This window comes from Desulforamulus aeronauticus DSM 10349, assembly GCF_900142375.1.
GTDB lineage: Bacteria > Bacillota > Desulfotomaculia > Desulfotomaculales > Desulfotomaculaceae > Desulfotomaculum > Desulfotomaculum aeronauticum.
In genome coordinates this window covers 1-115343 of record NZ_FRAR01000016.1, presented here as the reverse complement: position 1 = coordinate 115343, position 115343 = coordinate 1, and the positions used below count along the sequence as shown (strand labels likewise).

Sequence of the window (115343 nt, the reverse complement as noted above, 5' to 3'; positions counted from 1 at the left end):
CCGGAGGCGGCACATATTTCAAAATAACCTGCCCAACAGGAACCTAACCCCAGCGTCGGAGCGTATAACTCTGCGTAAGCCAGAGAATATCTTGTGTTGTCATGCCCCCAGCGAAAGTTCTTCGGGGCCGTTGCAATGATCAGGGCCGGGGCACCCCGTAAAATTATATCCCGCCCGGTTTTACGGTAACTTTGTACAACACCTTCATAATACCTTGCCCAGGCTAGCCCCGTTGTAAGCTGCTCTTCCATCCAGCGTACCGTTAATTCGGTTAACTGCTTCAGCAATGCTTGCTCGGTGACAACGATATAAGATAAGCCTTGGGAATTGCCACCCGAGGGTGCAAATCTAGCCACATCCAGCAATTGCAGCATCTTCTCTTTAGGCACTGCTTCATTTTTATAGTTCCTGATAGAACGACGGGCCCTTAAAAAATGGGCTGCCGTCTGTGGATCTAAAACAGGATAATTTTCCCGGGACACTTGTTTACTCAGAGGTACCTTTTCATGGTCCAAGCACTCCTGGGGACAAACCGCCACGCAATGCCCACATTTAATACAAGCCGTAGGATAAAGTAACCTTGGGCCATCCTGCCCCATCTCGATGATGCGGGCGGGACATGTTTCAGCACATATCCCGCACTTGATGCAGTCTTGATTTACCATCAGCATGATAAAAAACCTCCTATCAAATACCTTATTGACTTGTCGCTGCCAACCTTGCGCCTAAGGCAAAGGCCTTCTGACAATCGTTGGGGAAAATTTCTTCCCGTCTTTTTGCTTTCTGTTCGGGATCAAAAAGGTCTGATACTACCTTGGCATAATCCTTAAACTGATACGTATCAAAGCTATATAGTTTTTCTACCTCACCAAACAACATCCTAAGTCCCTGTTCATTACGACTAAGGAGCTGATCATAGCCGCTCTCAATCATCTTCTCCTCGGGAATATTCATGGTGTAAATAAACCCAACCTTTATCCTTTTGGGAAAAAGTGATTGTGGCGGGTTGGTATAGGACAAATAGGGAAACATTAAACGTTCCATAAAAGATCTCATTTCCCCGGAGACACTGCTAAAATAGATGGGAGAGCCTAGAATAATGGCATCGGCCTCCTCAATCTGCTCGAAAATCGGTGCCAGATCATCCTTTACCGCACACCTGCCATAACTTTTACCTCCCTTGGTTTTACAGGCAAAACAACTGATACACCCTTTAAAAGCAAGATCATAAAGATGAATGAGTTCTGTTTCTGCCCCTTGGGAGGCCGCTCCTGCCAGCGCTTTATTTAACAGGGTCGCTGTATTCCATTGTTTCCTGGGACTTCCATTCAATCCGAGTACCTTCATCAAGTATCCCCCCTATATTTATAGATTGTTTCAATTATGTTAGAATCAAGTTTAATATCATTTCTTTCATAACGGAAGTAGTTACCTTTATTGTAGTTACTATAACAGAGGTGAGTTTTGTGAACAATCAAGATGAACAAAGGCTTGAGGAATGTTATTGCCCGGCCCAAAAGGCCCTTTCTATTCTGGGTGGTAAGTGGACTCTCTCCATTATCCGGGAACTTTCCTCGGGAACCAAAAGATTTGGTCAACTGCAAAAATCACTAAAAGGGATCAGCCCCAAAACTCTTTCCGCACGCTTGCAAGAACTTGAGAAGCAAGCTATTGTTACCAAGGAAATCTACCTGGAGGTTCCTCCCCGTGTAGAATACTCTCTAACAACCAAAGGTGAAAGCTTAAAAAAGATTCTCCTGGACTTAGTTAAATGGGGCACTGAAAATCTCCGGAGTGAGGATTGATTTTTACCATTTCATGTCTAATAACCCGTTGTTATTTGACGTATATTGGGTAACATATCCCTAATAAACCCCTGTTTGAAAAGTTCTATACTACTCGGAGGGAATGAGCAGAATTGAAAATAGCTGCCGGTGTAGAAATGCTTGAAATAACGGCCAATATCATGGGAAAACAGAGCATCATTTCCCCCACACTACTTTGGGATAATGATACAGTTATTCTGGTCGATGCTGGGTATCCCGGGCAATTACAACAATTTCGTGAGGCCATTGAGCAGGTAGGCCTACCCTTTGATAAACTAACAATGATAATTCTGACCCATCATGACATTGACCATATTGGAAGCCTGGTAAGTATTAATCAAGCACTGCCTCAGGGTGTCAGGGTGCTTGCCCATGAGGAAGAAAAACCTTATATTCAAGGCGAGAAATGTCCTGTTAAACTTGCTCAGTTAGGAGCTAAGCTAGATTCCTTAACCCCAGAGATGAAAGTGGTTTATGAAAATCTCAAGGCTGGTTTTGAAAAATGCAAAGCTCCTGTAGACCAAACAGTAACGGATGGTGAGGTCTTGCCCTATTGCGGCGGTATCACGGTTATTGACACCCCGGGTCACACGCCGGGGCACATTTGCCTATATCTTAAAGAGAGTAAGGTACTCCTAGCCGGTGACGCTCTGGGTGTAGAAAATGGCCAGCTGGTGGCTTCTCCAAAGTTCATTAACTTTGATAATGCTTTATCTATCAAATCTTTGGCCAAACTCACTCACTACGATATCGAAACAGTCATTTGCTACCATGGCGGCTTATATACAGACAAAGTAGGTCAACGCATCAAAGAGTTAGCAAAGGAACCTTATTAAGTTCTCCAAAAGTTAACCCTTCAGAATGAACGCTACCAATCCTTCTTCATTAAGTATTTTCCTTTTCCTTACAAAAATCAAATCCTATCGATAGCAAAAAACCCTGGTTCGTAATTAACCCAGGGTTAGTTCTTTTGTCCAGAGAGGTCCTGCTACATTATGTAAGCTCTAGGTTTAGTAAAGCAGCCATCGTCTTAGCAATTTCGGTATTATCCTTAAAGCCACCAAATTTTTCTGCTCCTACGCCGATGGCACTGATAGGAACGCAGGCACCCGTATGATTCTGGGTTGTCCAGGCAATACCGGCTCTATTGGATAACACATTCTTTATGGCAACATATATTTTTTCTTGATCGCCATTGTTTTCTACCACATCCATGGCCCTTTCAATGATTGCCCTTTCATCATCCAGCAAATTGCCTAAGCCTGTCTCTTTGGTAAGGTAGTCAAAGTAGGCCGCTCTATCATGACTATAACGTTTTAACTTGTGCTTGGGAACGTGATTGTCTAATAAGTTTTTCATTTTTAAAAAATCTTTCGTGCCATACCCCAACGTCATGCCACCTGATTCATGGTCTGCTAAAACCAATATTAATGTTTCCTTAGGGTGTTTTTTGTAAAATTCATAAGCCTTGGCAATCGCTTGATCAAAGGCCAAAACTTCCTCGCAACTTCTCAACGCATCGTTAAGATGACCAGCCTGATCTATCCTACCACCCTCCACCATCATAAAAAAACCTTGGGGGTATTGGGATAAAACCTCAATTCCTTTCTCGGTAATTTCCGCTAGGCTCGGTATGAGACGCTTATCATTGATCCGGTCAAATTCGTAAGGTAGATGAGACGGAGTAAAGCAGGCCATTACCTTTTGCAGTCCTTTAGGATGGAACTTTCTGAAATTCCCTGTTTCTTTTTCGGTAATAAATACATTGTATTTTTTTCGATGAAATATTTCCAATAGGTTCCTGTCATCATTTCTATTTGATTCCAGGCGGTAGTTTTTCGGCACAAAATACCCATACCCACCGCCCGCCAAGAAATCCACCCCGCTATTTGCTAGATCCATGGCAATCTCATGCTCATTGTGTCTGCTCGTATTGTGTGAGACAAAGGCTGCCGGGGTGGCATGGGTAAGTCTGGTCGTAGTCACAATCCCAGTGGCCAATCCCTTTTCTGCCGCCGCCTCAACTAAGGTTTTCACAGCTTTCCCGTCAGGCAGTTTAGCAAGCATACCATTTAGGGTTTTATGACCGGTAGCCAACGCGGTGCCTGCTGCTGCTGAGTCGGTTATCAGTGTTTCATTAGCCGAATGCGTTGTCATTAAACCCGCCACGGGGAACGTGTTCATCAGTAACTTTGACGTAGGGTTATCTTCCTTAGCCTGTTTAAAATACTCCGCTGCTTGCCTTTGAGAAACGCCCATACCATCACCGATAAAATAAAAGACGTATTTGGGGGTATTGCTTGCTTCTACCGTTTGGGAAATCGATACCAGCAAAAAAGCAAAAAGAGCTGTTAGTACAATGGTGATTTTTAATAATCGAGAATACCTTTGACAATTCATTACCAAACCTCCTGAACCCAGAGACGGTATGTAGCAATGCTTTTATATGATTTCCGATCCTATCTAAATAAATCTCTGTAAAATTCTCCATTCATTAAATATTTACAAAAACCCGCCTTCCCCGACCTAAGTATACTAAAAAATGCGAATGTCATTTTCTCCCCATCGCTAACCATTCTATTGCGAAATGATCTACTTCAGAAAACCCCTAATGACATTCACGTTCCATCTATCCACAGAATAGTATACCGATATATTGAAAAACTTCTTTTTTATTCCAGGGGGGGTGAAGATGGCTAAACTTGGGTTGCTCGGCTGTGGGGCTTGGGGATTTAATTATATCCATACTTTGTACTCAATACCAGAAGTTACCATTCAGTCCATCTGCGACATAAACGAAGATTCCCTCAGAAAGGTAAAGAAAATTTATCCAAACCTAAACATAACTACCAATTACCGGGAATTATTAAATGATGACTCTTTGGATGGCGTTATTATTGCTACGCCACCGCATAGTCACTATTCCATGGCATCTGATTTTTTATCGCAAAATAAGGCTGTGCTGGTGGAAAAACCCTTTACTCTCTCCTACCATGACGCGGTTACTTTAATCAAGCTGGCCCAAAAGAAGAATACCGTTTTAATGGCGGGCCATTTATTGGAGTACCATCCGGTAGTTCCAAAATTAGAACGCCTTATGACTCAGGAACACATGGGTCAATTGCGCTATATGTTCCTGGAGCGCACAGACCTCGGGAAAATTCGCGATGATGTTAGCGTGCTTTGGGATCTTGCTGTGCATGATCTTTCTATGGTTAGGTACCTACTGAATAAAAACCCACTATGGGTAGCCGCCCAGGGCGAAAGATATTGTCCACATAATCATTATGACCTGGTTGTTATCACTCTGGGATTTCCGGATAACGTATTCGTGCAAATCCAGGCTAACTGGGTTTGTCCTATCAAACGGCGACAGGTAGTCATTTCCGGGGAAAATATGACCTTGGTTTTTGATGATATCAAAGCTGATTATAAATTACAGCTAATCTCCCATAACGGTGAAATTACGCTGCCCAAGTGCGAAAAAACTCTGCCTCTCACCAACCAGTGCTTACATTTTGTTGAATGTATAAAAACAAAATCATCTCCCAGGACCGGATCTGAAGATATTCTTTGGGTACTTAAGGTGATGGATCTGGTTGAACAATCGCTTGTAAACAACGGCACAAGACTTACTTGGCATGACGAAAAAGTATAGACTTTCCGACATGCACAAGGGCAAACTTGGCTTCCGCCGGCGTCTAAAGACTGGGCGCAAGCCAAGTTTTTCTAAGGATTGAAGGTGGTATTGATGTTACTTACCAAAATTTACGATCCGTCGTGCGAAAAAGAATGGGATGATTTTGTTGCCAACTCCCGCAACGGTACCTTTATGCAGCAACGGACTTTTCTCAACTATCACCCCCCGGACCGGTTTGTGGATAGCTCCTTACTGATTTATAACGCTGCTGGGAAGTTAATTGCCGTAATCCCGGCAGCTCAAAAAACGGTAGACCAGAAAAAAGTTTTCTCCTCCTATCCCGGTGCGTCACACGGGGGCATCATTGTTGGTCCCAAATTTACGACGGCTGAAGCGTTAGAACTAATCCCTCTCGTAATACAACACTGTCGATCTAGTAACCACCACGCGATGGAAATTAAACTGGTTCCCCGTATCTATCATCACTGGCCCAGTGACGAAATAGACTTTGCCCTGCGCTATCACGGCTTTTCTCTTGGCACCTCCGAACTGGCCACGGCGTTGCCTTTACAGGAAATTGCCAGCGCTTCAGAAAACCTGGTTCAGAGTTCACAAAGGAATATTCGTAAAGCCCAGAGACTGGGAGTTACTGTAGAAGAAAGTAAGGATTATGCTACCTTCTGGAGCATTCTCTCCCACAACCTTCGACAACGGCATCACTCCCAGCCCACCCATACACTAAAGGAAATAATTGATTTAACAAATCGATACCCTGAATCCATCAAGCTCTTTGCTTCCTTTCGGGAAGCAGAAATGGTTAGCGGAGTGGTGGTTTTCCTACTAAACCAGCGTGTTATAAACTGCTTCTACATTGCCAGTAACAATCAATACCAACAACTGCGTTCTCTTGAATTAGTATTTTATAGTCTAATTCATTGGGGGATTCAGCAAGGCTATGCTTATTTGGACTGGGGTATCTCCACGGAAAATAAAGGACGTAAGATTAATCACGGGCTTTTTAAATTTAAGGAAAAATTTGGTGGGCGAGGCGTTTTACGTGAAACGTATTGCCTTGATCTATAACGGGGTGATTTAGTGAAAATCCTTTTTATTGAAATTGACCCTCAGTATTTACTCGGATTGCCACCGGCTTTTGAAGAGCACGGATGTGAAGTAAAAATACTACAGGACATCATAGAAGAGGAATTAGAACAACTTTTTAGTAAGGACCGACCAGATCTTGTTTTCACTGTCGGCTGGACTAAAATCCACACCCATGCCAAGCTAGAAATATTAGGCCGCATGGTTGAGAAGTATCAATTAAAACATGCCTACTGGGCAACGGAAGACTCTCGCTGGACTGAGGAATGGTCCTTACCCTACATTAAAGCCACCAAGCCAGCCTATATCTTCACCCTTGACCGGGAAACGCTAGCCTTATACAGTCGTCTTGGTTTAAAAGCCCACTATTTGCCCTGGGCCTGCAATCCAGGGTTTCATCGTCCTGCGGAGCCAAAGGAAGAGTATCAATGCGATATTGCCCTGGTGGCCACCGGCGGCGTTACCTGGAACTCTTTCCGCAGAAACAGTGCCCAAATATTGTTAAAACCCTTGGTGGAACGGGGTTACGATGTAGCCATTTGGGGCAAACGCTGGGATACCCTGGACCCGGATATTGTCGGCTTTAGCGTGGACTCTCGACATCTACGGGGGAAATTATCCTACCTGGAAACAAATCATGTTTACAGTTCCGCCAAAATCATGCTCGGTTTTCAAAATATTACTACCGAGCTAACCTCTCGCACCTATGAGATTATGGGTGCCCGAGGATTCCTCCTAACCCCGGCAACCTTTGCTGTTTTAGAAAAATTTAAGCCCGGTAAACATTTCGTCATCTCCCAGTCGGAGGAGGATACCTTACGCCTGGTGGATCATTACCTACATCATGCTGCAGAGAGACAAAAAATTGCTTTAAACGGTCAGCAGGAAGTCTATTCTTACCCACACACTTATCAAAATCGGGCGGCTCAAATTCTTCAATTTACAGGTCTCTGGTAGGGTTAACCATGCAAAAAACAATCAAACAGCCAGGCTCTTGTTCCGGTATTAGCATTACCGGCCAAACTTCCTCGACCGTAAAATTCCACCCCGCACCACCTGACAGCGGGATTGTTTTTGTCAGAGAAGATTTACCCGGTCAGCCGGAAATTCCCTGCCGGCCCGAATATGTGCGGGTGGACTCTCGCTGGACCTCCTTGGTTCTCCGGGATATTCGCATAGAGCATACCGAGCATTTATTGGCTGCCATTGCCGGGCTGGGTTTGGATAATTTAAGAATAGGTTTAAACAACCCGTCCATTCCGGTGGTAAGTAGTTTCAGCAGCCACGATTTTGTTCGTGCTCTCTTAAAAGCAGAGCCTATTTTTCAGGCTGCGCCCAAAAAATACATTAGGGTGCAGGAGCCGCTATTGGTAGCAAACTCATTTTATCATCAGGAAAAACGGTATGATCGTTTCTTATTGGCATTACCCGCGCCACAACTTAGCATTACCTATCTACTGGATTATCCCAATAAAGAAATTCCTACCCAGGTAGCTCATTATACGCTGAATCAACCAAGTGATTTTGCTGCTGAACTGGCACCGGCCAGATCATACATTATTCAAAGCGAGTTTGAAAGGGTGGCCGGATTAATTGGTGAGAACATGCAGGACTGCCTAATTTTTCCCCCTGGGCCTAATCATGTACCGTTACAGTGGGCCAACGAACCTGCCAGGCACAAAGCCCTAGACCTGTTGGGAGACATTTTTTCCATGGGTCAGGCAGTACAGGGCCATTTTATTGGAATCAGAACAGGCCACAAGGATAATTTCGAAATGTGCCAAAAAATGAAACCCCTGTTAAGGAGGAACTGTTCATGATTCCCCATGCGAAACCCTTGTTGGGCAAAGAGGAAGAAGATCGAGTATTAGAAGTTTTACGTAGTGGTATGCTTGCAGCGGGCAGTTATGTCCAGGAATTTGAAGAGCAATTTAAGAGCTATCACGATTGCCGCTATGCCATCGCTACCTCTTCGGGTACAACGGCACTACACGTCAGCTTGGCAGCACTGGGAATTGGTGCCGGGGATAAGGTTATCACCACCCCTTTTTCTTTTATCGCCACCGCTAATGCCATTTTATTCACCGGGGCTACTCCGGTTTTTGTCGATATTGACCCGGTTAGCTATAATCTTTCACCCACTCAGCTGCATTCTGCTCTGCAAGATAACCCGGAAGTGAAAGCCATCCTGGTCGTTCACCTTTTTGGTCTGCCGGCCGATATGGATGAAATACTGGAACTGGCAGCAAAGTACCAGGTCCCAGTGCTGGAGGATTGCGCCCAGGCACACGGAGCTACGTACCGGGGCCGCAAAGTAGGTACCTTTGGCAAAGCTGCCGCCTTTAGTTTTTATCCCACCAAAAATATAACCTCCGGCGAAGGGGGCATGGTATTAACCAATGACCCGGCCGTCGAAGAAAAGGTGAGATTACTGGTTAATCATGGGCAACGGCAGCGTTACCACCATGATCTGGTAGGATATAATTTCCGCATGACCAATATCCATGCTGCCATTGGATTAGAACAACTAAAAAAACTAGATCTCTATAACCAACGGAGAATCGACAACGCAAAATTCTACAACAACAATATTGTTAACTCCCAGGTTGAAAAACCGGCGTGCCTGCCCGACAAAGAACATGTTTATCATCAATATACCTTAAAAGTAAAGGATCGGGATGCTTTTGCTGCTTACCTAGCCAACAACCACATCGGTTACGGCATTCACTACCCGTTAATCATTCCGGCTCAACCAGCCTACAGAAATATACCCGGCTGCTTAGGTACGTGGCAGGTAGCAGCAGACCTGGCAAACACCTGTATTTCCATACCGGTTCACCCGGCCCTTGCCCCAAATGACTTAACAACAATTGTCGAAGTCATTAATACCTTCCGTTAAGGATGTGATGCCGGTGATTATTAGCGGTCATCAGCCAAACTACCTACCCTGGCTGGGATATTTCCATAAAATGATGTCCTGTGACCTCTTTGTTATTCTGGACGACGTGCTTCTTTCAAGAGCGGAAATTACCAAAAAAAATAAAATTAAAGGCCCAGAAGGGGCCCGCTTACTAAGTGTACCCCTAAAAAGAAAAAGGGCGTTTATTAAAGATACCACCATCTATAATGAGATTTCATGGTGCTTTAACCACTGGGGTTCCCTGGAAACCTGTTACGCCCGCTCCCCCTACTGGAAGCAATATAAAGAGTTGTTTTATCCCATTTATCATAACCGGGAAGAAAACCTAGCAAACCTTAATCTGCGGTTAATTGAAGTGATTCGGTCCATCCTTGGCATTACTACACCACTGGTGCGATCATCGGAACACCCTGAAATTCAAGGCAGCAAAGGAGATCTGGTTATTAGCCTATGCCAACACTTTCAAGCGGATATCTACTTATCCGGCAACGGAGCCCGCGCTTATAACAATGAGCAAGCATTTGAGAGAAGCGGTATCCGACTAGTCTATCAGGACTTTCAACATCCGGTATACCCGCAATTATGGGGGGATTTTCTGCCTAATTTGTCGGCGGTAGATTTGATTTTTAATTGTGGCCCAAACAGTAGGGATTATCTCACAAAGCAGGTGATCTTGTGACAAAAATCAATGTATTAATCTCCGGCTCAGGCTCTCTGTACGGAGTTGCCATCCTTCAAGCTTTATTGAAGTCAGAACTGGCACTTACGCTGGTGGCCTGTGATATGAGCCCCCGTACCCTGGGCCTCTACCTGGCTCACCAAGCCTATCTCGTACCACCTGTTCACCAGCAGGAACAGTACTTGAAAGAATTACTCACTATTATTGAGAAGGAAAGTATCCAGGCTATTTTTGTAGCTTCCTCCAAGGAGCTTGATTTTTATAGCCAACATAAAGCAGCTATTGAAAAGAAAACCGGTGCCAAAGTATTTACCAACGATCCAGAGACATTAAAACTATGCAGTGATAAATGGCTTACCGTAAACTTTTTGCAAGATCATGGCTTTCACTATCCTCGTACCCTGCGCTATCCGGAAGATCAGGAGCAAATCGATACTTTTGTTAAGGAAGTGAAATTCCCCCTTATCATCAAGCCAAGACGAGGTGCCGGGTCAGAGGGTTTGCACACCGTTAACAACTATAAAAGCCTTTACTCCTTGCTCGAGGGTCAAAAAGACATTATTCTGCAGCAATATTTACCCGATGACTACGGGGAATTTACCACCGGTATTTGCGCAGGAGCCAACGGAGAGGTTCTTTCAGGGGTCACTTTAAAGAGGTTCTTACAGGACGGTATGACCATTGCAGCAGATGCAGAGGATTTTACCGAAATTACAGATTACTGCAAACAGGTAGCCCAGGTTTTAAAACCTTATGGCCCGTGCAACTTTCAATCGCGCCTGCTAGAGGGTAAGCCCTATATTTTTGAAATAAACCCTCGCTTCAGTAGCTCCACGGGTATGCGTGCTCTGGTAGGCATTAATGAAGCAGAAATTTTACTAAGGGCAGAAATTTTGGGCGAAAAAATCTATCAAAATAAAATACCAAAATGCAGTGTAATCAGGCAATATACAGATTATCTGGTACCCACCGAGAAAATTATTTTGCTAGAAAAAGAAAAACAACTTGGCATTACCGAGACAACTAAGGAAAAACCTTAGATCCTTTTGCCAGATCTTCTGGCTAAATAAGTCACTGTCAGATTTGTTTCTTTACCGATAGAGGAGATAAAGCCCCTTCTAAGATATTCTCAGAAGGGGCTTTATCACGTAATCTTCGTTTATTTTTCAAAACTCATACGATATTCTACGTGATTGGTTTCTTTGTCTAATTGCTCCTGTTTCAAAACAAACTCGTTTTTTTGATAAAAACTAACTGCCTGTTCATTATCTTTGTAAACAGCCAGCGTTAAACAATCATAGATTCCCTTGACATGATCAAGCAATTTTCTGCCAATCCCTTTTCCCTGACAATTTACAGCAACAAACAAAGCTCCTATAAATTGCCCGTCTACTATACTAATAAATCCTTTTATTTCATTGCTCTCTAAATAGAGGTACGTTTTAGACATTGGAATATAGTTTTCTTTCACAACAGTATAGTTTTGCAGCCAGTATTCCTTTGCAATAAAACTATGGGCCTGGATTGTTGACTCTTTCCAGATTTCCATAACCCTATTGATTTCTTGTTCATTTGTAGTTAATTCTCTGATTATGATAGCTTCCTCCAAATTAACCGGATAGACGCAACATCTAGAGTAGCCCATAACCACTAGACTGGAGCATCTCTGTAATAAACCATCCCTCTTTACCATCCATAGTAAGTTTCCTGACAACAAACTTTTCTGTTGCTGTTGTATGAGGGGGAACCGAAGTCTCTTCGGGAAAGGTAACGGTATATTCCACGGCTGTATCGCTAAGTTTCTTCTCTTCTTTTACTGTCATCGACCCAACCCAAGGGCTTGAATAACCGGTTGTCCAGCCTGCTTCATGAACACGCTTAGCCGCTTGCCGACGGAGCTCTGGTGATAAAACCGCATATTGAAGAGCACCATTGCGGATTTGCTCACCCCGACCCCACAATTGCATGGCTTCTTGGGGTGTAGTCGGCATCAGGGCATCCTCTATGATTGCAAGATGCTGTTCAACTTCTTTTAGATCAGGACCCTGAATGGACAGCTGATTCGTAGCTTGACTATAATTCACATTGGCCAGAAACAGGTACACCAACCAATCCATCGGAACATAAAAATGGCCATTATAATTTTCAAAGCTATAAAGCATCGAATCACGCGGATATGGTTGTTTCTCATTAATGACTATCACACGGATTTGTGGGGCTGGAGGGGGAAGTTCGAGACTTGGCAAACGCCTCTCATATTTCTCTTTCCAAGAGTCTAACACCAGAACCAACTTTCTATCTCTATCACTACTATGAGGTAAAGACACTTTCTCTATCCTGTCCGCTACTTCTCCGATGTCTTCGGGTAGGTGCTCTAAGGCCAAAGCATAATAATCGAGCTTACTTATCTGATATAAATCTTCATTGGTTTTAATGACAATATCACGTGCCTCAGGATCCCACTGAATAGAATAGGCACCCAGCTGCTCGGCGGCCCATCGAAGGGGCAGCATCACTTGTCCTTCGGTAACATGGGTGCCTGGAGGAACCGCTACCGCAGACCCATTTATCTGAATCGTCAATGGTTGGGCAGCTACGGCTGGCGGGCTGCCTACTATGATGGCAAATAAAAAACAAGATAAAGCAAGTAGCGTATTTTTCACATAAATCCCCCTTAATTTGTGCATTTATCGGTTTCACCTTATTCGTAATACCTGATCGGTATTCAATGGCAGGACTCCAGCCAAATTCATTAGCGTAAGACTTCTTACTAGAAACAAATATTCTTTGTAATAGGCAGAATCCCTCTATCTGTACGATCAACACTCACACTATATCCTGCGACATGGTCCTTTTTCTGGTGGAGCCAAATCTAGTTGGCATGTATGTCTTATACCCTAAAAGTGTAAAAAAATTATTTTTTGAGCGCAAACGAATTGTCAATTACTCCCGTCTTACATAATAGAGAGTTTAAAATTAAGAAGTACTCTGAAAGGAGAGTTTATTAAAATGAAAAGACAAATTAGAAAAAATGTACATAAAAGAATGTGTGCCCTCATCTTGACAGTGGCTACCATGTTTGGCGGTTTCAGTACTGCTCCAGCCCTGGCAGCCAGCAATCTCCCGGTTCAGACCGAAGGCGTAATTGCGAAACAACCCCTAGCGCAGGTACCGGCAATCGCTATCTGCCCCCCGGCCATAGCGTTAGCCAACGACCCCTTGATAAGCTTAGGCAGGAACTACCAGGAATTATTAGATTTACAGCCCAACGGCCAATTGGCCTATGGCACCAATAATCAAGGTAAAAAGTTGTCCCACGTTACCTTTATAGAAAAATGGTTTGACCTGGAAAACCCTGTGGTAGCAGAGTACTTTATTTCTGCGGACAAAGAACAAAAAATTCAGCAAATAACTGTTAAATTCCCTAAGGGATCCGATCGCACTGCCTTGATTAAACAACTATCGAATACCTTAGGAGAACCGGAGCAGGGAGAGAGCGAGTCCGGAAGTCCCTCCGAATATTTTGCCCATTGGCTTAAGGGCGGCGTGACCTATGACCTGCAGGATTTTGGCGACTCCCTGGAAGTATATTTACTCCCGGCCTTTCTACAAGAGGCTGCCCAGTACCAATTGCCGGACAACACCTATATTTTGCAGCAGGGATTGGCCGATGTAACCGGTGACGGAAACAAGAAACGTGTATCCCTGCTGGGCAAACGCTTTGATGGAAACGGTCTTTATATGCAAAATTTGTATCTACTAGTTGAAGACCCTTCCCAAACAGAGGGTCAAGGAATTTTAGTAAAACTGCCGGAGGAATCGGACGGGGGCTATGGGGCAGAAATGCAACTTCATGATTTTAACGGGGATAAAATCCCGGATATATTCATAACCGCCAATACCGGCGGCAGCGGCGGGGTTTATTATCATCACATTGTAACAGTAAAGGATCGGCAAGCAAAATTACTGTATCATCCCGCTGAAGAAACTCAATTGAATATTACCGGTTCCTTTCAGGATAACTATCGGGCTACGGTAACTATCAAGGAGACTAAAAAAGCCTACACTATTGATCTAAAAGACCGTCAAAGTGCGTATGATGAGGGCGAAATTTATAAAAATGGTAAACTGGTAACGCCAGTTGAAACATGGCATACCAGCTATAATTTATTGACACCTGTGGATGTTAATAATGACGGTGTGTATGAATTAAAGGGGCTGCAAACGATTAAAGGCACTTGTAATGCCGACTCGATTGCCACAGCTACTTCACTCTGGAAGTTTACCGGTAATCAATGGCAGTTACTTGAGGCAGATGTCAAATGCCTTGAATAAGACCGACTAGTGAATAAAGGGACTCCCGACCATCAAAGGTGGGAGTCCCTTGCTGTTCCCAGATTCATTGACACAACCACCCGCAGATGTTAGCAAGGAATGTCAGGTTATTTGGTTGAATTTTTTATATAATATATCTCAAATAGGTATTGAGGAGGATTTATATGGACCATAAACTCCAAATCCAAAATTCAATTGACTATATTGAGAAGCATTTATGTGAGAGTATTACATTAAATGAAATTGCCAAACAATCTCATTTCTCCGAATTTCATTTTCAAAGACTTTTCCGCAAAGCTGTCGGGGTATCAGTAATGGAGTATGTTCGAAAAATGAGATTGTCGGAAGCTGCAAAAGAACTGGCAGAAACGGATGAGAAAATTACCAATATAGCTTTTAAATACCAATTTAGCTCAGAAGAGTCCTTTTCCAGGGCCTTTAAACGATTATATGGTTCAAGTCCAAGAGATTATAGGTATACCCTTGGCAGATATGCCGACCGCAGAAAAACCAATGCCGCTAAAAAGGGCTCAAATTCAATCACTACTACCTTGTGCCGGGCAGCTTAAAACATGTTTTAAAAAAATACGGTAGCTATAAAGGAGTGATCATATGAGTTTGGTGCCAATTGTAATCGAACAGACAAACCGCGGAGAGCGTTCCTACGATATTTATTCAAGGTTATTGAATGACAGGATTATTGTTTTGAGCGATGCCATTACTGATACAACAGCCAGCCTGATTATTGGCCAACTGCTTTTTCTGGAAGCATCCGACCCGGATAAAGATATTCATTTTTACATTAACAGTCCCGGCGGATCTGTTACTGCGGGTTTTGCCATCTATGATACAATCCAGCATATCAAACCCGATGTATCAACCATTTGTATTGGCAGAGCAGCCAGCGCAGGATCTTTTCTATTGACGGCCGGTGCAAAGGGCAAAAGATTTGCTCTACCCAACAGTGAGGTATTGATTCATCAACCTTGGATGGAAGGCGGCATTAAAGGCCAGGCTACCGATATAAAAATTCATGCTGACTGGATGCAGAAAACCAAGGCCAAGCTAAACAGGTTATACAGTGAACATACCGGGCAGCCGCTGGAAAAAATTGAGCGAGACATGGAACGAGACTATTATATGACAGCGGAAGAGGCCAAGGACTATGGACTCATTGATGCTATCATGCTAAAAAAGTGACTCTTTTTAAGGTTTTGTTAAGGTTTCATTCTCCAAAATCTCGATGAACCCCTGGCTACCATCCACACGTATCTTCTGTCCATCCTGAATCTTGCGGGTGGCCTGATCGACCCCTACCACTGCAGGAATGCCGTATTCCCTGGCCACCACCGCACCATGTGTCATCAGACCGCCAACCTCCGTTACCAGACCAGCTGCCAGTGGAAATAACGGCGTCCAGGCCGGATCAGTGTACGGTGCCACCAGAATATCTCCCTTATCCAATTTCGCCTCTTCCAGCTTCAGAATCACCCGGGCATAACCTTCGACCGTTCCGGCTGACACCGGACTCCCGGCCAAGGCCCCTGGCGGCACCTGAGCTCCCGGTTTGGCGGAAATAATTTCTCCCTCGCTGGTAATAGCCCGGGGAGGAGCCAGCTTGGCCTCCTGTTGGAACTTTTCTTTTCGCCTGGCAATAATTTTTTGATCGACTTGTTGGGTTTCTATGATCTTTTTAATCTCCTGTAGCGAAAACCAAAAAACATCTTCCGGATCCTCCAGGATGCCGGCCGTGACTAATTTAGCAGCTTCCTGCATAATGGCCTGCTTAATCAGATCCAAATTCTGCACAATAAAATATTTGGGGTGTTCCCTAATCCCGATCAAGGTCCGATGAACCTTTAGCAGACGTTGCATGCGTTTTGCCTTAAGGTTCCCCCGGGGCGTCTGCCGTAGGCGATTCAATAGCCTATCGGCAGCCAGTTCAGCTTCTTCTTTACCCGCCAGGAAATCACGGCGGTGCTGCCCCGGCCTAACACTTTTACTATGGCTGAGCAGGACAGGAACCAACTGGGTCGGCACCTCACGCCACCGGGGCCGGGTCACGTCGATTTCCCCGGTGCCTCGCATACCATATTGTTCGAAATAATGTAAGAAAACTGGCAGAACATCTTCCCCGCCGGGAACAGCCCTTAGGCCATCAAAGAAAGTGGCATTGTCTGCCTGCTTCAGGTATTCGATCACCGCCGGATGATTTCTTAGGGCATCGGCCACATCCCCCAGCGCCAACCCCATTTCCGTGGTCACATTTCCTGACGGAGATTTACTAATGCTATCTAGCTCTGCCGCATCCCCCAACCATTTTTCAGACAAGTTCTCAATCAGCTTATACGTAATAATGGCGGCTCCCATCGAAGGTGCCACCTGCAAAAAAGCTGTTGGCAGTAAGGTAGCCAGAATTTCCTGGATCTGCTCAATTCGCTCTGGACCAGATACTTTTTGCAGTTTTCTTTTATTTTCTTTTACTTGATGGTGGATAAACAAATTCATTTCATCAATCGCCCAGCTATTATCACGATATAAGATATTTCTGAGGAGAGCAAAGACTGTTGGCAAAGCCTTTTTGACAAAAGCGAGCTCCAGCCTTTTGTTTTCGGTCTGCAGCGCAGACCGAACCTCCTCTCTCCCGATGAAGTCCTGCACAGCCCGGCCAATCATTTCATCAATATTCAACAGTAATTCGGGCAGTCTTTTTCTTATCTGTGGATATTCAAGAAATTGAGTGACATCTACATATAATCTTCCCCCGGCTTCCAGCAGAAGATCACTCTCATCCTGCGGCAACTTCTTGCCAATGGGAGCCAGTGTTCTTAATGCCGATATTCCCAGGGGCTTCATGGCTTCAGTCATCATTTGCTGGTGACCAAAGGATATAAAAAGATGCAGTTTAGCATCGGCTACTTGGGGAATGGGATAGAGCGTCGTAATCGGCCGACTCTGCAAAATAAATATTTCATTGTTAGCAAGACACCATTCGATATCCTGTGGATTTCCGAAATGTCCTTCAATGCTTCCCCCCATTCCGGCCAGTCTGATCGCAGTCTCATCCGACAAAGCCTGGGCTGTCTGCCTCTCTTCGCTAAGCACCACTGTGACTGTGCCACCCTCGGACTTAGCATAAATGGCCTGTTCCTTCTTAGCGATTTGCTTTTTAATAAGTTTATTGGCCCTTACCTGGTATAAGTCGGCAGAGACAATCCCTGATACCAATGCCTCTCCCAGGCCAAAACTGGCATCAATGGATACGATCTTGCGGTTGCCGGTTACCGGCTCGGCCGTAAACATGATTCCCGATACTTCGGGAAAGACCATCCGCTGTACAACGACAGCCAGCAATACGTGCTTATGTTCAAACCCATTCTTTTGACGATAGGCGATGGCCCGGTCGGTAAACAAAGATGCCCAGCATTTTCGGACACTGTCCAGGATTTGCTTCTCACCCTCGATATTCAAGAAGGTATCCTGCTGCCCTGCAAATGACGCTCCCGGCAGATCCTCCGCCGTTGCACTGGAGCGAATGGCATAGGCATAGTCACTTCCCGTCTGCCGCCAGGCCTGGATAATTGCCTGTTGGATCTGGTCGGGCATGTCCAGGGATTCGAGGTGCCTCCGTAGGCGTTGTCCTGCTTCCTTGAGCTCCGGCAGTGCTTCAGCGTTGATTAATTCCAGGGAATTCAGAAACCCGGCAAACTCCCCACTTGTATTCACAAAGTCCCTATAAGCACTTGTCGTAACACAAAAACCTGCCGGCACAGCACTCCCGAAAACATGGTACAATTCGCCCAAATTTGCCCCTTTGCCTCCCACACTGGCTAGGCTGGATTTATCAATGTCAGAGAAGTAACGTACATACTGATTCATACGGATCGCCCCTTTGATGTAAGCGAAGATAGTCAGGTACATTCTTCCCCGAAAGAAACCTCCTATACCAGTAACAATACCCAGAACATCCTTACCAACCAGCAGATGACGATCGTACTTCACTCATTGCGGCTGCCAAGTGCTATCCATTTTCCTGGCTCTTCTTACTTTATAATAGAGTCAATCCTTTTGCACTTTTACATAAAACGTTCGCCTTCTGGGACCGTCAAACTCGCAGAAATAAATGCTCTGCCAGGTGCCCAGCAAGAGCTGGCCATCAACCACCGGAACCGCTTGGGAGGCTCCCATGGTACTTGCTTTTAAGTGGGCCGCTGAATTCCCTTCCGCATGGCGGTATTGAGGATGCACCCAGGGATAGACTTCATCTAGCCGCAGCAACAGATCCCGTACCACATCAGGATCAGCATTTTCGTTGATCGTGATGCCAGCTGTCGTATGGGGACAATAAATCGTCACAACACCATCCTGAACATTTTCTTGCTCGATCACTGCTCTCACTTGATTGGTGATATCAATCATCTGGTCACAAGTTGTCGTTTGGCTGTGGATTTTATGAAGCATCGTATGGCACCTGATAGCCATTGAGAAACACTTTGTGGTACTTTAGATTTTCTTCCCGCTGGGGAGCTTTGGTTTCGTCTGGATAGCCTACGCCCAGAATGGCCTCCACTTTTAAATGTTCCGGTATATTTAAAACCTGACGAACATACTCCTCCGAGCAGATACCCTCGCTATGTATTCTTTCACGAATTTGTACCCAACAGGAGCCTAATCCAATAGACTCTGCCACCATTTGCATCAAGATGGTGGCAATGGAAGCATCCTCGATCCATACGTCACTAACCAGGGGATCGGCCAGCACCACAATAGCTAACGGTGCCCCCCTTAGAAAAGCGGAACCCGCAGATTTAGCCGAAGCTAATTGCTGCAAGGTTTGCTTATCGGTGACAACAATAAATTCCCAGGGTGTAAGACTTCTCGACGACGGAGATAACAAAGCGCCTTTTACTAGTTGGGTAATCTTCTCAGGCTCAATGTCTTGGTCCTTAAATTTTCTAATACTTCTACGTTGCTTTAATAATTCCAACATACGAATCCCACCTTCCATTTAGTTGATGCTGCCGCACCATGCTCTCATTTATCATCTCATTGACACAGTTAAACCGGTTGGTTTAAAAATAACAAATCATCAGTAAAGCCCATATGATATGATAAATCACTTTGTGCGGAGGAAAAAATATGCCTTGTTTAGATCTAAACTCAATATGTCCAGATACTCTAGCAGTTTTATCCTCTCTAATTGCCATTGCTCTATCAAATGGCTTGGACTCAGCCGAAATTAACGTTATCGGTAATTTTCTAGTGGCCATCGGCAGTGTGATGCTTACAATAGCTGCCCAGGAGGATGCTATAACAACCAAAAAAGATACCGAACAACAAGAAAAGTATATCATGGAGCAACTTGAGTTATTGAAAAGACAGTTTGCCCTGCTTGAAAAACAATTAAAACATTAAGGGAACTTGTCAACCATTATAAATAACTTTTTAATTTACCGGAATATCAATAATTTTATTGTATTTTTTGACAGAGGTCATCCTTTCGATATCCAGTTGATAGGATTTACCCGTTGCAGGGAACTGTAAAGTTCGGATGTGCAGTATTTTTCCGTCTGCCAGTTTCTGCATTTCATTGGTTATGGTTTCTTGAAGCTCTATCCTTTTACCATCAACAATAAGATACACCCTGGTAAGCACTGTAATCTCTTCCGTGGTAATGGTTACATAGGTACTTCCCCGGGATTGATAGACCTTGTTTACCTCAATATCTTGACCCAAAATCTGTAACTGCTGCTTCCGCCCATTTTCCTCTAGAGCCACCTGCTGCTTTACATCATAGTCTGCTAAAAGGCTTTCCACTACTATTTGGACAGTGTTAAGCTGGTCGGGCAAAGCATCATAAAAATAACGAAACGTAATCCCCTTTAAGTCGGTACTCATTTGTGAACCTTGCTCCGGAACCACCTGACCATTGGCCAAAAGCTTTATTGATACTATTTTGGGTCTAATACGCTCTTCTTTTATCTGGTCCATTGCCAGTTCAAAAATATTTTGAATTGATCCGTTTATTACCGTGCGGGTGGGAGACGCTGCGATCGATTCAAGGGAGACTTTAGTTCCTTCTACTTTAAAAGTTTCATTGATGCCTTTTTGCAAAGTGTAGCCCATTGCTTTTTTTCGATCAATAGAAAAGGTTATTTCCCCCTCTTCCCCGTTACTCTTTCCATTTCCTGTTAATGTTAGCTTCACATGCATTTTTTTCTCTAAAAAGAACGGTGGTTTAAAGCTGGTAATCCAGTTTATTTGATTTTTTGCTTCATTTAGCTCCCCTCTGCCACTTTCCATATAGTACCGTCCCCAGGAGCCTTCGATTTGTATATGATGATTCATTTGCCCTACATCAACTTGGCCCGTTGGGTCTTGGAGACTGTAAAAGGCAAATAGTTGACTTTCATCAATCATGATACCGTCTAAGGTAAAGAGTATCCCATTTTTAAAAGTATAGCTATTACCGATTAATTGCCCTTTGCCCAGCTCATTCAGTTCTTTTAAAGCCCCGTTCATAACATTGTCGTAGCCAACTAATTTCTTGCCGAAATAGGCAAATGTATCAAAGTTATAACTAATCATAAAAAGAGCCAGACAAGCAACTGCCAGTCTAATTTGCCAACCAGTACGCCGCCGGGGTTTTGCTTTTACCAGGGCATTTCTAAGTTTTAATTCTAATTCTTCCGGCACTTCTAATTGGTCTAGGTTCGTTTTTCCTTTTTTAAGTTCGTCTTCAATGGTTTTCATCGTTCTCACCTCTGAAACTCTCTTTGAGTCGGTCAAGACCATAGGCCATGCGAGATTTCACCGTTCCCAGCGGTATTTTTAATATATCGGCGATTGCTTGATAGTCTAAATCTAAAAAATAGCGCATCCTGATAACCTCTTGATGTTTATCGCTCAATTGTAGCAAATGGTTTTCTAGGACTATTTGATCATTCTTTTGCTCAAAGTCACCTGGAACGGCCACTTCCTCTATGGTTTCAAAGGAGATTATTTTGCTTGATTTCTTGACTATTTTTTTACAGCAATTAACTAAAATAGTTTTACTCCAGGTAGAAAAACTCTCGTCTTTTTTTAATTTGGCTATATTCTCATAGAGTATTACTATCATATCTGCCATGGCATCTAAAGCATCTTCTTTATTCCCAACATAGACATAGGCCAATTTATAGTACTCCTGCTTCTTTTTCATGACCAGCTGGAGTAAAGCTTCTTTATCTCCTTGTTTCGCTTTCTTTATCAGAACGATTCCTTCCACCTCTGCACCTCTCCCTCTCTTATAAGAGTATAGCATTCGGCAAAAAGTTCAAATTGATCATACTTTTTTAGCTAAAATAAAAAACGGGCTGTGTAAAAACACAGGCCCGCAGCTAAAACTGATGTATGGGGTAAAAATTATTTGATTTCTATTTTTAATGATAGCACTCACCATTGGACATGCTATAAGCACATAAAAAATACTATTTGAGGTGTTGTTAACGATGGTAGTAAATGCCGAACTTAACGTAGAGGGAATGAGCTGTGATCACTGTACGGCTGCCGTTAAAAATAGCGTAACCGCTCTTGACGGTGTTGAAAAGGTTAGTGTAGACCTGTCCGCCAAAAAAGTAACTGTACGATATGACGACAGCAAGGCACGTTTAGTCGACATAAAACAGGCCCTGATGGAAAAAGGCTATGCTGTAATGGAAATATAACTATGACCAAGTAAAAATTTACTTTATATTTCCATTTCTCGGTTGCCTTGATCAATAAAGCCAACCTCTACTTCACAGTCAAAAAACTGTTTTAACATTGCTGCCAGCTCATTTCTGGCTGCAATTACACGATCATCGTTTTGACCTATAAATCCATCAATGGGGAAAAATATATTTTTGCTTTCTGCCGTTACCTTTCCTTGTTCACTCTGCCGCCAAATCCATCTCCGTGTTTTTACTTTATCTCCTGCCGAATAAATCAGTTCTCCCTGTTCCAAAATCTCTTCTTCTTCCTGGCCGAAGGGAATAAATTTATCCCCTTGCTCGGAAAACCTTACATAAATATCCCCGGATGTACTGTCCATATCATGTGCGCCTAGTGGAACCAGGTATTTCAAGGATATGGCGTTACCAAGATCAACAATGGGATTTATGTTCGGGAACCCTTTCTTTTTTTCGATGCGGGATGCCATCGCCTCAATGGAACTCATAAATTTGTTCGGATTCATAGTAAGTTTTTGAAAAGCTTCTCGATAGGGTAGTATTTCTTTTGCCTCTTTTACTTTGGTGTGCGCAAATTTCTCCTCAATAGATTTTATACTTGTCTTTAACAGTTCGGCAATTTCAGTATGTTGCACCTTGTTATTGATACCCCTTGCAACCACAACGCCAAAGCACACCTTTTCCAGTTTTTTAAAAACCGCTTCTGTAACTATGAATTTCATACGATCTGTTCCTCCATGTTAAAAATTTAAGCTATCTTATACAACCTCAACCAATAGCCTAATCCCCCGCATAGTAACGGGAGGTTAGGCTATTGGGGTTTTAGGATTGGTAACTCTCGTTTTATATTCTCCCAGACTTCCTTGACCTGGTGAAAATCTTCATTGATTGCCTCGAGTTTTTTTCGATCATGAAAGACGGCAGCCGGGTGAAAGGTGGGCATTATTTTTATTCCCCCTTTGTTAAACCATTTGCCGCGCACCTCAGTGATTTTAGCCTGCTCATCAAGTAGACTTCTTGTGGCAAGGTTGCCCAGGCAAACAATAATCCTGGGTTTGATAAGTTCAATTTGCCCTTGCAAGATGGGTAGGCAGGCGGCCACCTCCTCCTTCTTGGGAAATCTATTTTTGGGCGGCCTGCACTTGACAACACTGGTAATAAAAATATCCTCCCGTTGGAAACCCGTCTCTGTAAGGACACTGTCCAGGACTTTGCCCGCCCGTCCAATGAAAGGCTTTCCCGTTTCGTCCTCCTTCTCTCCCGGGGCTTCCCCCACCATCATTAATCCCGACCACTGGCTCCCTTCGCCAAAAACGAGACACTGCCGGGTTTCTCCTAAAGGACACCGCTTGCAACCACTGGCTTGGGAAAATAAATTCTCTATTGTTAATGATTCCTGAGCCATTCCTATCTCCCTTATCACAGCTAGTTTACTTAAACCGGTAGCCTGTTCCCCATAACGTTTCGATGTACTGTGGATTAGCAGGGTCCTTTTCAATCTTCTTCCGTATTTTTTGGATATGAACCGCCACGGTAGCCAAATCCCCGATAGAATCCTCACCCCATAGCCGGTCAAATAGTTGTTCTTTGCTAAACACCATATTGCGATGAGAGGCCAGAAATAATAAAAGTTCATACTCCTTGGTCGTCAAGGTAATCTCACGGCCGTTAACCAAAACCTTGTGAGAAGCAGTATTGATCTCTAAGCCCTGATGGCTGATAATTTCAACAGCTGCCTTTTTGCCCATTAAACGTTCATATCTTTGAATGTGTGACTTTACCCGGGCCACCAGTTCAGCTAGACTAAAGGGCTTCGTTAGATAATCGTCAGCACCGAAACCCAAGCCTCTGATTTTATCTATATCTTCCCCTCTGGCTGAAACAATTAACACCGGCACTTCAAAATTTTTCCGTATTTCCTTAACAATTTCGTAGCCCTCTTTACCCGGCAGCATCAAATCAACAATAATAACGTCGTAAATCCCAGTTAATGCCTGTTTCAAACCCTGCTCTCCATCCTGGGAGATATCCACTCGATAACCGTTAAACTGAAGGTAGTCTTTTTCCAGCTTGGCGATATGGAGATCATCTTCAATGATTAGGATATGCATGGTCAGATCCTTTCCTCATTATCTATAGGAAGTATCAGCGTAAAGCAAGAGCCTTCCCCCAAAACACTGGTTACCTGTATTTTTCCCCCATGGGCCTCCATCAGTTCTTTGGCAATGGAAAGCCCTAGTCCGGTACTCATTAAATCCTTTGTGCGTTCGCTATCAATCCGATAGAAACGATCAAAAATCTTCGAAATTTTATCTTCCGGAATCCCCGGGCCATTATCCTGAATGTCCAGGCAGATCAAGGCTTCTTTGCGATACAGTCTGGTTTTTAAACCTAAGCTTGCCGCCGGACCATACTTGACAGAATTGCCAATAATATTATGAATTACCTGATAAATCCTTTGCCTGTCCATCAGCACCGGATAATTTTCCTCCAGATCATCTGTATAGCAGAAGTCAAAGCCCTTTTCTTGAAATTCAAAACTGAATTCTGCCATCAGATCCTCCATAAAAGGCTTAATGGATATGCTTTCCATCTGGAAGTCCAGTTGATGCATGGCCAGTTTAGAGAACAGGAACAAATCATCGATTAGGTGATTGATATAGATGGTATTCTTTCTAATAACTTGCAGGTACTGATCCATTTTTTCGGGGGAAGTAACAACCCCCTCATGGATGGCATCGATATAGCCGCCAATGGAAGTGATCGGAGTTTTTAAATCATGAGAGATATTGGCGATCAGCATCTTCCAGTTTTCTTCATACTCCCGTTTAAGGATTTCATTTTCTTGCAATTTTGCAGCCATCTCATTAAAAGAATCTATTAAAAAACCGATCTCATTAAAGGTCGTGTTATTTATCGTAACATCAAAATTACCTTTGGCAATTTCTTTAACACCATTGTGCAACTGAGAAATGGGTTTAAAAATTCTCTTTTCTAAATGTGTTATCCAAACCAGCTGAACAATTTGACTGAGGATAAAGACACCAAATAAAAACGTCAGCACTTTATTAATGGGGAATTTAAACATCAGGTAAATCAATAGGATGATTAGTAGTAAAAAAACCGGACGTAGGAACTTTAAGGCCCTATGTGACCGGTGAAAGTCCCTGTGCCAGTCATTATGCCGCATACGGTATTTATGAGAGCAATAAAATTCATGTCTAAACCGATGATAATGATCCCTGTGAAACCTTTCATGTCTGTTCATGGTTCACCTGCATTCTTTTTCAATCCTACCAAATTAAAGAAAGGAAATTAGACATGGGTACCTTCGCCAGAATCCCATGCCTAACTCTTCGTTTTAGCCTACGTTATAGCCTGGTGAATACAAACTTTTTTACAAGCCAGGCAACCGCTACAGTTTTCTGGCTTCTTCAGACTAACATGCCGATGACCCAGAAAACTTATTTTAGTAAGCACGTCATTTGGACACACGGCAATACATTTATAGCAAGCCCGACACTTTTTTGTATTGATAGAGATATGCTTGGTTTTGAGGATTCTTTTTCTGGGCTGACGCAAAAGGTTACTAATCATGACCGGCTACTGTAAGGTAAGTTTGGCATTTACGGTCAGCGTATGGTTTTCTCCTGCGGTGCCCGCTTGCTGGCCGCTTAGTGTCAAGGCAGCATTCGATAGCTCATTATTTTTATTGATTGTAGCAACTAGGGTTAGGCGGGGATTCTCCAGGCCATGTAATTCTTTCGCCAGGCAATGTCTATGGTGGTGAGTTGGCTGCTCTTGCTCATGGTGATGTTTTTCCATCAATTGAGTTTTTAGGGCTTGTAGTTCTGCCGGAAGTTCATCTATTTCTAAGGTCATCAGGGTGGTATTGTCAGGTTGTTCTTCAACTTTGATTCTGTTCAATAGGTCCAGAGCCACTGTGATTTTCGAAAAAAATCCTTTCAGCCCAAAATGCCCACAATCCCGATGGTGAAAATGAGGATGTCTTCCCTTTAAAAAGTGGCCTCGGCGGTGGCAATCTTCCGTATGGGTAAATTCGGTGCTGCTCTCATGTTTAAAGCTTTTTCCCTCGTAATCCATTTCTGTCTTAATGGTTGCCTTCGTTAGACCGCTGGACAGGTTCTTGGAAAACTTGTTATCCATTTGCAATACCGTTGCCTGATCCTTTACACATGTGGCCTGGAAGGAACCCTGGAAAAGAGTCTTTTCTTTCATCGTTTTAGCAACATTGTACATTAGTTTAATTTTGTTCATTTGAACAACCTCCTTTTTTGTGGATGAGGTTATTCTAAACGGCAAAAATAAACTTTCTTTAATCAAATTATAAATTTTTTATAAATAAAAGTAAAACTTTTAGCTATTCCTGTTGGTAATCAGCCTGACCATCCATACCTTTTTCATAGATATGTCGGATCATCACATCAATCTCCGGGTCTTTGATGGTTACATCCTTAATTTCGTACTTCTCCGAAATCTGATTGATTAATTGGGAAGCAGTTACCTCATCCCGGCTAAACCGTAACCACATACGGTTGCCCTCTTGTTTAATCACTGCCGCCCCTGCGATGGAGAAATCTGTCGCCTCTCCCTCCAGGTCAACAATAAGAACCCGTTCCTTGCCGAACCTCTCTTTAATCTTTGCCAACTCACCGTCATACATTACCCGCCCTTTATCAATTAAAATCATCCGCTGACAAAGTTTTTCAATATCGGACATATCATGGGTTGTCAGGATGACGGTGACGCCGCGTTCCCGGTTAATTTCCTTGATGAAGGTCCGCATCCGCTCCTTGGCTACCACATCCAAGCCAATGGTGGGCTCGTCTAAAAAAAGAATCACCGGGTCGTGCAGTAAGGAGGCGGCAATATCGGCTCTCATCCGTTGGCCCAGGGACAACTGGCGTACGGGGGTATACAGGAACTCCCCCAGCCCTAAGATATCGGAGAAGGTGGCCATGTTTTGCCGGTAGCGTTGGTCGGGAACTTCAAACACCTGCTTTAACAGCTCAAAGGACTCGATGGTGGGCAAATCCCACCAAAGCTGCGTCCTCTGGCCAAAGACGACGCCGATTTGCCGGGCATTTTTCTGTCGCTCTTTAAACGGGATAATTCCATTGACCCGAATCTCACCGGAGGTGGGCACCAGAATGCCCGTCAGCATCTTAATGGTTGTGGATTTGCCTGCTCCGTTGGGACCGATATAACCGACCACTTCTCCCCGGTTGACGGCAAAGGAAATATCCTGTACCGCCATTTTAGTCATATATTCCCGGTGGAAGAGACTCCGCAAGGCTCCCCCCAGACCTTCTTGCCGCTTGGCAATTTGATAATGCTTAGATAGATGGTTTACCTCAATTAAACCCATGGCCGCCTCCCGTTTTTATGAGCCTGCGCTCTTATACCGATTTAGACCCAACATCCAAAGACGAAAACATAGCCAAAAGAAAATCATCCCTACGAAAGGACTTAGAAAGCCCCAAAAGGGTGCCATGGTTTGACTGGTTTTACCCAATAAAAGTAGGGCCGGTAGGTAGTTAACAAAGGCAAAGGGCAAAACAAAGATAACCAGCAGCTGTATTACCCGTGGATAGATGGTTAGAGGATAGTTCATCAAATTTTTAGCAGGCCACATGACCACCCAGTAAAGCCGCTCTGAGCGGGTGGTCCAAAAGGCCATGGCGGATATGGCTACCAATAAACCGCCCTGGATAAGGGTCCCTCCCCATACCGCCCCAAGGAAAACAAGCCACTGCCAGGCTTGCCAGTGCAGATTAAGGTGGCTGTAGGACAGGGCCACCGCAACAATACTGAACAGGAACTGACCAAAGGCACCTACATCAAACTTCATGGCCATAAAATGAAAAAAGGGATGAATGGGCCTGACCAAAAACCGGTCAAAGGTACCATTAACAATGTATTGATCCAAACTTCGGAAGTGAAAGAAAAAAATCATGCAGACACCCCAAGACAACACCGCCAGAGCAAACAAAAAAATGAGTTCCCAAAAGATCCAGCCCTCAAGGGTCCCAAAGGAATAAAGCAATACCCACATGGTAATAGCAGTGCCCGCGTAGGTCATGGCCCAGCCTAGGATGTTCATGATAAAGGCATAACGATACTGCAGCTGTGCCCGAATGCTGGCACTTACCATATAGAAATACATGCTAATTCCCCGCAGCCAAGACTCTACCATGGTTAACCTCCCTGAATGACAATTTTCATAGACGCCTTGGCCCAGACAAAGCGTAAAATTGCATAGCATATCAGTAACCAAATTACCTGACTAAGCAAGGCATCCCATACAGCCTGTCCGGTTAATTGTCCAACAAAAATAGAGTTGGGCACAAAAAAGATTCCCTGAAAGGGCAGGTACCCCGCCACTTGCTCCAACCAACCGGGAAAAAACCACAGGGGTATCACCGAGCCAGAGAATAGGGAAATGGCAAAGTAAAAAATATCCTCCACACCCCCGGTTTCCACCAACCAAAAGGTAAACAAGCCAAAGGTGAGTTCAATGCAGTAGCGAATTAAATACCCCAGGATTGCCGAAACCACAAACAGGCCCCCTTGGGAGAAAGACGTGGGTACCACCGGTTTTAAAACCAGAAAAAGCACGGTGTACAAGGGTACAATAGCAGTCATAAAATAAAAGGTGATGCTGCCGAAATCCGAAAATAGCATGCGGGTGGGGTAATCATAGGGGCGCAGCATTTCCATGGCAATATCACCGGTACGCACCCGCTCCTGAATTTCCCACAGCGGCGTACCTGCCCCATGCAGCCCTTGCAGGGCTTGGCTAATCAGGATATAGCTGAGCATGGCCTGAAAGGATACGCCTTCCACCTCACCCTTCCCATGATACAGTCCATACCAGATAAACCCCCACATAAAGAGAAACATAACGTTACCGATTATTCTTGTCCAGGCGTCAAAACGATAGGCCGCCGCTCGCTGAAAGGATTTGCGGGAAAACTCCCCATACATTTTAAAAGTTCCCAATATGATAACCTCCAGAATCAAAGGGACGGTCCTCGGCAGTCTCTGCCGGAATCCATCGGCTACCTTGAGCTTCCGTGCCTTGCTACATGTTTATCACTGATAATCAGTCACCTTGGAGACGGACGGTGAGCTGAAAAACCGGATGATGGCGGCGATTCATCATAAAAACCAGTATCGCTGTTATCGCCTGTGCCGTTGGGAGCGCAAGCCAGATCCCCTTGAGCCCAAACCAATGGGACAGGATCCACAATAAAGGGATAACAAACAGCATTCCCTGGCATAAAATAATCATCAACGATTTTTTAATTTGTCCCACCGATTGAAAATATTCAGCGTAAACAAGATTGTAACCTAGGAACAAATAGGTGAAAAAGAACAAACCCAGGCCATTAACGGTAAGCTTAAACAATTGTTGCGACTGTACATCGAACAAGGATACCATAAATTCCGCCCCGACAAATCCGATGGCAACGGCAAAAAGACCGGAGATTAACGCTGTTTGTACCGTGAGCCGTAGGCTTTGGTTTAACCGTCCAAACAATCTTGCCCCAAAATGGAAACTGGAAATAGGTTGCAAAGCCGCTCCCATCCCAAGGAAAACGAGCAGCATGACCGAATGAATGTAGTTGACGATTGCATAGGCAGCCACCCCGGTTTCTCCAATACTGCGCATAAAAGCGAGATTAAAGCCAATGGTGACGACAGCCAGTGAAATTTCAGCAATGAAGCTGGGAAATCCTATCGTCAAAATTTGCCGAATGATCGTAAAGCGGAACCGAAACGGAATAAATTTTAAATTGCTGCCACGTTTGAAAAAATGACTTAATAATACGAGGAAACCGATACCGGCAGACAATACGGTAGCTTCCGCCGATCCTTTAACCCCCCAGCCAAACCGGAAAATAAATAGATAATTAAACAGGACATTCAGGATGGCTGTAACAATCAGCGCACTCATGGACAGCGTTGGATTACCGTCATTGCGAACAAATACACTCAAAATATTTTCTAACACATAAACCAGGCCAAAGGTCAGTAAAATCGAGAGATAGTCCATCACATAAGGCATGATGACATCATTCGCTCCGAAAAGCAGCGCCAGTTCCTCCATCTTCCATACACATATCACCGTAATTAGGCTGATGAGCATAAATGCGAAGGTTATCGCTTGCGAAAAAATCTCTTGTGCCTGTTTCCATTCATTTCTACCGAGAGCGATCGAATACAAGGTAGCACCCCCGAATCCGATCCATAGGGATATGGATAAAAAAATGGAAAATGCCGGTACGGCAATATTAACACCCGCCAGACCATCTGCTCCGACGCCGCGGCCAATAAAAATACCGTCAACGACAATATTAACCGACATTAGGAGCATACCTAGTACGGAAGGAATCAAATAGGAGACAAATAGTTTTTTTACCGGTGTTTCCCTTAGTTTAATAGTAGCTTCTGTCATCTTGGTAACCTCCTCAGAGAAACATTATAAACCTTCAAGTAACTTGAAAGTCAAGGAGGTTACCGTAAAACAGGATTAATAGGTAACAACAGGAATTTGCATCTCCGTCACGTATTCGCTTTCCTCCTGGGCCACAGAAAGATCAATAACTCCCAATTCCAGCGCATCTCCACTTATTTTATAGCCCCTGATGGCGATCTCCTCAAAGAGGTGCTCATAGGTGTTCTCCGTTTGTTCATACGGCCCACGATGATACATGCAGGCATACATCCCCGCCGGGAGCTTGGTTAAATGTTCGTTTTGCTCCGGTGAATGACGTAGAACAATGAATATCCGATTATAATTTTGATAGTTCTTTTGCAAAAGCGCTGTTTGGGCAATAGATATCCCTATATCTCCGGTAAATAATGTGTAATCCAGCGACAGCAAGTCGTTTTGCAAGGAAGTTATATAATAATCCAACATCTCATCGGATGTTTTGGCCCCAAGCTCAATTGATGCAATCGTGCGGCTGGGAAGCTGCTTAAATGATACCGTGAATGGTTCTGCCCGGAGCCCTGTTTGGATTGCAGCGATTTTGTCGTCGAGTATTTCTTTCACTAAGGCCAGCTCCTGTTGTTTGCGGCTGACCATTTGTTGTTGCTTTTCCAGCAGTTCCAGTGCAATTGCCGGATTCCTTCTATGAATATACTGTTTAATTTCACTAAGAGGAATTTCCATATTGCGAAGAAATTTAATGATATCCAACTGGGCAAATTGATCCATCGTATAATAACGATATTTTGATTTCGGGTCGACGATTTTGGGCTGAAAAATACCGATTTGATCATAATACCGCAAGGTGGATTCCGCTATGTTATGTATTTTGGCTATCTCGCCAATGGAAAAGGTTTGTTTTTCTCGCAAAAGCCAACCCTCGTTTTTGTTCATTTTTACAGACAGTTCCTACACCTATTGCGATGTCCTGCAACCAAATAATGGAAAATCAACATTTGTAGTTATTGCCATCATTTAGTTTTCTCTATACTAATAAACACTCCTTATCCCAGCTAAAAAAACAGCTTGAGGTTTTACCTTAGCTGTTTGTAAGTTGCAGTACGAAACGACTCAAGGAAAGCCGCTCCTACGATTCAAATAAAAACCGTTTAGAACCTACTTGCGCAGGGGCAAAATACGGTTTCTGAAAGAGACTCTTCTAGCAACGTAACTAAAATATTTTCTTTTTCAACAACTCAACTACTTCTTCAATTGAAGTTTGTCTTAGATCTATATATCCTATTGTAGGTAATAACCCAGGTATTTGTGTTTCATCAAGCCTTAAAGGAAGTATGTACTCTTCATTTTCTTGAAAAGCTTTAGCTTGTGCAGCTTTTCTTTCAACAGTTGTCCACTGTTTCCGAGCATAATACTTAGATATAATCATTAAACAGAACCTTGCTTTTTTTGAATAGACTTCGGTAAGGTGTGAATATAAATCCTTTCCCCATAAAGTTCCTTTTTCGTATTCATCATAAAACACTTTTAACCCTTGCTTAGTTAACGAATATGCAATATCTTTTGCTACATCCCTATCCTCCCCAGCAAAAGATATTGCTAGATCATAAATATTAATTTTATATAACTCCCTTCGAATATCATCTAGTTTAACCCATAAATGTCTACAATAATAACCTAGTATATGAGATACTGTATTAAAAGGAGTATGAAGCCGTTTTTCTGTAAAACCTCCATTTTCCCAAACGGGATTATCCTCCTCTTGAAGATCTAAAAGAGCTTCAATTAAATCTGTATCTTGAATTTCCCTACAGTTTTTCTTTTTAACACCCTCAATGACCAGGTCCAAAAGATGAGAACGGGTACATAACTCCCTTTGTGATTTGATAGAATATAGCTCCGATGAGTTGTAATCAAACCCACCATTAGATTCATCCCTCTCCTTGAGCTTATTGTAAAGCATAGATACGGCTAACTTAGGCTCACCACCATATTTAATAATAATTTGTTGAAATAAAGGAACCTCCTCAATCAAAACCAAAAGATATTCCCCAGGAAAAGGATAAACATTATAGCTTCGGCATAAATGTTCTATCTTGGAAAAAATCTTAAATACACTGGTTGAAAAAAACAAGCCATGATCCTTTACATAGTTTTGTAGGTCTTCCAAAACACTATCAGAGGTTAAATCCAAATATTGTCCCTCCTGAAACTGAAAATTACAGACCATTCTAGATAAATACAAACAGGGGTTATTACTCACTGTAAGACTTTTATTCAATTTAATATTAATTTTTCTAAATTCAAAAGAATAATCTTCTAAAAAATAGGCTGTATATTTAAAGAACAAGCCTTATTTCAATATTTTTCACAAAATTCCTTCTGGAAACATCTAAAAAGAAATAGTATTTCATTTCCTCCTACAAAACTGAACGATGCAAGAGAACCGTCACCTGATTCGGATCTTCTCCGTGATAGCGGCCGCTACCATCCTGGTAAAATAGACATGTTTAAACCCCCAGCTTAACCGGGGGTTTAAACATGTCTATTGAATAAGGGTTTTTATAATATCTGTTCGACTTACAATGCCAATTATTTTATTATTTTCTACAACAGGAGCACGCTTAATATTGTGCTTTACCATTAGGGAAGCTATCTCACTAATTTTCGTGTCTTGCGAAACGGTTATCACTTTGCTGGTCATAATCTCAGAAGCCTTAAGGGCTGCCAGCTTCTTAATGTCTTCTTCGTATTTTTCGCTTCCACCTAAATAAATGAACCCCCCAAGAATGCCAAAGTATTTTGGTATTCTCGGGTCTGATTCTTTATGTAAGAGGTCTCCTTCAGTGACAATCCCGACAAGCTTACCATCATCATCAACGACTGGAACCCCGGAAATATTATTTTCTGTTAGTATTTGAGCAATCTCCTTGATGCCTGTGTCCGCTTTTACAGTAATAACATTCGTTTTCATGATATCTTTTGCGAGCACATCAAACACCTCCTGTATTCTTAAGCTTACCCCATTTTTTAGATGGTAATTAGGTTACCCTATTAAAGGCTCAATAATCAACAAATATTCGACGGTTGAGCCTTTTTGCGTGCAAAACCTCCGATTACACCCCCTTCAAGAACCATCTCTACGATTTTCTGTTTTGTTTGTCAACGGAATGCACAAATACCAATACTTCAGCAATGATACTATATAATTCCGGCGGTAATTCTTCCCCAATGGCTACGTGCGCAAGCATTTCCGCTAGAACAGGATCCTCATAGACCGGTACGGACTTTTCTTCGGCTACCCGCAAAATCTGTTCTGCCAAATGCCCCTGGCCCGCTGCTACAATCTTGGGGGCATTGTCTACTTCCTGATCGTAACGTAGTGCAACCGCTTTCTTCCTTTGCTCTCCCATACCCTTTGCCCCACCTTTTCCTTCTCTAAATGGTAATATCTACTGTTTGTAAACTACAATCAGTGTCATCTTTTTTTAATCCGGTAGGCAGTAAGTTGGTTGTAAAGGAACCAACTTGCCAGGCACAGGTATGCAACTGATAACCCATTTTGACAAAGGCTTCCTGCAGTTTGGGCCAAGCCGTTCTCAATGAATTGGCCACCCATTCCTCGGTAACCTTGCCACCAGCCATAATCTCTTTATTTCTTACCTTAAGTTCTAATAATAGTGGACCCATGCTAAGGGTATTTAGCAACAACGCCATGCTTAAATGCTTTGGGTCAATGTCTTGCCGTTGGGTATTGTCCTTGATTATTTTTAACTGACCCCAGGTTTGACTATCCTCTTGTTTAATAAAGGGTAAATTAAAATACAAAATATTTTGCTGCCCCTCTGTCCTGTTTAGTGTTTGAAAAACCTGCTGTCCCACCAGCTGTTTTTCCAGGGCTGTCCCTTCTTGAACGAGATTTTTTACTTGAACTGATTCACCCGTTTCCTTAGCTGCTTGCTTTATATTTTCGATTAGTTTGCTAAATATCTGCAATAGGGTAGCGGCATCCCGGTGATTGAATTTGCTATCAGGCACCTTTTGATCCAAGCCGGTTGTCTGCGTAAGGCTTTGCTTGGGGTCAGCTAATGAAGTTAGCTCCTTCAAAACTTGTTTTGTGCTTTCCTCTCCCGTTGTTTTGCGAAGTTGGCCAACATCGCTGGTTATCAATTCGTCGCTAGCAGTCATTACACTTTCTTTACTGTTTATGATCGGGCTTTGACTGCCAGCTTCTCCCGTAACCTTATTGGTCAGGGAAGTCATGTTTGCCTCAAATAAATTGACAGGACTAGGGCTTGCAACGTTCGTGTTAAGCACCTTAGAATTGTTGCTGGATTTCATCCCAGTTTCATAGGTCAAACCCGTTAACTGGGAACTGAGCAAGTTTTTTAGCTGCTCTGCGGTTTTCGTCAGCCCTTGCTCAGGTTCAAGGGAGATATTTTTAAGATACTCCTGGATTTTCTGAAGTAGTTCATACCCTTCCTTGGAAAGCAAAGCAGACAATGGCTGGGCTTCCGAAACAGAACCTGAAATCTGGCCCGGTTCTGCTGTGCCGGCATCCGTCAATATCGCTACCAGCTTATTGATAAATAGCTGTAACTTGGCCTCATTACCCTGTTGAAAACTAGTTATATCACAGAGAAAGGCATGTACCGCGTTGAGCAGCAGTGGCTCGGGCGGCATTCCCAGTTTCATCCCCAGTAAAGCTTTTTCAATATTTTCCGGGGTATCGCCACCTAATTTCTGTACTATTTTTTCGGCCAATTGTAAAGATAAGCTCTTTAAAGGAATTTCTTGATTCAAAAAACCCTGAATGAGATTTCTGTGCAAAGGGGTGTCCTTCATTTGCAATTGTGTAAGCAACCTTTGCATTAATTCCTCCTGATCTACGGCTTCAAGTGTATCAGAAATTACCGGTTTGACCAGAAAAATGTCTTCTAGGTTACCTTGCAGTTCCAAGGTCACCTTGGCATTTAGCGGTAAAGAATCAAAACATTGAATACAGATCTCTTTGCCGCCTACCCGCGCAAGATACCGACTTTCGGACAATTGTTCCAAAATGATCGCTTGGCGCACCTCTCCCTTGGGCCAACTTAGCTTCTCGGCCTCCCCATTCTCGGTAGGTTTATTGATCATATCGGGAACCTTGTTTGAAGTTATGTTCATCGGCTTCATTTCCATCATACCCGCCTCATTTTTACAAACCAATTTAAAATTAGTATCGGTCGGAAACAAGCGAAGTTTAGTTCCCTGCGGCTTAGGCGTAATTTATTATCAGGGACCTACTAAGGCGCTAAATCACTTGCTTTTCCCAGCTCTATTTCGAATAAATAATCAATCGGATCTAAGGACACGATCCCCATGGACGTGATAGTTACCTCCATGGGACGAAAAACTTTCAAGATTTCCTCAAGTACACTTGGTATCGCTTCTGTAGGTGTTTCCAGTGAAAGAGTGCAGTGGGGGTACCATGATTGAGGTTTATAATAATCCCAGCCCTGCTTTTCAAAATCCTTAAACCGCTCATGAAAATGACGGTGTATTCGGAACAAGTCGTCTGTCAGATTCGGTGTTAAAAATATCGCACCTTTATTATGAGGGAAAATACCAATCTGGAGAAACTTTAAATGAAAGGAATAAACATCTCTTATCAGGGACTTTAATCGCTCTTTGGTTACTGCCAAATCAAGGTCATTATAAATAGCCAAGGTGATATGGGGTCTGCTGTTATGACAGATCAGACACTTGCCCTTTTCTAAGCCTTCTAATTTTCTCCAGATATTCGTTATATAATGTTCAGCCTCTTTATTAAAATATAGATTTACAGCGTATGTCATTAAGTACCTCCTGCTTATTTCAAACCTTGCTGCAACCTCTGCCCGGGCGTTTGTGTTTTACCTTAAGCCCTTTTAATAGTTAGTTAGCAGAGGAATGATTCGAGAGAATCGTGCCACAATTCTTTACTTATATCATAAAGATATTGTATAGTACAAGTATGCGTGTTAAACCAGCGCTTTATCTAAAACTGAAAAGAAGTAGGGAGAAATAAGATGGAAAGAATTGTTGGAACTGTCATTAGAGGTCTGCGTGCCCCCATTATCAATAAGGGAGACGATATTACAGAAATAGTCGTAGACACGGTATTAAAAGCTTCCGAAATAGAAGGTTACTCCATTAATGATCAGGATATTGTTACTGTCACAGAATCAGTTGTAGCCCGTGCTCAAGGAAATTATGCAACTATTGATAACATTGCAAAAGATATAAGTTTAAAGTTTGGCCGGGAGACTATCGGGGTCATATTTCCTATTTTAAGCCGTAACCGTTTTTCTATTTGCCTGCGTGGGATTGCCAAAGGAGCTAAAAAAATTGTCTTAATGCTTAGCTATCCCTCTGATGAGGTAGGCAATCACCTAGTTGATATGGATATGCTTGACGAAAAAGGTGTTAACCCTTGGACAGATGTTTTAACTGAAGAAGAATTTCGTAGCCATTTTGGCTATGAAAAACACCTTTTTACGGGTATTGACTATATAGATTATTATAAGTCTTTAATTGAAGAGTATGGTACTGAATGTGAGGTTATCTTCTCCAATCAGGCAAAAACTATTTTAAATTATACAAAAAATGTTCTTGTTTGCGATATTCATACCAGATTGAGAACAAAGAAAATATTAAAAGAAAATGGTGGAGATAAAATTTATAGCCTTGATGATATTTTATCAACACCTATTGATGGCAGCGGCTTTAATGAATCCTATGGACTTTTAGGTTCAAATAAAGCAACCGAAGAAAGTGTTAAACTTTTCCCCTGTAATTGTCAACCGGTGGTAGACAGGATACAAGCTACGCTGAAAGAAAAGACAGGTAAAACGGTAGAAGTCATGATTTATGGTGATGGCGCTTTCAAAGACCCCGTGGGCAAGATTTGGGAACTTGCTGACCCTGTTGTATCACCCGCTTATACAGCAGGACTTAAAGGTACACCTAACGAAGTTAAATTAAAATATCTTGCTGATAATAATTTTGCAGATTTAAAAGGGGAAGAACTTAAAAAAGCTATTTCAGATTATATTATCAACAAAGAGCCGGACCTAGTAGGAGCTATGGAATCACAAGGCACTACTCCCAGACAGCTTACTGATCTGATCGGATCCCTTTCCGACTTAACCTCAGGCAGCGGCGATAAGGGTACCCCTATTATATACATTCAAGGCTACTTTGATAATTATACAAAATAATGGCACACACCGTACTACCCGGGAATGGACAGAACGGTATTGTTCTCTTACCTTCAGGGGTCTGCCTAGAGTGCCTCTTCTAAGTAAAAGAGTTATTTTGCAAAACGTTCCTATACTTATAAAACAATCCTTGTCCTAGAAAACAGCTTGAGGCTTTCCTTAAGCTGTTTTTTCTAGTTAGCTGCAGTCATTATTAAATAATGGTAGCCTTACTAAAATTACGTAAATGACTACTAGCCCTGGAAGTAGACCCCGAAGAATCAGCTAAGCCATACCTCTCGTAAGAGCTGAATTGCTTTGGGTATAGCTTCAGCTTCGATCCCGCCAAAGCCTACTAGGATCATCCCATAAGTTTCATCCTCTTTGCCAAACCAAAGTTTAGATTGGGGTAAGATATTCACCCCTACCTCAGCTGCCCGGGCAATTAATTCTTCTGCTTTCATCGGCCACTTTACTTGGATAAGAAAATGCAAACCCGCACCAATACCTGAGATAGAGATGCTATCTCCGAATTCCTTTCTAAGAGCCTCGATTAAGACATCATGCTTTTCCTTATAGTGTCTAGTGGTTTTTCTCAGATAACTATCCCAATTTCCTTCCTTCATAAATAATTCTAACGTTTTTTGCGTAAGAAAAGGAACAACTGAAGGTAGGCCATTAAACATTTCTTGGAACCTAGTCACTAACTGTTCTGGTAAAACCAAATAAGAAAGCCTTATGGAAGGAAAGAGAAATTTAGAAACACTACCTAAATAGATTACTTGGGCCGGACACAAAGATTGAAGTGAGGGTATCGGTTTTATATTGTAGCGTAAATGACAGCTATAATCATCTTCTATAATGAAGCCATTTTGGCTCATTGCCCATTCAACAAGCTCTAAGCGTCTGGAAATAGGCATAATTTTGCCGGTAGGAAATTGGTGCGATGGCGTAACATATACCATCTTGGATTCAATAACTTTTAATTGCTCTACCTTAAGTCCAAAGTCATCCAATTCAATGGGGCGAATGGAAAAATTATGATTTTGAAAAACCTTATAGGCCCAGAGAAACCCTGGTTCTTCCATAGCAATAGTAGTCGTTTGCCTTAAAAGTAGTTGACAAATAAGGTTAATAGAGTATTGTGTTCCCGCTCCGATAATAATTTGATCCAGAGAACATTTTACGCCACGATAATCGTGCAAATACTTCATGATTTCCTTGCGCAGTCCTGGTTCCCCTGGGATGTTTAAGTAATCAGCAAGCCGGCTTCTATACTCTCTAAAACAATGGTTGGTTAACCTTTGCCATTTAGAGATAAGTTGGTCATTGGGCACAAGGTTGCCATACCGAAAGTCATAGGTGAAATTTTCCTTCCTTAATTCCTCCGTTTTAGGTTTTTCCTGCTCTTGTTTTTGAACCAAAGGTACTAAAGAAAAATCTAAATTCCCAATATAGTAACCACTTTTAGGTTTATTGAGTAAATAACCTTCAGCAGCCAATTGTTGGTAAGCCATTTCCACTGTATTTCTACTAATCTGCAAATCTCCTGAGAGCTTACGACTTGAGGGTAGCTTTGTTCCATGCTTCAAATCTCCAGCTAAAATTTTATCTTTAACCTGTTGATATAGCTGAGCGTATAGCGGCTTAAGACTTTGGTTATCTAAAATAAACATAAATATATCGCTCTCCTTTTGCAAGCTGGCACCATTGACAAAGTGAAATCTGGCTCTTTTCGTAAGTCAGTTTAGATGATGTAATAGACAGTGTAGCATTTTCCTAATAGAAATAACACTATATTTTTAAAAGGAGAAGATATTATGATAAAAACCAGAAATGTCGGCATCTATCTATTTGAAGGTGTGGAGCTATTAGATTTTGCAGGTCCCTATGAGGTATTTACCATGGTAAACCAAGGAGGTCCCGCAGCCTTTAATGTCTACACCGTTAGTGAAAACCAACCAGAAATTCGAACCTTTAATGGCCTAGTAGCAAAAGCAGATTATACTTTTAGCGATTCTCCTCAAGCGGATATTTTAGTCATACCAGGAGGAATTAATCCAGCTAGCCAATTGACAAATGAAACGGTTCTAAATTGGCTAAAAGAGCAATCTGATCATGCGGAAATAACTTTGTCAGTATGCACGGGAACGTTACTCCTTGCTAAAATAGGACTACTAAAGGGATTATCAGCAACGACTCACCATATGGCCTATGACCGTTTAGTTGAGCTGGCTCCAGATACGAATATCGAAAAGGGCAAGAGATTCATCGATAATGGAAAAATTATAACTTCCGCCGGTGTCTCTGCGGGGATTGATTCTTCCCTCTATGTAGTTGCTAGATTATTAGGTCCAGAGATTGCTAGCCGTGCTTCTAAGACGATGGAATATGTAAGTAATGAACTTACTTTTTAACGGACAAACGGATCACCATTCTTTCTTATATGCACAGTTCAATTGACGCCAAAAACCTGATCCCCTACACCTCCGGGATCAGGTTTCATTTTTACCGTTACCTATGATGCAATTTCACTATGTCACATGGATTTGCCATAGTTTCAGGAACATCTTGATTAAAGTATTTCTACATACCCTTCGGTTCCGTTTACCCGTATTCTTTGTCCATCCTTAATCAGCTTGGTGGCATTTTCCACACTTACCACTGCCGGTAGGCCATATTCCCGTGCAATGACGGCACCATGGGTCATTAGCCCGCCCACTTCCGTTACCAAACCTTTGATTGATACAAACAACGGTGTCCAACTGGGGTCAGTAAATGCCGTGACCAAAATATCGCCGTCCTCGATGTCAGCGTCGGCCATCTTTAAAATCACCCGTGCGCGTCCCTCGATGATGCCGGCTGAAACTGGTATACCAGCCAAAGCACCCTGGGGGATATTGCCGGTGTTGTATTCACCGGATATTACCTCGCCTTCGGACGTCATCAACCGGGGTGGCGTCAGTTTTTCATATAACTGGTAATCCTCTTTTCGCCTGATTATGAGGCTGTAATCCAGCTGGCCTGTACGAACAACCTCCCGTAGTTCCTCAAAAGATAAATAATAAATATCCTCTGGCTGCCGGATGACCCCCTTTTGCACCAATACAGCAGCCTCCTTCAGTAAGGCTTGCTTATAAAAAAAGTAACGTTGGATGAAGGCGTACTTGGGATATTCCCGGTAGCCGACAAAATTGCGCAAAATGCTGATCATTTTCTTTGTCTTTTTAGCCTTTGCTTTACCGTCAGGTAATTGTTCCAAACGGCTTAAAAGATCCTGTTCCTTGCGCTCTGCTTCCTGCAGACCCTGCTTAAATTTAATGCTACTGGCATGGGGGCCAAAATTCTTAATATTACTGAGGATCATGGGGAGGAGGGCGGTGGGCTGTTCATTCCATCGGGTCCTTGTGATATCGATCTCACCGGAACAACGTGTACCATATTTTTTAAGGTACGCCCTTAGGGATTCGCTTACAGCAGCACCGCCTGCCAGTTTGGCCAGTTCCTCAAAAAAGGTTTCATCGGTGGCATGATGAAAATATTCCATCACCGCCGGGTATTGCCGGACGACATCCGATACATCCAGCAGCGCGAGACCCATTTCTGATGTAATGTTGTTGCTGACGGACTGGGAAAGCGTGTCTGCCGTATTTTTTTCACCCAGCCACTTTTCCATTTTTTCATTCAGCCAATTGGCTGCATAAACCCCGACTAGGATCGCTGCCATACCTTTTGAATTATACATGATTTCTTTTAATTGCTTATGGTCCTCCACAATGAAAGCAAACAGGTCATCCCCCGATACACGGGCAATCCTTTGCTCAAGCTCCCTAATGGACGCCTCATTATTGGCAATGAGCTTTTGGATCATCGCTACATCATTTCTGCGATAAATCTTGATCGCCTCAATAGGCATTGCCCAGGATAGTCCCTCTGCCCCCAGGCGGATATATCGCTTGCCATGCGGTAAAGCCTTCATAAAGTGCTTACGTTTCATTAGACTCAAGACAGCATTTTTCATGAGAGGGTCGCTCTTACCCCAAAGTCTTATTACAAACTCTCGCCCAATGGGTGAGGCCAGATCATGCGTTAGATCTAAAAACAACCTTCCCCCGGCTTTACGAATGGGAACCTCTTTAGACAAAAGTTGAAAGAAGGAGATACCCAATGGTTTAATACTATCTGTCATCATCTGCTGATGGCCTAATGACGCATAAACACGGTTCTGTCCATCGTTCATCTCCGGTAAAGGAAATAAGGTTGTGATAGGGCGACTTTGCACAACATAGAACGTATCTTCAAAGAGACACCATTCAATATCCTGGGGGCAACCAAAAAAAGCCTCGATCTTTCTGCCCATAAGCTCAAGCTGTAAAATCTGCTTGTCCGTCAGCGTCTGCATATTCTGCCGCCCAGGCTCAATCTCCCGTTCCTCGGTACCGCCTTCTTTTAAGGCATAGATGGCCAATTTCTTGGTGGATATCTTCTTATCAAGTATTTTTCCGTCCCGCACCTTATAGATATCGGCATTCACCAAACCAGAGACCAGAGCCTCGCCAAGACCAAAACTGGCATCGATGGACAGCACCTTCCTGTTATAGGTGACAGGATCGGCTGTAAACATAATTCCTGAAGCTTGGGGAAAAACCATCCGCTGGATAACAACGGACAAATAGACCTTACGATGGTCAAAGCCGTTTTGCATGCGATAGATCACCGCCCGGTCTGTAAACAGGGAAGCCCAACACTTGCTGATATGCTGCAGGATAGCCGCCTTACCGATGATGTTCAAATACGTATCCTGCTGACCTGCAAAGGAAGCAAACGGGAGATCCTCTGCCGTGGCACTGGAACGCACAGCATAGGCATTCTCCTCGCCAAACTTTGCAAGATAGCTAAGGATTTCCTCTTCGATATCTTTGGGAATCTTTATTCCCTCGATGACTCCACGGATTTTTTCACTGATTTCACCGATTCTTTCCCTATCATCTACCTTTAAAGCTGATAATTGATCTAACAATGTGTTACATTCCTCATTACCGCCGATTGTTCTTTGATAGGCCTCGGTGGTGATGCAAAAGCCCTCCGGCACTCGTATTTCCTCAATTCTTGACAATTCCCCCAAGTTTAAGCCTTTGCCCCCGACAACCATGAGCTTTGTTTTATCAATATCCTGGAAACCAAGCACATATAGATTCATACAGATTTCCTCCTGTCTCCGTTACTGTTGAATTCCATATCGAATCATGCTTAGAAAACTATTCATCCTATCAAGAAAGTGTTGGAAATACTTTTCATCTATATCTTTTTCATCTGTTACATCTGCTATAAATTTATTTTCGAAATGATCCAACGTAATCATGATCAACTCAAAGGCCTGTCCACGCTCTATCCCTTCCCTGAGTGGGACTTTTTCAAACAACGGCTGCCACACCTTGTACTTATCGGTAATCAGCGGACCATATTTTTCTTCAATAGCCTCCTTTAGTTCATTCGGCGTTGCATAAAAGGCTTCTCTTGCCACTTTGTATACGTTAGGATTTTTTTTAAAATAATCAAGTTTTATGGGAGTGTATTTTTCAATAGCCTCAAAAAAGTCCTGGTATTCCGACAAAGGGTCAATACTCACTTCTCGCCGGGCTCTCTCAAAGCATCGGTCTAAAACACTGAGATACAATTCTTTCTTGCTTTTGAAATGATGAAAAATCAGAGCTTTGGAGACACCCGCCGCCTCCGCAAGCATCACAGTGGAAGTATTTTTATATCCATGGCGGGCAAAGACAGCCAAACAGTCATCCAAGATTTGATCTTTATCGTAAAGTTGCGCAGGTATACATCATGTCCCCTTTCAATTATACTAACTATTCGGTCAGCATAAGCATAGCACTTGCTAACCGAGCGGTCAATATATTTTATGGTGCTTCTAATTGGCATAATTTATACAAAAAAAGTGCCGATCGTGTAGATAATTCTTCAACGACCGGCATTTTTTTATTACCTAAACTTGTCCTTTAACTCTCTGATAATCTTTGAATCATTATCAGCCAAAAGACGTTTGACTACTTTACAATAATAAGCTACTAAAATCTCATCTATATTATTAAGCCTTTGAACAAACACTTGGCGACACCTTTTCTCCATTATTTATGATGCAATTCCGCTTATGTAATTGATGACTTCAACATCTGGCGGGTTAATTCCAAAAAAGATTGTAAAGTCGGTGACATCCACTTATCTTTATGGTAAACCAATTGATTAATAAGTTTAAAATCAGGTCCTGCCCAAGGTATTTTGACCAATTGACCGGTTTCCACTTCCTGTTTAACTGCCGTCTCAGGTAACAGCGTAACACCAAGGCCGCTTATGGTAAACTGCTTGATAGCCTGAATACTATTAACCCCCATTTTATATTTAGGCTGTACACCTGCTTCGGCCAGAATGTTTTCAAGAATAATTCGATAAGTGCATTCTTCTTCTGTTAAAATTAAACTCTCCCCTTGCAAGTCAGCGGGATAGATCTCCTTCTTAGCAGCAAGATGATGACCGGGTGAGACTAGCACAGTAATTTGCTCAGGTGTTAGTTCCTCCACAATGAACTCCTGGGAGTTCAGTTTCCGGTCAATAATAAACGTCACATCCAAGACATTTGTCCGTAAAAGCCGAAGGTTTTTACTGCAAACATCAAAATTTAGGACAATTTCCACATTCGGATAGCGATTGTGGTATTCTTCAAACACTTTTGGAAGGCGTGTTATTGATAAGGATTCCACAGTTCCAATGGTTAATGTACCCTTGGGTATTGACGTTCCTGATACTACATTATGGGCCTCAGAGACCAGCTTTAAAATTTGTTCAGCGTAAGGTATCAGATTTTTAGCCTCTTGAGTTAGTATAATTCGCCTACCTAAACGTTCAAACAACTTTACTCCCAGGGATTCCTCTAACAAGCGGACTTGAGCTGTAACAGATGATTGGGCATAACCCAGGGTTTCAGCTGCCTGGGTAAAACTTTCTAGTTTAGCAATGGTCAAGAAGGTCCTTAATTGACGTAATTCCATAAAGTTCTCCTAGGAAATGATCATTTTTTTCGATTAAATCCATCGTATTAATTAATTTTACTGATTTCGTCCCTTATGTTATAGTTTTTCATAATAAAAGTCTACAGACTAAATTAATCTTTCTGGATGAATTTAATGGAGGGGATACCATGAAGATTGAAGGAGTATTAGTGCCATTAGTAACACCTTTTAAAAATGACCAAATTGATTTTACTTCCTATAAAAAAATGATTGACTATTATATAAGCCAAGGTGTTAGTGGACTTATTCCATTAGGCACAACCGGGGAAAGTCCAACTGTTTCGGAGTATGAAATGGAAGAGCTGATTGAAAAAACAATGGAATACAATAATAATCGTGTTCCTGTTTATGTTGGATTAGGTGGAAACAATACAAATAAAGTCATTCATAAGCTAAAATTAGTAGAAAAAAATAAGGTTAATGGTATTTTATCTGTATGCCCCTATTACAATAGGCCCGGCCAAAGAGGCATTTTTGAACATTTTCTTAAAATCTCAGAAGCAACCAGCTTAAATATTATTATATACAATATCCCATATAGAACCGGCAGAAATATAGAAAATGAGACCATTTTTAAGTTAGCAGAGATAAAAAATATCGTAGGAATTAAAGATTCGTGTGGGGATATAAAACAGACAACCGATTTATTATTAAACCCACCTGAAAACTTTTCTATATTAACCGGTGAGGATGCACTCTTTTATACTACCCTAACCCTAGGTGGTGACGGAGGAATTCTGGCTTCAGCCCATCTAAAGACTAAAGAATTTATTGAGGTTTTTAACGCAGTAAAAAATAACAATCACCTATTAGCGTTAGAAACATGGAAGAGTTTATATAGCTTCATTCCTTTGTTATTTGAAGAACCTAATCCTGCGCCTATCAAGTACTGTTTAAATAAATTAGCTATTATTGATTCGCCGGAAGTAAGATTACCGTTAACTGAAATTACTTCCCAGTTGAAAGAAAAACTGAATAAAGCTTTATCAGATTGTTAGGGAGACGGGGTCAGGCCTGCATTATTGCCTGACCCCAATACCCACATTTGGCAGGGTCTTTTTCACATCTTATTTCTCTTTATACTTATCTTTAACAACACCGGATCCAATTCCTGCACCAACCATTAAAATTAAAGGGCCAAAGTTCCAAAATAACGATCCACCATATAAAGTGATTTCTACCGGAGTAAATTTATTTAGCATAAGGATTCCTAATTTAGTTATTAAAAGCGCTACGCCTATTAAAAATAAAGCATCAAATAATAATTTGAGTCTCGGGAATGCCAGTTGTCTACTATCGTTAATTACTTTTTCTTTCAACTCTTCATCACTCCTTAATAATTCATCAATTGTAAGGCCAAAGAGATCACTTAACTTAATAACGATTTCAATACTGGGATAATTTTGCCCATTCTCCCATTTTGAAACGGATTGTCTGCTTACAAAAAGTTTTTCTGCTAATTCTTCTTGAGACCAATCTTTATCTCTTCTTTCCTTTTTCAACTTTTCCGCAAACTTCATTCAGTGATCACTCCCTGCTATTTATGATTTTATTATGAGTAAAGAATTGGGTAAAAGTAAAGATAGATATAGTTGCACCAACCAGCAAGCTTAAGTTGCATCCCAAAAAACTTGTTTTATCAGCATTTCGCAAGCTTATAAGCCTCGCTGTACACTTTAAGAGCCAAAACCATGCCAACACCGACCCTTCTATTCGATTAGAAGGGTCGGTTCGTCGTTACTTATGATATGGTTCACCCTTCATTATCCTGAACCACCGATAAACTTGCTCCGCCAACATCAGCCTCACTAACTGATGCGGAAAGGTTAGTTTGGAGAGTGATAGTAGTAGATCGGCCTGCTGAATTAAGGAAGGGGCCAAGCCCAGGGAACCGCCGATGATGAAGGTGATGTCACTGCGACCATTAAGGGCTAGGGTTTGTAGTTTATCAGCCATTTCCTCAGAGGAGAGCATTTTCCCCCTGGGGTCCAGAATTATCAAAAAAGTGCCCTGACGGAGTTTCTTTTGGAGGCGGTCGGCCTCCTTTTGTTTGATTTGTTCCTCGATGGCTGGCGGGGCATTTTCGGGGCAGGGTTCGTCAGGGACTTCCACAATATCCACTTTGGCGTAGGGTCCCAGACGTTTTAGGTATTCTTTAATGCCATCAGCTAGGTATTTTTCTTTCAATTTGCCCACGGTAAGAATCGATAGCTTCATCTTTATCTCCTTACTTGTACCTATGAATAAGGGGCGTGCCGTTGGCACGCCCCTATTATTGTTTACCTTACTTATATAAAACTATGCTCTGCGAATACGGGCACCAAGGCTGGTAAGTTTTTGTTCCAGGTTGGTATAGCCTCGGTCAACGTATTGAACGTCACTGATCTCAGTTTCACCCGTGGCCATTAAAGCAGCAATCACCAAAGCTGCACCTGCCCGCAGGTCGGTAGCTTTTACTTTGGCACCCTGCAGGAAGGAAACCCCTTCAATGACAGCCATGCGGCCTTCTACTTTGATGTTGGCGCCCATGCGTTTAAGTTCATCGGCTACCCGAAAGCGGTTTTCAAAGATATTTTCCACAATAATGCTAGGCCCCGGTACCGTAGACAGGAATGACATCATTTGAGACTGCATATCGGTCGGGAAGCCGGGATAGGGCATGGTTTTTATGTCGATATTCTTAGCGGGGAAGTTACTGGCCTTAATATAGATGGAGTCTTCTCCTATTTCCACATCCACATTAGCCTCTCTTAGCTTGGCACTCAGTGGTTCTAGATGACGGGGAATAACATTTTCTAAAAGTACATCGCCTCTGGTGGCCGCAGCCGCTACCATAAAAGTACCTGCCTCTATCCGGTCGGGTATTACGGAATAGCGACCACCCTTTAGGACAGGGACTCCTTCGATCTTAATTAAATCTGTGCCTGCACCGCGCACTTTAGCCCCCAGGGCATTAAGGAAGTTAGCTAGGTCAACAATTTCTGGTTCCTTGGCAGCATTTTCGATGATTGTTTGACCTTCGGCCAAACAGGCTGCCATCATGATATTTTCCGTAGCCCCTACACTGGGAAAATCCAGGTAAATCATGTTGCCACACAGACGACCTGTTTTTCCTTGGATAGAACCTCTTTCGAGATTCAATTCAGCGCCCAGAGCTACTAAGCCTTTAAAATGCAAATCCATCGGGCGCACACCAATGTTACAACCGCCCGGTAAAGAGACGGATGCTTTGCCATAACGAGCTAACATCGGCCCTAGCAATAAATTGGAAGCTCGTAACTTCTTCACCAACTCATATGGGGCTTCTTCTGCTAACTGATCTGGGCTTTGTAAAGATATTACTTCCTCAGCTAACCAGCTTACTTTGACACCCATAGTTCCCAGAATTTCTAAGACAATCCGAACATCGCTAATATCCGGAACATTTTCTATGATTACCTCTTCCTCCGCTAATAAAGCACCACATAAAATAGCGAGGGAAGCATTTTTGGCACCACTTATTTTTATTTTGCCCTGGAGCGGTTGTCCTCCTGCAATGATGAGTTTGCTCAACTGATTGACCTCCTGTAAATAGTGCGCTCCCCGTTACAACATGAATGTATTCGCTAAAATTCTAGCTAATTCCTGCTTTGTTAGTAAAATCTGGCCAAAAAAGCCTACAATTGGTTTACCGCTTCTTGCTCCAAGGCCCACCTCTGATAATTAGCTTCGAATTTATCAAACTCCTCTCCTAAAACAACTGCGATAGCCTGCTCAGTCTTTTGATTCTTGGCCAGTTGTCGCAAGATATCTTTAAGAGCTTCTTCACCATATACATCGGCAATATAGCGGACTGCCACGTAGGATTGACGGTAGGCCAAAGCCTGGTTGGGCAAATTATCAAAATCGGTGTCCATTTCTTTTAAAGGATAAAGGGGTTGATTAAGTGTTGCCTCTGTTTCATCAAACTCAAAGCCAGTCAGTTTGTATTCTTCATATTGGGCCAACCCTTCCGTGAACCAACGAGTGTAATTACCATGGCTCATGTAATCCACCACTAGGTGGGTAAATTCATGGGCCATAGGTCCAGAATTTATAAAAACATCTCGGTATTCTTTAGAGTCTGTTTCAGTAACCCAGACATTAGGAGATAAGACCCGAATCACGCCGGCCCAATAAACTCCCATCGCACTTTCGTTGGCCGGCCAACCGAAGTTACGGTTTAGTTCCGGCCGAGAAGGGTAGACAATTACCGGGATTTTACCCCGTCCATCATAGCCGTATTTATCAGCAATGGGTTGATAAAATTTTTCTGCCGTATTTAAAACCAATTGGGCATCCCTTTTATTATCTGTTGTATAACGAACCATAAAATGTTCGCCATGTAAGGTTTCCATATCGCGGCTTGTCCATATTGCCTTATACTTTAAACTTTCTCGAAACACCATATAAGCTCCCGAACGAATAGTCATAGGTAGTTTCATAAAAACAGCTGCCACAATAAGTAAGGCAGCCATAGAAATACCGATAAGTTTATAAGCTTTCGATATGTTTGCACTGCGAACAGTCTGCGGCATACTGGCACCTCCTAACTAACTAATTACTTAGTTCTATTATATTCTTTGTAGGAGTGCCAGTCCTAGTGGAAATATTAGTGAAACTTGGCTTATGCCGACAGACAGAAGCCTTGGTTTTTCTTATACTTTCATCAATAGAAATTTTATACTATCTGAAAGTGCAAAGAAGCCGGGCCAAATTACTGCCCGACTTCCATTTTCCAAGCTTCAATCGATTTCCTTGCTGCTTCCGCCCGCGATCCTTCTTTTTCCGCAGCGGTAACCTTTTCCATAGCGGTTATGGCTGCCGAGTAATCCTTTTTCTCTGCTAATACATTAGCATACTGGTAATTTACTTCGACGTTATTGGGTTCAATTTTAAGGGCACTTTCTAATAACTGTAGAGCTTTATCAGATTTACCCTGGGTGTAATACAATAAAGACAATTCTTGATGCACAGAAACATTCTTTGGGTCTAGTTTTAAAACTTTTTCATAGGTTTCTGTGGCCTGTTCAACCTTCCCTACCTGAGAATAATGAGCAGCTAGAGGTAGCAATACCCCTTTGTCCTCTGGTTTCTTCTTGGCTTGTCCTTCTAGGAGTTTTATTCTGTCCTCTACGGTTTTCGGAGGCTCGGTTTGGCTTCCGCCAGTCCATGCAATGGATGAGGCAATCAAACCTAAGGCCAGCACTGCCGCCAATACTCCCATAACAATTCTTTGCAAACGTTTTTGCTTGGCTCTGGGGGATAATCTTCTAAAGATCATCTTTTCACCTCATTGATCTTCCATTAATTGCTATGGACAATCATAACAAATCTTTACATAAAAGTAAACCTCCCGCGAAACATATGGGAGGTTTCATACGTCTTATATATAGTTAAGGGGATTTCTGGGAGTCCCATTAACAATAACTTCAAAGTGAAGGTGCGGCCCAGTGGATCTACCGGTGGATCCAACTTTTCCAATGGCTTGTCCCTTTTCAACCGTTTGCCCAACCGAAACACCGATGCTGGATAAGTGGGCATAACGGGTAACAACACCATTACCATGATTGACATCTACACAATTGCCGTAGGCTCCATACCAGCCAGCCCGGACTACTTTACCGGAATTATAAGAACCAACTACTGAGCCATAGGCCCTGGCCAAATCCACCCCGGTGTGCATACGTCCATTTCTTGTGCCAAAGGGTGAGAGCACCGCACCGCCTGGTCTGACGCCACGGGAGGCCACCATGGTCTGGGCACTTCTTTCGACAATCTGTGCTTTTGCTTCCTTAAGAACTTTGGCATTTAGCACCTTTCTTTCGGTCTCCATGCCGTTAACAGCGATAATTTGATAGGTAACCTCTTTAAGTCCTCTTTCACCCACTTGAATAACTTTGCTTTGTCCAAAGGGGAGTTTTGGATTCTTTTTAACCTGCTGGGGCAGTACGGTTTCTTCTTTAACCGTTGTTTCAGCAGTGGCGACCACATTAACAACAGGCTCCAGAGCCCCAACCATTTTAATTTTTTGATCAATTTGCATGGTTTCTGGGGTAAATCCAGGGTTGGCTTCTTGTAATTCTTCGGGACTCACTTTAAAAAAGTTGGCAATATCCCACAGAGTATCTCCTTCTTTGACGGTGTAATACCTGGGAACATCAGACTCGCCCTTTAACCTCTTGATAGCAGTCTCTTCGGACAAAATCTTGTTGCTAGCAAGGGAAACCTCTTCTATTTGCACAGGTTCTTTGAAACTAACCTTGTAATCGGAACCCATGGAATAGGATTGTTTTAGCTTCTCAAGTACTTTTTCTGCGGTTGCTTTATCTTTAACCGCCAGCTTGAGACCTCCCCGCACCTTAATACCTGCGGCAGTTGCTTCGAAGGTAAGGCGGTCAGCAAGCAATTTTTGAAGTTGTTCTTTACTAACTACCTCATTATGAGATCTGCTGGTTTTATATGTAATAGTTTGTTCTGGCTTTACAGTAATAGCATTTTTTTGTTGTTCTTTCATTAACTCGTTAACTACAGATTGGGCCATCTCTTTGTTTTTAACAACAGCAACTACTTTTCCGTCTAATTCCACCGCACAGGCCGCACTGGTCTTAACCATCGAAACGATACCGCATAACAGCACCACGGCTAAAAATCCAGCCATTCCCTGTTTAAATACCTTGGGTTGTTTTTGTAACCAGTCCTTAAAGGTACTTAACTGATCCTGAACTTGCATGGTTCAACTCCTCTCGATAAAGCTCCCCTTTATTACCAAGAAACCCCTATTTAATTGGCAAATAAGTCGTAGAAAGGGAAAATAAGGCAGTCATAATTATATCATATATTGTCGGCTACGTAAAGTTTTCAGCGGTATGACAAAGCACTCCGTCTCCCCACAAGGGAAACGGAGTTGTTTTATTATGCTAAGCCAACCTGTTTTATTTGCAAGTAGATAGCACATTCAAAACGCTTGCGAGCCAGTTGACAGCCCAGGTGATAAGGACGTAGCAAATCATTATTGAAGGCCCAGGCATTGGCATGACAACCGCCGCTGCAATAGAATTTCGCCCAGCACTCTATGCACTCCGGTTTATTGTAAATGTGTGCTTGGCGGAAGTTTTCAATAATTTCTTGGTTATGGATACCCTCTTTCACGGTTCCCAATAAGAAATCTGTGTTACCCACAAACTGATGACAGGGATATAAATCTCCCTCCGGTGTAACAGCCAAGTATTCATAGCCCGCCCCACAGCCAGAGAGACGTTTCGGTAGGCAGGGGCCACCACTCAGGTCAATGTTAAAATGGAAGAAATTTATGGGTTGACCAGCTTCTCGCCGTTCCCAAAGCTGTCTGGTTAGCTTCTCATACTGTTCCATTAAGAACGGTAAATCTGCTTCCTGAAAGGCATAATCCGTGTCAAACCCTGCCACCACCGGTTCCACAGAAATATCCCGGAACCCCAGTTCCGCCATGTGCATTACATCCTGACTAAAATCCAGGTTATGGCGGGTGAAGGTGCCCCGGATATAATACCCCGCCGGGGGTTGTTGCTCTACATATTCCCGGAAAGCCTTGACCACCTGCTCATAGGAACCTTTACCACGGGGTGTGGGCCGCATAGCATCGTGTACTTCCGGTCTGCCATCCAGGCTTAACACCGCAGCCATTTGATTATCCAAAAGGAATTGCTGAACTTCTTGGTTTAGCAACACACCGTTGGTTGTCAGGGTAAATTTGAGCTTTTTACCGGCCTGCTTGGCTTTTTCATTGCCATAGGGAACCAATTCTTTAATTACCTTAAAATTTAGCAAGGGTTCTCCGCCAAAGAAATCGATTTCTACATTTTTTCGATTTCCTGATTGGTCAATTAAAAAATCAATGGCAGCTCGGCCTACTTCAGGAGATAGCAGACCACTAGGACCACCAAATTGACCTTGCCCGGCAAAGCAATATTTACAGCGCAGGTTACAATCATGGGCTGCATGCAGGCACAAGGCCTTCACCACTCCATCGCGCCGGGGTTGGTAACCCTCTTGCTGAGAATCTTTAGTGAATAACAAGCCTTCATCAACTAGATTTTTAATTTCAATCAGTGCCTGTTGGATCTGATCTAAGGAGTATTTATCGGACATTGCTGAAATTATTTCTTCAGGAGTTTTGTCTTCATAAATATGTAGAATTTCCCAAACTAATTCATCCACCACATGGACAGCACCACTGTGGACATCCACAACCACGTGGACACCATCGAATTTAAATTTATGCAGCACAACAAGCCCTCGCTTTATATCATTAATTTATATGGATCACCCTAAGGTAACAAATAAAAACAAAAAAATTACCTTATCCCCAGGGGGAACGGGTCCCAAAGGAGACAAGGTTGTGGTTTTGCTGTGTATCCTACTTATACTGCTTAAGCTTTTTTAACACAAACCTGGTTGCCTACGGTGCAAGAGGTTTTGCAAGCGGATTGGCAGGAAGTGGCACACTCACCGCAACCACCGGTTTTCAGGGTTGCTTGTAAGGAGTTCTTATTTAAGGTTTTGATATGTTTCACGTCTCTCATCCCCTTTCCGCATTCAATTATAAAGCACTAGGATTGTCCAAGGCAAGTAAAAATTGGGTTAAAGGCTTGTCATTCTAGGATTACAAAATAATAACATCTTACATATCTAGAGAGGTATATTTCAATACATGTTGAAATTACCACAGTAACAAAAAAGGGGGATCGATAATGAATATCAGTGAAATTATGCATAGACGGGTTTGGGTTTTCAAAGGGGAAGACCTAGTGGAGCAAGCATTAAAAATAATGAATGAAAAGAAAATTAACGGCGCACCGGTAGTTGACGAAGATAATAATCTAATTGGTATGGTGGTTAAGGCCGACATCTATCGTTTTTTATCAGACCCGGGGCATTATCAAAGTTACCCCCTGAATAGGGTTATATCGAAAGAAGTAATAACTGCTACCAAGGATGAAGATATTATCACCGTAGGAAAAAAACTGAGAAGTAACAATATCGTGGCTCTTCCCGTGGTGGAAGATCAAAAGGTGATCGGTCTGGTATCTGTGGAAGATATCGTGGATTATTTTATCGACAAATACGAACAGTAGGAATGCTCTAAGAAACCCTCCTTTTTATTCCTGGGAGGGTTTCTTCTTATGGTTGCAGGCAATGTCATACTTATCGATCATTTGTAGCGACAGGATGGCAATGAGCAGTAAAATGCTCGCTCCCGTAATATAAGGAATATTCATCTGAATCCCATAAAGGATACCTCCCATCACCGGTCCTAAAATCCGGCCTAAACTACCAAAGGATTGCATGAGTCCGATGGAAGCCCCTTGGGCACCTAAGGCATTTTTGCTTACCAGAGTGGACGTGCTGGGACCCATTAACGAACCACCAATGTTAAAGATAGCAGCAGAAATCATTAAGGTTAGCATGTGGGAAGACAGCACTATGAGAGCCATCCCCACGCCGGAGATAAAAAGACCGGCCTTAATCAAATTGGCATCGCCAAAGAGCTTTACTAACCTGCCAATCATACCTCCCTGAATAATCACACTAATGATGCCCATAATGGTGAATAATGTACCCATTTCCTTCGGGCCAAAACCTGCCCTGTCAGCGGCATAAAGAGCAAAGGTGCCCTGGAAGATGGCCATGCTAAAATTAGTAATGAAATTGAGCATAAAGAGAGTAAACAACGGATGCTTGATTACCTTAAAGGAAATTTTCGCGGCATCCTCAGCTCTATGCCTGTCGGATCTTTTTAGGGACTCCGGTAAAAAGAAATAGGCAAAGGGCCAAGTTATGATGGCCAAAGCACCTGCGGCGTAAAAGGGGATAGCAAAACCATAATGACCTAACCAACCGCCCAGGGCTGGCCCAAAAACCATGCCCACCCCCATGGCAGCACCCATTAGGCCCAGCCCTTTCGATCTTTCCTCGCCCTCAGTAATATCCACAATATAAGCCATCGCCGTGGGTAAAGTGGCAGAAGAAATTATGCCGGATAACATCCTAATGGCAAACAACATCCATAAATGGTCGGCCATACCCAATAAAATAAACGTGATGCCATAACCGCTCAACCCAATTAATAGTACCGGGCGGCGACCTATCCGGTCCGATAATCGACCCCAAAGGGGGGCAAAGAAAAATTGCATCAATGAAAAAGAGGCCATAAAAAGCCCCAATATAGTTGGCCCACCACCAAAATGGGTTACCACAAAGGGTAAGATCGGGATAATAATGCCAAAACCCACCATAACCCAAAACAGGATAAAAAACAGTACTAAAAAAGCTTTTGTTTTTTTGCCCATAGGAAAAATCCCCTCAAATTGGTCTATCTATCCCTAAAACCAGGTCCTATTCGTAGCTGTCTAAAATAGTATGCTCCCATCAAGGAAGTCACACCCACTAAAATAGTATACTTGTTCTGGCAAAGATAAAAGCCCCCACCCGAAGGTAGAGGCTTTAAGGGAAGGGTTTCTGGTATTGTCGTAACTTGATTGTATCACCCTAAAACAGCCTGGAATATAGGAATATTGCACTAATCAAACAGGACTAAAGTCCTATAAAAGTCAAAAATTAATTTAAAGAAAATAAGAAGCAAGGTAGTAAAAAGTCTCCAAAGGATTACCCAACTCCCCGGAGACCTTGATTGCTCTGGATTTTTGCTTACGTAAAATACTCATAATTAATCTATAAAATTTCCTAGCTTAATACTTATTGCTTAAATGGTTGTATATAACGAGTCCCGCAATGTATTGAAACACAAAAAGTCCTCCTAAATATAAGATAATCAATCTATAATTTTGGATAATATCCAAACTGCCCAGAATAGAAAAAAGAATTATAGAAACAGATATTACAATCAACCCAATAATATAAGCGTATCTACCAGACTTATCTCGTAGTTTAGTCTTCCTTTCATCATTCAACTCGATATTTTCATTTTCTGTTTTTTCTAGATACTTCGTTCTATTTTCCGGTCTTGTCCAATAATAGTACTTCCACAACATTACCGCTCCACCACAAATACTTCCACCGGCAAATCCAAATAGCAGACCTGCCAATTTTGTTTCAAATAACCATCCAATAATTAAACATGCAACACCAACTAAAAAATATAATACTCCAATGAACAAGTTATTCTTCTTCATTCTTCCCACTCCTCTCATGTATAAAAATTTCTTCGATTGACCTATCAAAAAAATCTGCAATGGAAAAAGCTAATTCCAAAGACGGGTTATATTTCCCTGTTTCTATAGAACTAACGGTTTGTCTAGAAACCCTGATCTTTTTGGCAAATTCTTCTTGGCTTAACCCTTTGTTCTTCCTTAATTCTTCAACCTTATTTTCCACTCAACCACCCTCTTATTGACAAGGTTACTTTACATCTTTATTATATCACGCTAAATTTTTTTGACAAGTTTCCTTTACATAATTTATTAAAGAAAAAGCAAATCATCAGATTTGCATAATATAAGTACTCTTTAACAAAAGTATGAACTGGAAAAATAAAAAGCCACATGAAGGTTTAAACCCTCACATAGCTTTACTGGAGCGGATGACGAGATTCGAACTCGCAACCCTCAGCTTGGGAAGCTGATGCTCTACCATTGAGCCACATCCGCACTACAATACTATTATATCCATTCCCAAAAAGTCTGTAAACATCCTAAATAAAAAATTGGTGACCCATCCGCGACTCGAACGCGGGACACCCTGATTAAAAGTCAGGTGCTCTACCAACTGAGCTAATAGGTCGTAGCAATCCCTACAAGAGAGAACTTCAAACCGTGTTACTGAGTTAAGCCAGTTACTTTGGTTTTTAAAATAAAAAAACAATAACTGGTGATCCCTACGGGGAGGGGCTTCGAACAGTGTTACCGGGTAAATCCCGTGATTTTGGTTTGAAAATAAAAAAAACAATAACTGGTGACCCCTACGGGGAGGGGGCTTCGAACAGTGTTACCGGGTAAATCCCGTGATTTTGATTTAAAAATAAAAAAACAATAACTGGTGACCCCTACGGGATTCGAACCCGTGTTACCGCCGTGAAAGGGCGGTGTCTTAGACCACTTGACCAAGGGGCCAGTTAAAGTTTTTGTTGGTGATCCATCCGCGACTCGAACGCGGGACACCCTGATTAAAAGTCAGGTGCTCTACCAACTGAGCTAATGGATCATATTTTGTTTTAAATCGCCGTGAAAACCTCACAAGTGATATAATACCTTATCGTAAATCCCGTGTCAACAAGTTTGTCCTAAAAAACTTCATTAGTTTTTAAACAAAAATAATTGATAAAAATGCGGGGTCGTAGTGACCCCGCATGGTTTTAGGCAAAAAGATCTTCGATGATAATGGTTTGGGTGCGTTTGACACCAACACCAATGATAGCAATTTTAACCTCGGTTAATTCCACAATGCGTTCCAGGTAGCGTTTAGCATTTTCCGGCAGATCTTCATATTTGGTAACCTGGGAAATATCCTCCTGCCAACCAGGGAATTCCTCGTATACAGGCTCGCACTTGGCCAATTCTTTTAAGGAAGCAGGGAACTCTTTGATAACCTCTCCTTTATAACGATAACCAGAGCAAAGCTTGATTACCGGTAAACCCGTAAGAACATCCAGTTTGGTAATGGCTAGGCTATCCAGTCCACTCACACGGGCAGCATAACGTACAATCACCGCATCAAACCAACCACAGCGACGGGGACGTCCAGTGGTGGTGCCATATTCATTACCGTTCTTTCTAATTTCTTCCCCCAGTTGGTCATGTAATTCTGTGGGGAAAGGGCCTTCGCCTACCCGGGTGGTGTAGGCCTTAACAATGCCCAGTGCCCGATCTATTTTGGTTGGTCCAACACCGGAACCGAGACAAGCAGCGGCAGCGGTGGGATGGGAAGAGGTTACATAGGGATACGTGCCATGGTCGAGATCCAGTAAGGTTCCCTGGGCCCCTTCAAAAAGGACATTTTTGCCTTCCTTAATAGCATTATGAACCAGCAGGGAAACATCTTCGGTCATGGGCTCTAACATTTCTGCATAGCCTTGATACTCTGACAAGACTTCTTCAAAAGAAAAACCCTCTACATTGTAAATCTTAGTAAAAAGCTCATTCTTGCAATCAATGTTCTGCTTTAGCATTTTAGGGAATTCTTCTTTATCAATAAGATCTACAATGCGAATACCCACACGGGAAGTTTTATCAGTATAAGTAGGACCAATGCCCCGCTTGGTAGTGCCAATTTTAGCATCGCCCTTTTGCTCTTCTTCCACTGCGTCTAATTGGCGATGATAAGGCATAATAACGTGGGCTCTTTGGCTCACACACAGCTTACCGATGGGTACACCACGATCCTTTAAAGAATCTAATTCTGTTTTTAACACCTTAGGATCAATGACAACACCATTGCCAATCACACAAAGTTTATCTGGATATAAAATGCCAGAGGGGATTAGGTGTAGTTTAAATTCTTGATCATCTACCACCACGGTATGGCCAGCATTGTTGCCGCCCTGGTAACGTACGATTAGTTCGGCCTTTTCGGCTAAAAAATCCGTTACCTTTCCCTTGCCCTCATCACCCCATTGGGCACCTATAATAACAACTGTAGACATACGTGCACCTCCTAAATCTTCCTTAAGGTTTACTTTTCATTTTAGAGATTTTATTCACTAATTATCACATTTAATATTGATCAATTATATTGCTATTCTTCCCAAGGGAACAAAAATAACCCAAACAGAGCCGCGAAAAAGTAGTCTATTTGGGCCTTAAAGAACTTCTTGTTCCTTAGATAATATCCATTTCTATCACATACTAATTCCACAACAGAAATATATTATCCAGTTTTTAGTCTATTGTCAACCATGATTCACAAATAAAAAAAGCCCCGAGAGATCGCATTGGCTTGTTCTTGTTTGCACATGCGTCTTTTTACTCCCGAGGGGCTAAATTCACAAATTTGACAAAATCTTTAAAAAAGCCTAATTGAACGGTTCCCACTGCCCCGTTACGCTGCTTGGCTATGATGATTTCGGCGATGCCCTTCTTTTCCGATTCGGGGTTATAGTACTCATCACGATAGATAAACATGATCAAGTCAGCATCCTGCTCAATACTGCCGCTTTCCCGTAGATCCGACATCATGGGATGTTTATCAGTGCGGCTTTCTACGGCACGACTTAACTGGGAGAGCGCCACCACCGGTACCCCTAATTCTTTAGCCAGTCCCTTCAGCTTTCTGGAAATATCGGCAATTTCCTGTTGGCGGTTTTCAATGCGTTTACCGCCGGACATTAACTGCAGGTAGTCAATGACGATTAGTCCCAATCCTTGTTCCGACTTTAATCGCCGTACTTTAGATCTAATTTCCCGTACCGTAGCAGCTCCGGTATCATCCAGATAAATGGGTGCCCGAGAAAGAAAGCGGGCTGCCTGGTGAAGTTTGGACCAGTCTTCATCTGAAATATTGCCGGTTCGTACTTTATGGGCATCCACCATCGCTTCGGAACACAACATACGCTGTACCAATTGTTCCTTGGACATTTCCAAGCTGAAAATAGCCACCGGTACTTGGTGCTTCACCGCCGCATATTGCCCAATCAAAATAGCAAAGGCTGTTTTTCCCATACTAGGGCGGGCGGCAAGAATAATCATATCTCCCTTTTGAAATCCATTGGTGATACGATCTAACTCAATAAACCCCGTGGGTACCCCGGTAATTTTGCCGCGATTGTTATAGATATGTTCTATATCATCAAAGGTTTGGACCAGAATTTCTTTAATGGGAGTAAAGGAATTGGTACTACGCCGCTGTCCTAATTCCAGGATAGAACGTTCGGCCTCATCCAACAACTCCTCCGGGTTTTCCACACCCTCGTAGCCCCGAGAGGAAATCCGCGTGGTTACCGAGATAACCGACCGGGTAAGGGACTTTTCCTCCACAATACGGGCATAGTATTCTGCATTGGCTGCCGTAGGTACTAGGTTAGCCAGGGTGGCAATATAGGTGATGCCACCCACTTTCTCCAGGTCACCCCTGTCCCGGAGCAGATCGGATACCGTGATTAAATCCACGGCCCGGCCGGCTTCCGCCAGTTCCACTATGGCCTGAAAAATAATGCGGTGGCTGTCCCGATAAAAATCCTCCGGTTTCAGGAATTCCATCACCCGGAAGATAGCTTCTCGCTCCAACAGCATGGCCCCCAGCACCGATTGCTCCGCTTCTATATTCTGGGGTGGTACACGATCTAACATTGAATCACCTTTTTGGGGATTTATTTACTATTTTATAATGAATCACCACAAAGACTGGTAAATAGTTTAACTATGCAATGGACTGACTAGTTAAAATATCTGGTAAAATATGCTGTAAAATCTCCTCTACTCTCTGCACAGGAACAACCTCTATACCCTTTAGATCCACAGGAACATCCTGAATATTTTCCTTTGGTATGAATACCTTCTGGATTCCCGCTTGCTTGGCTCCATAAATCTTCTCGAAGATGCCACCCACAGCCTTTACTTTGCCCTGAATGGAAACCTCACCGGTCACCGCAATGTTTTGCGGCAGGGGTTGATCTTGTATGGCACTAAACATGGCCAGCATAATGGCCACACCGGCGGAAGGACCATCAATTCTGCCACCACCCACTACGTTTACATGAATATCATAGTTACCGATATCTTGACCGGTGAGTTTTCGAATAACCGAAGCAGCATTAAATACCGAGTCTTTAGCCATCGTGCCGGCGGTATCATTAAAGCGAATATTACCCTGTCCTTGGCTGCGGGCGGTAAAGGCCACCGCTTCAATCTCCAGTACAGAACCCAGGTAACCCGATACACCCAAGCCAAAAATTTTCCCTACTTCATACTCATCGGAAGCTTTCGTTAGCACATAGGGGGTTAACCGGCTAATCTGAACAACCTCATAAACATCCTGAACGGTAATGTGGATGGTATTATGGTCCTCCTGGTGCTGACGGAAATAAGCTAAACCGTAGGCATCAGATAGAATATTGATGGCCTTTCTACCCTCAATGGTATATTCAGAAATAATTTCTGGAATTTGCTCGTCCAAGCTAACTTTTAATTTCCTGGCGGCCTGCCGGATAATGTCCTGGATGGCTGTCGGAGTGAGAGGTTCAAAGAATACCTCGGCACAGCGGGAACGCACCGCCGGGTTAATATCCTCCGGTTCCCGAGTGGTGGCACCAATTAAGACAAAATCTGCCGGCGCACCCTCATCAAAAATCTTCTTGATATACTTGGGCACGTTGTTATCACTGGGGTCGTAATATGCGGAATCAAAAAAGACCCGTTTATCTTCCAATACCTTTAAGAGCTTATTTTGCAGCGCCGGATCTAATTCCCCTATTTCATCGATAAACAAAATGCCGCCGTGGGCGTCGGTTACCAGACCCAGCTTGGGTTCCGGTATGCCGGTCTCAGCTAGGTCCCGGCGAGCCCCTTGATAAATAGGATCATGTACCGAGCCCAGTAACGGGTTCGTCACTTCCCTGGGGTCCCAACGAAGAGTCGTGCCATCCACTTCCACAAAGGAAGCATCCTTGGCAAAGGGTGCCCCTTTAATGCCCTTGGCCACTTCCAACGCCAAGCGAGCTGCAGTTGTTTTGCCTACTCCAGGCGGGCCGTAGAGAATAATATGTTGGGGAAAGGGTGAAGCCAGTTTGGCCAGCAAGGCTTTTACCGCCCTTTCCTGCCCAATGACCTCAGCAAAACTCTCCGGCCGCAATATTTGCATAGCCGAGGAGGCTAGTTTCTTGGAATCCAGCTTTTCCAAAATGGCAAATTTCTTAAGGGTTTGCGCATTTTCTGGTCCGCTGTTATCCTTGATGATTTGCATTTTTATTTCTTTAATATAGTCTTCGTGCCGTTGGTTCATTTTTTCGCCGATCTTCTTTTCTAACTCTTCTTCCACGGTACGTCGGGCGACAGTATCGGCAAGTTCATCTTGCAGTGTTTCTAAAATAGCCGGGATCTCTTCAAGGGAAGGCAATGTTTCGTAAGTTGGATCTTCAAATACCAGCTTTTGTAAAGCCAGTACCCTTTCCTCAATAATTTCGGAACGAATCAATGATAAGGCTTCCAATTTTCCAGCCCTAAGCACCAGCTTATCCGACCCATAAATATTGCTCAACAGGCCATACATGGCGGTAACCTGCCGCTTAAGCTGATCACTGCTAGCGGCAAATTGATTGGTATCCTGTTCTACTATCTCGTTCTGGAATCCTTCGAGGAAATCGTTCATGTCTGTTGCTCCTTTCAAGCGCCTTGTCCTATCCCGATTCCCTGAGTTATTCGACAGCCGTCACTTGAACACTAATCTCAGCCTGGGCCACGGGATGAATTTTAATGGTAATTTTATGGGTGCCCAGATTCTTAATAGGCTCCTTCAGTACAATCTTTTTCTTGTCTATGTCGTAGCCATGCTGTTTCTTTAGGCCGTCGGCAACGTCTTTGTTACTGATGGCACCAAAAAGTCGGCCACCCTCTCCTACCTTAGCGTTTAATACCACTGTCAAATTGCTAATCTTGGCAGCCAGTTCCTTGGCTTCTGCCTCTTGTTTTTGTTTTTTATCAGCCTGGGCTTGTCGCTGATTGGAAATCTCTTTTAATTTCCCTTCAGAAGCTGGTGATGCCAAATTTCTCGGATATAAAAAGTTTCTGGCATAGCCCTCGGTAACATTGACGATATCTCCCTTAGCACCTAATTTAGAAACATCCTTTAACAATACAACTTGCATGGTATCCTCTCCTTAAGCTATCTTAATTTTCCTTTTCTTTTTTAACAATGGGTCGGCGTAAATTAAAGATGGTATCCAGCAGTCCCAAGAGAACAACCGCCATATACATAAAGCTGATATAAATAATCAGTAATAAAAGCAGCACCATCTTAAAGGGTTTGGATAATTTTAATTGTTTATAAAAATGTACCACCACAGACAGCCCCATGATAAAGAAAATGAAAGCAAACAGGGTCAGTACATTTTGCCCGATAATCTTAATGGTATTGAATTGAAACTGGTTACCCGCCAAGAGAAACAGTAAGCCAAGAATCATTCCCCAAATGGCATACCAGGGCAATCTCCACTTACTAAAGGGAGGTAACGCATTGACTTGATAATTTAACCGCCGCAAAACCTTAGCTCCAACAATATAGGTGAGGGTGGTGGCAAAAAGGGCAAAAATAACATAAATTGTCGGCAACACTAGCATGGTTGACTTTATACTATTGAGAAAGAGTTGCTGCTGATCCGCTGGTACCGGAACACCGGCCTCTTGATACATAGCAAACACCTTGTTCATACCTTCCGTTAGGGAAGCTTGCAGCATCTCAAAATTAATCCCGGTTACCAATATAGTCAAGGTGATCACCGCAAGGGCTGCTAAGGCCGAAACAATATATGCGGCAACCATTGCATGTCCCGCCGAGACGTAATTTTTATATAAAAGCCCTAGAACCAGCCCCAATGGCCCAAACTGAATAAACATGATGAGAACCTGTAGGGGGTCCGGGTAGAGTATTGCCATTAAAAAAATGGTTACGATCAGGGATAGAATTGCTACTTTTAAGTCCCGACGTCTCACCAATACCGCCAGGGGGATAGGCAAAAGCACACTGCTCACGAATAAAAATGGAGGGATAAACATCCCTAACAGACCCAGCACCGCTGTGAGGCCAGCCATAAAGGCGCCGTCAACCAATGCTCGGGTGTCTCTAAAGGAAGCCAAAAAATAATCACCTCTTCTATACAAATAGCCCCTAAAACAACTAATGATTCGCTGATGGTTCTCGCATTTCCTGCCTTAAACCTGTGTTATTTGTTCCCGCCCTTGGTAAATAAGATGTAACTGGGTAACTTTCTCCAAATGGATACTAACTAACCTATAGACACATGTTATTGTCTGTTGTAAAATTTCTACCATAACCTATTTTGAATTCTAATTATTTTTCAGAGGGAGCTTTTCTAATGAGTACAACACCGCAGGAACCGTCAGAATCATTCTGGCTACCTTTATTTGTCATTGTTACCGGTGCCTTTGCAGCCATTTTAAGCAGCAGTTCTGTTAACGTAGCCATTCCAAAATTAATGGCCATTTTTGGGGTTTCCTCCAATGATGTGCAGTGGGTTTTAACAGGCTATATGTTATCCTCCGCCATTGTGATTCCCCTCTCCGGGTATTTAGGAGACAGATTTGGCAATAAAAAGGTCTTCATCTACTCCCTAGGGCTTTTTACCCTGGGTTCGGTCTTTTGTTCCTTTGCCTGGAGCAATCAATCATTGATTGTCTTTCGGGTATTGCAAGGACTGGGGGGCGGTATTATCATGCCAATTAGCATGGCCATTATCTACCGCATTGTCCCCCTTAACCAAATTGGTCTAGCCCTAGGTGTCTGGGGCATGGCCGCCATTATGGGGCCAGCCATTGGTCCAACCCTGGGCGGCTATATTCTTGAACATTTTAATTGGCGATTACTTTTTTTAATTAATATTCCGGTTGGGCTGCTAGGTATCTTCTTATCTATCTTTTTATTAAAAGAAACCCCTGTAAAAGAGCAAACCAAATTTGATAGCTGGGGTTTCCTTTTATCCACTTTAGGGTGTTTTGCTTTATTGCTGGCCCTTAGCCAGGGTTCTAAAGAAGGCTGGAGTTCTTACTATATCGTTATGCTTTTTCTCATTTCTTTCTTTGCTCTGCTGCTTTTTGTGTTGCATGAGCTATCCTGTGAAGAACCCTTATTGGACCTTCGTTTATTAAAAAATTCCACCTTTAGCATCAGTGTTCTGGTGGGTGGCTTAATCAACATTGGCCTGTTCGGCGGTGTATTTTTAACACCGTTATTTACCCAAAATCTCATGAACATGTCCGCCTACGATACAGGCTTGCTGCTCTTGCCGGCATCCCTGGTAACTGGCCTAATGATGCCCATTAGCGGTGTTTTATTTGATAAATTTGGTGCCAAAATGATCAGCTTTGTTGGTCTTACCATATTGGCCGTGGGCACCCTGGAAATGCAACATCTTACTGCCGATACTGGGAAGATGGAATTAATTATTATCCTGTCAATCCGTTCCTTTGGTATGGGACTGGCCATGATGCCCATCTCCACTGCGGGTATGAATGTGGTCGCTAAACAGTTAGTAGGACAAGCCTCGGCCCTTAGCAATGTAATTCGACAAATCTTTGCCTCCTTTGGCATTGCAGTTCTGACTACGATTATGCAAAACCGCCAGATTTTTCATACTGCTCGGCTATCGGATGGAATTTCTTCTTTTGCACCTGGGGTAGCGTTACATCTTAAACAACTACAAGTTGCTCTAATAAATAGCGTAGGTAGTGAATCAGCCTCCGGCGTAGCACTTAGTTATGTCTGGGGCGTATTACAAAAACAAGCACTGGTTTTTGCCATTGACGATACCTTTTTCATCTCTGCACTTTTTATCTTTGTAGCAATCCCACTGGTATTTTTTATTAAGGAAAAAAACCCTCTCGATAAAAGAAAGGCTGCTAGCCAGGAAGGTTAGCAGCCTTTCTTTATAAGGCAGATTCCATTTTATTGAGCAAGGTTATTAACAGTTCAGTTTCTTCCTTTGACAATTTATCCTTGGTTTTTTCAGCAATGTATTGCTCAAAATTAGGAAATTTCCCCTGTAACTCCCTAGCTTTCTCTGTTAGATAAATACGAACTACCCGTCGATCCTCATGATTCCTTTCCCGGCGGACTAGGCCATCTCTTTCCATACGATCTACCAAAGAAGTAATGGTACTGGCTTTTAAAAAAAGTTTCTCCCCCAGTTCAGTGATGGTCAATCCATCTTGCTGCCATAACTTGATAAGAGCCGAAAGCGGTGCCGAGTCAAGGCCCATTTCTTCAGCTAAGGCGGTAAAATGTATATGCACTTTTTTGAAGGCTAGATATAAGCTAGTAGTAAGAACATTGTCCATAATATTCCATTGTCCCCATATTTTGATTTGCTACTATTATACTGTTTTCACAAAACAATGTCCACCTTAACACAAGATTGCCGATAAAAACTGCAGCTGCTGCCTTTGTCCCCTATTTGAACTAAAGAAGTTAGAAAACCCAGTTATCTAGGCTAAAAAAACAATCCTGCCTCCTTCTTGAGTAGCTCAACCTTATCAGTTTGCTCCCAGGGTAAGTTAAGATCACTTCTGCCAAAATGCCCATAGGCTGCGGTTTGTTTATAAATAGGTCGGCGTAAATCCAGCTCCCTGATGATCGCCCCAGGGCGCAAGTCGAAGTTATTTTTCACTAGTTGGATAAGATTTTCTTCATTGATCCGACCTGTGCCAAAGGTTTCAATCATAATTGAAACCGGCTGGGCTACACCGATTGCATAGGACAATTGTATCTCGCATCTTTCCGCTAAACCTGCTGCCACAATGTTTTTGGCAATATAACGTGCAGCATAACTGGCAGACCGGTCAACTTTCGTGGGATCCTTTCCCGATAAGGCTCCGCCACCATTACGTGCCACGCCACCATAAGTATCTACAATGTTCTTTCGTCCCGTAAGGCCTGTATCACCTTGAGGTCCGCCAATAACAAAGCGGCCCGAGGGATTAAATAAAAAACGGGTACGATTATCTAGATACTCCGGTGGAACCACTGGCTTAATTACCAGTTCCATCAGGTCCCTTTCCATGTCAAGCCTAGTTACTTCTGGATTGTGCTGGGTCGAAATTACAATGGTGTCAACTCTCTTCGGCTTATCCCCATCAAATTCAATGGTTACCTGAGTCTTTCCATCAGGTCGAAGATAGGATACCTGACCGGTTTTTCTAATTTCAGTCAATCGTCTGGCAAGACGATGAGCTAGGGAAATAGAAAGGGGCATATAGTCTGGTGTTTCATTCGAAGCATATCCAAACATAATCCCTTGATCCCCGGCACCAATTGCCTCAGGTTCGTTTTTACTGTCAACACAATCACGAATTTCCAGTGCATGTTCAACACCCTGAGCAATATCACTGGATTGCTCATCGATAGAAGTAACGACTGCACAAGTATCACAGTCAAAGCCATACTTGGCTCTGGTATAACCAATTTCCCGAATGGTTTCCCGTACTACCTTCGGAATATCTACATAACATTTCGTGGAAATTTCTCCGCTAACCAAAACAAGTCCTGTTGTCACCAAAGTTTCACAAGCCACCCGGGCGTGGGGATCATTTTGAAGTATAGTATCAAGAACTGCGTCCGAAATTGTATCCGCAATTTTATCCGGGTGTCCTTCAGTAACTGACTCAGAGGTAAATAGCCGTTTTATCATCCTTTGTTCCCCCTTAACCACAGTAAATAACTATCATGGGTACATACAAACTACCTTGCCAACAATTTTTAAAGAAATCACAAAAAACAAGTCAATATCCACCCATAGCAGCATCAACCCCCATACTTTAAGCGATAGGAAAATACAACCTGTAATAAAAATATGAATTCATCCTTTGGCAATTTGATTACTCTATAAGCAATCCTATTTAGATATCTAAGTTTCGTACATATTGTGCATTTTCCTCAATAAAATCACGTCTTGGCTCTACCCTATCCCCCATGAGCATAGAAAAGATAGCATCTGCCTCAATTACATCCTGTAACTTTACTTGTAGAACCGTTCTAGTGTCCGGGTCCATGGTGGTTTCCCACAATTGATCGGGATTCATTTCGCCTAAACCTTTGTAACGTTGAATATTTACATTGTTATTACCAATTCTTTTTAAGACTGATTCCAGTTCTTGATCACTATAAGCATAAATATCCTGTTTGCCTTTACGAATCCTGAATAAAGGAGGCTGAGCAACGTACAAATAACCTGCTTCAATAAGGGGTTTCATATGTCTGAAGAAAAAAGTCATTAATAAAGTTCGAATGTGTGCTCCGTCAACATCAGCATCTGTCATAATTATAATTTTATGATAACGAGCTTTATTTACATCAAAATCTCCCCCAACACCACACCCCATAGCAGTTATCATCGCCCTAATCTCTTCATTGGCCAGGATTCTATCCATTCTTGCTTTTTCAACATTAATAATTTTACCCCTAAGTGGTAAAATTGCTTGAAAACTCCTGTCGCGTCCCTGTTTGGCTGAGCCACCTGCCGAGTCACCCTCCACCAGATATAACTCGCAGATGCTTGGGTCCTTTTCTGAGCAATCAGCTAATTTTCCTGGCAGTGCCATGGTCTCCAAAGCACTTTTTCTTCTGGTTAGCTCCCGTGCTTTACGGGAGGCTTCCCTCGCCCGTAGAGCAGTGATGGCCTTTTCAATTATTCTTTTAGCTACTGCAGGATTCTCTTCCAGGTAGGTTGATAAGCCTTCTGCAAGAGTAGAATCGACAATGCCCCTAACTTCACTGTTGCCTAATTTAGCTTTGGTCTGACCTTCAAACTGTGGTTCAGGAACCTTTACACTAACGACAATCGTTGCACCTTCACGAATGTCTTCTCCTGATAGATTCGAATCGTTATTTTTTAATAAATTATGGCCTCGTCCATAATCATTAATTACCCTGGTCAAAGCCGTTTTTAAGCCAACTTCATGAGTCCCTCCATCTGTAGTGTGTATGTTATTGGCAAAAGAAAGAATATTTTCACTATAGCTGTCATTATATTGCAAAGCAACTTCAACGATAATATTTTCTTTTTCACTTTGCACAAAGATTGGTTTGGGATGTAAGACTTGTTTATTTCTATTTAAATGTTGGACAAAATCACTAATTCCACCCTCAAATTGAAACACTGATTCTGATACAGGCTCTTTTCTTTCATCCTTTAATATAATTTTTAAGCCTTTATTTAAATAAGCTAGTTCCCTTAATCTTTGAGACAGTATCTCTAAGCTAAAGGTTAGCTCCTCAAAAATCTCAGCATCTGGTTTGAAGGTAACTTTCGTACCTGTACTTTTACTTGAGCCTATTATCGTAAGCTTTGATGTCGCTAGACCACGAGAAAACTCTTGGCGAAAAATTTTACCATCTCGTCTAACTTCTACTACCAGTTCTTCTGCTAAGGCATTTACTACAGAAACACCTACCCCGTGGAGACCACCGGATACCTTATAGCCGCCGCCGCCAAATTTACCACCAGCATGCAGCATCGTTAGAACAACTTCTACTGCCGGTCTACCTACTTGGGGTTGTATATCTACTGGAATACCACGCCCGTTGTCAATAACGGTAATTTTGTTATCCTTATGAATAATTACTTCAATCCGGTCACAATATCCAGCTAAGGACTCGTCAATACTATTATCTACTACTTCATATACTAAGTGATGCAGTCCCTGGATACTCGTGCTCCCAATATACATACTTGGTCGTTTTCTTACAGCTTCAAGTCCTTCAAGTACCTGGATTTGATCAGCACTATACTCATTCTGCAGCTGCTGTTTCATTACAGCTACCTCCATTTATTTACTTCAACACCATATTATAGTATTTCCGAATAAGTAAGTTATTAACATCTACCCAACCTTATATGGTGCTGTCGTACCTGTGTAAATCGACATTCATTATGAACACGCAGTATTTTATCGGAATAATCCGACAAAATACTGCGTGAAATACCTACACTTAACTGCCATTTCTACCCGGTACGGGCAACGCTAGACAATTTACCCGCTTCAATCTACAGTACATTCATACTTCTTCTTTTTTTCCAGATTAATCTACCAATTAACTGACACCATTCCTCAATCCCTTCCTCCTTTGTAGACGAAACTGGGAATATCTTAATGTTCGGGTTAAGCTTAAATAAGGTATCAATATACGCACCTAAATTGAACTCAACATACGGTAATAAGTCAGTTTTTGTAATAACTGCAATCGCTGCTTCTTTAAAGGCTAACGGATATTTGGTTGGCTTGTCCATACCTTCCGTTACACTTCCCACCACTACCTTTACATCTCCACCAAGATCAAATTCAGCTGGACAAACGAGATTCCCTATATTTTCGACAATAATTAAGTCCAACTCTTCCACCGTTAGTTGTTTAATAGCCTCTCTAATCATAACTGCATCAAGATGACAGGCGCCTTCAGTATTAATTTGCACAACCTCAGCCCCAGCTTGGGCAATCCTTTCAGCGTCTTGTGTTGTATAGATGTCTCCTTCGATGACAGCTACTTTAAATTTATCAACTAGAAGTGGTAAAGTCTTTTCCAAAAGAGTTGTTTTTCCAGCACCAGGAGCACTGACTAAATTTAATAATACAACACCCTTTTCTTCTAAAAACCTCTTATTTTCTGCTGCGATATCCCCATTGGCCTTAATGATTTTATTTGAATAGATAACATTAACCATTAGTTACGCCCCTTTCCCTTCTATACATTCAAGTATTAAATCTTCACCCTCCACCAATCTTACATTTCGACTCTCACAGTTCTGACAGGTATAACATAATTCATTTGTACTAAAAGAAAATTTACAGTCATTACAGGAATATACCGGCTTTATCTCGGAAATTATCAGATTGCAATGCTCCAGCAATGGTCCATTTTTGATAGCAGTAAATCCAAACTCTAATGCATGCGGCACAATGCCAGAAAGCCTACCAACCCCAAGCTTTATAACATTCACTTTGTCAATTTTATTTTTTTGGCATTCTTCATTTACAGTTGCTATTAATTCCTCAATAATTGCTACTTCGTGCACTTACCCATTCCCTCCTCCCTTCCTTGTTAAAACCGTGGTCTAGGAATTTCTTATTTTAAATTATATTTATGGGACATCCGGACAATCGTTGGCTGTGCTACACCAAGAAACGAAGCAGCCTTTCTAGTGCTTTTAAAATTTTCCAATGCCCAGGCGACCATTTCCTTTTCTAATTCCTCTTTTGCCTCTTTTAAACTAGTTAACCCTTTATCTTGCATCTTTTTAAACAAATTCTTCTTCTGAATAAAACTAGGCAGATGGTCTTTATCTATCACGTTTTCTGAGCATGTTAAAACCAATCGTTCAATAAGATTTTCTAATTCTCTAACATTCCCGGGCCAATTATATCTCAAAAGATAATCCAGAGCAGAGGAACTTATCTTTTTAGTTAGGTTGTATTTTTCATTATTCACCGCCAAAAAATGCATGATTAACGGTGCAATATCTTCGGATCTTTCCCTTAAAGAAGGAATAGCGAGTGGTATAACATTTAATCTATAGTAAAGGTCTTTCCTGAACTTACCTTGCTCAATCATTATTTTCAAATCCTGATTTGTTGCTGCCAGTATCCTTACATTAATATTAATTTGCTTCATTCCTCCAACACGCATGATAGAATGATTTTGCAATACATGAAGTAACTTAGCCTGCATTTGAATGGGGATTTCTCCTATCTCATCCAAAAAAAGAGTTCCGTTTTCAGCTAATTCAAACATGCCCGGCTTACCATTCTTTTTGGCACCTGTAAAAGAGCCTTCTTCATAACCAAATAATTCTGATTCCATAAGATTTTCGGGTATTGCACCACAATTAACATTTATAAAAGGTCCCTTGCTGCGACCACTGTTTCTATGGATAAATCTTGCCAGAACATCCTTACCCACACCTGACTCGCCAAGAATTAATACTGTCGCGTCTGAGTTTGCTGTCTGTAATGCAAGTTTAAAAACCCCTTCCATTGATCGGCTCTTTGTAATAACTTCTTTGGTATTCGTTTTCTTTGCCTTGCTAAGCTCTTGGTTTTTTACTGAATTATTTCCTTCCAGCTCTGTACGATATTTGGATAATTCAGTTATATCCCTCACATTAGAGACAATTCGCCATATATTTGCCCCATCAAAAATAGGTACAGCCGAGACCAGTGCTTTTCTTCCTGTCTTGGTAGTATAAACAATAGTGACTGGTTTTCTTTGTCGTATTACATGAATGGCAGCTGAATCTGAATAAATACCCTGAGCTACTATTTCATAAACTGATTTACCAATTAAATCTTCTCTTTTTATACCAGAAAAATCTTCCCATGACTTACTTACCCTCAAGGTAATACCTTTCCCATCCATGATCCAAATGCCATCATGAGAATGCTCTAAAATTGTATCTAGCTCTCTTTCCTTCTGTGACGAATCCTTAAGTTTATTTTTTGTTTTCTCCAATTCTGATACATCTAAATACATACTCATTGCGCCAACAATTTTACCCTGATCCACTAAGGAGATATGCTTTGAAGTTAAATGCTTTCCCCCTCTACGTTCAGACCAATTAGCAATGTCTTTCCCCTTCGCTAATACCTCTGTCAAAGGGGAACCCGGAACGATTGAGCCAATCTTTTTACCAACAGCTTTACTTGAACTAGTATTAAACAACTTTTCAGCAGTTGAATTTAACTTTAAAACAATTCCCTGAGTATTAACGATAATTATCCCTTCATGCAATAAATCCCACATTTCATTACTTATCATAATAATCTCACCCACCTATTTGCCCTGAGTAGACTTACCAAACTAACAAATTCTGGGTAAACTTATACCTGATAATAAATTTAGTTTTCTAGTGCCGCCAATAATTGTTTTTAGTAAAACATCACCCTTGCCTTCTTGTACTTCCCCTATACAGCAAGTATTCTCGCCGTAAGGAAGCTCTTTCATTAAACTTATTATTTTTTCACACTCTTCAGGTGCAACGAAGGCTAGAATCTTCCCCTCATTTGCTAAATAAAGCGGATCATAACCCAATAATTGACACACTGTATTAACTTCCTGACTTATAGGGAGGTTTTCTTCATTAATACAAAAGTCTACATTGTGAGAGGAGATCGCTATTTCCTTAAGAGTGGATGCTACACCGCCCCTGGTTGGATCCCTCATAAACTTAACTCCCTGACTATTCTTAAGAATACTCTGGGTTATTCTATTAAGGGGTGCACAGTCGCTGCTAAGATTAATACTAAACCCTTCTCTGCTAGCCATAACTGCTACCCCGTGCTCACCAATATTTCCACTTATTATAATTTTATCTCCTGGTTTAATTTGCTGAAAACCTAAGTTAACCCCTGCAGGTAATACCCCTATACCGGTGGTGTTGATAAAGATGCCATCTATACTGCCCTTTTCTACCACCTTGGTATCTCCGGAAACTATGGTTAAACCACATTCTCTAGCAGTTTGCCACATTGAATCTACTATTTGTGCCAAATCTTCCATTTTAAACCCTTCTTCAATGATGAAGGCTGTGGTAATAAACTTTGCCTCTGCACCACTTACCGCTAAATCATTGACAGTCCCACAAACCGCTAATTTACCAATATCCCCGCCGGGAAAGAAAATAGGTTTAACGATAAATGAATCGGTTGTCATAGCAATGGGTCTATCGCAGGCTGGCAGGAGAGCAGCATCTTGATCTTTGATAAGAATATCGTTATAAAATTTTTTATAAAAAATTTCTTCTATTAATTTTCTGGTTAACGCTCCGCCATCTCCATGCGATAATAAAATTCTTTTTCCTTTTAGGCCGTCATCTTTCATCATAACCACTCTCCCCGTCAGAAACATCGTACCGATAATAAACAGAGCATGCACCTTCAGCCGATACCATACAAGGCCCGAGCGGATTATTGGGGGTACAGATTTTTCTAAACAAGTTGCATTGGAAAGGCCTAATTTTGCCCATTAGTAGATCTCCACAACGACATGCCGAGGCGTAAGGACTTGCTTCTGTAATCTTAATAGGAAACCTAACCAGTGTTTCAAATTCACGGTACAAAGATTTTAACAGCAGACCACTCCCAGCAATTTCACCAAGCCCCCTCCAGATTGCATCTCCTTGCTCAAAAACTTCATTCACCATTTTTTGCGCCGTTATATTGCCGGTTTCAGTAACAATTCTGCTATATAAATTCTCAATTCTTGATTCTCCTTTTAGAAGCATGTTCAGTAAAGAGGATATTGCAGAAATAATATCAAAGACTTCAAAACCTGCTACAACAGCGGGTATCTTGTATTTACTGGCTATAAAATCAAAGCTTCGATAACCGGTTATCGCTGCAACGTGACCTGGAAGAAGGAGAGCATCAATAGCAAATTCCTTGCCCTCAAGAAGACTTATTAAAGCATTAGGCATTGTCTTATGCAAACTGTAAACGGAAATATTATCTACTTTTTTTCGTCTGGCTTCTTGCAAAGTAACAGCTATAGCCGGGGCTGTTGTTTCAAAACCAACCCCTAATAAGACAATTTCTCTTTTGGGATTTTCTGCTGCCATTTTAATGGCCTCGAGAGGTGAATAAATGATTCGAATGTCCGCACCCATTGCACGTTCTTTTTCTAATGAAGAACTACTTCCGGGAACACGTAGCATATCTCCAAATGTGGCCAGCGTAACACCCTTAATGCGAGATATTTCGAGAACCCTATCAATATCCTGTTGGGAGGTCACACAAACCGGACAGCCAGGACCACTTCTCAAGTCAACAATACCTTCTAGTAAACCCCTTACACCACTCCGTGAGAAGGCAACCGTATGTGTTCCGCAAACTTCCATAAACACAGGACGTTTTTTAGTTTTGTCTAATACCTTTTCACCGAGGTCTATTGTTTTTTTTACCATTTCCTTTAACAATAGGGGGTTGCTCATTTGTCTAAGGTCAAACATGTTTTATAAACTCCCGCCATACGGCGATGCTTTCCTCGGCTGCTTCCAGCGATACCTTTTCAATAGCAAAGCCTGCATGGATCATTAAAAAATCACCAACACTAACATCTGGTACCAGAGCCGTATTAACAACGACCTCAATATTATTAATGTTCACTACGGCCCTATCCTGTTTATTGATATGCATTACTTGTACCGGAACACCCAAGCACATTTTTGCACCTCCAATACCCAACCATTACCTGTCCCAAGGACAGACCCCCATCATTGGTAGGGACCAACTTATGATAATAAACTTCAAAACCTCTATCCCGGAGCATTTTTTTGGTAAGCATTAAAAGATATCGATTTTGCCAGCATCCACCGCTAAGAACTACCTTACGCAAGTTAGTTTCTTCACCAACTAATTGAACAGAATCTACCACCATAGCTACCACAGTATCGTGAAACTTCTTACCTATCTTATTTTGAGCACCCCTTTTTATATCTTTTATAAACCCTTTTATCATTAGCTCTGGGTCAATGACTCCATTTTTTATTAAAAAGGGATATGGTGATGTAGACCTTGCAAAGCTCTCCACCTCAGTATCACTAGCTAACCAAGGTACCAGCTCACCTAGTTCTATTGCCGCCTGCCCTTCATAACTAGCAGTTTGACAGATACCAAGAATTGCAGAAACGGCATCAAAAAGTCTGCCACAACTGGAGGCTAAAGTTATATTCTGGTTGGTTTTGATTAGTTTTTTAATAATTTCTACGGGTTGTTCTTTACCCTGGAATAATTTGGTTACTAATTCCTCACCGTCCTTTCCACCGTATTTTAGTAAGTATGAAACAGCAACTTTCCATGGGTTCCTTACAGAGCTATCCCCTCCGTGTAATGGTACATAGTCTAAATGTACCTTTCTAGCACAATTGACATAATCCCCCTGAAGAATTTCAAAACCCCATAAATTGCCATCCAAACCATAGCCTGTCCCGTCCAATATTGCTCCAATAACTGGTTCATTGATAGCATTTTCAGCCATACATGAAGCCATGTGGGCATGATGATGTTGTACTGCTACCTTGTGCAACGCCTTACTATTTTCCACTAAGGCAGAGGATTGATATGAGGGGTGTAGATCAACTACTACAACTTCCGGTTCAATATGAATCAAGGACTTAAATCTAGCTAAACTCTCTAAATAAGCTCCTTCTCCTTCAATCGTATTTAAGTCGCCTATGTGGGGACTTAGATACGCTAAACCTCCTTTTAATAGGCAAAAAGTATTTTTAAGATCGCCACCAACCCCTACTATTGATATGTTAGTATTTTGATCCACAGGGACCGGAATAGAATTAGGTACGTACCCCCTCGACCTTCGGTAAAAAAACGGTCTTTCAGAAATCGTTGTTACTACTGAGTCATCACAACGATTTTCAATTGGTCGGTCATGCACAACAAAATAGTCTGCTATCTGACCTAACTGCCTAAATGCATCCTGATTGGTAATGCATATCGGCATATTACTGTTATTACCACTGGTCATAACCAAAACCGAAGGTCCACTCTCCATGATTAATATATGGAGTGGGGTATACGGCAGCATGACACCCAAACTATTTTGACCTGGAGAAAGTTCCCTTGGTAAATCACAATCATGCCTTCTTTCTAATACTACTATTGGTGCAGCCGGAGATTTGAGCAAATCTAACTGATATTCGCTTACATGGCAATATTCCCTAACAATATCAACATCACGGCACATAATAGCAAGGGGTTTATGGGGCCTATTTTTTAATCTTCTTAATCGCCTGATGGCTCTCTTATTTTTTGCGTCACAGGCTAGATGAAAGCCTCCTAAACTTTTTATCGCTAGTATCTTTCCTTCTAATAGTAATTTTTGGCACAAATTTAACCAATCGCCTTTTCGTTTTTTTCCCTTTCTATCAATGATTTGTACCATGGGGCCACAATTGGGACATGCTACAGGTTGTGCATGAAAACGTCTGTCCAGTTGGTCATTATATTCTTTTTCACACGCCTCACACATGATAAATGTCTGCATGGATGTTTTATTCCGGTCATAGGGTAATTCTTGCACGATGGTAAAGCGAGGCCCGCAATTTGTACAGTTCGTAAAGGGATATCTATAATGGTGATCCGTTGGATTAACCAAGTCAGCCTTGCATTCACTGCAGGTTGCTATATCAGGTGGTACCATAACCTTTCCTTCAGTTTGCCCTCGACTTTTAACTATTACAAAATCCGAGTAGCCCAAGGGTTTTAATTCTTTATGCTGAATATTGCTGATATTAGCCAATGCAGGTGCTTCTGTTAAAATATTGTTTAAAAAATGATTGGTATTTTCTTTTTTACCCTCAATATCTATGATTACTCCCGCCCCATCATTACGGACCGTCCCGTTTAAGTGGTAGGTCTTTGCCAATCGATAGATAAAAGGCCGAAAACCAACCCCCTGCACCACACCCTCAACTTTTAGCTCCATTCTCCTATCCACAGTTCCCATAATAACCCTCCTACAGAGTTCTTGAGGTAATATACCCTAAAGGTAGTGCAGTCTTAAAACAAGGTACCGTCGATGCTAATTAAAAATATCCTGGGTATGCACTATAAAAATTATCTGTTCTTACTACATTTAAGCGATAAAATGAATCTTTTTTGTATCGGTTCCCCAGGCAATTCAGTATTAGTGATACAAAAAGAGATCACTGTCTTAAAAATGACTAACTGCATAGATACAAAAACTGATCAGGCGAATCTATTTTGTATCGGATGGGGATTTTGATCATAAAAACAGCTGAACTACGCTTCGAATTCTTCCAGTGAAATGCCATGATAATCACAAATAGTTTTTAATTTTGCAAGAAAAGCCTTTTTTTCTGAGATATCTTTTTTCTCTGCCATAACTTCCTTCATCCAGTTAACGATATATTCCCTCTGTGTTGCTTTGGAAGACTCTTTTTGAACAGATTCCATGTACATTCCACCCTTTCTACGATTCACTTTCATTTATTTCCGGAATGGCTAATCTCTTCCAAAAATTATTTATTTGCTGCTGTTGCCTACTTGGAATATCTACAGTGAAGTTTTGCGGTAATGTTACTGTATAATCCAAGTCTTTATTCAGTTTTAAATTAGGGTTTTCGAAATTAATTACTTCAACTAGTTTACTAAACAATTCTCTTACCTTCTTATCCCCAAGGAGTTCAATACTTACCTTTATTCTTTCCATTTCTAGAAAAGCAGGCTCTTTTACCGGGAGTTGTTCAATCCATTCTCTAAATTCTCTAGCGTATTCATGACGAAATCTTACATTTTTGTACAAAATTTGATCAAAATAGGGTCGATTGCTACAAAAGACTTCCTTAATCGTTTTATCGGGATATCTCCCCATTCCCATAACCCTTGAAAAATATGCATCCATAGGCTCACCTCCTTTAAAAATTTAGTTGGCAAATTATATAATTTTCGGTTTATTTTTTCCACATGTTTCAACATAATATAGCAAAATTTTTTAGAAACTATGTTTCTAAATTGTTTATCATTCTCATGCTTATTATATTTTTAGTATTGCAAGTTTCATGCCCCCGCCCGTGTGTGAGGAATACCTCTACCAACCTGTTGGCATTGATTTTGCTTGTATTATTAGATATAATGAAAATGCTTGAACGCTCTCCCCCAAAAGAGTGTTCAAAAGTAGTTCCCAGTCTGGTTTCTCTCATCCTAACACCGTAAGAGAAACCAGACTACCTGTTAGGGTAAATAGACCCCCGGAAATTTTCCGGGGGGTTAGATATTTACAGGGATTCTATACTATTACATTACTTGGCCTGAACCAGAACTTTCGGATTTTTTTAGATCTATCATAGATTTATCCCCATCACCGGAGGGACAGAAACACTCTTCTTCTGTCCACTGTTTAACCATTTTGACTACACTAATTAAGGTAATCAGCCCAACAATTATTGGTATACCCCAAAGTACAACCGGTGAGGTAGCTCTCTCAACTTGATGAATTGTTTCTGATATTACTGGTACCATCCAGGTAAAGACATGAGCTTGTAACATTGAAATTGTCCCAATAAGTACTGTGAATATTACAGACACCCACACAACCCTGCGAATGATCTCTCCTTCAGCACCGGGCAGGTTTACTGATGCGGTAACAATCGCTAAGTCTTGAGGTGCACATGATTTACCCATAACACCTCCGGAGCTAAGGGTACTGGCGGCAAGTAATCCACTGTGACCTGATTGTTCTGCGGCAACACAAACCATTTGACCAAATAAAGCATTGGAAGCCGCGTCCGTACCAGTTAAGAAAACACCCAATAGACCTAATATAGCTACACTCATAGGAAGCCAAAAACCAGTTTGAGCAAAGGCCATTCCCATGGTATAAGTCATTGCGGAATAGTTCATTAACTGAGCAATACCAAGGATGCACAAAATTGTTGCATATGCCATTGTTAATTGCTTGAGGGTTGATTTAAAACACTTGGCTGCCCTTGCAACACCAACTCCTGTCACAAAAATTGTAATGACTCCCACAAAGAACACCAAAGTGCCTCCAATGGTTAGCAAAGGCGATGTCCAAATAGCAGTGTATTCCTCTACTTTAAGTGTCGCTGGCGGCACTTTTGAAATCATTAGGTGTAAATTGGGCCAGTGAATGGTTACGGTACTGAGTTTTGCCCCCACGGTTTTAATTGTAGAGGAAGCATTTACTGCAGATATAAATGCTATCATTAAAAAGTAAGGTGACCAAGCCTTCAGTATTCTTAAAGGAGGAATTCTTTCTCCCTCATATTTAGCGGGAGTATTTGGATCATCCGTTGGTAATAGCCAGATTTTTTTAGGATGCCAAAACTTAGTTATTAGTATGGTGACACCTATTGCGGCAAGAGCACCGGAGATATCAACAACATACGGGCCAACAGTGTTTGATACTATAAACGCTGTCAATCCGTATGCACAGCCTGCTGCAAGAGGTATCCACCATATTTTTTTATATCCTTTCCAGCCGGCAAAGAAACAAATCAATACTGAGGCAAAAATGGCTGTTGTTATAGGTGTCTGTCTGCCAATCATGGTAGATAAGTGATTTATGTCAATTCCGGTAACTGCCTGTAGTACAACCAGCGGGGTTCCTTGAGTTCCGAAAGCACAGGGAGTGGTGTCTGATAATAAGCATAATACTGCCGCTGTCATCGGTGGAAATCCTATACCAACCATCATGGCTGAGGTTACGGCAATTGGTGCCCCAAAAGCTGCAATACCTTCAAGCAGGGTACCAAAACCAAATATAAGCAATAATACTTGTATCCGGCGGTCGTTGCTCACATAACCTAAGGACTTCTTAATAACCTCAAATTCTCCACTTTCTACAAGAAGATTATAGACCCAAACAGCACAGGTTAACGTCCATAAGATGGGACAAGCTGCCAACATAAAACCAAACAAGGTTGCATTGGATGCTAACCCTATTGGCATATCCCAGACGGCTACTGATAAAATCAGCGCAACAATTAACCCCATACTGCAGGAAAAAACAGACGATCTTCTAAAACCAGTTAGACAGGTAAACATTACAATTAAGGGAAGTGCTGCAACTAAAGCAGATACGTTAGAACTATTTAGAACGGGAGAGTATTGCTGTGTCCAATGGATTGTTTCTCCCAAGATACCCCCAGAAAAAAAGGCAGTAATTAAAAAAAACAAAGCAAATAATGCAACCGAGATTAAGAATGTCTTTTTCTGAGCAGGTCCATGTCCTAATTCCATATCTTTTTACCCTCCTTAAACCCCAATTACACGTATTTAGGGTATTTTTCTGTTGGTCAACATGGTTTTTACTATTGTGAAACAAATAGCTATACCACAGCCAGTATTTGAAAGATTAATCGGATCGTTGGTTCAATGGCAGACTCAACAGCTGGCGACAACCCCGGCTCGATTTCCTCGGGTATCGATTGTACCTGACAGCCTAAAATACGTACATCAATGCCTTTTCTGAGCTTTAACTCATTTAAAATATTAAGGTCAAGAAATTGATGAATAGAAAAATCCCCTCTTTTGTTTTGAGGAATTTTATCGAATTCAATTTCCCTAACTGTACCGGGAACTAATCCCCAGTCCATGGCATCAACCAATATAATCTTTTCTAGCTTGCTCTCCCCCAAAAGAGCGTCCAGAAGTAGTTCCCCAGCACCAGTTCCTGCATCAATTACCTCAACACCCTCAGGAAGCTGGGCTTTTTTTTGCAAATGTTCTATTACTCCGGGTCCAAAGCCATCATCACCAAATAAAATATTACCGCATCCAATTATACTTACTTGACCCGGATTCATATAAAAGCACCCCCTCTTACTTTAATTTCCTAAGGTCTGTACTACTTGACCTTTACTATCTACAACTGCAACCCTAACAGCCACCCTGCCATCAATTTTATGGGTCGCACAACTGTAGCAAGGATCATAGGCCCGGATAGCCATTTCAATTTTATTCAGGCCATCTTCATCACAAACGCCGTCTTTGATCACTTCACGGGCGGTACGGAAGGCTGAAATATTAATAGCAGCATTGTTATGTGTTGTACCGACAATAAGATTTACTCGGGTAAGTAACCCGTTGTCATCCGTTTGATAATCATGTATTAATGTTCCCCTGGGTGCTTCAACAACTCCAACTCCACGACCAGCACATGGTTTTACACTTTCTCTGACATGGGTGTCAGTAATTCCCTCATCCTCAAGCAATTCTACCGCTCTTTCTGCGGCATAGAGTGCCTCAATTAGACGCGCCCAATGGTAGAGGAAATTGTGTTGAGCAACTCCACCTACTTCTTTACGGAAATCAATGAGTTCTTTTTGGGCCAAAGGTGTCGGTATGCTATCACATACGTTCAACCTTGCCAGCGAGTTTGTACGATAAACCCCAATCGGCTGATCCGGATCCATAGAAAGTTTCCCTGCGGATTTATCATAGGGGAATTTCATGTAAGTCCAATCCTCGGTATGTTCGCTAATATAATCTAAGTAATCAGATGGTTCGAATTCCTCACACTCACCATTTAATTTGAGTAACCTGAGTCTACCTTCATAAAAATTCAATTCTCCGTCCTTTGAAACCATTCCCAGAAAGCCTGTATTTAAGGTTGGGGAATTTTTTATTTGTGGTAATAAATTCATAAATACCTTATCTTTAGCAAAATCCAAGGAAAATTGGACAAATTCCAGGCAATCGCCAGCCATTGAGCGAAGTTCTTTCCGTTGTTCTTCACTGATTGACTTGCTAAAACCACCAGGAACTGCGACATCCGGATGAATAGCTTTACCCGCTATTATTTCTGTCATTTTCTGAGCTACGTTACGAATACGTGCAATTTTTTGTACCAATATGGGGTGTTTATCCGCGAGACCCATAATATTCCTCACCAAATAATCTGTCCCTGGGTCACACAAAAAATCTGCCCCTGCTAAAAAGAAGAAATGTAGCAAATGGCTATGGATAAAGTGCGCACTATAAGCAAGTTCTCTTATTTTTTTGGCTGTCTCTGGAATTTGCACCCCAAATACTGCGTCCGCAGCTTTAGCCGCCGCCAAATGATGTGCCCATGGACATACTCCACAAATTCTGGTAACTATTCTTGGCATTTCTTCAACTGGACGACCTAGGCAAAATTTTTCAAAGCCCCTTATTTCAACCACCTGAACTTTTGTATCAGATACTCTTCCTCCATCATCCAATTGAACAGTTACTCGCGCATGCCCCTCCACTCTTGAGACTGGTTGTATTGTAATTGTTTTTCCCACTACAGACCCTCCTAACGAATCGGCCGCAAGTTATTGTGTGCCCCTGTAAACCAGTTAAACGCTGCCCGGCGATCATGAACATCCCGAAGCGTATAGCCATATACAGCCAAGGAGCCAAGTAATTCCGCACGCGGATTCTCTTCAATCCTACGAGGACCCATACAACCACGGCAAGGCATATCCATTTTCATGCATACACCACCGCAACCACTTCTGGTCGCAGCCCCCATGCAAAAATAACCTTGTTCAAATAAACAGCGATCTTCCAGTTCAACAGGCTCTAATGGACGGAGCATCTCTGGAAAAGGTAGCCCTTTATCGCTAAAAACGGTTCTTTTTTCCTTTGTTTTGGGACAGTCATTACAAACTGTGTCGTTAGGTAACTCAAAATCCCTTCCTTCAAGAACACACTTGATAGCGTCTACAAACATGCTCACTGGAGGCGGACAACCCGGTAGATAAATATCTACCTCCATCACTTCGTTGAGTGAAATTACTCTATTAGTTACCTTTGGCAGATGATATTTATCTGCACCCGAATCAGCAGGGCAGATACCTTCCTTTACGGAATCTAATGGCATCACATTAGCTATCGAGTGTATCCCACCCATACAAGCACAAGTCCCATTTGCTATTACAATGTCACAATTTTCTCTTACTGCACGAGCTACCTCTAAGTTTTCCTCTGTACGTATGGACCCCGAAAGTATACCAATATCTGCTCTCGGTATTTTTATTTCTAAATCATTACTAAAGGGGTCGAAATGTTTAGAGTCCATGATTATTGGTGCATGGATGATTTCAATTTGTTTCAAAAGGGTAAGGAGTTCTTCACCAAGATCAAGAATCGATACCTCACAACCTTCACAACCGGAAAGTGCTTCGATTACTACCTTTTTCAAAATTAACACCCCAATCTCAGAGTTGTTAACTGTAATCAGTACCCCTCCGTTTAACGGAGGGGTACTTGATACAAAAAATTATCTGATTAAATAAGGTACTGTTTCCAATTCAATGGCATCTAACTGGCATACAAATTTACAAACATCACAGTACCAGCAATCATCACGATAGGCCATGTAAGGAAATCCTTGGTTGTCAAGTCTAAGTACGTCCCTTGGGCAATAATCTACACAAGTTCCACAGCTGGCACATTTAGATTTATCTACTTTAACCCATTCATATTTTTTGCAATCAAAGCGTTCCATGTTTAATCCTCCTTCTTGACTGTCATTCTCTTAGGAATATCCATACCTTCTCTAGAAACCTTTTCAGTGATCCAAGGATCATTGTAATCATTGTCCGGATGGACATAGCCTTTACCAATTTCTAGCTTAAGCTCCGGATATTCATATTCCAATCTAGTGGGATAATCCCATTTGTACTTGGGAACATCCTTGGAGGATACTTCCATTTCACCAGTTGCCAGGTTCTTCTTAACTACTACTTGTTTGCCATCCCATTTCGAATCTACTTTCGGGTGAGTTAAACGATAGTGGCTAAGTCCCCAACGGCTTTCAGTACGATATAAGGATGCTTTAACAGCCATCTCTGCGCAATCGATCATACTATTAATTTCAGTAACTTTGATCAGATCGTGGAAATCACAAACCTTGATGTTAGGAACATCTTCACGGCGCATTCTATCAACCCACCAAAGCATCTTGTTGTACAGAGGATCGCTCTTGGGTGGAGTCATATACTGGCTGACCTTGCCACGAATCTTAATTTCCACTTGCTCAACAGGCAAACCATCTGGACGATCAAGCGGAACTCTTAATTCTTTCCACAACTTGTCAACATCTATATCTAGTTTAGGAGCTTTTGCTTTTGCAGCATACTCGGCAGCCGTTTTCCCTGCTATTCCACCGAATACAAAAGCACCTGTTAAGTATTGGTGAGGTACAGCTGCACAGTCACCAGCAGCAAATAGGCCCGGTACACTTGTTTCAGCATCTTTATTTACCCAAATACCTGACATACTATGTCCACTGCACAGAGTGATTTCTTCCATACCTTGTTCAACGGAATCCCAGCAACGATAGTTTTCATTACGTTGCTTATGGAATTGACCGCGTACCGTACGTTCAGTACCCCAAAGAATTTTTTCCAGACCCTGAATGGTATCTTCAGGAAGGTGATCCAACTTCAGATATACAGGACCACGGCCTTCAGTAAATTCACGCCAAACGGCTAGGAACATATCACCAGACCAGTAACCATGGCTCCAATATTTTTCACCTAAAGCGTTAATGCCGTAACCACCTCTAGGAATTACAACATAGCCACATGCAGGACCATTAAAGTCTTTCATTAACAGGTTGGTTTGGAAACATTCCATGTTAACCATTTCGGCTCCCGCATGATATGCAAGGGCGTATCCATCACCAGTATTACCAGGGAATTCATAAATACCACTTAGGTAGCCATCTCTCGGCATCCCAAATCTACCTGCACAACCGGCAGTAAGAACAACTGCAGGGGCGCTGATTAAGAAGTGCTCACCAGTTCTAATATCGAAGGCAAATACACCGGTTACCTTACCATCAGCAGTAAAAAGTTTTACTGTGGCAGTTCTATCTAAAACTGTGCAACCTAACCTTCTTACTTCACGGGCCAACGCACGCTTAATGTCCTCGCCGTCCATTGCTAGATATAAGGGCTTTTGGGTAGGATGTAAATAGTTGCATTTATAGTTTCCGTTTTCATCCACCGGGAATAGATCACCGGGTTCACGCCCTGTAAATTCTTCAAGATCTTTTATTACTTCAATCGATTTTTCGCCTAAAACATAGGCTGCCTCCTGATCGATGATACCTTCAGATACTTTAGTAAGAGCTTCCACTACATCTTCTGGAGTACCATATCCAGGAACGGAAACAATGTTTAATGCATCCATACCACGTCCGATTGCACCAGATGTTTCAATAGGTCCTTTATCTAGTACTACTACCCTGGCTTTTGGATTTGCAGTTTTTGCTTTGATTGCTGCAAAGGTTCCTGCGCTGCCGCCTCCAACAATAATTACATCTGCATCAATTTTACGGTATGCCACGATTCATCCTCCTTTATTTACTACTTTTACTAAATTTGAAGTTATAACGTTTTTATAGTCACCCCCCCTAAAAAATAATTAAATCACAATGTAAGATACTTATCCCTTGATGCCCAATCATAAATGCAAATAAAATGCCAATTGTCTTTGAAATGACAATTGGCATTAAGGAAATATTATATTTTTTTAAATATTCTCGACACAATTGATTGCAGTAATGTTTAATTTCACAATAAAATTAACCCTTTTTGTTATTTATTTATCATGCAAACCCTATTTCGTACGATTTAAGCATCTTCATTTAGAAGATACACCTATTAATTTCGACAATATAAATTGTCACTAAGAATTTAACTTTTGATAAAGATACATATGTTAATCACTTACGGCTTAAAGGGGGTATTTCAGTGTTATTATTTGATAGACTTTTGTATCAAATGCTACATTAGTTGATCACGTATGCCCTACTCTAGTCTTTCTTTTATATCAAATGGTTGTTCTTTGCTACAAAAGTTCTACATATTAACCATAATTAACAGATTTTTTTCAATTTGATTTAAACTATATGATAAATTATCTCGAAATCTCTGCATCTAAAACCATCGCAACTATAAAATCAACAATAAATAATATAGTAGACAATAAAAAAGAATGGGAAAATCCCCATTCTTTTTTGTTTCTTAAGATTCTGTTGAAAAAGGCAGTAAAGCAATGTTACGAGCTCTCTTGATAGCAACTGTTAGTATGCGTTGATGATGTGCACAGTTGCCAGAAATACGACGGGGTAAAATTTTACCGCGCTCGGTAACGTATTTCTTAAGCTTAGGAATTTCTTTATAATCAATAGCAGTAGCTTTATCTACACAGAAGCTGCAAACGCGCCTTTTGCCTCTGCGTCCACGCTCACGTTTCAAAGTATTCCCTCCTTACTGGGGTACCGTTTTTAAAAAGCTTGTCTAACCCTAAAACGGTATGTCATCTCCATTAAAGCTAATTTCGCTGGCAAAGCCGCTGTTCGTGGAGCTGCTGCTACCCTGGTTTTCCCGATCTTTGGGCCAATCAAGAAACCGAATATTTTCAGCAACCACTTCTGCTGCTTTGCGGCGCACTCCCTGGTTATCGTCATAAGAGCGGATTTGCAGTCGGCCATCTACAGCAACTAAGCGACCTTTACCTAAATTATTGGCACAGGTTTCAGCTAATTTTTGCCATACCACAACATCTATAAAATCCGTCTCTTTTTCTCTCTCCCTATTGATATGAGGACGATCAACAGCCAAATTTAACTTAGCTACGGCAATACCGTTTGTTGTGTAGCGAAGTTCAGGATCACGGGTTAGGCGCCCAATTAATATGATCTTATTGAGCATTTTCAACACCGCCTATTTACATAATCTATTCTTCTTCACGAGTGATCATGTGGCGAAAGATGTCGTCGTTAATCTTCATAACCCGATCCATTTCAGCAGCAGTAGCAGCATCTGCTTTAAACTGCATTAAAACGTAAATGCCTTCTTTGATATGGTTGATTTCATAAGCCAGGCGACGCTTACCCCATTTGTCTAGCTTGGTAACTTCGGCGCCTCTTTCTTCCACTAGGCCTTTAAATCTTTCCATAATAGCAGTTACTTTTTCATCTTCGGTTTCGGGTTTGATGATGTACATCACTTCATAATTGCGCACTACAGTTCACCTCCTCCCTCCGGACTAACGGCCCTACCCCTTCGGTAGAGCAGGGGGAAAATCTGCCTATAAAGGCACTGTAAGATTATATCATCTTTGTGTCGAAAGGGCAACTTTATTTTATAAGTTGCTTTTTTATATCTGCTGCTAAAAGCTTGTTTGGTAGGGTGTTATCCTTCACAACTACTAATTACCGCCTTCACACTTTTCTCAAATTTGGGTCGGGGCAGCATCAGCACCCGGCCGCATTTCTGACATTTAATGCGAAAATCCACCCCTGTACGCATTACTTCCCAGGTATCGTTACCGCAGGGGTGAGGCTTACGGGTTCGTACCACATCGCCCACTTGAAATTTATGCACCCTCTGCACCTCCATTAGATAGTAGTACCCGGCGGGAGTGCGGAATTTCTATGCCTTCCCGATCAAAGGTTTCTTTAACCAACTTTCTTAACTGACGCTCAATCTCCCATTGCCGCATGGCCTTGGTTTTACAGGTAATTCGAATTACCACCTCGGACTCGCCAAATCTTACCACACCTAACACATCGGGGCCTTCTACTAAATCCTCTGCCCAGATTTTTGCAAACTCCTGGCACATGGTCTTTAAAACTGCCGTGGCTTTATCCACGTTCTCCTCGTAGGAAATGCCTACTTCCACTTGAGCCAGCATAGCGCCGCGATTATAATTGGCTACGTGGCTAATAGTTCCATTGGGGATAATATGTAACTGACCACCGAATTCACGTATTTTGGTAACCCGCAACCCTATTTCTTCCACTATGCCAGTAACACCGGCCAAAGTTACATATTCCCCCACTTGGTATTGATCTTCAAATAGAATAAAAAATCCTGTAATAACATCTCGCACCAGGTTTTGGGCCCCAAAACCTACGGCTAAACCAAGGATACCAGCTCCAGCCAAAATGGTTTTGGCAGCATTGGGAACAAATATCTCAATGATGGACATACCAGCTACAAAATAGACTACATACCGTAGTACACTTTTTAACAAACCACTAAGGGTCTGAGGGCGGTTATCAGCAATAAACTTACCGGGTTTAGAGATGAACAATCTTTCAATTATTTTAGTCCCAAAGTAAATTAGCAGTTTAGCTAGTATCAGAGTAGTAATTATTCGGATGGTAGCCGTTAGTGCCAGTTGGACATCTTGGAGGGTGTAAAGGCTTATAAACCAATCCTTCCATGTTGTTATATCCATTAACTTCTCCTTCTCCCTTTCCTCAACAACTGTTACGCACCAAAGAACGCCTTATAGGTTCTATAACATTCATAGATATCGCCCTTGCTGGCCACTTCCAAGGGTGCATGCATAGACAACAGGGGAACTCCGCAATCAATTACTTCAAAGCCCAACTCCGCAATAATATGGGCAATGGTACCTCCACCCCCCTGGTCCACTTTGCCCAGTTCACCGGTTTGCCAGGTAATTTTATTTTCGTTCAGTAGCCTTCTTAGATAGGCCACATATTCGGCACTGGCATCATTTGTGTGATATTTCCCTTTGGCGCCGGTATACTTAGTAATCACCACACCACCGCCAATTTTGGCTGCATTATGTTTTTCCAATACCCCCTCAAAGTTGGGATCGATGCCCGCGGTCACATCGGCAGAAAGGGCTTGAGAACGGGCAAAGGTTCGATAAAGGGCCAGTTCATTATAATGAGGGTTCAACCGACAGCCAATTTCCGCTATGGTATTTTGCAAAAATCTTCCATTCATGCCTGTATTTCCAGTACTTCCAATTTCTTCCTTATCAATAAATAAAGCCACCGCAGTACGCTTGGGGTTAACCGTTGCCAAAATGGCCCTTAGGGACGTATAAACACAAACTCTGTCATCTTGTCCATAGGCACCCACCAGACTACGATCAAAACCTATATCGTGAGCCGGCCCAGCCGGTACCGCCTCCAGTTCCGCACTAATAAAATCTTCCTCAGTAATTCCGTAGTTTTGGTGTAGGATATGAAGGATATTCATCTTCACCGCTTGGTCCTTTTCATCCTTTAGGGGTATCCCACCAATTAAAAGATTTAACTGCTCGCCTTCCAGAAACTCAGTTACTTTTTTAACCATTTGATCCTTAGCCAAGTGAGGTAGTAAATCGGTAATAGTAAACACCGGATCTCCCGGCCGGTCACCAATGGAAACCTCTACCGCTTGGCCATCAGCTTTATAAACAACGCCATGCAGAGCCAAGGGAATGGCTACCCAGTGATACTTTTTGATACCACCATAATAGTGGGTTTTTAAAAAGGCGAGTCCTTGTTCCTCATAGAGTGGATTTGGCTTTAAATCTAATCTTGGAACATCTGTATGGGAGCCAATTAGCGTAATACCTTTGTCTAGCCCTTCTTGACCTATCACTGCCAAGGCTACTACTTTGTTATGTCCGGTAATCAATACCTTGTCTCCGGACCTTACCTGCTGAACTCCTTCCACGGGCCGAAAACCTTGGCTCATCGCGATGTTAACCAAGTGTTTAAAACAACTGCGTTCCGTTTTTACATTGCTCAAAAATAATTTATACTCTTCGGCAAAAGACATTATCTCTTGTATTAAGCCGCCCTCTGCTTGAGTCCAAACATTCTTACGAGTATATGCAAGCTCTTGCTTCATCATTAGTAAAATCCCCCTGTTTTTATAGACTCATTTATTATTACCCAACGCACCATTATTATTAGACTATATCTCTGTACCTGGTTTAGTATAAATATACTTAAATAAGTATTGACTACTAAAGTCCGGTAACAGAGGAGGCAGTATCTTTAGATCAGCAACCAAGGGAGCAAACTCTTTAATGATGGATGAACCAGCTATACCTTTCTCCAACGTTCCTAGTAATCCATCTGCTCCCAACAGAGCTAAGGGAACCTGTAAGGGGATTAGTACCGTTATTAAGGCCAGTATAATCACCAAGCCGGTGACAAAACCCACAGCCAAACCGACCAACCTATCCACCGGCCCCAGGGGACTAAAACGTATTAGGGTAGCCACAAGGGAGGCAATAAAATTTAACAACCATTTAATAAGGAAGAAAATAAGTAAAAAAGCCAAGATATTAAGCAATCCCTGGGCCAGCATTAAATTTACAGCCTGTCCCACTGTTTGATGGGAACCCGATTGCCCCAACTGGTTAATAATATCGGACCAGGGAGCCGGCAGAGGAATTTGAGCACTAATTTTTTGCAGCAGATTTACAGGCATTTTTACTATTTCCGGGCTGTTAAAAGGTTCTGGCAATTTCACCAACGGTTTAACAATTTGGGCCAAGCTGTCTGCCCAACCCCATTCCTGAGCCAACCATTCCGACAATTTATGGTAGTAAAGAACTGCCCCGGCAAAGGAGACCAGCATAATCACTAATCGAATAATCCCCATAAAAAGCCCGGAGCAAAATCCCCGCCAGGTTGTTAGAAGGCATAGAAAAATAAAAAAATAATCCAACCAGTTGAAGACTTCCACCTCCGGTTTAAACATATTGACACATCATATCCTGCAATATTTTCTGATGGACAATGTTGGTTGGTAGATATAAGAATTGTCTGGTTTGCCCTGACAAACTTACCTACACTTTAATAGAGTCACCCTCTTTTTGTTCGCTGCCTGGATTTAATATTCCTTCCTTTTCTTATGCTATTACCTCCGTAGGGACTTTCCTACAGGAACCACTAAAAGAGCTGTTAGCATTACCAGACCAGCATATCCAAACAAAGGATATACACTCTTTACTAATGATGAAAAATTTAAACTGGTTAAAGGTAAGACAAGAAGGCAAACTGCAATCCCGTAAATACGATACCACCTACCGCTTGTCGGTGCCAGTCTACTGGCAAATCCGTGAGCATTGGCCACAGCGGTAGTTAGGATCGCTAACCAAATTAAAAGGGCAAATAAGGGCCGCAGATACACACTAACTTGGGAAGCCAGATATAACATAGGAACTTCATACTCTGTCACCGCCGGATAAAAAGCTAAGCCAGCTAACGTTACCAGAGTCACAGCTCCACCCAAAGCAAGTCCCCCGAGTATTCCTGCATAAATGGCTATTTTTTTAGTAGTATACCTTCCCATAGAAGCCAGTACTGCCAACGGTACCACCATATTAAAGGAAACATAGAGTATACTGGAGCCCCACCAGTGACCTCCTATCCCTTGGGATGGAACTATGACAAGTTGTTCAGGTAGTCCATGATAGGCTAAAGCTAGGGAGGCAATAAGACAAACACCCAGGAGTTTTACCGGTACCAGTATTACATTAATCGTTAATAAACCCTGCAGCCCATGAAATATAACCGTGATAACAATGCCTAAGGATATACCAATGCCTATCCATCGGCTAATTCCCAAATATTCCTCAACCACCGCTCCGCTGCCAGCCAACATAACTCCCAAGCCACCAGCCAACATAAATAAACTCAGGATATCCATAAATCTTCCAGCCCAGGAGCCCATTAAATAGTTGAGTACCTCTTGGTAGCTGCCTGCCCTTAATTTTACACTTAAATAAAGTACTAAAGCACCCAAATAAGCAAATAGAATACTAGCCAATGCCGTACCCAGGAGCCCCTGGTAGCCATACAAGATAAAGAACTGCAATATTTCTTGCCCTGAAGCAAAGCCTGCGCCAATGACTGCCCCCACATAGGTGGCTACTAACCTGACTAATAACCATAGATCATTCGTTTTTGTCATGATGGCTCTCCTTATATCTAAAGACACTAGACCATTTTCTTCCTAGATATATGCTTTTTTATAAAAAACATTCACTGGTTGGAATATTTAGGTGGTTAGTGGGGAATAAATATAGGTAGTTGTCTGTGAGAGGAAGTGAAGGTATGTCAGTTACTATAAATACCCTACAGCAGCAATCTATGTTACCCCCTAAAACGAGAATCAGTGTCGAGGACACCCTCGCTATTGATAACTTTAGTCGGGATTTAGCCACCCGACTTCAGGAATTTGGTGTGAATGAGGAAAAAGATGTTGTGATTGTCTGTATCGGTACCGACCGATCAACGGGTGATTGCCTCGGACCCTTGGTTGGCACAAAGATGACCGGCTGCACAAATCATGGCTTTACGGTCTACGGAACCTTGGACGAACCCGTTCACGCCAGTAATATGAATGATCGGCTTACAGCAATTGAAGCTACCCATCCCGATGCCGTTATTATCGCCATAGATGCCTGTCTAGGGCACTTGGAGAACGTGGGTTGTGTCAATATAGCTGCCGGTTCCTTGGCTCCTGGTGCAGGGGTAAACAAAAACCTTCCCGCCGTGGGGCAATTAAATATTACCGGTGTTGTAAATGTAGGTGGCTTTATGGAATACCTCGTCTTACAAAATACCCGTCTTAATTTGGTGATGCGTCTGGCTAATCTCATAACCGAGGGATTAATTCAAACAGCCCATATACTAAAAACCAGAGAATCCCGGTGTTGCTAACCGGGATTCTCTTATTTAACACAGCACTTAGCATTCTGTAATAACCTAATTACTTCATCGTCATTTACTTGATCAAAATCCCTATAAAATTGCCCCACCGCATAAAATGGCTCTTCTGCCAGGAGACAAAGCAAATGATCTACCTCTTTTCGTAACCTTGCCAACGTATCGGGCGGCGCAACGGCTACCGCCAATGTAATAGACCTGCAACCGGAATTTTTTAAAGACTTAAGGGCTGCCAAAATGGTGGCTCCAGTGGCAATACCATCATCCACTAAAATTACATCTTTCTTTACTAAATTCAGTGACTTATCGGTACCTCTGTATACAATCATTCTTCTTTTGATTTCTCTGATAACATTTTGTACTGTCGGTTCTAAGTCATGCTCTGTAATATCAAATCGCTTTAACAGGTCTTGATTATATATAGCAGTACCATCTTCGGTAACTGCACCAATGGCTACCTCTGGTTGATAAGGTAGCCCTACTTTTTTGGGAATAATAATATCCAATTGATACCCCAATATTTGGCAAATTTGTGCCCCGATTACTACTCCTCCCCGGGGAATGGCTAGCACAATACCTTCGGTAATATTAATTTCTTTAAGAGTTTCTCCGAGCCTCTGACCAGCATCTAGCCTATTCTTAAACAAAATAAACCCCTCCTTATATAAGTAAGGTGGAGTTTAAGAAGTTTTCTTATTCAAATTTTTTCAAGGCTGCTTTGGACTGCTTTCATTTCTTCTGCGGTCAAGCTATAATCGGAAGTACCCTTACGTACTGGTTTGGCATAAACTCTAGTTTCATCCCGACCGTAGAGTCCGGTTAATACCACACCATCACCTCGACGGTCCAACATAGCTAATGAAAAACTTAAATCACTGCCCATATTATCAAAGGCATTGAATCTTATCAGACCCGGATTATGGATACACTCCGCTACTTGTTCCTTTTGTTTTTCTTGCTCCTGCCGTATTTCCTCTTCCCTTTGTTCCAGTTTTGCCATATCTCCGGCATACTGTTGTAAAATTTGTTCTAAATCAGCTCCACTGGGACCTCTGGTAAGAAGTTTATATCTTCTACTAACATCTTTAAAGCGCCGAAATAAGATTATTTGAGCCAATAAAAGGAAAAGAAGCATAAAGGCCATTATTAATAGTAAGGGTGCTGCATTCGTTTGGATTATTTGAAAAAAGTCAGTCACTTAATTACCACCTTTATTTAGACTATACAATTTATTTTCGTTATACTATTTATTAAAAACTTGGCTTGTTTACTTGTGACCTTTAGGTTATGCCCTATAGGGTACGTCAAGTCTTTAGACGCAAGCGGCAGCCTTAGTTTTTCTTATGCTTTCTAAAAGTGCTGGATAGATATCGTTAGTATGGCATAATCATAATGTCATCATAATAATGGATAATTGGCATACGAGGAATATTATACCAAATTTATCACGATCTTCAATAGAAAACGAGGTGTTTTTTTGTACACGCAAACTTATAACGAAATATGTACTATCGAAACAAATATAGATGATATGAATCCAGAATTCTACCCCTTTGTAATGGAAAAAATGATGCAACAGGGGGCTATCGATGTTTTTCTTACACCTATTATTATGAAAAAAGGTAGGCCCGGTATAAAACTTACTGTTCTGTGTAAACAAGAAGATGAAGAAAAATTTAGCCTGCTAATTTTGCAAGATACCTCTTCTTTGGGAGTGAGAATTAGTTACCAAAACCGTCGAACCCTTTTCAGAGAAATGATAACGGTTACTACCTCCTTCGGTGAGATAACCGTAAAAATAGCTCGTTTGGCACAAAATCAACCCATTCTTCGTATAACCCCTGAGTTTGAGCATTGTAAAAAGATAGCTTTGCAATATGGTGTGCCAATCCAAAACGTTTATCAAGAAGCGCTTAGGTGTGCTGAAAAAAAGTATTCACCTAAAATTTCAAATGAATAAAAGAGGTTTTTTATGTTAAAAACCCTCTTTGGTTCTTAACCATCGCTATTCCTGGTAATACAGATACCAATTAACCCTGGTCCAGCATGGACACCCATAACCGGACCAAGTTGGCCAGAATAAATTTCTTCCACTTTCGGCAACGGTTTTATTTTTTCCAGTATCTCCAGTGCCTCCTCTTGGGCAGCACTATTCATAACAGCCACCTTAGCATTTTTTATATCAATTTTTTCTTTGGCGATTTCAAATAACCGTAGCAAAGACTTCTTTCTACCTCTTACTTTATCATACGTGTAATACTTGCCTTCTTCATTGATAGAAATAATAGGCTTAATTTGCATAATTTCTCCAATAGTACCTGCAACGTAACCTATCCGGCCACCTTTTTTTAAATAATCCAGTGTAGCTACTACAAAATACACTTCCATATTTGAAATGATTTTTTTAGCTTGCTTTAAGGCAGCATTAAAACTCAAAGTGTTCTTTAAGGTTTTAGCAGCTTCCAACACGGGTATCCCCAAACCCATAGAAAGTGCTTTGGAATCTAGAACCTCAATAACCATATTTTCAAATTCCTTTGCTACGCTATAAACCGTATTAAAGGTGCCACTTAGACCACTTGAAATATGAATTGAAATAATGTGGGTATAACCTTCATCTTGAAGTTTTTTAAATAATTCCATAATGGCCGCCGGAGAGGGTAATGATGTTTTAGGAATTTCAGCCGGCATCTTGTCATAAATTTCTTGAGGAGATATTTCTATGCGATCTAAATATTCCCGATCAGGATAAATAATTTTTAGTGGCAATACCTTGATATCGTATTCCTGGATTATTTCGTTATTCAAATCACAGGTACTATCCGTAACAATGGCTACTTTTTCCTTCATTCACTAAAATCCACCTTCGCATATCTTTAAATACCTACTTTATACAATTGACATAATTCGACTTTGCATTATCAAATCCTTTTAAACTCTAAAATTAATACTTTTATTTAAACCGAACATTAATGGCTTGTGCAAAGTCTTTAGATACCGGCGTAAGCTTTAGTTTTTATATTTTCTAAAAGTATTAGAAAAACTAAGCTTGCGCCAAGTCTTTAGACGCCGGCGGAAGCTTAGTTTGCCCTTATGCATGTCGGAAAGTTTTATACTTTCCGATATGCCAAAAGAAAAACCGAAAACAAGTTGTTTCCGGTCCTAGATGCTAATATTTAATTTTACCCATAACCACGAAAGTAAAACTGCAAATAAAATAGCGGGTAATAAATTACCAACCTTAAATTTTTTTATGCCCAATACGTTGCTGGCAATACCTACAATTAATAAACCACCGGTAGCCGTCATTTCTGTTATCATGGCTGGTGTTAAAAAAGATTTTAAACTACCTGCCATTAAAGTGATGGCACCTTGATAGATAAGTACCGGTATCGCAGAGAAAATTACGCCAAAACCCATAGTAGAAGTAAAAATAACTGCGGACGTACCATCTAATAAGGATTTTGCATAGAGAGTGGAAGCATTACCGGTTAGTCCATCCTCCAACGCCCCCATTATCCCCATCGCCCCTACGCAATAAATGAGACTGGTAGTAACAAAGGCTTTAGAAATTTCACCATCTCCAGCACCACCGACTTTTACTTCTAATAGACTTCCTGCTCTCTGCAACCACCCTTCTATATTTAGTAATTCTCCGACTATTCCACCAAGAACTAGGCTTAAAATAACGATTAATTCATTCTCCGTCTTAAATGCCATTTTAAAACCTATTAAGCCAACTGCCAATCCTATACCACTCATGACCGTGCCGTTTACAGATTCACTAACTCCTTTTCTGAATAGTAATCCTACGGCTGTACCCGCCACAATAGCTGCTGCATTTGCAATAGTTCCTGTCATTATGCTTTCTCCTCTGGGTTAGCATGTTTCACGTGAAACATCCAGTAAAATATCATATTTCTAAAAACTCAAGTAAGCTATAAAAAATAATATATAAAAACTCCTTCTTATAAACTTTTTACTAAATGCTTACTTTAAAAACTGTTTTTTCTTTAACTTTACTAGTCTAGGTAATTTTCCCTATATATCATATAAAATATTAGGCTAATTGCTCATTTTTAATTAACAATTCCAATAATCTATTTAAATCTTCATGATCATAGTAATCAATCTCAATTTTTCCACCTTTTCTAGTGGTCTTAATTTGAACTTTGGTGCCAAGGGAGGATCTTAATTGATCTTCTAAATCTAAAATCACTGGATCCGGAGCTTTTAGTTTTTTTACAGTCTGCTGTTCACTTTTAAGCAAATTTTGAACTAATTCTTCCACTTGACGTACAGATAATTGCTTTTTAATAATAAGTTCGCAAATATCTATTTGTTTTTGGCGGGATTCTAACGTTAACAATGCCCGGGCATGACCAGCCGAAATTTCTCCATTACTTAATCTCACTTTTATTTCATTAGGAAGGGATAGTAACCGAACCATGTTGGTGATTTGGGGACGACTCTTGCCTACTCTTTGTGATACTTGATCTTGTGTTAATTGAAATTCATCCATTAGTCGGCGATATGCGGTGGCTTCTTCTAAGGGATTAAGATTTTCCCGCTGTAAATTTTCTATTAAAGCAATTGCCGCAGACTGAAGCTCTCCATATTCTCTAATCACTGCAGGGATATACTCAAAACCCAATTGTTGACAAGCACGCCAACGACGCTCTCCGGCAATTAATTCATAACCACCTGGTTGAGATCTAACCACTACCGGTTGGACAACACCATATTCCCGAATGGATTCAACAAGTTCCTGAAGTTTTTCTTGGTCTATTTTCAATCTTGGTTGCTTAGGGTTAGGTTTTATCTCTGAAACTCTTATATCTTTAAGAATTCCCTGATTGTTATTTTCCTGGGATACTACAGGCATAAGAGCCTGCAAACCTTTACCTAAACCTCTTTTTTTAGTCAATCCCCATCACTTCCTTGGCTAATTCTTGGTAAGCTTCAGACCCCCTAGATTTAGGATCATAAATAACCACTGGAATCCCATGACTAGGTGCTTCACTTAATCGAACATTGCGAGGAACAATATTTTTAAATACTTTATTACCAAAAACTTTTTTAACCTCATCTACCACTTGTATCGAGAGATTCAATCTGGCATCAAACATGGTTAGCAAAACACCCTCAATTTCTAAACTTGGATTAAGATGTCTTTGCACCAGTTGAACCGTATTCATTAATTGGCCGACCCCTTCTAAGGCATAAAATTCACATTGAATAGGAATTAGTAATGAATCTGCTGCTGCTAGGGCATTTACTGTTAATAAACCTAAAGAGGGAGGACAATCGATAATAATATATTGATATTTTTCTTTTAAAGGACTAAGAGCTCTTTTGAGAATTTGCTCTCGGGCTATTAGTGAAACCATTTCTACTTCCGCCCCTGCCAATTGTATGGTAGAGGGTAGTATATCAAAATTTCTAATACCAGTAGAAATAATCACATCAGTGGGGGACACTTCGTCAATCAATACATCATAAACACATCGTTCTAATTGATTTTTATCTATACCTAATCCGCTACTGGCATTTCCCTGGGGGTCTATATCAACCAGTAGTACTGGTTGTCCCATCAGGGCGAGGCTGGCACATACATTAACTGCAGTTGTAGTTTTGGCCACACCTCCTTTTTGGTTGGCAATGGCAATAATTTTCCCCAATCGAGCACCCCCTTAGTAAAACTTGGCTTGCGCCAAGTCTTTAGACGCTGGCGGAAGCTTAGTTTGCCCTTATGCAGATCAGGTAACCTTATACTTTCTGATCTGCTAAAATCTATTAATCTAATTTCTATTCAACAAAGATTTAGTTTGTTCCTTCTTAGGATTGTTGAATCACATGATTTGTTAGGAATGTTTCACGTGAAACATCCTAACTATAGATAAATAAATAAATTAATCTATTAAATAATAACTGAAAGGGCAGTATGGGTATAGTATTATTCCACCGTTCAACTCCATGCTCTGCGTCGATAGCACTAAGGCTCACTACGGAAGGAATTGAGTCGCCTTAACTCAACGTCCTGTTTTGGTTCCGCTAGTGCTATTATCGACACTACGCAAGTCGTTCACTATGGATAACATCATACCCTGCGCCATTATCATTTTCTAATAGGGAGAAATCCAGTTAGTATGTATGTTTTATTACATATTGATCTAATTGGGCCTTAATGTTTCACGTGAAACATTCCTAATAATAATAAAACCCAAGCCTTGCCATACCCTAAATTCTTAGAGGCCGACAGAGGCTTAGGTCTGTACTACAATAACGGTTTTTTAGCAGGCATGCCCGCTTTACGGGGATATTGTTTTGGAGTGGGAGATATTTTTTTAATTACCACAATACTTCGCCCATCTTGTATAACAGGAAGGCTCAGTTTTTTTACTTCTTCTATTTCTCCTCCTAATATAACCAGTGCTTTAGTAGATTCCCTAACCTCATCTTCAATAGTGGGACCCTTTTGAGAAATAAAATAGCCACCTATTTTAACACAAGGTAAACAATACTCAGCCAACACAGCCAGTCGGGCCACTGCACGGGATACCACTAGGTCATAGCTTTCCCGCTGTTCCTTCCTTTGGGCAAAATCCTCCGCCCGGTCGTGAATTGCCCTACTGTCCTGTAAGCCTAAGTCTTGCAGGGTTTCATTAAGGAAATTGACTCTTTTTTGTAAAGAATCCATCAACGTTATTTTTAAATCATTCCGGTAAATTTTTAAAGGTATACCTGGAAATCCAGCACCAGTACCAACATCTAACACCTGGGACCCTACCGGTAACGTAAGGGCAGTTAAACAGGTTAGTGAATCAATAAAATGTTTTATTGCAACTTCCTGAGGATCGGTAAGGGAGGTAAGGTTTATTTTCTCATTACCCTTTACTAATAAATCAAAATATTGTTCAAACAATACTATTTGTTTTTCACTAAAGGAAAAGCCTGCTTGCTCACCAGCCTGCTGTAAAATACGGGTTAGTTCACTCATCATTAGTCACCCCAGTAGTTTTACGTCGCTCTTGCTCCAACCATACTAGCAATACCGATATATCCGCAGGGCTAACACCCGAAATACGGGAAGCCTGTCCAATGGATGCAGGCTTAAAGTTATTTAGTTTCTGTTGGGCTTCCGAAGATAAACCTCGGATCGTTTTATAATCAATATCTTCTCTAAGCTTTCGATTCTCTAATTTCTCAAACCGTTCCACTTGAGCCTGTTGCTTTTGAATATATCCTTCATACTTAATTTCAATATCAACTTCTTGGATAACTTCCTCCTGAAGAGAAGGAAAATCCGGAGCTAGCGTGCTTACTACTTTATAGGTAATTTCCGGGCGCCGGAGTAAATTAATGGCCGGGGTTGATTGTAAAATTTCACTGGAATTCAATTGCTGTAACATATTATTGGTATGCTCATTGGCTGGAATAACAACCTTATTAAGTCTTTGTATTTCATTGGTTATGGCCGACCACTTATTCAGATATCTTTGGTAACGTTCCTCCGAAACCAAACCAATCTCATATCCTTTTTTCGTTAAACGATGGTCTGCATTATCCTGTCTTAATAACAGGCGATATTCCGACCGGGCAGTCATAAGTCGATACGGTTCATTAGTGCCTTTCGTGACCAAATCATCAATTAAAACACCAATGTAAGCTTCTGCCCTGGACAATGTAAAGGGCTCTTCTTCTTTAACCTGCCGTGCCGCATTGATACCAGCCATAATCCCTTGAGCAGCAGCCTCTTCATAACCAGAAGTTCCGTTAATTTGTCCAGCTGTGTAAAGACCGGAAATCTGTTTAGTTTCCAAAGTAGTCTTTAGTTGAGTTGGCACCACATAGTCATATTCAATGGCATAACCAGGACGCATAATTTCTACTCTTTCTAATCCCGGTATAGATCTTAACATAGTCAGCTGAACATCGGGTGGCAAACTAGTAGACATACCCTGTACATACATTTCATGGGTCGATAAACCTTCTGGTTCTACAAAAATTTGATGCTGAGGTTTATCAGCAAAACGAACAACTTTATCCTCAATGGAAGGGCAATAGCGGGGTCCCACCCCTTCGATGATACCAGAATAGAGGGGGGATCTGTGTAAATTGTCCCGAATAATTTGATGCGTCTCTTCTGAAGTATAAGTAAGCCAACAAGGAACTTGTTCCCGATGTTTAACTGGAGAAATAAAGGAAAAATTATGGACTACTTCATCTCCCGGTTGAATTATCATTTTGGAAAAATCTACGGTTCGTTGATCAACTCTGGCCGGGGTTCCCGTTTTAAAACGACCTAATTCCAAACCCAAATCTTTTAGACTATCACTTAAGGTAACTGCAGGAAATTGACTATTGGGACCACCCGGGAAATGAATATTGCCAATAATAATTCTTCCCTTTAAATAGGTTCCGGCGGTAACTATCACAGCGCGGGCAGAAAATTCAGCTCCGATATGAGTAGTAACACTCTCCACTCGACCGTTCTTAACAACTATTTCTTCTACTAGTAGTTGCTTAACATCTAAATTTTCCTGGGTTTCCAATGTCTTTTTCATCATTTGTTGATATCTATGCTTATCAGCCTGGGCTCTTAAGGCATGTACAGCCGGCCCCTTGCCTGTATTTAACATACGCATTTGAATCGCGGTGAGATCTGTAGTAAGACCCATTTGGCCGCCTAGCGCATCAATTTCCTTTACTAAATGTGATTTTGCCGGCCCACCCACCGCAGGGTTGCAAGGCATTAAAGCAATATTATCCATGTTTAAGGTTAAGACCAAAGTTTTACATCCCATCCGAGCGGAGGCTAATGCTGCTTCACAGCCGGCATGTCCGGCTCCCACTACAATAACATCATAATTACCTGCCTGATATCGCAAAATATCCACCTCATTTACCAATACAAAAATCTGCAAAAATCCGATCGATTAAATCTTCACTTACGTTATTACCAGTAATATCTCCTAAAAATTCCCAGCTTGATTTTAAATCTATGGAAACTAAATCAATTGGAATAGACGTCTTCATTCCTCGCTGGGCTTCCTTAAGATGCGTATGAGCTTTTTCCAAAGCAATTTTATGCCTGGAATTAGATACTAAAATATTTTCTGTTGCGGCTAATTTACCAGCTAAAACTAAGTCTACTATAGCTTGCTCTAATTGATCTAGGCCAATTTCTTGTTGGGCCGAAATTTCCAAAATAGTGCTGTCATAAAAATATTCTTTTAACTCATTGACATCAATAAGGTTAGCAGTAATATCAATTTTATTAATTAAGATGAGGACACGTTTATCTTTTATCAAATTAATTACATTTAAATCTTCTTTAACTAGACCCGTGGAAGCATCGACTAGTAAAAGTATTAAATCAGCCTCACCTAATAATTGTCTGGATTTTTCAACACCTAATTTTTCTACTAGATCTTGAGTCTCCCTAAGACCGGCAGTATCAATAATTTTTAAGGGAACTCCTTTAATATTTATTACTTCCTCGATAACATCCCTGGTAGTGCCAGGTACATCTGTAACTATGGCTCTTTGTTCCCGAAGTAAAGCATTTAATAAGGAGGATTTACCAACATTTGGTTTACCGACAATTACTGTCTTTAAACCCTCACGATAGATTTTTCCACTATCAGCATGATCAAGTAGTTTTTCAATTTTATTAATTAAACGTTGACAGGTTAAAACCATTTCATCTAAAGTTTGCTCTGGTATGTCGTCTTCTGGAAAATCAATAATTGCTTCTATTTTTGCCATTAAGCCTAGAATCTCATTTTGCAACGTAAGTACCTGTTCTGATAGGCGTCCCTGAAGTTGGCCTATAGCAATCTTTGCTCCGGCATCAGTTTTCGCTTTAATAATATCGATAATCGATTCTGCTTGAGCCAAATCTAAGCGCCCATTGATAAAAGCCCTTTTACTAAATTCACCCGGTTCAGCTAAACGAGCACCCATGCGTAATAACAAATCTAACACTCTTTTTAAAGGAACAATACCACCGTGACAACTTATTTCTACCACATCTTCAGCAGTAAAACTATGGGGACCCCGCATAACCGAGAGAAGGACCTCATCCAAAATTTCATTATTTTGTGGATCTATTACATGTCCATAAATAATTTTGTAATTATCTTTGATAAACCAATTTTTATTTTTCTTGGCACAAAAAACTTTATACCCAATTTCTATGGCCTTGGGTCCACTCATGCGAATTACACCGATACTACCTTCTCCTAAAGGAGTGGCTATGGCAACAATGGTATCCTCTAGCACTTTTTTGCCTCCATCATTTTGGTTAATGAATGAATAACAATTTATTAGTAAGACTTGGCTTACGCCAAGTCTTTAGACGCAGGCGAAAGCTTAGTTTTCCCTTATGCAGATCAGATAAACTTATACCTTCTGATCTGCCAAAAAACCCAGCAACCTATGTTGCTGGGTTTTGAGATTAAAAAATTTATTTCTTTGGAGAAATAATAATCTTTCTGAAAGGTTCTTCACCTTCACTAAAGGTATAAATATCATCTCTGCCCTGCAATGCAGTGTGTATAATACGGCGTTCTTGAGAATTCATGGGTTCCAGAACCACGCTTCTACCTCTTTGTTTAGCCTTATCCGCCAGTCTCTGAGCTAATTTTTGTAGAGTATCTTCCCGACGTTGACGGTATCCTTCTACATCCAATACAACCTTTCGTCTTTGCTCTTGATTTTTATTAATGGAGAGGTTAATTAGATATTGTAATGAGTCTAAGGTTTCACCCCGACGTCCAATAAGAACTCCCAAATCTGCTCCTTCCATGGTGACTAGCAGTATTTGATCTTGCTCTTTAATAGAAAAGTCCACTGGAATTTCCATCGCCTCAAAAATGCTTTTTAATAACCGGTCTACGCGTCTGACCGGATTATCTTTCAACGTTAGCTTAACCCTAGCGGGACGAGATCCAATTAAACCGAATAATCCTTTGGATGGCTCTTCAACTACCTCAATGGTTACTTCGTCCCTTAATACACCAAACTCTTGAAGTCCAAGTTCTATGGCTTCATCTATGGTTTTACCGACCTTTTCTACTACCTTCAACTCCGGTTACCCCCTCTTTAAGGTGCAGGGTCTCTTTATTAATAAACCACTGTTGAATTGTCCCTACTACGTTAAATACCACCCAGTATAAAGCTAAACCAGAAGGTACGGTGCTGGAAATCCAGCCGATCATGATAGGCATGACGTACAACATGGTTTTCTGAGTTTGATCCTGTGCATTCGTTGTTAGTTTCGTCTGCATAAAAGTCGTTGCAGCAGCTAATAAGGGTAATATAAAATATGGATCTTTATCACTTAAAGATTTTACCCAGAAGAAATGAGCATGGGCCTCATTAAGGTAAGGAAACGCAAAAAGAGCACGATAAAGAGCAATCAAAATGGGCATTTGAATTAACAGCGGCAGGCAGCCTGCCATGGGATTTACATTGTTCTCTTTATATAGCTCCATAATCTTTTGCTGCATAACCTGTGGATCTTTACCCTTATACTTATCCTGAATTGTCTTTATTTCAGGACCAAGTTTCTGCATCATCACCATAGAACGCATTTGCTTTTTGGAAAGGGGGTATAAAACGACTTTAATCAAGATCGTTAACAAAATAATAGCTAATGCATAACTTGGAATACCTATGCTTAAGGTAAAGCCATAGAGCCAATTCATTAGAGCCGTCATTCCATTTACAATGACATGAAACCATCCAAACAAATAAGTAACCTCCCTTAAAGGTCCATCCACATTATACTGGGTCGTATCCTCCCGGATGGAAAGGATGACATTTAGCTAACCTCTTAACAGTTAACCACAATCCCTTTACCACACCGTATTTTTCAACAGCTTGTATAGAATATTGGGAGCAAGTAGGATAAAATCGGCAAGTAGGTGGCTTGAGAGGAGAAATAAATCTTTGATAAAAGAAGAGGCCAAACAGAACAACCTGCCGCATTCATCCCACTCCTATTTACTTAATTTACCCAGCACATGCCAAACTTGCTTTTCCATCTGGTGGTAATTTTGGTCTGCAGCGGCCTGGCGAACAATAAAGACATAATCGCATCTATCAGAAAAACGCGCCAAATTTAAACGACAAATTTCCTTTAATATGCGACGCAGGCGATTGCGGCAGACTGCCTTACCAACCTTTTTACTAATGGAAAAACCAAATCTTCTTTCCATTCCCCTACTAGGTAATTTATACAATACCAAGTAACGGTTTGCTGCGGAAACACCCTTACTGTATACACTTTTAAAATCGGAATTCTTTTTTAAAGAAACAAATTTCGACATAAAGTAACTTCCAAAATAGATTTTTTAATGGATATTTTATCCAACAAACAAAAAGTATATACAAATTAGGAAAAGGCCACCACGAAGCGGCCTTATGCTGACAAACGTTTTCTACCTTTTAAGCGTCTTCTCTTGAGTACGTTTTGGCCAGACTTTGTGGACATGCGCTTCAAAAATCCATGCACTTTCTGATGACGGCGTTTTTTAGGCTGATATGTGCGCTTCAACTAGTACACCTCCTTCAACGAATTTATGTATATTCAAACAGTTGGAAATACAAGACAGTCACTGAAAATTATATGCAAATAACGGCTCTTCGTCAAGATGCTAGTATTTTTGAAATTTTTAGGGGTTTTAGATATCCATACCAAATGTGAATATCTATTTATTTGTTGATAAGCCTTGGTAGTTTTGGTATTATTGATGTACGCCTGTGGATAATTTTAGTTTATCCATCTTTTACACAGGTTGTGGATAAAACTGTGAACAACTCTGTTAATACTATAAAGTCTGACATCGTAGGATGGCACTTATTCCCTTACTACTTCTAAGGGTTTTTTTTCACTTTTATTATAAAAGTGATTATAAATAAAGGTACTTTTCTTAAGAATTTCAGGGGGTCTTTTTATTTCATGGTAAACGATATACAAAGCAGGTGGGAACAGGTTTTATTGCGCTTAGAAAAACAACTTAATAAGCACTCCTTTGAAACTTGGCTCACCAAATGTAAGCCAGTGGCTTTCTATGACAACAACATTATTATGGAGGTACCCGACCACTTTTCAAAAAGCTGGCTGGCTGATCGCTATGCCCCTATTATTAAGCAATCCTTCGAAGCGATTATGCATCAGGAAGTCTCTCTACAATTTATTTTAGCTGGTCAAGAACTAGATCAGCCTAGTAAACCAAAGGAAAAGACTACAGACGAACACTATACTAATATTCTCAACCCAAGATACACCTTTGATACCTTTGTAATTGGCAATAGTAACCGTTTTGCCCATGCCGCCTCACTGGCAGTTGCTGAATCACCTGCTAAGGCCTATAACCCATTGTTTATTTATGGTGGTGTAGGACTGGGTAAAACTCACCTAATGCACGCCATTGGCCACTATATATTAGAAAACAACCCGCGCCAAAAGGTTGCTTATGTTACATCGGAAAAATTTACTAATGAACTAATTAACTCCATTCGTGACGATCAAACTGTAGCGTTTCGTAATAAATATAGAAGTATGGATATTCTTTTGATTGATGATATTCAGTTCTTAGAAAAGAAGGAACGTACACAGGAAGAATTTTTCCATACTTTCAATACCCTTCACGAAGCCAATAAGCAAATTATTATTTCCAGTGATCGACCACCAAAAGAAATTGCCACCCTGGAGGACAGGCTGCGGTCCCGTTTTGAATGGGGCTTGATTACAGATATCCAGTCTCCTGACTACGAAACCAGAGTTGCTATTTTAAGAAAAAAGGCTCAGCTGGAGAATATTAATAGTATTCCGGATGAGACCATTGCTTACATTGCAGACAAAATACACTCTAATATTCGGGAGCTGGAAGGGGCCTTAATTCGGGTTAATGCATTTTCTTCTTTAGAGAAAAAGGAAGCTACCCCTCAATTGGCAACAGAAGTACTGAAAGATGTTATTTCTCCCAGTAAGCCTAAAATTATTACAACTCCACTTATTATGCAAACAGTAGCAGATTTTTATGGCCTACGTATTGATGATCTTAAAAATAAAAAAAGAACCCGGTCTGTTTCCTTTCCAAGACAAGTAGCCATGTATCTGACTCGGGAATTAACAGACTTATCGCTACCAAAGATTGGTGATGCCTTTGGTGGGCGTGATCACACTACAGTACTACATGCGTGCGATAAAATTATATCGGATTTGCCAATGGATCCTGTGCTTCAGGAAACCATTAAGGAATTAAGAAAACGTATCAGTGAATAATGTGAATAACTGGTGGACATTTTTGTTAACAATGTGGATTAATGAATTTATGAGCTATTTTTGTTTTAAAGTTGTGGACAATCTTTCTAATTCTTTTCCACAGTATAAAAAAGCTATTTTTTCAATAACCACCTACGCTCTCAGTGTTCTTAACAAATTAACAGCCCTTATTACTACTACTAGTCCAAAAATCTATTAAATAAAAATAAACTTATAACGGGGGACGACTATGAAAATAATCTGTACCCGTCAGAACTTAATCCAGGGGGTTAGCACTTCTCAACGGGCCGTATCAACCAAAAACCCCTTACCCATTCTTTCTGGTATTTTATTGACGGCTACTAACAACCAACTGGAATTAAAGGGTACTGATCTGGAAATGGGTATTCAATGTATTATTCCTTGCACTGTGCAAGAAGAAGGCTCTATCGTTTTACCGGCTAAATATCTAGGTGAAATTGTCCGGCGTTTACCTGACACCCCGATCCAAATTGAAACTCAGGAAGGGGTTAATGTTGTTATTCGCTACGGTCAATCCGAAATTACCATTAATGGATTTAGTGCAGAGGAGTTTCCTGGTTTCCCAAATCCTCAAGGTAAAAATTCCATCATCATTGCTGAAGAGGATTTAAAAGAGCATCTACGCCAAATTCTTTTTGCAACATCGCCAGACGAAAATCGTCCTGTCTTTACAGGTGTTTTACTGGAAGCTGCAGAGGGCACAATAAAATTAGTAGCCACCGATACCCATAGGCTAGCTTTAAAAGAAATTAATGCCTCATCAGAATTACAGGAGACAAATGTAATCATTCCTGGCAAAACTTTAAATGAGTTAGCCAGGGTTATTGGCGCTGCAGACAAAAATGTAACCATCTCCATAGGTGATAACCAGATTATTTTTGGTATGGAAGACACACTATTTATTTCTCGTCTAATTGACGGTCAATTCCCTAACTACCGTCAAGTGGTTCCCCAAGGTTATAAAACACGCATCCGCTTAAAAACAAAAGAGTTATTAGAAGCGGTAGAGAGGGCCTCCTTACTGGCTAGGGTTGGCACGCAAATTATTCGCCTCAGCATAGAAGAAGAAAAAATTATTATTACTGCCAACACGGAAGTGGGCAGAATTCACGAGGAAGTGGCAGTTTACTTACAGGGAGATACCATGCAAATTGCCTTTAATGCTCTTTACCTAATCGATGCCTTACGAGCCATTGGCAGTGATGATATCTACTTAGACCTTTCAGGTCCCCTAAGCCCTGGTATCTTACGTCCAGTGGAAGGAGACGATTATTTATCCCTGGTCTTACCGGTACGCACAATCTAAGGAGAGGTTCCATTGACAGAAAAAATTCGTGTGCCCTTTAGGGTAAAAGTGCAAAGTGAGATTCGCCTAGATCAATTTCTCAAATGGGCTAATGTTTCTGGTAGTGGTGGTCAGAGCAAAATGATGATTCAGTCCGGTATGGTCAAAGTAAATCATGTGGTCGAGACTAGGCGGGGTAAAATGTTAAAGGATAACGATCTGGTAGAAGTAGAAGGTGCCGGCAGTTTTTTGGTATGTCAGGAAGTATAAAACTTTCTAACATACCTAAGGGCAAACTAAGCCAAGTTCTTCTAAGTTGTGATATGAGGGTGAAATTTTGCGGGTCATAAATGTTACTCTAAAAAATTTTCGTAACTACCAAGAGGAGTCATTTCAACCCCATCAGGCCATTAACATTATCACTGGCTCCAATGCCCAGGGAAAAACGAATTTATTGGAATCGATTTATTATACCTTTCGTGGCCGTTCCTTTCGGGCAGAAAGGGATAAAGACATTATTCATTGGCAAAATGACACCACTACCATTCGTACTGGTGTATTGCTCAATTCCAGAAATGTAGATATTAAATGGAAAATAAAGGAAAATAACAAAAAACTCATAATAAACGGCATAGATACACCTAGAGCAGAGTTGGATCACTTTGGTGTTGTCTTATTTTGCCCTGAGGATTTGTATCTGGTCAAAGGATCCCCACAGGAAAGAAGAAAATTTTTAGATAACGATGTAGGTTCTCTTAATCCTGGATATAGTAAAACATGGCGTCAATATGCCAGGGTTTTAACGCAGAGAAACACTTTGCTAAAAGAGATCAGGGATAAGCGAACATCCCAGACCCAGGATATGCTGGAAGTTTGGGATGAACAATTATACCGACATGGTGCCAGGGTTATTTATCTTAGACTACAGATACTTAAAAAACTCATTCCTATTGCCCGTAGTATTCATCATAAAATTACCGAAGGAGCCGAGGAATTACAGGCAAAATATTTGTCTTCATTGGCTTTGGAACCCGGTTTAACAGAAGAACAAATCTATCAAATTTTTTTTAAAACAGGTCAAAAAATGAGACCCACGGAAATACAAAGATGCCAAACTATGCTGGGTCCCCATAGGGATGATTTATCTCTATCCCTCAACGGTATTGAAGCAAGATCCTTTGGTTCCCAGGGACAGCAGCGAACGGTAACTCTGTCCTTAAAACTATCCCAATTAGAACTGTGGTACCGGGAATTTGGAGATTACCCTATTTTACTGCTAGATGATGTTCTGTTTGAGCTGGATCATAGCAGACAATCTATGTTGCTAGACAAAATTAACAAAGTACAGACCTTTATTACCACCAGTTTTACCGGAGGAATTGAAAATACTATCAAAGGTGCTGGGTTACTTTGGCAAGTCAATGCTGGTAATCTTACTGCAAAGGAGGAGCTTTAGTGTTTTTACATTTAGGTGGGGATGTCGTTGTACTAAAAAAAGACATTATAGCCATTTTAGATTGCCGAACAAAAAACTCTGCTATTACTAAGGAATTTGTTGATATTGCTAAGGATGAGGGATTTATCCAACCAATTTCTAACCAGGATAAAGAAAAATCCTTTGTAATTACCTCAAAGGAAATTTTTATTTCCCCTATTTCCTGCACCACTCTAAAAAAGCGGTCTGATAACATTTTGGAAAACCAAGAGGACGAGTAGTGGCTGTTGCACAATGAACCGAGGTTGCTATTTTTCCGCCTATGCCAGGGAGTGCGCAAAAAATGGTTCTGCGACACTCCCTTTTCTTTTGTAGTTTCGCTGATAAGGAACCTTCTTGAGTGAGGAATACCGGATATGGTATAATGTGGAGTCAATGTATACAGATGGAGGTCAGAATATGATGGACCAAGAACAGCAGGTAAATAAATATAGTGCCGACCAAATTCAAGTCCTAGAAGGTCTGGAGGCGGTTAGACGGCGGCCTGGTATGTATATTGGCAGCACCAGTGCCAGAGGCCTCCACCACCTGGTTTATGAAGTGGTTGATAATAGTATTGATGAAGCCCTGGCAGGGTACTGTGATAAAATTGTTGTTACCATTCGGCAAGATAACTCTGTCACCGTAGAGGATAATGGTCGCGGTATTCCAGTAGATATACAACCCCAAGTAGGTAGACCGGCAGTAGAAGTTGTTCTAACGATGCTGCATGCCGGTGGTAAATTTGGCGGTGGCGGCTATAAGGTATCCGGTGGTTTGCACGGTGTAGGTGTATCCGTAGTAAATGCTCTTTCCAAAAAATTGGTAGTAGAGATTAGATTAAACGGTAATATATACCAACAAGAATATAGTCGTGGTGTTCCGTTAAGTGACCTAAAAATAATTGGTAAAAGCAAAACTACTGGTACAAAAGTTACTTTTATTCCCGATGATGAAATTTTTGAGGAAGTAGTTTTTAATCTGGAAACACTGACTCAGAGAATTCGAGAGCTGGCCTATTTAAATAAAGGGGTCAAAATAGTCCTGGTGGATGAAAGAAAGGACCCTATCAACGAACAAGTATTTGAATTTGATGGCGGGATTAAGGATTTTGTAAAACACCTGAATAGAAACAAACAGGTGCTGCATTCGAAACCTATCTATGTCAGCGGGGAAAAAGAGCAGATTATTGTTGAGGTAGCGGCACAATATAATGACAGTTACACAGAGAACATGCTTTCCTACGCCAATAATATCCACACCATTGATGGTGGTACCCATGAAGTTGGACTAAAAACAGCCTTGACCCGGGTCATTAATGAGTACGGTCGAAGTCATAATATCCTAAAAAACAACGAAGCCAATTTATCCGGGGAAGATATTCGAGAAGGTGCAACCATTGTTATCAGTGTTAAAGTACCAGAACCCCAATTTGAGGGTCAAACCAAGACAAAACTTGGCAACAGTGAAGTAAGGGGAATTGTAGATTCACTTTTCGCCGAAAAATTATCCACGTATCTGGAAGAAAATCCCTCGGTAGCCAAAAAGGTTATTGAAAAGGCGATAACCGCCTCCCGGGCCAGGGAAGCTGCTCGTAAAGCAAGGGAACTGACTCGTAGAAAAAGTGCTTTGGAGTCTATGGCCTTACCCGGCAAACTAGCAGATTGTTCCGAAAAGGATCCTAGCGGTTCTGAACTGTATTTGGTAGAGGGTGATTCTGCTGGTGGTTCCGCTAAACAAGGCAGAGATCGTCGTTTTCAGGCTATCTTGCCCCTACGGGGTAAAATTATCAACGTAGAAAAGGCACGTATGGATAAAATTTTGGCCAATGAAGAAATACGGGCCATGATTACAGCCATGGGTACCGGTATTGGAGAAGATTTTGATATTAGTAAAGCTCGTTATCATAAGCTTGTTATTATGACGGATGCTGATGTTGACGGTGCCCACATTCGTACCTTACTAATGACCTTCTTCTACCGCCACATGAGACAACTGGTGGAAGCAGGCTATGTTTATGTGGCCCAACCGCCTTTGTACAGAGTCCGCAAAGGAAATCACGATAGTTATGTGTACAGTGACCATGAGTTGGAAGAAGTATTAAAAAGACTTGGCTCCGATAGGGTAAATATTCAACGGTATAAAGGTCTAGGAGAAATGAACGCCGAACAGCTTTGGGAAACCACCATGGACCCGGATACCAGAACAATGCTGCAAGTGACATTAGAAGATGCCATAGAAGCAGACGCTACCTTTTCGATGTTGATGGGCGACCGAGTTGAACCCCGGCGTGACTTCATTCAGGAAAATGCCAAATATGTACGGAACTTAGATATTTAGCATATGGTCCTGTAAAATAAGGCATTCTGTGATAGTGCAGCAAAGACCGGAGCAATATCTCCGGTCTTTGTATGCTTAACAAAACTATGCTAAAAAGCAAAAATTTGCGAATTATGAATGATTTTGTTATAATCAATTTGGCAAAACTTGTAATATAATAACAAACTAATTAAAATAAGCGGGAAAATTTTTTATAGGGTACGTCTACGACTTGGCATACCCTATAAGTCATTAAAGATCATAACCAAGTAAGCAGATAATCCAAGATATCCCTTTCTGTTCTCTCAATGTTTAATTATTTAACCGGAGGTATTCATATATGACTTCCCAAATTGGTAAGGTTATTCCATTAGACATTAATAACGAAATGCGTAACTCCTACCTAGATTATGCCATGAGTGTAATTGTTGGCAGAGCTTTGCCAGATGTACGGGACGGCCTAAAACCTGTACATAGAAGGATCCTTTACTCTATCCATGAACTAGGTTTAACACCGGATAAACCTTATCGTAAAAGTGCCGGTATTGTTGGTAAGGTAATGCAAGACTTTCACCCCCATGGTGATGCATCCATTTACGATGCTATGGTGCGTTTAGCTCAGGATTTTTCCAGTCGTTATCCGTTAATTCAAGGTCATGGTAACTTTGGTTCTATTGACGGTGATTCTCCGGCAGCTATGCGATATACAGAAGCCCGTATGGCCAAAATCACTTTGGAAATGTTGGCAGATATCGAAAAAGAGACCGTGAATTTTATACCTAACTATGATAATCGTACCGAAGAACCAACTATTTTACCCGCTAAAATTCCGAACTTGCTAGTAAATGGCTCGTCAGGTATTGCGGTTGGTATGGCCACCAACATTCCTCCACACAACCTGGGAGAAGTTATTGATGGTGTGCAAATGATGATTGAGAACCCCAATGCTACTCCAGATGACTTAATGAAAGTCATTAAAGGGCCGGATTTTCCAAGTGCTGCTATCATCATGGGGAAAGAAGGTATCCGCCAGGCTTATCGTACCGGTCGTGGTAGTGTTAAGATGCGTGCCCAATCCACTATAGAGACAAAAAGCAATGGTAAACCGGTTATTATCGTTAATGAGATTCCCTACCAGGTTAATAAGGCTAGGTTAATTGAAAAAATTGCTGAACTGGTTAAGGATAAAAAAATTGAAGGTATTACTGATCTTAGGGATGAATCTGACCGCAGGGGTATGCGGATCGTTATTGAGTTAAAAAGAGATACTAATCCCAACGTAGTACTTAACCTGTTATATAAACATACCCAGATGCAGGAAAGCTTTGGTATTATTATGCTTGCCTTGGTAGATGGACAACCTAAGGTATTAAATTTGGCACAAGTAATTTTTTATTATCTTGAGCATCAGAAGGATGTTATTACCCGCAAGACAAGATATGAATTAAAAAAGGCCGAAGCAAGGGCACACATTGTGGAGGGTTTACGCATTGCCCTAGCCAATCTGGATGAAGTTATTAAAACAATCCGGGAGTCTAAAAATACAGATGAGGCCAAAAAAGGCCTGGTAGAAAAATTCAATTTATCAATAACCCAGGCCGAGGCCATTGTAGAAATGCGCCTGCGTAGCCTGACTGCTTTGGAAGTAGAGAAATTAGAAAAGGAATACAAAGAACTGCTGGAAAAAATCGATTATTTACGTTCAGTATTAGCGGATGAGCAAAAGGTACTTGGCATCATTCGCGATGAATTGAATGAAGTGAAGAGAAAATTTGCTGATGCCCGTCGCACGGTCATCAGTAATGAAGCTGTCGGTGGTTTTGATATAGAAGACCTTATCGAACAGGAAGATATGGTTGTTACCATTACTAACCAGGGTTATATCAAGCGCATCCTTTTAGATACTTATCGTAGCCAGCGCCGTGGTGGTAAAGGAATAACAGCAATGGGTACCAAAGAAGAAGATTTCGTACGGCATCTATTTGTAGCAACTACACATCATTATCTGATGTTTTTCACCAACAAAGGTAAGGTGTACCGGCTAAAAGTACATGAAGTTCCCGAGGCAAGCAGAACTGCTAAAGGAACCCCCATTGTAAACATACTAAACTTAGATAATGATGAATTTGTCACAACGGTTATTCCAGTAAAAGAATTTGAAGAAGATATCTTTTTATTCATGGCTACTAAAAAAGGTATTGTTAAAAAGACTCCCTTAATTGAGTATAATTCTTCTCGTAGGGATGGATTAATCGCCATAAACCTGGACGAAGATGATAAATTAGTAGCTGTGGAACTAACCCGGGGTAAAGAAGAAATTATCCTAGGTACCCGTGAAGGTATTGCCATTCGTTTCTCCGAAAAGGATGTTCGTCCCATGGGTAGAGGAACCAGAGGTGTAAAAGGTATATCACTAAATAATCATGATGTAGTCGTTAATATGGATGTAGCAAGAGAAGGCGCAGAATTGCTTACAGTCACCGCCAATGGTTATGGAAAACGTACTTCATTAGCCGAATATCGTACGCAAACCCGTGGCGGAAAAGGCATTATCAATATCAAGACCACCAAACGAAATGGCGTTGTGGTGGGTGCCTTGGTGGTTGATGAAGAGGACGAAGTTATGATGATTAGTGCTGAAGGAATTATGATTAGATTACAGGCCAAAGAGGTTTCTACCGTAGGGCGTAATACCCAAGGGGTGACCCTGATGAGAACTGCGGAGAATGATCATATCGTAGCAATTGCCCGAGTTGTCAATGAAGAGAATGCAGAAAGTGATGAAATTAAATAAGAATTATTATAAGCTGCTTTAAATAAACTACACCCCAATTGTTAGACATAACTAACGATTGGGGTGTAGTTTATCATGAAGAAAGTTTTTAAATTAAAAGTCATTGACAAACTATATTTTGTCATGATATATTAATTTTCGCCTATTAACGTGTGTTAATTTTTGGGGCCTTCATGATTTCAGATTATGATAAAAGATGAAATTAATAATTGACCCAAAAATAAAACAGTGATATTATAAAAAAGTGTCACGGACACACAATGTTGGGCAAGTTACCAAAACTTTTACTTGCAAGAAAGTAAGAGAGATGGTAAGATAAGATTCCGGTCGCGAGGTCGGACAAAGCAAAATGGTCTTTGAAAACTAAACAGAAGATGATGGATGCATAAGGTCAAGTCAAAAGTCAGCGGAAGCTGAAACTAAGACGACCACAATGAATCCTCGTCAAGCGTTATATAAA

114 protein-coding genes and 4 tRNA genes (1 of these 118 running past the window's edge) are annotated in these 115343 nt (G+C 41.5%); 28 read left to right on the top strand and 90 right to left on the bottom strand.

Annotated elements, in window-relative coordinates:
• Both BUA78_RS11105 and BUA78_RS11100 read right to left on the bottom strand, forming a co-directional pair.
• A protein-coding gene (locus BUA78_RS11105; RefSeq protein WP_072914403.1) for a nitroreductase family protein crosses the window boundary here: on the bottom strand, positions 1-671 show its 5' portion. It extends 133 nt beyond the left edge of the window; the window shows 671 of its 804 coding nt (coding positions 1-671); the start codon lies at positions 669-671; the stop codon falls past the left edge of the window.
• Between the two features lie 25 nt (positions 672-696).
• A complete protein-coding gene (locus tag BUA78_RS11100) occupies positions 697-1347 on the bottom strand; it encodes a flavodoxin family protein (protein ID WP_072914402.1) in 651 nt (216 codons plus the stop codon).
• Positions 1348-1466: 119 nt separating this feature from the next.
• On the opposite strand from BUA78_RS11100, the gene BUA78_RS11095 reads away from it, so the two are divergent.
• Together BUA78_RS11095 and BUA78_RS11090 are read left to right on the top strand one after the other, a co-directional pair.
• Positions 1467-1805 (top strand): winged helix-turn-helix transcriptional regulator, encoded by a 339-nt coding sequence (locus BUA78_RS11095; protein WP_072914399.1) that lies wholly within the window; start codon positions 1467-1469, stop codon positions 1803-1805.
• 113 nt (positions 1806-1918) lie between these two features.
• Positions 1919-2662, top strand: a complete 744-nt coding sequence (locus BUA78_RS11090) for an MBL fold metallo-hydrolase (RefSeq protein ID WP_072914398.1) — start codon at positions 1919-1921, stop codon at positions 2660-2662.
• Between the two features lie 157 nt (positions 2663-2819).
• Here BUA78_RS11090 and BUA78_RS11085 read toward each other — a convergent pair whose 3' ends face one another.
• Entirely contained in the window at positions 2820-4226 is a 1407-nt protein-coding gene (locus BUA78_RS11085; RefSeq protein WP_072914395.1) for an alkaline phosphatase, read from the bottom strand.
• 292 nt (positions 4227-4518) lie between these two features.
• Here BUA78_RS11085 and BUA78_RS11080 point away from each other — a divergent pair, with 292 nt between their 5' ends.
• From BUA78_RS11080 to BUA78_RS11050, 7 genes are all read left to right on the top strand, one after another.
• Entirely contained in the window at positions 4519-5484 is a 966-nt protein-coding gene (locus tag BUA78_RS11080; RefSeq protein ID WP_072914393.1) for a Gfo/Idh/MocA family protein, read from the top strand.
• A 93-nt stretch (positions 5485-5577) separates the two neighbouring features.
• Positions 5578-6549 carry a GNAT family N-acetyltransferase gene (locus BUA78_RS11075; protein ID WP_072914391.1) on the top strand — a complete coding sequence of 324 codons (972 nt, stop codon included), beginning with the start codon at positions 5578-5580 and terminating at the stop codon, positions 6547-6549.
• 12 nt (positions 6550-6561) lie between these two features.
• Positions 6562-7524, top strand: a complete 963-nt coding sequence (locus BUA78_RS11070) for a CgeB family protein (protein WP_072914388.1) — start codon at positions 6562-6564, stop codon at positions 7522-7524.
• 8 nt (positions 7525-7532) lie between these two features.
• A complete protein-coding gene (locus BUA78_RS11065; protein WP_072914386.1) occupies positions 7533-8387 on the top strand; it encodes a UDP-3-O-acyl-N-acetylglucosamine deacetylase in 855 nt (284 codons plus the stop codon).
• Positions 8384-9466: a DegT/DnrJ/EryC1/StrS family aminotransferase gene (locus BUA78_RS11060; protein WP_072914383.1), complete on the top strand. Its 1083-nt coding sequence runs from the start codon at positions 8384-8386 to the stop codon at positions 9464-9466. Before BUA78_RS11065 ends, BUA78_RS11060 begins: the two co-directional genes overlap by 4 nt.
• Before the next feature lie 13 nt (positions 9467-9479).
• Positions 9480-10166: a WbqC family protein gene (locus tag BUA78_RS11055; RefSeq protein WP_175549008.1), complete on the top strand. Its 687-nt coding sequence runs from the start codon at positions 9480-9482 to the stop codon at positions 10164-10166.
• Complete coding sequence (locus tag BUA78_RS11050) at positions 10163-11206, top strand: ATP-grasp domain-containing protein (RefSeq protein ID WP_072914379.1); 1044 nt, start codon at positions 10163-10165, stop codon at positions 11204-11206. Before BUA78_RS11055 ends, BUA78_RS11050 begins: the two co-directional genes overlap by 4 nt.
• Before the next feature lie 119 nt (positions 11207-11325).
• On the opposite strand, the gene BUA78_RS11045 is transcribed toward BUA78_RS11050, so the two are convergent.
• Both BUA78_RS11045 and BUA78_RS11040 read right to left on the bottom strand, forming a co-directional pair.
• Positions 11326-11811, bottom strand: a complete 486-nt coding sequence (locus BUA78_RS11045; RefSeq protein ID WP_084082390.1) for an N-acetyltransferase — start codon at positions 11809-11811, stop codon at positions 11326-11328.
• Positions 11798-12829: a stalk domain-containing protein gene (locus tag BUA78_RS11040; protein ID WP_072914377.1), complete on the bottom strand. Its 1032-nt coding sequence runs from the start codon at positions 12827-12829 to the stop codon at positions 11798-11800. The genes BUA78_RS11045 and BUA78_RS11040 overlap by 14 nt, the downstream gene beginning before the upstream one ends.
• 346 nt (positions 12830-13175) lie before the next feature.
• Between BUA78_RS11040 and BUA78_RS19700 the strand changes: the two genes are divergently transcribed.
• From BUA78_RS19700 to clpP, 3 genes are all read left to right on the top strand, one after another.
• Positions 13176-14501: a hypothetical protein gene (locus BUA78_RS19700; RefSeq protein ID WP_084082386.1), complete on the top strand. Its 1326-nt coding sequence runs from the start codon at positions 13176-13178 to the stop codon at positions 14499-14501.
• A gap of 164 nt (positions 14502-14665) precedes the next feature.
• Positions 14666-15070 (top strand): helix-turn-helix transcriptional regulator, encoded by a 405-nt coding sequence (locus BUA78_RS11030; protein WP_072914375.1) that lies wholly within the window; start codon positions 14666-14668, stop codon positions 15068-15070.
• Positions 15071-15113: 43 nt separating this feature from the next.
• Positions 15114-15701 (top strand): ATP-dependent Clp endopeptidase proteolytic subunit ClpP, encoded by a 588-nt coding sequence (clpP, locus tag BUA78_RS11025; RefSeq protein WP_072914373.1) that lies wholly within the window; start codon positions 15114-15116, stop codon positions 15699-15701.
• A gap of 6 nt (positions 15702-15707) precedes the next feature.
• Here clpP and rph read toward each other — a convergent pair whose 3' ends face one another.
• From rph to BUA78_RS11010, 3 genes are read right to left on the bottom strand one after another with little or no spacing between them, the layout of a single operon-like run.
• Positions 15708-18503, bottom strand: coding sequence for a rifamycin-inactivating phosphotransferase (gene rph, locus BUA78_RS11020; protein WP_238456797.1), 2796 nt, complete (start codon positions 18501-18503; stop codon positions 15708-15710).
• Between the two features lie 57 nt (positions 18504-18560).
• Complete coding sequence (locus BUA78_RS11015) at positions 18561-18962, bottom strand: secondary thiamine-phosphate synthase enzyme YjbQ (protein WP_072914368.1); 402 nt, start codon at positions 18960-18962, stop codon at positions 18561-18563.
• Positions 18952-19491: a nitroreductase family protein gene (locus BUA78_RS11010; protein ID WP_072914366.1), complete on the bottom strand. Its 540-nt coding sequence runs from the start codon at positions 19489-19491 to the stop codon at positions 18952-18954. The genes BUA78_RS11015 and BUA78_RS11010 overlap by 11 nt, the downstream gene beginning before the upstream one ends.
• A 149-nt stretch (positions 19492-19640) precedes the next feature.
• Between BUA78_RS11010 and BUA78_RS11005 the strand changes: the two genes are divergently transcribed.
• Positions 19641-19916, top strand: a complete 276-nt coding sequence (locus tag BUA78_RS11005) for a hypothetical protein (RefSeq protein WP_072914363.1) — start codon at positions 19641-19643, stop codon at positions 19914-19916.
• 30 nt (positions 19917-19946) lie between these two features.
• On the opposite strand, the gene BUA78_RS11000 is transcribed toward BUA78_RS11005, so the two are convergent.
• Positions 19947-21254, bottom strand: coding sequence for a DUF4179 domain-containing protein (locus tag BUA78_RS11000; protein ID WP_072914361.1), 1308 nt, complete (start codon positions 21252-21254; stop codon positions 19947-19949).
• Positions 21241-21768, bottom strand: a complete 528-nt coding sequence (locus BUA78_RS10995) for an RNA polymerase sigma factor (RefSeq protein WP_338011613.1) — start codon at positions 21766-21768, stop codon at positions 21241-21243. The genes BUA78_RS11000 and BUA78_RS10995 overlap by 14 nt, the downstream gene beginning before the upstream one ends.
• A 223-nt stretch (positions 21769-21991) precedes the next feature.
• On the opposite strand from BUA78_RS10995, the gene BUA78_RS10990 reads away from it, so the two are divergent.
• Complete coding sequence (locus BUA78_RS10990) at positions 21992-22207, top strand: copper ion binding protein (protein WP_072914357.1); 216 nt, start codon at positions 21992-21994, stop codon at positions 22205-22207.
• A gap of 23 nt (positions 22208-22230) precedes the next feature.
• Here the strand turns inward: BUA78_RS10990 and BUA78_RS10985 are convergent, their stop codons facing one another.
• The 16 genes from BUA78_RS10985 to BUA78_RS10910 form a co-directional block, all read right to left on the bottom strand.
• Positions 22231-22932 (bottom strand): B3/B4 domain-containing protein, encoded by a 702-nt coding sequence (locus BUA78_RS10985; protein WP_072914355.1) that lies wholly within the window; start codon positions 22930-22932, stop codon positions 22231-22233.
• Positions 22933-23021: 89 nt separating this feature from the next.
• The gene (locus tag BUA78_RS10980) at positions 23022-23615 is read right to left on the bottom strand and encodes a uracil-DNA glycosylase (protein WP_072914352.1); all 594 of its coding nucleotides are present in this window, start codon (positions 23613-23615) and stop codon (positions 23022-23024) included.
• Between the two features lie 25 nt (positions 23616-23640).
• Positions 23641-24321 carry a response regulator transcription factor gene (locus BUA78_RS10975; RefSeq protein WP_072914351.1) on the bottom strand — a complete coding sequence of 227 codons (681 nt, stop codon included), beginning with the start codon at positions 24319-24321 and terminating at the stop codon, positions 23641-23643.
• Positions 24322-24323: 2 nt separating this feature from the next.
• The gene (locus BUA78_RS10970) at positions 24324-25478 is read right to left on the bottom strand and encodes a sensor histidine kinase (RefSeq protein ID WP_072914348.1); all 1155 of its coding nucleotides are present in this window, start codon (positions 25476-25478) and stop codon (positions 24324-24326) included.
• A 98-nt stretch (positions 25479-25576) separates the two neighbouring features.
• On the bottom strand, positions 25577-25807 hold the full coding sequence (locus tag BUA78_RS21070; RefSeq protein WP_084082385.1) for a 4Fe-4S dicluster domain-containing protein: 231 nt from the start codon (positions 25805-25807) through the stop codon (positions 25577-25579).
• Positions 25808-25813: 6 nt separating this feature from the next.
• On the bottom strand, positions 25814-26488 hold the full coding sequence (locus BUA78_RS10960; RefSeq protein WP_072914346.1) for a hypothetical protein: 675 nt from the start codon (positions 26486-26488) through the stop codon (positions 25814-25816).
• Positions 26489-26591: 103 nt separating this feature from the next.
• Entirely contained in the window at positions 26592-27599 is a 1008-nt protein-coding gene (locus BUA78_RS10955) for an ABC transporter ATP-binding protein (RefSeq protein ID WP_072914344.1), read from the bottom strand.
• Positions 27600-27614: 15 nt separating this feature from the next.
• On the bottom strand, positions 27615-28427 hold the full coding sequence (locus tag BUA78_RS10950; protein WP_072914343.1) for an ABC transporter permease: 813 nt from the start codon (positions 28425-28427) through the stop codon (positions 27615-27617).
• Between the two features lie 2 nt (positions 28428-28429).
• The gene (locus BUA78_RS10945) at positions 28430-29233 is read right to left on the bottom strand and encodes an ABC transporter permease (RefSeq protein ID WP_238456796.1); all 804 of its coding nucleotides are present in this window, start codon (positions 29231-29233) and stop codon (positions 28430-28432) included.
• Positions 29234-29336: 103 nt separating this feature from the next.
• Positions 29337-30692 (bottom strand): MATE family efflux transporter, encoded by a 1356-nt coding sequence (locus tag BUA78_RS10940; protein WP_072914341.1) that lies wholly within the window; start codon positions 30690-30692, stop codon positions 29337-29339.
• Between the two features lie 75 nt (positions 30693-30767).
• Positions 30768-31598, bottom strand: coding sequence for a MerR family transcriptional regulator (locus BUA78_RS10935; protein WP_207650500.1), 831 nt, complete (start codon positions 31596-31598; stop codon positions 30768-30770).
• Between the two features lie 301 nt (positions 31599-31899).
• Positions 31900-32880, bottom strand: a complete 981-nt coding sequence (locus tag BUA78_RS20475) for a toll/interleukin-1 receptor domain-containing protein (RefSeq protein ID WP_207650499.1) — start codon at positions 32878-32880, stop codon at positions 31900-31902.
• A gap of 351 nt (positions 32881-33231) precedes the next feature.
• Positions 33232-33678, bottom strand: coding sequence for a CBS domain-containing protein (locus BUA78_RS10925; RefSeq protein ID WP_072914335.1), 447 nt, complete (start codon positions 33676-33678; stop codon positions 33232-33234).
• A 148-nt stretch (positions 33679-33826) separates the two neighbouring features.
• Positions 33827-34099 carry an EscU/YscU/HrcU family type III secretion system export apparatus switch protein gene (locus BUA78_RS10920; protein WP_072914334.1) on the bottom strand — a complete coding sequence of 91 codons (273 nt, stop codon included), beginning with the start codon at positions 34097-34099 and terminating at the stop codon, positions 33827-33829.
• A 25-nt stretch (positions 34100-34124) separates the two neighbouring features.
• Positions 34125-35870 (bottom strand): hypothetical protein, encoded by a 1746-nt coding sequence (locus tag BUA78_RS10915; protein ID WP_139257331.1) that lies wholly within the window; start codon positions 35868-35870, stop codon positions 34125-34127.
• Positions 35871-35971: 101 nt separating this feature from the next.
• Positions 35972-36523, bottom strand: a complete 552-nt coding sequence (locus BUA78_RS10910) for a 2'-5' RNA ligase family protein (RefSeq protein ID WP_072914330.1) — start codon at positions 36521-36523, stop codon at positions 35972-35974.
• A gap of 213 nt (positions 36524-36736) precedes the next feature.
• Here BUA78_RS10910 and BUA78_RS10905 point away from each other — a divergent pair, with 213 nt between their 5' ends.
• The gene (locus BUA78_RS10905; protein ID WP_072914327.1) at positions 36737-37927 is read left to right on the top strand and encodes a coenzyme F420-0:L-glutamate ligase; all 1191 of its coding nucleotides are present in this window, start codon (positions 36737-36739) and stop codon (positions 37925-37927) included.
• A gap of 260 nt (positions 37928-38187) precedes the next feature.
• Here the strand turns inward: BUA78_RS10905 and pdxR are convergent, their stop codons facing one another.
• Positions 38188-39582, bottom strand: coding sequence for a MocR-like pyridoxine biosynthesis transcription factor PdxR (gene pdxR / locus BUA78_RS10900; protein ID WP_072914325.1), 1395 nt, complete (start codon positions 39580-39582; stop codon positions 38188-38190).
• A gap of 144 nt (positions 39583-39726) precedes the next feature.
• On the opposite strand from pdxR, the gene BUA78_RS10895 reads away from it, so the two are divergent.
• Positions 39727-40323 carry a DJ-1/PfpI family protein gene (locus BUA78_RS10895; protein WP_072914322.1) on the top strand — a complete coding sequence of 199 codons (597 nt, stop codon included), beginning with the start codon at positions 39727-39729 and terminating at the stop codon, positions 40321-40323.
• Positions 40324-40481: 158 nt separating this feature from the next.
• Here BUA78_RS10895 and ppsA read toward each other — a convergent pair whose 3' ends face one another.
• The 3 genes from ppsA to BUA78_RS10880 form a co-directional block, all read right to left on the bottom strand.
• Positions 40482-43106 (bottom strand): phosphoenolpyruvate synthase, encoded by a 2625-nt coding sequence (gene ppsA / locus BUA78_RS10890; protein ID WP_072914320.1) that lies wholly within the window; start codon positions 43104-43106, stop codon positions 40482-40484.
• Positions 43107-43127: 21 nt separating this feature from the next.
• A complete protein-coding gene (locus tag BUA78_RS10885; RefSeq protein WP_274377391.1) occupies positions 43128-43706 on the bottom strand; it encodes a TetR/AcrR family transcriptional regulator in 579 nt (192 codons plus the stop codon).
• Positions 43707-44067: 361 nt separating this feature from the next.
• Complete coding sequence (locus BUA78_RS10880; protein ID WP_072914315.1) at positions 44068-44964, bottom strand: LysR family transcriptional regulator; 897 nt, start codon at positions 44962-44964, stop codon at positions 44068-44070.
• Between the two features lie 149 nt (positions 44965-45113).
• Between BUA78_RS10880 and dapA the strand changes: the two genes are divergently transcribed.
• Positions 45114-45983: a 4-hydroxy-tetrahydrodipicolinate synthase gene (gene dapA / locus BUA78_RS10875; RefSeq protein WP_072914313.1), complete on the top strand. Its 870-nt coding sequence runs from the start codon at positions 45114-45116 to the stop codon at positions 45981-45983.
• A 69-nt stretch (positions 45984-46052) separates the two neighbouring features.
• Here dapA and BUA78_RS10870 read toward each other — a convergent pair whose 3' ends face one another.
• From BUA78_RS10870 to scfA, 8 genes are all read right to left on the bottom strand, one after another.
• Positions 46053-46505 carry a helix-turn-helix domain-containing protein gene (locus BUA78_RS10870; protein WP_072914310.1) on the bottom strand — a complete coding sequence of 151 codons (453 nt, stop codon included), beginning with the start codon at positions 46503-46505 and terminating at the stop codon, positions 46053-46055.
• Between the two features lie 217 nt (positions 46506-46722).
• Positions 46723-47202, bottom strand: coding sequence for a 23S rRNA (pseudouridine(1915)-N(3))-methyltransferase RlmH (rlmH, locus tag BUA78_RS10865; protein ID WP_072914309.1), 480 nt, complete (start codon positions 47200-47202; stop codon positions 46723-46725).
• An 81-nt stretch (positions 47203-47283) separates the two neighbouring features.
• Positions 47284-48537, bottom strand: coding sequence for a UDP-N-acetylglucosamine 1-carboxyvinyltransferase (gene murA / locus BUA78_RS10860; RefSeq protein WP_072914306.1), 1254 nt, complete (start codon positions 48535-48537; stop codon positions 47284-47286).
• A gap of 104 nt (positions 48538-48641) precedes the next feature.
• On the bottom strand, positions 48642-49541 hold the full coding sequence (locus BUA78_RS10855; protein ID WP_072914304.1) for a peptidase MA family metallohydrolase: 900 nt from the start codon (positions 49539-49541) through the stop codon (positions 48642-48644).
• A 179-nt stretch (positions 49542-49720) separates the two neighbouring features.
• A complete protein-coding gene (locus BUA78_RS10850) occupies positions 49721-50287 on the bottom strand; it encodes a tetratricopeptide repeat protein (RefSeq protein ID WP_238456794.1) in 567 nt (188 codons plus the stop codon).
• Positions 50288-50389: 102 nt separating this feature from the next.
• Complete coding sequence (locus BUA78_RS10845; protein ID WP_072914302.1) at positions 50390-51736, bottom strand: M23 family metallopeptidase; 1347 nt, start codon at positions 51734-51736, stop codon at positions 50390-50392.
• A gap of 182 nt (positions 51737-51918) precedes the next feature.
• A complete protein-coding gene (gene scfB / locus BUA78_RS10840; protein ID WP_072914300.1) occupies positions 51919-53271 on the bottom strand; it encodes a thioether cross-link-forming SCIFF peptide maturase in 1353 nt (450 codons plus the stop codon).
• Between the two features lie 143 nt (positions 53272-53414).
• On the bottom strand, positions 53415-53567 hold the full coding sequence (gene scfA / locus BUA78_RS10835; protein ID WP_072914297.1) for a six-cysteine ranthipeptide SCIFF: 153 nt from the start codon (positions 53565-53567) through the stop codon (positions 53415-53417).
• A 168-nt stretch (positions 53568-53735) separates the two neighbouring features.
• On the opposite strand from scfA, the gene BUA78_RS10830 reads away from it, so the two are divergent.
• Positions 53736-54119 carry a CBS domain-containing protein gene (locus tag BUA78_RS10830; protein ID WP_072914296.1) on the top strand — a complete coding sequence of 128 codons (384 nt, stop codon included), beginning with the start codon at positions 53736-53738 and terminating at the stop codon, positions 54117-54119.
• Positions 54120-54143: 24 nt separating this feature from the next.
• Here the strand turns inward: BUA78_RS10830 and BUA78_RS10825 are convergent, their stop codons facing one another.
• The 12 genes from BUA78_RS10825 to BUA78_RS10770 all read right to left on the bottom strand — a co-directional run bounded on the left by BUA78_RS10825 (position 54144) and on the right by BUA78_RS10770 (position 63785).
• Complete coding sequence (locus BUA78_RS10825; protein WP_072914294.1) at positions 54144-55334, bottom strand: MFS transporter; 1191 nt, start codon at positions 55332-55334, stop codon at positions 54144-54146.
• Between the two features lie 399 nt (positions 55335-55733).
• Complete coding sequence (locus BUA78_RS10820; RefSeq protein ID WP_072914292.1) at positions 55734-56177, bottom strand: hypothetical protein; 444 nt, start codon at positions 56175-56177, stop codon at positions 55734-55736.
• Positions 56164-56379 carry a helix-turn-helix transcriptional regulator gene (locus BUA78_RS10815; RefSeq protein WP_072914291.1) on the bottom strand — a complete coding sequence of 72 codons (216 nt, stop codon included), beginning with the start codon at positions 56377-56379 and terminating at the stop codon, positions 56164-56166. The genes BUA78_RS10820 and BUA78_RS10815 overlap by 14 nt, the downstream gene beginning before the upstream one ends.
• Before the next feature lie 197 nt (positions 56380-56576).
• Positions 56577-56651: transfer RNA gene (locus BUA78_RS10810), tRNA-Gly, on the bottom strand.
• Positions 56652-56708: 57 nt separating this feature from the next.
• A tRNA-Lys gene (locus BUA78_RS10805) sits at positions 56709-56784 on the bottom strand.
• A 253-nt stretch (positions 56785-57037) separates the two neighbouring features.
• Positions 57038-57113 (bottom strand) — tRNA-Glu (locus BUA78_RS10800).
• Positions 57114-57128: 15 nt separating this feature from the next.
• Positions 57129-57204, bottom strand: a tRNA-Lys gene (locus tag BUA78_RS10795).
• A gap of 151 nt (positions 57205-57355) precedes the next feature.
• The gene (locus BUA78_RS10790; protein ID WP_072914288.1) at positions 57356-58642 is read right to left on the bottom strand and encodes an adenylosuccinate synthase; all 1287 of its coding nucleotides are present in this window, start codon (positions 58640-58642) and stop codon (positions 57356-57358) included.
• A 319-nt stretch (positions 58643-58961) separates the two neighbouring features.
• Positions 58962-60284: a replicative DNA helicase gene (gene dnaB / locus BUA78_RS10785; RefSeq protein WP_072914286.1), complete on the bottom strand. Its 1323-nt coding sequence runs from the start codon at positions 60282-60284 to the stop codon at positions 58962-58964.
• A 70-nt stretch (positions 60285-60354) separates the two neighbouring features.
• Positions 60355-62301: a Lon family ATP-dependent protease gene (lonC, locus tag BUA78_RS10780; RefSeq protein ID WP_072914283.1), complete on the bottom strand. Its 1947-nt coding sequence runs from the start codon at positions 62299-62301 to the stop codon at positions 60355-60357.
• 46 nt (positions 62302-62347) lie between these two features.
• Entirely contained in the window at positions 62348-62797 is a 450-nt protein-coding gene (gene rplI, locus BUA78_RS10775; RefSeq protein WP_072914282.1) for a 50S ribosomal protein L9, read from the bottom strand.
• Between the two features lie 22 nt (positions 62798-62819).
• Positions 62820-63785 (bottom strand): YybS family protein, encoded by a 966-nt coding sequence (locus BUA78_RS10770; protein WP_072914279.1) that lies wholly within the window; start codon positions 63783-63785, stop codon positions 62820-62822.
• Between the two features lie 239 nt (positions 63786-64024).
• On the opposite strand from BUA78_RS10770, the gene BUA78_RS10765 reads away from it, so the two are divergent.
• Entirely contained in the window at positions 64025-65581 is a 1557-nt protein-coding gene (locus BUA78_RS10765; protein WP_072914277.1) for a DHA2 family efflux MFS transporter permease subunit, read from the top strand.
• A gap of 10 nt (positions 65582-65591) precedes the next feature.
• On the opposite strand, the gene BUA78_RS10760 is transcribed toward BUA78_RS10765, so the two are convergent.
• The 26 genes from BUA78_RS10760 to BUA78_RS10640 form a co-directional block, all read right to left on the bottom strand.
• On the bottom strand, positions 65592-66002 hold the full coding sequence (locus BUA78_RS10760) for a MarR family winged helix-turn-helix transcriptional regulator (protein WP_072914274.1): 411 nt from the start codon (positions 66000-66002) through the stop codon (positions 65592-65594).
• A gap of 152 nt (positions 66003-66154) precedes the next feature.
• On the bottom strand, positions 66155-67351 hold the full coding sequence (gene metK, locus BUA78_RS10755; protein ID WP_072914272.1) for a methionine adenosyltransferase: 1197 nt from the start codon (positions 67349-67351) through the stop codon (positions 66155-66157).
• Positions 67352-67559: 208 nt separating this feature from the next.
• Positions 67560-69473 carry a DNA topoisomerase (ATP-hydrolyzing) subunit B gene (gyrB, locus tag BUA78_RS10750; protein WP_072914270.1) on the bottom strand — a complete coding sequence of 638 codons (1914 nt, stop codon included), beginning with the start codon at positions 69471-69473 and terminating at the stop codon, positions 67560-67562.
• A gap of 233 nt (positions 69474-69706) precedes the next feature.
• Positions 69707-70381 carry a hydrogenase nickel incorporation protein HypB gene (hypB, locus tag BUA78_RS10745; protein WP_072914268.1) on the bottom strand — a complete coding sequence of 225 codons (675 nt, stop codon included), beginning with the start codon at positions 70379-70381 and terminating at the stop codon, positions 69707-69709.
• 3 nt (positions 70382-70384) lie between these two features.
• Complete coding sequence (locus tag BUA78_RS10740; protein WP_072914266.1) at positions 70385-70732, bottom strand: hydrogenase maturation nickel metallochaperone HypA/HybF; 348 nt, start codon at positions 70730-70732, stop codon at positions 70385-70387.
• A 50-nt stretch (positions 70733-70782) separates the two neighbouring features.
• Positions 70783-72471: a sigma 54-interacting transcriptional regulator gene (locus tag BUA78_RS10735; protein ID WP_072914264.1), complete on the bottom strand. Its 1689-nt coding sequence runs from the start codon at positions 72469-72471 to the stop codon at positions 70783-70785.
• A gap of 42 nt (positions 72472-72513) precedes the next feature.
• Entirely contained in the window at positions 72514-73536 is a 1023-nt protein-coding gene (gene hypE, locus BUA78_RS10730; RefSeq protein ID WP_238456793.1) for a hydrogenase expression/formation protein HypE, read from the bottom strand.
• On the bottom strand, positions 73523-74626 hold the full coding sequence (gene hypD / locus BUA78_RS10725) for a hydrogenase formation protein HypD (RefSeq protein WP_238456792.1): 1104 nt from the start codon (positions 74624-74626) through the stop codon (positions 73523-73525). Before hypD ends, hypE begins: the two co-directional genes overlap by 14 nt.
• A gap of 25 nt (positions 74627-74651) precedes the next feature.
• Positions 74652-74873: a HypC/HybG/HupF family hydrogenase formation chaperone gene (locus tag BUA78_RS10720; protein WP_072914258.1), complete on the bottom strand. Its 222-nt coding sequence runs from the start codon at positions 74871-74873 to the stop codon at positions 74652-74654.
• Entirely contained in the window at positions 74833-77172 is a 2340-nt protein-coding gene (hypF, locus tag BUA78_RS10715; RefSeq protein ID WP_072914255.1) for a carbamoyltransferase HypF, read from the bottom strand. The genes BUA78_RS10720 and hypF overlap by 41 nt, the downstream gene beginning before the upstream one ends.
• 296 nt (positions 77173-77468) lie before the next feature.
• Positions 77469-77642, bottom strand: coding sequence for a hypothetical protein (locus BUA78_RS20240; RefSeq protein ID WP_175549007.1), 174 nt, complete (start codon positions 77640-77642; stop codon positions 77469-77471).
• Positions 77643-77658: 16 nt separating this feature from the next.
• On the bottom strand, positions 77659-78090 hold the full coding sequence (locus BUA78_RS10710; protein WP_072914253.1) for a hypothetical protein: 432 nt from the start codon (positions 78088-78090) through the stop codon (positions 77659-77661).
• Between the two features lie 392 nt (positions 78091-78482).
• A complete protein-coding gene (locus tag BUA78_RS10705) occupies positions 78483-80450 on the bottom strand; it encodes an L-lactate permease (RefSeq protein WP_072914251.1) in 1968 nt (655 codons plus the stop codon).
• Between the two features lie 89 nt (positions 80451-80539).
• Positions 80540-81016 (bottom strand): hydrogenase maturation protease, encoded by a 477-nt coding sequence (locus BUA78_RS10700; protein WP_072914249.1) that lies wholly within the window; start codon positions 81014-81016, stop codon positions 80540-80542.
• A gap of 21 nt (positions 81017-81037) precedes the next feature.
• Positions 81038-82480 (bottom strand): Ni/Fe hydrogenase subunit alpha, encoded by a 1443-nt coding sequence (locus BUA78_RS10695; protein WP_072914246.1) that lies wholly within the window; start codon positions 82478-82480, stop codon positions 81038-81040.
• A gap of 11 nt (positions 82481-82491) precedes the next feature.
• Positions 82492-83382, bottom strand: coding sequence for an NADH-quinone oxidoreductase subunit B family protein (locus BUA78_RS10690; protein ID WP_072914244.1), 891 nt, complete (start codon positions 83380-83382; stop codon positions 82492-82494).
• 78 nt (positions 83383-83460) lie between these two features.
• Positions 83461-83688 (bottom strand): 4Fe-4S dicluster domain-containing protein, encoded by a 228-nt coding sequence (locus tag BUA78_RS10685; protein ID WP_072914241.1) that lies wholly within the window; start codon positions 83686-83688, stop codon positions 83461-83463.
• A 2-nt stretch (positions 83689-83690) separates the two neighbouring features.
• Positions 83691-85535: a fumarate reductase/succinate dehydrogenase flavoprotein subunit gene (locus BUA78_RS10680; protein ID WP_072914239.1), complete on the bottom strand. Its 1845-nt coding sequence runs from the start codon at positions 85533-85535 to the stop codon at positions 83691-83693.
• A gap of 680 nt (positions 85536-86215) precedes the next feature.
• A complete protein-coding gene (gene rpsR, locus BUA78_RS10675) occupies positions 86216-86449 on the bottom strand; it encodes a 30S ribosomal protein S18 (protein WP_072914236.1) in 234 nt (77 codons plus the stop codon).
• A gap of 48 nt (positions 86450-86497) precedes the next feature.
• Complete coding sequence (locus tag BUA78_RS10670; protein WP_072914233.1) at positions 86498-86905, bottom strand: single-stranded DNA-binding protein; 408 nt, start codon at positions 86903-86905, stop codon at positions 86498-86500.
• Positions 86906-86930: 25 nt separating this feature from the next.
• Positions 86931-87218 carry a 30S ribosomal protein S6 gene (gene rpsF / locus BUA78_RS10665; protein ID WP_072914232.1) on the bottom strand — a complete coding sequence of 96 codons (288 nt, stop codon included), beginning with the start codon at positions 87216-87218 and terminating at the stop codon, positions 86931-86933.
• Positions 87219-87388: 170 nt separating this feature from the next.
• Positions 87389-87580, bottom strand: coding sequence for a DUF951 domain-containing protein (locus BUA78_RS10660; RefSeq protein WP_072914229.1), 192 nt, complete (start codon positions 87578-87580; stop codon positions 87389-87391).
• A complete protein-coding gene (locus tag BUA78_RS10655; protein WP_072914227.1) occupies positions 87573-88439 on the bottom strand; it encodes a mechanosensitive ion channel family protein in 867 nt (288 codons plus the stop codon). The genes BUA78_RS10660 and BUA78_RS10655 overlap by 8 nt, the downstream gene beginning before the upstream one ends.
• Before the next feature lie 32 nt (positions 88440-88471).
• Complete coding sequence (locus tag BUA78_RS10650; protein ID WP_072914224.1) at positions 88472-89860, bottom strand: aminopeptidase; 1389 nt, start codon at positions 89858-89860, stop codon at positions 88472-88474.
• Positions 89861-89923: 63 nt separating this feature from the next.
• The gene (locus BUA78_RS10645) at positions 89924-90718 is read right to left on the bottom strand and encodes a CvpA family protein (protein WP_072914222.1); all 795 of its coding nucleotides are present in this window, start codon (positions 90716-90718) and stop codon (positions 89924-89926) included.
• Between the two features lie 159 nt (positions 90719-90877).
• Positions 90878-91933, bottom strand: coding sequence for a YkvI family membrane protein (locus BUA78_RS10640; protein WP_072914221.1), 1056 nt, complete (start codon positions 91931-91933; stop codon positions 90878-90880).
• A gap of 143 nt (positions 91934-92076) precedes the next feature.
• Between BUA78_RS10640 and yyaC the strand changes: the two genes are divergently transcribed.
• Positions 92077-92685, top strand: a complete 609-nt coding sequence (gene yyaC, locus BUA78_RS10635; protein ID WP_072914218.1) for a spore protease YyaC — start codon at positions 92077-92079, stop codon at positions 92683-92685.
• A gap of 11 nt (positions 92686-92696) precedes the next feature.
• On the opposite strand, the gene BUA78_RS10630 is transcribed toward yyaC, so the two are convergent.
• Positions 92697-93338, bottom strand: a complete 642-nt coding sequence (locus BUA78_RS10630) for a phosphoribosyltransferase (RefSeq protein WP_072914216.1) — start codon at positions 93336-93338, stop codon at positions 92697-92699.
• A 50-nt stretch (positions 93339-93388) separates the two neighbouring features.
• Positions 93389-93889: a DUF4446 family protein gene (locus BUA78_RS10625; protein ID WP_072914213.1), complete on the bottom strand. Its 501-nt coding sequence runs from the start codon at positions 93887-93889 to the stop codon at positions 93389-93391.
• A 279-nt stretch (positions 93890-94168) separates the two neighbouring features.
• Between BUA78_RS10625 and larC2 the strand changes: the two genes are divergently transcribed.
• Entirely contained in the window at positions 94169-94651 is a 483-nt protein-coding gene (larC2, locus tag BUA78_RS10620) for a nickel pincer cofactor biosynthesis protein LarC2 (protein WP_072914211.1), read from the top strand.
• Between the two features lie 35 nt (positions 94652-94686).
• On the opposite strand, the gene BUA78_RS10615 is transcribed toward larC2, so the two are convergent.
• The 12 genes from BUA78_RS10615 to rpmH form a co-directional block, all read right to left on the bottom strand.
• Positions 94687-95541, bottom strand: a complete 855-nt coding sequence (locus BUA78_RS10615; RefSeq protein WP_072914208.1) for a DegV family protein — start codon at positions 95539-95541, stop codon at positions 94687-94689.
• A 312-nt stretch (positions 95542-95853) separates the two neighbouring features.
• Entirely contained in the window at positions 95854-96552 is a 699-nt protein-coding gene (locus tag BUA78_RS10610) for a DUF554 domain-containing protein (protein WP_072914205.1), read from the bottom strand.
• 199 nt (positions 96553-96751) lie between these two features.
• Positions 96752-97618 carry a ParB/RepB/Spo0J family partition protein gene (locus tag BUA78_RS10605; RefSeq protein ID WP_072914203.1) on the bottom strand — a complete coding sequence of 289 codons (867 nt, stop codon included), beginning with the start codon at positions 97616-97618 and terminating at the stop codon, positions 96752-96754.
• On the bottom strand, positions 97611-98372 hold the full coding sequence (locus BUA78_RS10600; protein WP_072914200.1) for a ParA family protein: 762 nt from the start codon (positions 98370-98372) through the stop codon (positions 97611-97613). Before BUA78_RS10600 ends, BUA78_RS10605 begins: the two co-directional genes overlap by 8 nt.
• A gap of 596 nt (positions 98373-98968) precedes the next feature.
• The gene (gene rsmG, locus BUA78_RS10595; RefSeq protein WP_072914197.1) at positions 98969-99691 is read right to left on the bottom strand and encodes a 16S rRNA (guanine(527)-N(7))-methyltransferase RsmG; all 723 of its coding nucleotides are present in this window, start codon (positions 99689-99691) and stop codon (positions 98969-98971) included.
• Complete coding sequence (mnmG, locus tag BUA78_RS10590; protein ID WP_072914443.1) at positions 99684-101582, bottom strand: tRNA uridine-5-carboxymethylaminomethyl(34) synthesis enzyme MnmG; 1899 nt, start codon at positions 101580-101582, stop codon at positions 99684-99686. The genes rsmG and mnmG overlap by 8 nt, the downstream gene beginning before the upstream one ends.
• Positions 101583-101592: 10 nt before the next feature.
• The gene (gene mnmE, locus BUA78_RS10585; protein ID WP_072914196.1) at positions 101593-102978 is read right to left on the bottom strand and encodes a tRNA uridine-5-carboxymethylaminomethyl(34) synthesis GTPase MnmE; all 1386 of its coding nucleotides are present in this window, start codon (positions 102976-102978) and stop codon (positions 101593-101595) included.
• A 184-nt stretch (positions 102979-103162) separates the two neighbouring features.
• Entirely contained in the window at positions 103163-103783 is a 621-nt protein-coding gene (gene jag, locus BUA78_RS10580; RefSeq protein WP_072914193.1) for an RNA-binding cell elongation regulator Jag/EloR, read from the bottom strand.
• A complete protein-coding gene (locus BUA78_RS10575) occupies positions 103758-104450 on the bottom strand; it encodes a YidC/Oxa1 family membrane protein insertase (RefSeq protein WP_072914191.1) in 693 nt (230 codons plus the stop codon). The genes jag and BUA78_RS10575 overlap by 26 nt, the downstream gene beginning before the upstream one ends.
• A 31-nt stretch (positions 104451-104481) precedes the next feature.
• Positions 104482-104688, bottom strand: coding sequence for a membrane protein insertion efficiency factor YidD (gene yidD, locus BUA78_RS10570; protein ID WP_072914188.1), 207 nt, complete (start codon positions 104686-104688; stop codon positions 104482-104484).
• An 11-nt stretch (positions 104689-104699) separates the two neighbouring features.
• The gene (rnpA, locus tag BUA78_RS10565) at positions 104700-105029 is read right to left on the bottom strand and encodes a ribonuclease P protein component (RefSeq protein WP_072914187.1); all 330 of its coding nucleotides are present in this window, start codon (positions 105027-105029) and stop codon (positions 104700-104702) included.
• 92 nt (positions 105030-105121) lie between these two features.
• Entirely contained in the window at positions 105122-105256 is a 135-nt protein-coding gene (gene rpmH / locus BUA78_RS10560) for a 50S ribosomal protein L34 (protein WP_072914184.1), read from the bottom strand.
• Between the two features lie 405 nt (positions 105257-105661).
• On the opposite strand from rpmH, the gene dnaA reads away from it, so the two are divergent.
• The 7 genes from dnaA to gyrA all read left to right on the top strand — a co-directional run bounded on the left by dnaA (position 105662) and on the right by gyrA (position 114883).
• Positions 105662-106990, top strand: a complete 1329-nt coding sequence (gene dnaA, locus BUA78_RS10555) for a chromosomal replication initiator protein DnaA (protein WP_072914183.1) — start codon at positions 105662-105664, stop codon at positions 106988-106990.
• A gap of 229 nt (positions 106991-107219) precedes the next feature.
• Positions 107220-108317 (top strand): DNA polymerase III subunit beta, encoded by a 1098-nt coding sequence (gene dnaN / locus BUA78_RS10550; protein ID WP_072914180.1) that lies wholly within the window; start codon positions 107220-107222, stop codon positions 108315-108317.
• Between the two features lie 12 nt (positions 108318-108329).
• Positions 108330-108566, top strand: a complete 237-nt coding sequence (locus BUA78_RS10545; RefSeq protein ID WP_084082383.1) for an RNA-binding S4 domain-containing protein — start codon at positions 108330-108332, stop codon at positions 108564-108566.
• 67 nt (positions 108567-108633) lie between these two features.
• Positions 108634-109752: a DNA replication/repair protein RecF gene (gene recF, locus BUA78_RS10540; RefSeq protein WP_072914178.1), complete on the top strand. Its 1119-nt coding sequence runs from the start codon at positions 108634-108636 to the stop codon at positions 109750-109752.
• Positions 109752-110012 (top strand): extracellular matrix regulator RemB, encoded by a 261-nt coding sequence (gene remB / locus BUA78_RS10535; protein WP_072914175.1) that lies wholly within the window; start codon positions 109752-109754, stop codon positions 110010-110012. Before recF ends, remB begins: the two co-directional genes overlap by 1 nt.
• A 181-nt stretch (positions 110013-110193) precedes the next feature.
• A complete protein-coding gene (gyrB, locus tag BUA78_RS10530; protein WP_072914439.1) occupies positions 110194-112110 on the top strand; it encodes a DNA topoisomerase (ATP-hydrolyzing) subunit B in 1917 nt (638 codons plus the stop codon).
• A gap of 319 nt (positions 112111-112429) precedes the next feature.
• On the top strand, positions 112430-114883 hold the full coding sequence (gyrA, locus tag BUA78_RS10525; protein WP_072914173.1) for a DNA gyrase subunit A: 2454 nt from the start codon (positions 112430-112432) through the stop codon (positions 114881-114883).
• Positions 114884-115343: the final 460 nt, after the last annotated feature.

Excerpts from the sequence above, each read along its gene's own strand:
- BUA78_RS11100 (WP_072914402.1), bottom strand. The coding sequence starts at position 1,347 with ATGAAGGTACTCGGATTGAATGGAAGTCCCAGGAAACAATGGAATACA.
- BUA78_RS10960 (WP_072914346.1), bottom strand. The coding sequence starts at position 26,488 with ATGAACAAAATTAAACTAATGTACAATGTTGCTAAAACGATGAAAGAA.
- BUA78_RS10985 (WP_072914355.1), bottom strand. The coding sequence starts at position 22,932 with ATGAAATTCATAGTTACAGAAGCGGTTTTTAAAAAACTGGAAAAGGTG.
- BUA78_RS11075 (WP_072914391.1), top strand. The coding sequence starts at position 5,578 with ATGTTACTTACCAAAATTTACGATCCGTCGTGCGAAAAAGAATGGGAT.
- BUA78_RS10700 (WP_072914249.1), bottom strand. The coding sequence starts at position 81,016 with ATGAATCCGGGTCAAGTAAGTATAATTGGATGCGGTAATATTTTATTT.
- BUA78_RS11015 (WP_072914368.1), bottom strand. The coding sequence starts at position 18,962 with ATGCTTCATAAAATCCACAGCCAAACGACAACTTGTGACCAGATGATT.
- yyaC (WP_072914218.1), top strand. The coding sequence starts at position 92,077 with ATGTCAGTTACTATAAATACCCTACAGCAGCAATCTATGTTACCCCCT.
- dapA (WP_072914313.1), top strand. The coding sequence starts at position 45,114 with ATGAAGATTGAAGGAGTATTAGTGCCATTAGTAACACCTTTTAAAAAT.
- BUA78_RS10855 (WP_072914304.1), bottom strand. The coding sequence starts at position 49,541 with ATGCCGCAGACTGTTCGCAGTGCAAACATATCGAAAGCTTATAAACTT.
- BUA78_RS21070 (WP_084082385.1), bottom strand. The coding sequence starts at position 25,807 with ATGATTAGTAACCTTTTGCGTCAGCCCAGAAAAAGAATCCTCAAAACC.
- BUA78_RS10640 (WP_072914221.1), bottom strand. The coding sequence starts at position 91,933 with ATGACAAAAACGAATGATCTATGGTTATTAGTCAGGTTAGTAGCCACC.
- BUA78_RS10905 (WP_072914327.1), top strand. The coding sequence starts at position 36,737 with ATGGAAAGAATTGTTGGAACTGTCATTAGAGGTCTGCGTGCCCCCATT.
- rplI (WP_072914282.1), bottom strand. The coding sequence starts at position 62,797 with ATGCAAGTTGTATTGTTAAAGGATGTTTCTAAATTAGGTGCTAAGGGA.
- BUA78_RS11085 (WP_072914395.1), bottom strand. The coding sequence starts at position 4,226 with ATGAATTGTCAAAGGTATTCTCGATTATTAAAAATCACCATTGTACTA.
- rlmH (WP_072914309.1), bottom strand. The coding sequence starts at position 47,202 with ATGAAGCTATCGATTCTTACCGTGGGCAAATTGAAAGAAAAATACCTA.
- BUA78_RS10990 (WP_072914357.1), top strand. The coding sequence starts at position 21,992 with ATGGTAGTAAATGCCGAACTTAACGTAGAGGGAATGAGCTGTGATCAC.
- scfA (WP_072914297.1), bottom strand. The coding sequence starts at position 53,567 with ATGAGAGACGTGAAACATATCAAAACCTTAAATAAGAACTCCTTACAA.
- dnaA (WP_072914183.1), top strand. The coding sequence starts at position 105,662 with ATGGTAAACGATATACAAAGCAGGTGGGAACAGGTTTTATTGCGCTTA.
- BUA78_RS11065 (WP_072914386.1), top strand. The coding sequence starts at position 7,533 with ATGCAAAAAACAATCAAACAGCCAGGCTCTTGTTCCGGTATTAGCATT.
- BUA78_RS10735 (WP_072914264.1), bottom strand. The coding sequence starts at position 72,471 with ATGATAAGTAATGAAATGTGGGATTTATTGCATGAAGGGATAATTATC.
- BUA78_RS11045 (WP_084082390.1), bottom strand. The coding sequence starts at position 11,811 with ATGGGCTACTCTAGATGTTGCGTCTATCCGGTTAATTTGGAGGAAGCT.
- BUA78_RS10970 (WP_072914348.1), bottom strand. The coding sequence starts at position 25,478 with ATGAACAGACATGAAAGGTTTCACAGGGATCATTATCATCGGTTTAGA.
- BUA78_RS10895 (WP_072914322.1), top strand. The coding sequence starts at position 39,727 with ATGATAAAAACCAGAAATGTCGGCATCTATCTATTTGAAGGTGTGGAG.
- BUA78_RS10710 (WP_072914253.1), bottom strand. The coding sequence starts at position 78,090 with ATGGATGCATATTTTTCAAGGGTTATGGGAATGGGGAGATATCCCGAT.
- yidD (WP_072914188.1), bottom strand. The coding sequence starts at position 104,688 with ATGCGGCAGGTTGTTCTGTTTGGCCTCTTCTTTTATCAAAGATTTATT.
- lonC (WP_072914283.1), bottom strand. The coding sequence starts at position 62,301 with ATGAACGATTTCCTCGAAGGATTCCAGAACGAGATAGTAGAACAGGAT.
- metK (WP_072914272.1), bottom strand. The coding sequence starts at position 67,351 with ATGATAAAACGGCTATTTACCTCTGAGTCAGTTACTGAAGGACACCCG.
- BUA78_RS10940 (WP_072914341.1), bottom strand. The coding sequence starts at position 30,692 with ATGACAGAAGCTACTATTAAACTAAGGGAAACACCGGTAAAAAAACTA.
- BUA78_RS11080 (WP_072914393.1), top strand. The coding sequence starts at position 4,519 with ATGGCTAAACTTGGGTTGCTCGGCTGTGGGGCTTGGGGATTTAATTAT.
- hypE (WP_238456793.1), bottom strand. The coding sequence starts at position 73,536 with ATGATGAAAGATGACGGCCTAAAAGGAAAAAGAATTTTATTATCGCAT.
- hypB (WP_072914268.1), bottom strand. The coding sequence starts at position 70,381 with ATGGTTAATGTTATCTATTCAAATAAAATCATTAAGGCCAATGGGGAT.
- rnpA (WP_072914187.1), bottom strand. The coding sequence starts at position 105,029 with ATGTCGAAATTTGTTTCTTTAAAAAAGAATTCCGATTTTAAAAGTGTA.
- BUA78_RS10955 (WP_072914344.1), bottom strand. The coding sequence starts at position 27,599 with ATGGGTTTAATTGAGGTAAACCATCTATCTAAGCATTATCAAATTGCC.
- BUA78_RS10670 (WP_072914233.1), bottom strand. The coding sequence starts at position 86,905 with ATGCTCAATAAGATCATATTAATTGGGCGCCTAACCCGTGATCCTGAA.
- BUA78_RS10790 (WP_072914288.1), bottom strand. The coding sequence starts at position 58,642 with ATGTCTACAGTTGTTATTATAGGTGCCCAATGGGGTGATGAGGGCAAG.
- BUA78_RS11005 (WP_072914363.1), top strand. The coding sequence starts at position 19,641 with ATGCCTTGTTTAGATCTAAACTCAATATGTCCAGATACTCTAGCAGTT.
- BUA78_RS11000 (WP_072914361.1), bottom strand. The coding sequence starts at position 21,254 with ATGAAAACCATTGAAGACGAACTTAAAAAAGGAAAAACGAACCTAGAC.
- BUA78_RS10850 (WP_238456794.1), bottom strand. The coding sequence starts at position 50,287 with ATGATCTTTAGAAGATTATCCCCCAGAGCCAAGCAAAAACGTTTGCAA.
- BUA78_RS11010 (WP_072914366.1), bottom strand. The coding sequence starts at position 19,491 with ATGTTGGAATTATTAAAGCAACGTAGAAGTATTAGAAAATTTAAGGAC.
- gyrB (WP_072914270.1), bottom strand. The coding sequence starts at position 69,473 with ATGAAACAGCAGCTGCAGAATGAGTATAGTGCTGATCAAATCCAGGTA.
- BUA78_RS10915 (WP_139257331.1), bottom strand. The coding sequence starts at position 35,870 with ATGATGGAAATGAAGCCGATGAACATAACTTCAAACAAGGTTCCCGAT.
- dnaB (WP_072914286.1), bottom strand. The coding sequence starts at position 60,284 with ATGTTAGATCGTGTACCACCCCAGAATATAGAAGCGGAGCAATCGGTG.
- BUA78_RS10980 (WP_072914352.1), bottom strand. The coding sequence starts at position 23,615 with ATGGCTCAGGAATCATTAACAATAGAGAATTTATTTTCCCAAGCCAGT.
- BUA78_RS11060 (WP_072914383.1), top strand. The coding sequence starts at position 8,384 with ATGATTCCCCATGCGAAACCCTTGTTGGGCAAAGAGGAAGAAGATCGA.
- BUA78_RS10655 (WP_072914227.1), bottom strand. The coding sequence starts at position 88,439 with ATGGATATAACAACATGGAAGGATTGGTTTATAAGCCTTTACACCCTC.
- BUA78_RS10645 (WP_072914222.1), bottom strand. The coding sequence starts at position 90,718 with ATGTTTAAACCGGAGGTGGAAGTCTTCAACTGGTTGGATTATTTTTTT.
- BUA78_RS10880 (WP_072914315.1), bottom strand. The coding sequence starts at position 44,964 with ATGGAATTACGTCAATTAAGGACCTTCTTGACCATTGCTAAACTAGAA.
- dnaN (WP_072914180.1), top strand. The coding sequence starts at position 107,220 with ATGAAAATAATCTGTACCCGTCAGAACTTAATCCAGGGGGTTAGCACT.
- clpP (WP_072914373.1), top strand. The coding sequence starts at position 15,114 with ATGAGTTTGGTGCCAATTGTAATCGAACAGACAAACCGCGGAGAGCGT.
- BUA78_RS20240 (WP_175549007.1), bottom strand. The coding sequence starts at position 77,642 with ATGGAATCTGTTCAAAAAGAGTCTTCCAAAGCAACACAGAGGGAATAT.
- BUA78_RS10975 (WP_072914351.1), bottom strand. The coding sequence starts at position 24,321 with ATGCATATCCTAATCATTGAAGATGATCTCCATATCGCCAAGCTGGAA.
- pdxR (WP_072914325.1), bottom strand. The coding sequence starts at position 39,582 with ATGTTTATTTTAGATAACCAAAGTCTTAAGCCGCTATACGCTCAGCTA.
- gyrB (WP_072914439.1), top strand. The coding sequence starts at position 110,194 with ATGGACCAAGAACAGCAGGTAAATAAATATAGTGCCGACCAAATTCAA.
- BUA78_RS10910 (WP_072914330.1), bottom strand. The coding sequence starts at position 36,523 with ATGACATACGCTGTAAATCTATATTTTAATAAAGAGGCTGAACATTAT.
- BUA78_RS10950 (WP_072914343.1), bottom strand. The coding sequence starts at position 28,427 with ATGGTAGAGTCTTGGCTGCGGGGAATTAGCATGTATTTCTATATGGTA.
- BUA78_RS10920 (WP_072914334.1), bottom strand. The coding sequence starts at position 34,099 with ATGGGAGAGCAAAGGAAGAAAGCGGTTGCACTACGTTACGATCAGGAA.
- BUA78_RS10825 (WP_072914294.1), bottom strand. The coding sequence starts at position 55,334 with ATGGGCAAAAAAACAAAAGCTTTTTTAGTACTGTTTTTTATCCTGTTT.
- BUA78_RS10830 (WP_072914296.1), top strand. The coding sequence starts at position 53,736 with ATGAATATCAGTGAAATTATGCATAGACGGGTTTGGGTTTTCAAAGGG.
- BUA78_RS10650 (WP_072914224.1), bottom strand. The coding sequence starts at position 89,860 with ATGATGAAGCAAGAGCTTGCATATACTCGTAAGAATGTTTGGACTCAA.
- BUA78_RS10845 (WP_072914302.1), bottom strand. The coding sequence starts at position 51,736 with ATGCAAGTTCAGGATCAGTTAAGTACCTTTAAGGACTGGTTACAAAAA.
- BUA78_RS10705 (WP_072914251.1), bottom strand. The coding sequence starts at position 80,450 with ATGGAATTAGGACATGGACCTGCTCAGAAAAAGACATTCTTAATCTCG.
- BUA78_RS10765 (WP_072914277.1), top strand. The coding sequence starts at position 64,025 with ATGAGTACAACACCGCAGGAACCGTCAGAATCATTCTGGCTACCTTTA.
- ppsA (WP_072914320.1), bottom strand. The coding sequence starts at position 43,106 with ATGAATCTATATGTGCTTGGTTTCCAGGATATTGATAAAACAAAGCTC.
- BUA78_RS19700 (WP_084082386.1), top strand. The coding sequence starts at position 13,176 with ATGAAAAGACAAATTAGAAAAAATGTACATAAAAGAATGTGTGCCCTC.
- BUA78_RS10610 (WP_072914205.1), bottom strand. The coding sequence starts at position 96,552 with ATGACAGGAACTATTGCAAATGCAGCAGCTATTGTGGCGGGTACAGCC.
- BUA78_RS10820 (WP_072914292.1), bottom strand. The coding sequence starts at position 56,177 with ATGAAGAAGAATAACTTGTTCATTGGAGTATTATATTTTTTAGTTGGT.
- BUA78_RS11030 (WP_072914375.1), top strand. The coding sequence starts at position 14,666 with ATGGACCATAAACTCCAAATCCAAAATTCAATTGACTATATTGAGAAG.
- BUA78_RS10720 (WP_072914258.1), bottom strand. The coding sequence starts at position 74,873 with ATGTGCTTGGGTGTTCCGGTACAAGTAATGCATATCAATAAACAGGAT.
- BUA78_RS10870 (WP_072914310.1), bottom strand. The coding sequence starts at position 46,505 with ATGAAGTTTGCGGAAAAGTTGAAAAAGGAAAGAAGAGATAAAGATTGG.
- BUA78_RS10615 (WP_072914208.1), bottom strand. The coding sequence starts at position 95,541 with ATGAAGGAAAAAGTAGCCATTGTTACGGATAGTACCTGTGATTTGAAT.
- BUA78_RS10760 (WP_072914274.1), bottom strand. The coding sequence starts at position 66,002 with ATGGACAATGTTCTTACTACTAGCTTATATCTAGCCTTCAAAAAAGTG.
- BUA78_RS10685 (WP_072914241.1), bottom strand. The coding sequence starts at position 83,688 with ATGGAACGCTTTGATTGCAAAAAATATGAATGGGTTAAAGTAGATAAA.
- rsmG (WP_072914197.1), bottom strand. The coding sequence starts at position 99,691 with ATGAGTGAACTAACCCGTATTTTACAGCAGGCTGGTGAGCAAGCAGGC.
- gyrA (WP_072914173.1), top strand. The coding sequence starts at position 112,430 with ATGACTTCCCAAATTGGTAAGGTTATTCCATTAGACATTAATAACGAA.
- hypF (WP_072914255.1), bottom strand. The coding sequence starts at position 77,172 with ATGGGAACTGTGGATAGGAGAATGGAGCTAAAAGTTGAGGGTGTGGTG.